This window comes from Streptomyces sp. KPB2 (assembly GCF_003950055.1).
Classification (GTDB): domain Bacteria; phylum Actinomycetota; class Actinomycetes; order Streptomycetales; family Streptomycetaceae; genus Streptomyces; species Streptomyces salinarius.
In genome coordinates this window covers 5,367,270-5,482,612 of sequence record NZ_CP034353.1, presented here as the reverse complement: position 1 = coordinate 5,482,612, position 115,343 = coordinate 5,367,270, and the positions used below count along the sequence as shown (strand labels likewise).

Below are 115,343 nucleotides of genomic sequence, written 5' to 3'. Positions count from 1 at the left end.
GTTCACCAGCTTCGGCGCCCGCACGATCACCTTCCGGATCCCGGCCCCGCCCAGTGCGGCCACGACCTTCTCGTCGGCCAGCGCGGCCTTCTCCAGGTCGTCGTCGGAGATGGAGGGGGCGACCTCCAGCCGTGCCTTGACCTTGCCCTTGATCTGGACGACGCAGGTCACGGTCTCGTCGACGACGTAGGCCGGGTCGGCGACCGGGAAGTCCTCGTGGACCACCGAGGTCTCGTGCCCCAGCTTGCGCCACAGCTCCTCGGCGACGTGCGGGGCCAGCGGCGCGACCAGCAGCACCAGGCGCTCGGCGACCGACCGCGGGACCGGGCCCCCGGCCTTGGTCAGGTGGTTGTTCAGCTCGGTGACCTTGGCGATGGCGGTGTTGAACCGCATGCCCTCCAGGTCCTGCCGCACGCCGTCGACGGCCTTGTGCAGGGCGCGCAGGGTGTCGGCGTCGATGTCGGCCTCCGCGACGTCGACCACGGACAGCTCGCCGGTGTTCTCGTCGACGACGTTGCGCCACAGCCGCTGCAGCAGCCGGAACTGGCCGACCACCGCGCGCGTGTCCCACGGCCGGGAGACGTCCAGGGGGCCCATCGCCATCTCGTACAGGCGCAGCGTGTCGGCGCCGTACTCGGCGCAGATCTCGTCGGGGGTGACCGCGTTCTTCAGGGACTTGCCCATCTTGCCCAGCAGCCGGGAGACCTTCTCGCCCTGGTAGTAGTAGGCGCCGTCGCGCTCCTCCACCTCGGCGGCCGGTACGGCGATGCCGCGGCTGTCCCGGTAGACGTAGGCCTGGATCATGCCCTGGTTGAACAGCTTGTGGAACGGCTCGGCCGAGGAGACGTGCCCCAGGTCGAACAGGACCTTGGACCAGAAGCGCGCGTACAGCAGGTGCAGCACGGCGTGCTCGGCGCCGCCGACGTACAGGTCGACGCCGCCGTGCGGCAGGCCCTCGCGCGGGCCCATCCAGTACTGCTCGATCTCGGGGTCGACCAGCCGCTCGCTGTTGTGCGGGTCCAGGTAGCGCAGCTCGTACCAGCAGGAGCCGGCCCAGTTGGGCATGGTGTTGGTCTCGCGGCGGTACTTCTTCGGCCCGTCGCCCAGGTCCAGGGTGACGTTGACCCAGTCCGCGTTGCGGGACAGCGGGGTCTCGGGCCGCGTGTCGGCGTCGTCGGGGTCGAAGGTGCGCGGGGAGTAGTCCTCGACCTCGGGCAGCTCCAGCGGCAGCATCGACGCGGGCAGGGGGTGGGCGATGCCGTCCTCGTCGTAGACGATCGGGAAGGGCTCGCCCCAGTAGCGCTGGCGGCTGAACAGCCAGTCGCGCAGGCGGAAGTTGACGGTGCCCTCACCGGCGCCGGTCCGCTCCAGCCACTCGGTGATGCGCTCCTTGGCCTCGACGACGGGCAGGCCGTCCAGGCTGACCGCGTCGTTGGCCGAGTTCATGATCTTGGCGTCGTAGGAGGCGAAGGCGTCTTCCCACGTCGACGTGTCCGTGCCGCGGCCGTCGGTCGGTTCGACGATGCAGCGGATGGGCAGCTCGAAGGCGCGGGCGAACTCGAAGTCGCGCTGGTCGCCCGCCGGGACGGCCATGATGGCGCCGGTGCCGTAGCCCATCAGGACGTAGTCGGCGATGAAGACCGGGACCCGCTCGCCGTTGACCGGGTTGGTGGCGTACGCGCCGATGAAGACGCCGGTCTTGTCCTTGGCCTCGGCCTGCCGCTCCACGTCGGACTTCGAGGCGGCCTGCGCGCGGTACGCGGCGACGGCCTCGGCCGGGGTGGCGTGGCCGCCGGTCCACGCGTCGCGGGTGCCCTCGGGCCAGGTGTCCGGGGTGAACTTCTCGACCAGCGGGTGCTCGGGCGCCAGCACCATGTAGGTCGCGCCGAACAGGGTGTCGGGGCGGGTGGTGAAGACGGTGATGCGCTCGCCGTCGATGGGGAAGTCGACGCGGGCGCCCTCGGAGCGGCCGATCCAGTTGCGCTGCTGCAGCTTGATCGCCTCGGGCCAGTCCATCTGGTCCAGGTCGTCCAGCAGCCGGTCCGCGTAGGCCGTGATGCGCATGTTCCACTGGCGCAGCTTGGACTTGAAGACGGGGAAGTTGCCGCGCTCGGAGCGGCCGTCGGCGGTGACCTCCTCGTTGGCCAGCACGGTGCCCAGCCCGGGGCACCAGTTGACCGGCGCGTCGGAGGCGTAGGCCAGGCGGTACTCGCCCAGGACGTCGGCGCGTTCGGCCTCGGTCAGCGCGCTCCAGGTGCGCCCGCCGGGCACCGCCCGCTCACCGGCCTCGAACTGCGCGACCAGCTCGGCGATCGGGCGGGCCTTCTTCGCCTCGTCGTCGTACCAGGAGTCGAAGATCTGCAGGAAGATCCACTGGGTCCACTTGTAGTACTCGGGGTCGATCGTGGCGAACGACCTGCGCTTGTCGTGGCCCAGGCCCAGCCGGCGCAGCTGGGACTTCATGTTCTCCATGTTGGCCTCGGTCGACACGCGCGGGTGCGTGCCGGTCTGCACGGCGTACTGCTCGGCGGGCAGGCCGAAGGCGTCGAAGCCCAGGGTGTGCAGGACGTTGTGGCCGGTCATCCGCTGGAAGCGGGCGAAGACGTCGGTCGCGATGTACCCCAGGGGGTGGCCGACGTGCAGGCCCGCACCGGACGGGTACGGGAACATGTCCATGATGAACTTCTTGGGCCTGGCGACCAGCTCGGGGTCGCCCGCCAGGTCGCCCTTGGGGTTCGGTGCGGCGTACGTGCCCTCGGCGTCCCAGAAGTCCTGCCAGCGTGCCTCGATCTCGGCGGCCATGGCGGCCGTGTAGCGGTGCGGCGCGGCGTCCGCCGACACAGGGGCGGTCGCCGCGGGGTTCGTCTCGCTCATGATCCTCAAAGCTCCATCGATCGTCTCTGCCAGCGGCTGCGACCTTCATGACCAGCGGCTGCGAAGGCCGGGAAATGAAAAATCCCCTCGCACAGGAGGGGACGCCGCGCCGATTCCGGCCACCGGACTTCGACCGGGGTCGGGACTGATCAGCGCGGCTCGCTAAGCAGAAGGCGTACGGCACGCATGGCGTCAGGGTACCGCAGTCGCGGCGCGGGCCGCGACGCGCTTCCGGCCCACGTGCCGCGACCGGAATCCGGTGCCCGGAATCCGGAAAACGGAGCCCGACCTGAACCAAGGTCAAAGGTTACTTCGCGTAACGACCGCTAAGGGACACCAGCACGAGCGCGCGGTCATTTGATAACAACGCAATAACTCAAACCACCTACCCACGGGTATGGCGCCACTTAGAGTGCGGCAGCGGGACCGCTTTCCCGAACCGCTCCGGAGTTGCCCCCATGAACCCTCCCCCGATCCGCCCGCGCGACACCAGTTCGCGGCCTCCCCTCACGTCCCTGACGTGGGGAGGCCGGCCGTGGTGACGAACGACAGCACGGTGGACGACACGTTCGCCCAGTTCCTCAACTTCGGCGCCGGCGTCCTCTCCCTCGTCTTCCTCAGCTGCTCGGTGATCTGGGGCCTGCTCGCCCAGGACCGGATCGTCCTCGACACCCGGCAGCGGATCCTGGCCCAGGCGGTGCACCGGACCACCGCCGTCGCCTCGGTCGTGTTCCTTCTGGTGCACATCGTGGTCAAACTCGTCCTCGACCACACCACCTGGGTCGCCGCGGTCCTCCCCTTCGGCCTCCTGGCCACGGACGACGAGGCGTTCGGCGGCCGGGCCGTCCTCATCGGCTTCGGCACCCTGGCCAGCATGCTCATGATCTTCGTGGGGGTCACCGGAGCCCTGCGCAACCGCTTCGCGTCCCCGGCCCCCGTGGCGGCCCGCTGGCGGGCGATGCACATGCTGGCCTACCCGGCCTGGTGCCTGGCCCTGCTGCACGGGCTCTACGCGGGTCGAGCGGCGAAACCGGTCTTCATGGTCCTGTACGCCCTGTCCGTGGTCGGCGTCATGGCGGCCCTGGCGCTGCGCGCGGCGCCCCGCCCGGTCAGGCGCAAGGTCGCCGACCGGATCGCCGGCCTCCTCGGGACCGGAGGGCGGCCCGCCCGCGAGGAGCGCGAGGAGGAGAGCCGGCCGAGGGACGCCGCCGCCCTGCCGGGCTACGGGCGCGCCGGGGCGTCCCGGTCACGCGGCGCGGCCCCGTCCGCCCCGCTGTACGAGTCCGCGGAGCGCCTCACTCCGCCGGAGCCCGCGGGCGGCTTCGCGGCGGCCTACCGCGCGGTGTCCGCGCCCTCGGGCGCGCGCCGGCCGCCGCTGACGGCCGACCCGGCCGCGTCCGCCGCCCCGCTGCCGTCCGACCTGCGGCCCACCGAGGCGATGCCCGTCGTGGACGGCGGCGGCAGCACCTCGGGCAGCTGGCCCATACCGTCGCCGCCCCCGGTCGGCGAGGCGCCCGCGTCGCACTACGACCCGCTCAACGACACGGGACACACCATCCCGGTCTACGGCGGTACGGACCCGGCGGCCCCCGGCGCGGACCACTCCGCGACGTACTCGCCGCCGTACGCCTCGGGCTACGGATCGAGTGACGTGTACGACACCCGTGAGACGAACGCGGTGTACGACACGTATTACCCGGACGACACGTACAACAGCGGTCCCACCCCTGAACCAACCCCCGGTGTGTCGCCGTCCCGCGACTTCGACGCACCGGGTTCCGGTGAACCTTGGAACACGCCTTCCGGAGGCTTGAAGTGAACGAGGCCCTGCCCGACGTCCCCGAGGTCCGCGTGGTCGGGCTTCCCCAGCTCACGTCGGGCTTCGACCTTGTCGAGCGGCTCGATCTGCCGATGCACCTCAAGGTGCACGGTCCGCTCGAACCGATGGGCGGGGAGCAGCTCGCGCAGCTCTCCGAACGCATCAACCTGAAGGGCCGCGGCGGCGCGGGCTTCCCCTTCCACAAGAAACTGCGCTCGGTCGCCGAGGCGGCGATCAAGCGCGGCGTACGCCCGGTCGTGGTCGTCAACGGCAGCGAGGACGAGCCGGCCTGCCGCAAGGACACGGTGCTGATCAACCGTGCCCCGCACCTGATCCTGGACGGCGCGCTGCTGTGCGCGGAGGCCATGGGCGCCCGCACGCTGGTCATCGGGGTCACCCGGGAGTCCACGCAGCGCTCCATGGAGGCCGCCCTGGCCGAGCGCGGGCTGAGCAACGGCCGCAGGTCCGCCCTCCGCGCGCGCGTGCAGCGCAATCCGGTGCGCATGGTCACCGGCGCCGCGGCCTCGCTGATCCGCTCCATCGACGGCGGCCCGGCGATCCCGCCCGGCCGCAAGGTGAGCGCCTCCCGCAGCGGCGTCGGCGGCGCGCCGACCCTGCTGTCCAACGCCGAGACCTTCGCCCAGCTGGCGATCGCCGCCCGCATCGGCCCGGACCGCTACGGCAACACCGGCCTGTACGACGAGCCGGGCACCGTGATGCTCACGGTCTCGGGCGCGGTGGCCCGCCCGATGGTGATCGAGGTCCCGACGGGTGTGCCGCTGCGCTACGTCCTGCAGCTGGCCGGCGCCCCGCCGGTGCCGCAGGGCGTGCTGACCGGCGGCTACCACGGCAAGTGGATCGACGCGGCGACCGTCGACGAGGCGATCGTCTCGCGCAACTCGCTGCAGCAGGTGGGCGGCTCGCTCGGGGCGGGCGCGATCCTGCCGATCAGTCAGGACACCTGTCCCCTGGGCGAGTCGCTGCGGGTGGCGCAGTGGCTGGCCGAGGAGAGCGCGGGCCAGTGCGGACCCTGCTACCTGGGGCTGCCGGCCGCCGCGCGGGGCCTGGAGGACATCCTGAACGGCGGCGGCCCGGCCGCCCTCGAGGCGGTCAAGCAGGTCGCGAAGAACGTGAAGCGGCGCGGCGCCTGCTCGCATCCGGACGGTTCGGCGATGTTCCTGGAGTCGACCGTCAAGGCGTTCACGGACGACCTGGCCGCCCATGTCCTCGGCAACGGCTGCGGACGGCCCGTGGAGGGTGTCCTGCCGCTCTTCGAGGGAGGCAGGGCCCCGACCGGCATCCCGGGCGGCGGCGGTGAGGAGAACGGCCCCAGCCGTCAGAAGATCTTCGTCGACTGGACGCTGTGCCGGGGCCACGGGCTGTGCGCGGACATCCTGCCGGAGGTCTTCCAGCTCGGCGCCGACGGCTTCCCGACCGTGGCGCAGGCCGAGGTGCCGCGTTTCGCGGAGGCCAAGGCGGTGCGCGCGGTGCGCCGCTGCCCGGCGCTGGCGCTGCGCATCGAGGAGGACACACGGGCGCAGCCGCCGTCCTCGCGCACCAACCTGCCGGTCCTGTCCCAGGGCCGCGGCCGCCGGGCGCTCGGCCGCTGAGGCGGGGAACGAGGAAACCCCCGGATCGAGGATCCGGGGGTTTCCTTGTGAAGTGTGGAGCTAAGGAGAATTGAACTCCTGACCTCCTGCATGCCATGCAGGCGCTCTACCAACTGAGCTATAGCCCCTTGTTTCGCTCCGCCCGGTTTCCCCGGCGGCGACGCCAACATTACACGGTCGACCGGGCACAACACCAAATCGTTTCCCGTTTGCCCGTTTTGCCCTCTTGCCGGCTCGGCGAGCCCGGCAGACGGCCGGCCGTCAGGCCGTCACGAACGAGTAGAAGCGCTTGAGAGTGCAGTGCTCCTCCAGGAGCCGGCCGTAGATCGGCTCGCCCTCGAGTTCGCGGTACGTCTCGATGGGGTCGCCCTTTATGATCAGCGCCCGCGCGCATTCCTCGCACCAGTACTGGTAGTCGGGGTTGAGCGGCTCCATGTCGCGCACGATGGGCGTGCCGCTGCCGCACCAGTCGCACTTCCGCCTGTGTGCACCCATCGTTCAGCTCCAGCTGTGGCCGCAGGCCGTGCACACGTAAGAGATTCCGCCGTTGTCGCCGAGGACTTGGGCCACGTGCCGGGAACCGCAGGAAGGGCAGCTGAGACGGGTGAGTGTGTTCCTCGCCACCGCTCCGCCGAGGAGGTGACCGACCTCCTCGAGGATGCTCCCAGGCATCGCCACTCCCTCCCGTCGGGCCGCGGTCCCCTTCCGGCCGTTTGATTCTGCCACGGCCGGGCCGACCCGGTCAGCGACGCCTCAGTACCGGTCCGGACACGGAGTCCCACCGACGTATACGCCTGTGGGACGCGTGTTGCTCAAGCGGGCGGAGACGAAAAATCCCGCCCCCCCGAAGGGGACGGGATTCGTCCGTGGGCTGTGGAGCTAAGGAGAATTGAACTCCTGACCTCCTGCATGCCATGCAGGCGCTCTACCAACTGAGCTATAGCCCCTGGTGCCACGCGACCGGGGCCGCATGGTCCTTCTCTTCGTCGCTCCGCTCGGCGGGGCGAACAAGAAGAACTTTAGCCTGCGACCTGCCGGAAAGTGAAATCCGGGTCCCTGGCCCACCGGCCAGGGCTCGGGCACCGGCTCAGACGTCGTCGCCGAGCACCGGTTCCGGCAGCGTGCCGGCGTTGTGCTCCAGCAGCCGCCAGCCGCGGGCGCCCTCGCCGAGGACGGACCAGCAGCAGTTGGTCAGGCCGCCCAGGCTCTCCCAGCTGTGCGGTTCGAGACCGAGCAGGCGGCCGATGGTGGTGCGGATCGTGCCGCCGTGGCTGACCACTACGAGGGTGCCGTCCTCGGGCAGCTTCTCGGCGTGCCGGAGCACCACGGGGGCGGCGCGGTCGGCGACCTCGGTCTCCAGCTCGCCGCCGCCGCGGCGCACGGGCTCGCCGCGCTTCCAGGCCGCGTACTCGTCGCCGTACCTGGCGATGATCTCCTCGTGGGTCAGCCCCTGCCAGACGCCCGCGTAGGTCTCCCGCAGGCCCTCCTCCAGGGTCACCTCGAGGCCGGTGAGCACCGACAGCTCGGCCGCCGTGGCGGCGGCGCGCGAGAGGTCGGAGGCGACGATCGCGTCGGGCCTCAGGTGCACGAGGAGCCCGGCCGCGCGGCGGGCCTGGGCGATGCCGGTCTCGGTCAGCTCGACGTCCGTGCTGCCCTGGAAGCGGCGCTCCACGTTCCACGCGGTCTGGCCGTGCCGCCACAGGATCACGCGCCGGCCGCGGCCCGGCTTCCCGGCCGTGACCTCGCCGGTGGCGCTCATCGCCAGTCCTCGTCGGAGTGCGTCGCCTCCTCGGCGGCCTGGAGCTTGGCGTGCTCCTCCGCCTTGCCGCGGGTCTCCTTGGCGTCGGCGGGCAGGTCCAGCTCGGGGCAGTCCTTCCACAGCCGCTCCAGGGCGTAGAAGACGCGCTCCTCGCTGTGCTGGACGTGGACGACGATGTCGACGTAGTCGAGCAGGACCCAGCGGGCCTCGCGGTCGCCCTCGCGGCGCACCGGCTTGGCGCCCAGCTCCTTGTTCAGCCGTTCCTCGATCTCGTCGACGATCGACTTGACCTGGCGGTCGTTGGGCGCGGAGGCCAGCAGGAAGGCGTCCGTGATCGACAGCACGTCGCTGACGTCGTAGGCGATGATGTCGTGCGCGAGCTTGTCGGCCGCCGCCTGCGCGGCGGCGTTGATGAGTTCGATGGAGCGGTCGGTCGCGGTCACTGCCTGGCTTTCGGGTCGGCGGTCGGTTGACCTCAAGGGTCTCACGACCGCCGACACGGGCCCACGCGAAAAAACCGTCCGCCCCGTCCGCCCCGCACGCCGCCCCTACGACGCCGGCTCGTAGTCCTGGCCGAGGACGACCGACACCCGCGCGTTCGCGGAGACCTTCCCCTTCGAGACGGAGTCGGTGGGCAGGCCCAGGGTCTTGGCGACCTGGACGGCGTTCTCCTTGTCGGCGGCGTCCGCGTAGACGACCTTCGAGGTGGCCTCGGTGCCGGAGGCGGTGCCGCCGGACACGAAGGTGAAGCCGCCGTTGAGGAGGACGACGCGCGCCTTGCCGGTGCGGTCCTCGTCGCCGGTGGCATTGCGGACCGAGACGCTGACCGCCGCGTCCTTGTCGGGGCTCTTGGCGGTGCCGCCGAGGACGTCCTTGACGATGCTGTCACTGGCCTCGGCGCTGAGCCGGCCGTCGTCCTGGACGGGCAGCAGCGCGGTCTTGAAGTCGCCGCCCTTGGCGCGGTCGGAGAGCCCGGCGAGGAAGGTGCCGAGGTCGCTCTCGGTCAGCGGCGGGTCGAGGATCAGCCCGAGGGTCTGGACGGTGGTCGTCGCGGCCTGCGGGTCGGAGGACATCTTGCGCAGGACGCCCTGCATGACCTGCCCGAAGCGCTGCAGCTGGGCGTTGGCCTCCTCGCCCTTGCCCCGGTAGGTGGCGTAGGCGACGGCCATCTTGCCGCTGAGGGTCTGGCCCTCGCCCTTGTGCACGAGGGTCGCGGCGCCCTTGTCCTTGGACTCGGGGTCGGGGACGTCGGCGTCGGTGTCGACCTCGATGTTGCCGACCAGGTCGACGAGGATCTGGAGGTAGGGCGTGTCCAGGCGCCAGGTGCCCTCGATGTCGGTGCCGAGGGCCGAGTCGAGGGAGGTCCTCGTCGCGTCGGGGCCCTCGTCGTCGACGGACTTGGCGAGCGTGGTGGTGCTGCCGTCGTCGCCGGTCAGGGCGAGCGCGTTGGGCACCAGCACGGCGGTGCCCTGCTTGGTGGTGGTGTTGTTCACGAGCAGCGCGGTGGAGGTGCCGCCGCCCTTGGTGTCGTGCAGGTGGACGGCGATCACGTCGCGCTTCTGGGCGCCCGCCGCCGTCGTGCCGCCGGTCTTGTCGTCGGAGGAGGACGTTCCGGGCAGCTTCCCGGCATACCAGAGGTAGCCGACGCCGCCGACCGCGACCAGTGCCAGGACGACGACCAGGGCGACGACACGCGTGCGTGCGCGCCGGCGGGCCTCCTCGCGGCGTTCGGTGCGGTTCTCCGTGAACTTCATCCAGTCGATGACGTCCTCGGAGTCGCCGGTCGGCTCCTCGACGAAGGCGAACTGCTCGGTGCGGTAGTCACCGCCGGCGGTGGAGGGCTCGTCGGGCTCCGTCCGCTCCCGCTGCTCGGGCGGGGCCGCCTGCTGCGGGATGTGGGCGGTCTGCTCGGCGACCCGCGGCTGCGGGCCGCTGCTCGCGGCCCGGCCGTAGGGGTCGTACGGCTGCTGCGGGGCCGGGCCGCCGCCGTGCGGGGCGCCGGGGTGGCCGCCGTAGGCGTCGTAGCCGGGCGCGGGCTGTTGCGGGGGCTGCCGGCCGGTGTCGTAGCCGCCCTGGGAGCCGTAGGGGTCGTAGGGCTGCTGGACGGGCGGCTGGGTGCCGGTGGCGTACGGGTCGTAGCCGTAGCCCTGCTGCTGCCCGTACTGCTGCTGTCCGTACGGGTCCTGCTGCCCGCCGTACTGGCCCTGCTGCCCGCCGCCGTACGGGTCGTACGGCTGCTGCCCGCCGGGCCGGCCCGGCGCCTGGCCCTGGGGGTGGCCCTGGGCCTGGCGGTACACGGGGCGGCCGTACTCGTCGTAGCCGACGAGTTCGTACTGGTCGTCGCCGTGTCCCGCGTCGTATCCGTCGTTCACCGGGGCCCCTCTCGGCTCACTCGCCGCGGTACAGGTGGCGTTTGTCGATATAGCGCACGACTCCGTCCGGCACCAGGTACCAGACGGGATCGCCCTGGGCGACTCGCGCGCGGCAGTCCGTGGAGGAGATGGCGAGGGCGGGCACCTCGACGAGCGAGACACCGCCCTTGGGCAGTCCGGCGTCCGTGAGGGTGTGTCCCGGCCGGGTGACGCCGATGAAGTGGGCTAGGGAGAACAGCTCCTCGCTGTCGCGCCAGGTGAGGATCTGGGCGAGGGCGTCGGCACCGGTGATGAAGAACAGGTCCGCGTCCGGGTTGAGGGCGCGCAGGTCGCGCAGGGTGTCGACGGTGTAGGTGGGGCCGCCGCGGTCGATGTCGATGCGGCTCACGGAGAACTGCGGGTTCTCGACGGTGGCGACGACCGTCATCAGATAGCGGTCCTCGGCCGCCGAGACCGCGCGGTGGCTCTTCTGCCACGGCTGTCCGGTCGGCACGAACACCACCTCGTCGAGCTGGAACTGCGCCGCGACCTCACTGGCGGCCACCAGGTGACCGTGGTGGATCGGGTCGAAGGTGCCGCCCATGACGCCCAGGCGTCGCTTGCCCGGCGGCGGTCCGTCGCCGGGACCGTTGACCGGGCCGGTGGCGCGGGCGGGCACCGCGTTCTGCGTGCCGCGCGCCGGCGCGTGCGCCGGGCCGGTAGGCGTGTCGTGCTCTCCCATGCGAGCAGACCCTACCGGCCCGTCCGGAACGACCCGGTCGCGCCCACTCGGCCGCGTGCTCAGCGGTCGCGGTTGAACCGGGTGGTGATCCACAGCAGGAGCAGCAGGATGATGAGCGCACCGAAGCCGGTGACGTAGGGGCTGAGGCTCTCGTGGTTGCCGCCGTGCTCCTCGCCGCCCTCTGCGGCGAGGGTGACGAACTGGGCGGCACTGAGGGGAAGGCTCATTGTCGACAGGACCTATCCGGTGTGGGCGGGACTAGACGTCCGCTCATCGTATGCGGGCGCCCCGCGGGCGATCACGCCGACTCCGCCGTTGGGGACGGGGCGACGACGGGCCGTGACGGGTCCGGGGAACCTTCGGATCTTCTCAGTCGTCCTTCTGCCTGTACCCCCGCAGCAGGAACCACGCGGTCAGCACACAGCCCACCACCATCACGATCAGGACGATCCGGAGCAGATTCCCCGGCCCCTGCTGCCCGGCGGCGGTCGCGGCCCCGGCGAGCCAGTCGGCGTGGGGGATGTGCTGCATGGTGTGGACTCCTTCGACGTACTGCCCGTCCACGGTATCTCCGCCTAGGCTGGGCCCGGCTCCGGGGGCGCAAAGGCCCGCACAAGGGTTCGTAAAGGCCAGACCTGCGTACAGGTCTCACACGTGCATGGGGGAAGAGATGTCCGACGGCCACGACAACGGGCACGAGAAGGTGCCGAGCAGGCAGCGCAGGCGCTTCCCCGGGATCTCCTCGCGCGCCTACGAGCATCCGGCCGACCGCAGCGCGCTGGTGGCGCTGCGCAAGCTGAGCGGCTTCGACACGGTCTTCAAGGCGCTCAGCGGCCTGCTGCCCGAGCGGAGTCTGAGGCTGCTGTTCCTGTCCGACTCGGTGCGCGTCTCGGACCGGCAGTTCGCCCATCTGAACGTCATGCTGCGCGACGCCTGCTACATCCTGGACCTGGAGAAGGTCCCCGCGATGTACGTCAAGCAGGACCCGGCTCCGAACGCGATGTGCATCGGCCTGGACGAGCCGATCATCGTCGTCACCACGGGCCTGGTGGAGCTGCTCGACGAGGAGGAGATGCGGGCGGTCGTCGGTCACGAGGTCGGCCACGCCCTGTCCGGGCACGCGGTCTACCGGACGATACTGCTCTTCCTGACCTCGCTGGCCGTCCGGGTCGCCTGGATCCCGCTGGGCAACGTGGCGATCATGGCGATCGTGACCGCGCTGCGCGAGTGGTTCCGCAAGTCGGAGCTGTCCGCCGACCGCGCGGGGCTGCTGGTCGGCCAGGACCTGCAGGCCTCCATGCGGGGCCTGATGAAGATCGCGGGCGGCAACCACCTGCACGAGATGAACGTGGACGCGTTCCTGGAGCAGGCCGACGAGTACGAGGCCAGCGGCGACCTGCGCGACTCCGTGCTGAAGATCCTCAACGTGCTGCCCCGCTCGCACCCGTTCACCACGGTCCGGGCCGCCGAGCTGAAGAAGTGGGCGGCGTCCCGGGAGTACCAGCGGACCATGGACGGCCACTACGCGCGGCGCGACGAGGACAAGGACGCCTCGGTGCGGGACTCCTTCCGCGAGTCGGCGTCCCACTACGCCACGCACGTGCGCAACTCCAAGGACCCGCTGATGAAGCTGGTCAACGACATCGCGGGCGGCGCCGGCGACCTCGGCGACCGGATGCGGCGCGGCTTCGGCGGCTTCGGGGGCTCCCAGCCGCGCCCGCCCAAGGACGGCGGTGGCCCGGCGGAGGGACCCGAGGGGACCGAGGGGCCAGAAGGGCCGGAGGGCGGTCCCGGGTCCGACGGCGAAGGGCCCCGGCCGCCGCGGGACGACGCCTGACGCCCCGCCCCGCTCACACCTTCGGCTGGGCGTCCTCGGCGAGGGTGCCGCACAGGGCGGTGGCGTTGTCCGAGGTGAACGGGTCGGTGCCGCGCGGGACGCCGTCCCCGGCCTGCTGGCCGGCGAGCAGCGGGCGGAGGTGGTTCGCCGAGTCCCCGGCGCAGGACAGCGGCCCGGCCTGGACGTAGGAGGCGACGAGCCGGGTCTGGTGGAGGCGCAGGTCGTCGCGGTCGAAGCGGAAGTGCAGCTCGCGCCGGACGGTGAACAGCGACTCCTCGGCCCGGGTGTCGCCGGCGGGCCGCAGCGCGTACACCATGGTGTGGTCGGCGGTGACGTCCAGGGTCGACGCGTCGCTCTCCACGACCCGCAGGCTGCCGTCCACCCGGATCTCGGGGTCGGCCAGCTCGGCCCGGGCGGGGTCGAAGCGGATCAGCCATCCGGTGGGCGCGTGCCGGCCGTCCGCGGCGGGACTCGTGAAGCTCTCGTCGAACTGCCGGAGCTGGTCCGGGTCCAGCAGCACCCGCACCGAGCGGACCTGGCCGCCGCCGAGCACGTCCGGGTCGAGCGCCGAGCGGACGATGTAGTTCTTGGCGGTGGTGAGCGCGTTCATCACCTGGTCCTCGGAGAAGTGCGCCGTGCGCCGGGCCCCCGGCAGCGGGACGCCCTCGGCGGCGGTCCTGAAGTGCGCGGCGGGGCTGTGCGCGAACAGCACCGCGGCGTCGTCGGCGCCGGGCACCCTCTCGCGCGGTGCGAGCGGGACGACGGTCATCCGCACCGGCTCGGCGGCCCGCTCCCCGGCGGGGCTCTGGTACGGGTGCCGTACGCCCATGTAGATGGCGGTGCCGAAGGCGACGGCGATCAGGACGACGAGGATCAGCGCCTGCCGGGACAGTCCGGCCCGGCGCAGCGGCGGGCGGCGGCGTACGGCGGGCGCGTGGTCGGTGATGCGCTCCTGGGCGGAGAACTCCTGGAGCCGGGCAGCGCGCACGAACGATTCGTCGAAGACGACGGATCGGTACTCGTCCTCTCCGCCTCCGGGGCCGCCCTCGGGCGTTCCTCCGGGCGGACCGCCAAGCCCTGCCATACCTTCAGAGTGAGTCTCGGGAAGGTCGCGTAAACGCGCCGGTGCAGGTCAAGTTGGGACAGCTTGGCGTCCGTCCGACGGGCAGGTCAGGGGCTACGCGGAAGCACGGAGACGGCTGGCCGGGAGTAGTCGGCGGAGGCCGAGGGCGTCACGGTGCCGCCCTGTTCGGGGCCGGTGGAGGCGGGCGGCGGCACCCGTTGCGGGCCGCCGCCCGAGGAGGCGCCCCGGTAGACGGCCACGAAGGCCAGCGCGACCATGCCGATGCCCATCGCGAGGGCGAGCAGCCAGGCGACGGGGCGGTGCCAGCGGACCTGCTTGCCGTAGGCCGCCGGAGCGCCGTAGGGGCGGTCGAGGGGGTCGCGGTCGTCGTCCGGGTCGTCGAGGTCGGGATCATGGCCGAAATCGCCGTACCCGTCGTCGTAGCGCTCGGCTCTGCTGCGGCCGCGGCGGGCCGCCTCGGCCTCGGTGGCCTCGGCTCTGGCCTCCGCGGCGGCCAGGAGGCGTTCGACGGCGGTCGGCTCGTGCACCGCGGCCGCCTGTACGAAGGCCTCGTCGAAGACCACGGAGGCGAACTCTTCGTCCGACACCCCGCGGTCGTGGTCGTCGTCGGGCTCCCTGCCGTCCGGGAACGGCGTGCCCCCCACGTCCTCCGGCACGGGTCCAGACTAGACCTGGGGGGTCGTTTTGGGCAGACGGCGGGGGAATTCTCCCGGTGGGTGAGACGCCCCGGCCGGTGCCCCCGCCGTCCGGCGGTCAGCGGCGGACGTGTCCGTCGCCGGTGACGATGTACTTGGTGCTGGTCAGCTCCGGCAGCCCCATCGGGCCCCTGGCGTGCAGCTTCTGTGTGGAGATGCCGATCTCGGCGCCGAAGCCGAACTGGCCGCCGTCGGTGAAGCGGGTGGAGGCGTTCACCGCGACGGTGGTGGAGTCGACCAGCTGGGTGAAGCGCCGGGCGGCCTGCTGCGAGGTGGTGACGATGGCCTCGGTGTGCCCGGAGGTCCACAGCCGGATGTGCTCGACGGCCCGGTCCAGGGAGTCGACGACGGCCGCGGCGATGTCGTACGACAGGTACTCGGTCTCCCAGTCCTCGGGGGTCGCCTCGACGACGGTCGCCCGGGAGTCCTTCGCGTACGCCATCACGCGCTCGTCGGCGTGCACGGTGACCCCGGCCTCGGCGAGGGCGTCCAGCGCGCGGGGCAGGAAGTCGGCGGCGATGTCCTGGTGGACCAGGAGGGTCTCGGCGGCGTTGCAGACGCTGACGCGCTGGGCCTTGGAGTTGATCAGGATGTCGACGGCCATGTCGAGGTCGGCCTGCGCGTCGACGTAGACGTGGCAGTTGCCGGTGCCGGTCTCGATGACGGGGACGGTGGATTCCTGGACGACGGTGCTGATCAGCGAGGCGCCGCCGCGCGGGATGAGCACGTCGACCAGGCCGCGGGCCCGCATCAGCTCGCGCACGCTGTCGCGGCTCTCGCCGGGCACCAGTTGCACGGCGTCGGCGGGCAGCCCGGCCCCGCCGACGGCGTCGCGGACCACCCGGACCAGGGCGGTGTTGGACTGGTAGGCGGAGGAGGAGCCGCGCAGCAGCACCGCGTTGCCGGACTTCAGGCAGAGGGCGGCGGCGTCGACGGTGACGTTGGGCCGGCCCTCGTAGATGATGCCGACCACGCCGAGCGGCACCCGGACCTGGCGCAGGTCGATGCCGTTGGGGAGGGTGTTGCCGCGCACGACCTGGCCGACCGGGTCGGGCAGCGCGACGACGTCGCGGACGTCGGAGGCGATGGCGCGGATCCGCTCGGGGGTGAGGGTGAGCCGGTCGATGATGGCCTCGCTGGTCCCGGCGGCGCGGGCCTTGGCCACGTCCTGGGCGTTGGCCTCGACGATCTCGCTCGTGCGGACCTCGAGCGCGTCCGCGACGGCGAGCAGCGCGTCGTCCTTGGCGGCCCGCGGCAGCGGCGCGAGGTCGGCCGCGGCGGACTTGGCCCGGTAGGCGGCCCGGGTGACGGGTGACATCGAGTCGTACGGCGAGAGCGTGGTCATGGAAGGAAGGGTAATGCGCGCCTTCAGGGCGGTCGCCTGCCGTCCCATCCCGCGAGATAGGCCGCCAGAGGCGGTCAAAACGGGTGCACGCCGATGGGGGTCGCGGGTGCGGGGCCGTACCCGGCGGCGATGCGCTGGTGGTAGGTGGCCCGGTCGATGACCTCCAGGCCGACGATCTCCCAGGGCGGCAGCCCCGCGGTCTGCCGGTGCTCGCCCCACAGGCGCAGGGCGACGGCGGCGGCGTCGTGCAGGTCGCGGGCCTCCTCCCAGTACCGGATCTCGGCGTGGTCGTCGGCGTAGCGGCTGGTCAGCAGGAAGGGGTGGTCGTGCGCGAGCTGTTCGAGCGCCCGGCGCACCTCGGTGAGCGGGGCGCGGGCGCCGGAGACGCTGAGGGTGACGTGCCACAGGCGCGGGGTGTGCTCGGGCTCCTCGCCGCGGAACCGGTCACCGGCGGCGACGCTGGTGAGCGCGCGCTTCTCGCCCGGCGGCCGCTTCTCCCCGGGGGCGCGCTTCTCGCCCGGCGCCCGTTCCTCGCCCGGCGCCCGGTTCGCGCTCCGGGTGCCGCCGGGGCGCGCGCCGGTGCCGCCGCGTGCGCCCGTGCCGCCCCGGGAGGCGGTACCACCGCGGGGTGTCGGTGGCCCAGGGCGTACTCCGCTCACGACGGCCTCCTTCACGCACACGGCTCGGCCCGGTGGTCGGCCGGGCTTGTCCCTGAGGAAAGTTGAGCAGGCCGCGCGAGATCGCGGGGCGGTTTTGCGGAACGTCCACCGCCGATTCGGGGACGTTTCGACCCATTACGGGTGCAGGATCACCAGATCGTCCCTGTGTACGACCTCGCGTTCGTACGCGGGTCCGAGTTCGCGCGCCAGTTCCCGGGTGGAGCGGCCGACCAGCCGGGGCATCTCCTTGGCGTCGAAGTTGACCAGCCCCCGGGCCACCGCCCGGCCGGCGCCGTCCCGCAGCTCGACGGGGTCGCCCGCGGCGAAGTCCCCCTCGACGCCCGCGATGCCGGCCGGCAGCAGCGACTTGCGACCCTCCACGACCGCCCGTACGGCGCCGTCGTCGAGGACGAGCGCCCCCTGCGGGGCGGAGGCGTGCTGGAGCCACAGCAGCCGGTCGGCGGAGCGGCGGCCGGTGGCGTGGAAGTAGGTGCCGGTGTCGCCGCCGGCCAGGGCGTCGGCGGCGTGGACCGCGCTGGTCAGCACCACGGGGATGCCGGCGCCGGCGGCGATGCGGGCCGCCTCGACCTTGGTGACCATGCCGCCGGTGCCGACGCCCGCCTTGCCCGCGCTGCCGATGTCGACGCCCGCGAGGTCGGCCGTGTCCCGCACCTCGGCCAGCCGCGAGGTGCCCGGCCGGCTCGGGTCGCCGTCGTACACGCCGTCCACGTCGGACAGCAGCACCAGCAGGTCGGCGTGGACCAGGTGGGCGACGAGGGCGGCGAGGCGGTCGTTGTCGCCGAAGCGGATCTCGTCGGTGGCGACGGTGTCGTTCTCGTTGACGATCGGGAAGGCGCCCATCGCCAGCAGCTTGTCCAGGGTGCGGGAGGCGTTGCGGTGGTGGGCGCGGCGGCTCATGTCGTCGCTGGTCAGCAGCACCTGGCCGACGCGGACGCCGTAGCGGGCGAAGGAGGCGGTGTAGCGGGCGACCAGCAGCCCCTGGCCGACGCTGGCGGCGGCCTGCTGACGGGCCAGGTCTCGCGGGCGGCGGCGCAGGCCCAGCGGGGCGAGGCCGGCGGCGATGGCGCCGGAGGAGACGAGGACGATCTCCTTGTCGGTCCCGCGCACCTTGGCCAGCACGTCGACGAGCGCGTCGACCCGGTCCGCGTCCAGGCCGCCCGCGGCGGTGGTCAGCGAGGAGGACCCGACCTTGACGACGATCCTGCGGGCCTCGCCCACGGCCTGCCTCGCACCCGGCCCTGTCCCCGGCCTTGCCCCTGCCACGGCCCCGTCCGCCTCTCCCGTCGACACGCGCCGATCCCTGCGCTCGCCAGGCAATCTACGCGAAGGCGAACACGCCCCGCACCAGAGTTCACGCTGCGGACAGGCGACGCCAAAGCCCCCTCCCCCGCCCACACCGACCCCACCCCTCCCGGCGGCGTCCCGGCCCGTCACGCCCCTGCCCGGGCCCGCACCGGCCCGCATCCCCGCCACACCCTCGCCCCGCGCCGCGTCCGAGCGCGTGCCGCGCCACGTTCACGACCGCGCTTCGCTCAGCGCCCACACGCCCCTCCCGCCCGCGCATGCGGACCCTGCCCGGTCCCGCCGCGCCCGCACCGCACCCCACCGCACCCCACCCGCGCAAGTGCCGCGCCACGACCCCGCTCCCGGCGGCGCCCACGCCCACACGCCCCCTCCCGCCACGCATGCGGGCCGACCCTGCACCGGTCCGCATCCCCGCCGCACCCTCGCCCCGGCCCCGCATCATCACGCCGCGCCCGCGCACGTGCCGTGCCACGTCCACGACCGCGCCAGCGCTCACACCCGCACCCCACCCGGCCCCGCCCCAGCCCCGCACCCCACCGCACCGCACCCGCGCAAGTGCCGCGCCACGTTCACGACCCCGCTCCCGCCCGCGCTCACACCCCTCTCGCCCCCGCACGCGGGCCCCGCCCCTCCCTGCGGCGTCCCCGCCCGTCAAGGCACCGCGTCAACACGCGCGTGTCGTCGGGCGGTCACCGGGCGTTAACCCGGTTGTCCGATGCGCGACGAGTCTGGAGCGACCGCAGTGCCCCTATCCCTGCCCCGCCTGCCCCGCCGCCCGCTCCGGTCCTCCGGGCGGCCCCGCGGTCACCGCCTCCGCCTGCTCGGGCGGCGGCGGGCCGCGGTGAAGCTGCTGGTCCTGGGTGTGCTGGCGGCCGCCTTCGCCGCGCAGGCCCTGGGCGCGCTGCTGCCGCACGTGCCGCTGCTGCTGGCCGCGAGCGCCGCCTCGCTGGCCGCCGAGGGGGCGTTGTACCGGTGGCAGCGGGGCATGGTGTCGCTGTTCGCCAAGTCGCACGCCGATGTCACCGTCCGCCACGTCCTGCGGGACCTGCTGCTCGTGGTGGGCCTGCTGCGCCTCGGCGAGCAGCACCGCGAGGGGGCGTACGCCCCGCTCGTCGCCGGGCTGCTCGTCTTCTACGCGCTGCACTGGGCGATCCAGGCGGTGTCCGTCCTGGTCCGGCGCACCCGCACGCTGCCCGTGGTGACCCGGAACATCGACGCCTCGGCGCTGCGGCTGACCCCGGCGCCCCCGGCCCTGCTGCGCCGCCCCGGGCACCGGCTGGCCGCCTTCGGGCTGCCCGCGACGGCCGGGCTGCTGGCCACGGCGGCGACCGACGCGCCGGTGTACGGGGCGGCCGGGCTCGCGCTGTCCCTGGCGCTGGCGCTGACCGGCCTGGGCGCGCTGCTGCTGCGGCTGCTGCCGGGCCGCCGGCCCGCCGGGGAGCAGGAGGTGCTCGACTGGTTCGACGCCTGGCTGGCGCGGTACCGGCCCACCGTCGGCCTCTATTTCTCGGGCGGTGCGTCCTCGGCGTACCAGGCGAACATGTGGCTGGAGCCGCTGGCCGGCCTGGACGGGCGGCCGGTGATCGTGCTGCGGGAGCGGCACATGGTGCAGCGGATCGCGGCGACCGACATCCCGGTGGTGTGCCTGCCGAAGGTGTCCACGCTGATGCGCCTGGAGCACTCGACGCTCCGGGTCCTGCTCCACCCGTCCAACTCCGGCAAGACCTCGCAGGTCCTGCGCATCCCGACCATCAAGCACGCCTTCGTGAACCACGGGGAGAGCGACAAGCTGTCCTCGTGCAACCCGTACGCGAAGGCGTACGACGAGGTGTGGGTGGCGGGCCCCGCGGCGCGCGAGCGGTACGCGCTGGCGGAGGTCGGCGTCGAGGACAAGGACGTGGTGGAGATCGGCCGCCCGCAGCTGGACGCCGTACGGCCCTACGCGGGGCCGCCCGCGCCCGGGGCGTTCACGACCGTGCTCTACGCGCCGACCTGGGAGGGCTGGGACGGCAACCCCGGCAACACATCGGTGATCGAGGCCGGGGAGAACCTGGTGCGGGCGCTGCTCGCGGACCCGGGCGTCCGGCTGCTGTACAAGCCGCACCCCCTGACGGGTTCCGTGGATCCGCGGGCCCGCGCCGCCGATCTGCGCATCCGGGAGCTGGTGCGGACGGCGAACCGGGAGCGGGGCGGGCCCCGTCCGGACGGCTCCGCGGCCGGTGTCCTGGCCCGGCGGGCGGCGGAGCTGGACCGGCTCACCGCGGCCGGTTTCCGGTCGGCGGCGGACCAGGCGGAGCGGATGCTGCGGCAGCCGGCGCCACGGCCCGGGCGGGCGGACGCGGTGCGGCGGGCGACGGCGGCCTGGGAGGAGGCGTACTGGGCGTCGCTGCCCGAGTGGGAGCACCAGGTCGTCACGGACGTCCGCCCGTCGCTGTACGCCTGCTTCAACCGGGCCGACCTGCTGATCAGCGACGTGTCGAGCGTGATCAGCGACTTCCTGGCGAGCGGCAAGCCGTACGCGGTCGCCAACACCAGCGGGCTGGCCGAGGACGTGTTCCGCAAGTCGTACCCGACGGTGGCCGCGGCGACCGTGCTGGCGTCGGACGCGTCCGGGGTGCCGGCGCTGCTGGCGTCGGTGCGGCAGCCGGAGCTCGACGAACTCGCCGGGGGGCGCGCCGCGTTGGCGCTGCGTCTGCTGGGTCCGGCCGAGCCGCCGTCCCGGGAGCGTTTCGCCGGCGCGGCGCGGGAGCTGTGCGACGCGGCGGTGCGGCACCGGGCCAGGAGGGCGGAGCGGCTCGCCGCGGACCTCCCCGTGCCCGGCCCGCGCCAGGAACCGGTCGGGCCGTCCGCCCCCTCCGCGACCCCGGAGCCGCACGGCCGCGTCTAGCGGTGCCTCTCCGACCCCCGTTTCCCGGCTTCGGCGGGCACCGCTCCTGTCACAGCATGGTCACGAAACACGCCCTCCGGCCGGGGCGGTCCGCCCGCCCCCGGCCGCCGACGGCACTCCCCCGCGCACGGCCGTGCCGCCGGTGGGCACGTCGAGGGCAAGGCGTGCCCGCCCCGCCCGGGCCTTCGCCGTAATCGGCCGGAGGGCGCGTCGCGTGCGCCCCGCCGCCCCGGCTCCGCCCGTGACCAGCCAGCTCGTTCCCCTGTCCGCCGCGCATCCGCACCGGGTGCGGACTCGCCCGCGGGCCACGGAAATCGAGTCGGGCACATGGGACGGAAAGCGACGCAAGTCAATAAAGAGGACAGGGGGACCGAATGTGAGGAAGTTCTCCGGCCGCTTCGGCGCGGCCCATTCGGGCGGCCGGTGCGGCCATTTCCCGCTGTGACGGGGCACAGGGTGTCCGACTACCGTGCCCGCGGAAACTCCGCGTGAATCCTTTACGCTGATGCGGCGGCGCGCCCCAGACCCGAGCAGTGCCCGGAGCGCGCTCCGGTCCCAGCCCGCGGTCCCGTGGTCAGTTCTCGGAACAGGTTGTAAGGATGCCCAAGCTCTCTCTCGTTGTCCCCGTGTACAAGGTGCAGGGCTATCTGCCCGAGTGCCTTGACTCCATACTCGGGCAGGACTGCACGGACTTCGAGATCATCGCGGTCGACGACTGCTCGCCCGACGGGTCAGGGGCCATTCTCGACGAGTACGCGAAACGCGACGACCGGATTCATGTGATTCACCTCACGGAAAACGTGGGGCTGGGTCGCGCACGCAACGCCGGACTGGAAAAGGCCACCGGCGATTACGTGTTGTTCCTGGACAGTGACGACACGTTGTCGGACGGTGCGTTGTCGGCCATTCGGGACCGGATCGAGGCCACGGGCGATCCCGAGATCCTGATCTTCGACTACGCGCGTACCTACTGGGACGGCCGCGTCCGCCCGAACCTGCGGGCCGACCTGCTCAAGGAAGAAGGCCCGGACACCTTCTCCCTCGCCGAGCGCCCCCAACTGCTCGACCTGCTCCAGATCGTGTGGAACAAGGCCTACCGGCGCGACTTCGTCACCCGCACCGGGCTCACCTTCCCGCCCGGCTACTACGAGGACGCCCCCTGGACGTTCTGCTCGCTGATCAGCACCGAGCGGATCGCCGTCCTGGACCGGGTCTGCGTGTACTACCGGCAGCGGCGCGAGGGCGGCAACATCCTCAAGACGGTCAGCCGCAAGCACTTCGACGTCTTCGACCAGTACCAGCGGGTCTTCGACTACCTCGACGCGCACGAGGAACTCGCCAAGTGGCGTGCCCCGTTGTTCCGCAAGATGGTCGACCACTACCTGACCGTCCTGGAGCGGCCGGGCCGCCTGCCGCAGGACGCGCGCGCCGAGTTCTTCCACCGGGCCTCGGCCGACTACCGCGCCCGGGTGCCGAAGGGCTTCACCCGCCCGGGCGGCGGCCGCGGCCACAAGTACGGGATGCTGGAGCGCGACGCCTACGCGACCATGATGAGCGCCCTGGCGGCGGTGAAGCTGCGCCAGCGGGTCAGGGCCAGCACCCGTACCGCGCTCAACCGCTCCAAGCGGGGCGCCATGGGCGCCTTCTACCAGTCGCAGCTCAGGCTGCCGCTGGACGACAACCTGGTGCTGTTCTCCGCCTACTGGAGCCGCAGCGTCTCCTGCAACCCCGCCGCGATCGACGCCGAACTGGCCCGTCTGGCCCCGCACATGCGCCGGGTCTGGGCGGTCCGCGCGGACAACGCGGGCCGGGTGCCCAAGGGTGTGAACGTCGTCCGCGTGGGCTCGCGCGACTACTGGACGGCCGTGGCCCGCGCCAAGTACCTCGTGAACAACGTGAACTTCGCGGACTCCGTGGTCAAGCGCGAGGGCCAGATCCACGTGCAGACCCATCACGGCACGCCGCTCAAGACGATGGGCCTGGACCAGCAGAAGTACCCGGCCTCCACCGACATGGACTTCGAGAAGCTCCTCGAACGGTGCGACCGCTGGGACTACAGCATCAGCGCCAACCAGTTCTCGACCGTGATCTGGGAGCGGGTCTACCCCTGCTCGTACACCACGCTGGAGACCGGCTACCCGCGCAACGACGTGCTGGTCAACGCCGGCGCCGAGGAGGTGCGCGCGGCCCGCGCCGCGCTCGGCCTGGCCGACGGCGCCAAGGCCTTCCTGTACATGCCGACGCACCGCGAGTACCAGCCGGGCTTCACCCCGCCCCTGGACCTGGGCCGGTTCGCCCGCGAACTCGGCCCCGACGCGACCCTGCTGGTGCGCGGCCACTACTTCTACGGCAACTCCCCGCACGTCGACGAGCTGCGCCGCACCGGCCGCGTCGTCGACGTCTCCGGCCACGCCCGGGTGGAGGAGCTGTACCTCGCCGCCGACGCGCTGATCACGGACTACTCCTCGGCGATGTTCGACTACGCCGTACTGGACCGCCCGATCATCAGCTACGTCCCCGACTGGGACGTCTACTCCGCGGTGCGCGGCACCTACTTCGACCTGCTCCAGGAACCGCCCGGCGCGGTGGCCACGACGCAGGCGGAGCTGCTGAAGCTGCTTTCCTCCGGCGCGTACGACAGCCCGGAGACCACGAAGCGCCGGGACACCTTCCGCCGGCGTTTCTGCGAATTCGACGACGGACACGCAGCCGAACGGGTCGTGCGACGCGTCTTCCTCGGTGAAGAGAGCCTGCCGCCCATCGTCCCGTTCGACGAACGCCACCACGCCCCGACCCCCGCCCAGGCGCTCGAACTGGTCGAGCGGGCCTGACCCCGAAAGGAGACCACCAAGCCATGGCCCCTCGGCTCAGTGTCATCGTCCCCATCTACGACGTGGAGCGTTACCTCCCCGCCTGTCTGGACTCGCTCGCGGCACAGACCTTCCGTGACTTCGAGGTCCTGATGGTGGACGACGGTTCGCCCGACGGCTCCGCCGCCATCGCCGAGGAGTACGCCTCCCGCGACCCGCGCTTCAAGCTCATACGCAAGGAGAACGGCGGCCTGGGCGCGGCCCGCAACACGGGCATGACGCACCTGGCGCCCGAGTCGGAGTTCCTGACCTTCGTCGACAGCGACGACCTGATCCCGCCGGACGCCTACCGGCTGATGGTCGGCAGCCTCGACGAGAGCGGCTCGGACTTCGCGACCGGCAACGTCTACCACCTCAAGGGCGAGAAGTCCTGGCAGGTGCCGCTGATGCGGATGCTGGCCGGCGAGGCCCGGCTGGGCACCCACATATCCCGCTACGCCAAGCTCGTCGCCGACCGCATCGCCTGCAACAAGGTCTTCCGGCGCACCTTCTGGGAGAAGCACGGCTTCGCCTTCCCCGAGGGCCGGCTGTACGAGGACACCCCGGTCACCATGCGGGCCCACTACCTGGCCGAGAGCGTCGACGTCATCTCGGAGCCCTGCTACTACTGGCGGCTGCGCGAGGGCGAGTCCGCCCCGTCGATCACGCAGCGCCGCACCGACCCGGCGGGCGTGCGCGACCGGGTCACCTCCGTGATGGAGATCAGCGCCTTCCTCGCCGACCAGCCCGGCGAGACCTACGCCCGCCTCAAGCGCGAGTACGACACCCGTGTCCTCCGCGACGACCTGCGGCTCTTCCTCAACGTGGTGCCGGACGGCGACGCGGAGTACCGGGCGGAGTTCCTGCGTTCGGCCAACCGCTTCCTCGACAGCATCGACCCCAAGGTCGTCATGGACCTCCCGGCCGAGCTGCGCGTGCAGTGGCTGCTGGTGCGCAAGCACCAGATGGAGGAGCTGATCGCCCTGCTGGCCGGCCAGCGCCGCAAGGAGACGCCCGAGGTCAGCGGCCTGGTCCGCAAGTACGCCTCGTTCCCCTCCCTTGAGGGCGCGGATCTGCACCTGCCCAAGGGCGCGCTCCGCATCGACCAGCACCTGAACATGCGCGCCCCGCTGCAGGAGGTGAGCTGGTCGGGCGGCAAGCTCGTGCTGTCCGGCAACGCCTGGATCGACAAGATCGACCTGCCGACGCGCAAGGCCTCGGTCAAGGTGCTCCAGCTGCGCAAGGACCGCTCCCGCCGCCGCATCCTGCTGCCGGCCCGCAACCTGCCCCGCCCCGAGGTCACCACCGACTCCGGCCAGGACCGCTACAACTACGAGTGGGCCGGCTGGGAGGTCACCATCGACCCCGCCAGGCTCCGCAAGGGCGGCCAGTGGCAGGAGGCCGTGTGGCACGTGGGCCTGGGCATCTTCGCCTCCGGTCTGGTGCGGCGTCACGCGGTCCACTCCAGCGGCGGCGCGGCCTGCAACTTCCCGCCGTACCACTGGCTGAGCCCGGACTTCCGGATGCTGCCGGCCGTGGAGCGCGGGGCGCTGAAGCTGCGGATCGAGAAGGTCCGCGCCCTGATCACCGGCCGCACCCTGGAGGGCGACCGGATCAAGGTCACCGGTGAGATCCGCGAGCCCCTCGCGGCGGACGAGCAGGTGGTCCTGCGGGTCAAGAACCAGAAGGGCGCCGAGACCCTCGACTACCCGGTCACCGTGGAGCGCTCGGGCGGCAAGCAGGCCTTCTCGGTCGAGGTGCCGGTCGCCGACGTGGCGCTGATCTTCCACGAGGGCGTCGACGAGAAGGCGCAGCCGGAGAAGCGGACCTGGTCCACGGTGCTGGTCGCGACCGACGCCCACGGCAAGGAGCGCCGCTTCGGGACCGTGATGCAGGAGGGGCTGTCCGACGCGGAGTTCCCGCTGCCCGAGTCCCTCGGCACCCAATCGCACCTGGTGGAGCTGGCCGTCGTGGCGGGCCACACCGGGTTCCTGAAGTTCTCCGGCCGCACCCGCCGCGCCGTGATCGACTCGGCCGCGGTGCGCGACGGAAAGATCGCTCTGACCGGCCACGCCGACCCGCGGCTGTCCGGCTCCCGCTTCCTGCTCAAGCCGCGCAACCGCTACGAGGAGCGCTTCGTCGAGACCCGGTGGCTGGACGGCGGCCGCTTCGAGGTGTCCTTCGACCCGAGCCGCCTCGGCGGCGCGGGCGACGTCCCGCTGCGGGCCGGCCGCTGGAACCTCTTCCTGCGGCCCGACGAGGAGGGCGTGCCCGACGTCGCCTTCGTCACCGACCGGCTGGCCTCGGACTCGTTCCCGGTCCAGGCCGAACTCAACGGCCGCCGCTACTGGCTGGAGAACCGCTGGGGCGACTTCCCGCAGCTCAACGCCCGTTCCGAGCTGACCGACCTGGAGCGCGGTCCGTACCGCCAGAAGGAGCTGCGCCGCACGGTGTACGAGCCGCTGTTCCAGCAGCCGCTCAAGGACCAGGTCTTCTACCTGAGCTACAACGGCAAGCAGTTCTCGGACAGCCCGCGCGCGATGTACGAGGAGCTGGTGCGGCGCGGTTCGGACCTGAAGCACCTGTGGGCGGTCCGTGACGGCCAGGTCAACCTGCCGGACGGGATCGAGAAGGTCCGCATGTGGGGCACGGAGTGGTACGAGGCGCTGGCCTCCAGCCGCTACATCGTCACCAACGGCCACCTTCCCGACTGGATCGTGCGCCGCCCGGGGCAGTCGATCGTGCAGACCTGGCACGGCACGATGCTGAAGAAGATCGGGCACGACATCGACACCCTGCACTTCGACCGGCGCTACCAGGAGAAGCTGGCGCTGGAGGCCAAGCAGTGGAGCCTGCTGGTGTCCTCCAACCGCTTCAGCACGCCGATCCTGAAGCGGGCGTTCTCCTACGACGGTGAGATCCAGGAGGCGGGCTACCCGCGCAACGACTACCTGTACACCGCCGACCGGGACGCGATCACGGCGCGGGTGAGGAAGGCGCTCGGCCTGCCCGAGGGCAAGAAGGTGGTCCTGTACGCGCCGACCTGGCGCGACGACCAGTCGCACAGCGCCGGGCAGTACCTGTTCGACCTGCGCATCGACCTCGAGGACGCCCAGCGGCGCCTCGGCGACGACCACGTGCTGCTGATCCGCCGCCACTCCAACGTGGTGGACGCGGTGCCGGGCGCGGGCAACGGCTTCGTGTGGGACGCCTCGGAGTACCCGGACATCGTCGACCTCTACATCGCCGCGGACATCATGATCACGGACTACTCGTCGGTGATGTTCGACTACGCGCACCTGAAGCGGCCGATGCTGTTCTTCACGTACGACCTGGAGCACTACCGGGACACGCTGCGCGGGTTCTACTTCGATTTCGAGCAGGACTCGCCCGGTCCGCTGATCGACAACTCCAAGGAGCTGGTCGACGCGATCCGGGACATCGACCAGGTGCGGGTGGAGTACCAGGAGCGGTTCGACCGCTTCCACCACCTGTTCTGCGACCTGGACGACGGCAACGCGTCCGCGCGGGTCGTCGACCGGATGATCGAGCAGGCCCGGGAGGGCTGACCCGCCGTCACGCGGGCGAAAGGGGCGGGGCCCGGAGGATGGTGATCCTCCGGGCCCCGCCCCTTTCGCCTGGCGGCCGGCTCAGAGCCGTACGGTCTTCACCGAGAGCTGGCACGCGGCCGTGAAGTAGGGCCGCAGCTCGGTGCGCCGGCGGGTGGGCGGCAGCGGAGCGGGCGTCTGGCCCAGTGCCCGGCGGGACTTGCGCACCGCACGGGTCAGCACGGTCGGCCCCGCCGCCACGGTCTCGCTGTGCACCGGGCGGGGGAAGGTGAACACGTTGATCGGCTGGAGCACGTCGGTCGCCAGCTTGGCCAGCGGCACCCGGGGCGCGTCGGGCGCGGTGCGCAGCGACAGGTCCCAGATGACTTCCTTCTCGTCCTCGTCGGTGTGCTCCCGCACCAGGGTGGCGCAGTCGACGTCCACGGCCACCCAGCCGTCGCCCTCGTCGCGCAGCGGGAAGGTCAGCACCCGCTCCTTGTCCCGCCGGTGCACGGCCTCGACGACGGCGCCCGCGGCCGGCCGCGCGCCCCACAGCTCGGCGCGTACGGCGACGGTCCGCTCGTCCACCTTGACCGGGCCGACCTCGGCGTGCACCTCGCGCAGCGCGCTGCGCAGCCGCAGCCCGCCGTCCTCGTGCCGGTGCGGCAGCATCAGCGCCAGGGACGGCCCCTGCGTGCGCGGCAGCCGTACGGCGAGCAGGTCCCGGGTGTCGCAGCCGTAGCCGTCGGTGGTGAGCGCCACCTCGCGTTCGCCCTCGCGGGTGGCCAGGGCCAGCTCCCAGGTGCCGTGGGCGAGCCCGGTGTCCCAGGGCACGACGGCGTCGCCCCCGGCGGAGAAGGGGAAGCGGTGCTCCGCGGCACCGGCGCCGCCCCTGCGCACGACGAGGTCGGCCTGCCCGGCGCTCGGCGGCAGCGTGCCCACGGAGACGTGGACCGAGCCCTCGCGGTCGACGCGGGCGGTGGCGTGGCGGGGCAGCTCCTTGCGGGCGAAGGCCTCCTCGAGGATGGCCTCGAAGCGCTCGCGGCTGGCCCGCTCGTGGAAGCGCTCGGCGTTGCGGATGCCGGCGGCGGCCATCTTCAGGCGCAGTTCGTCGTCCTTGACCAGGCGCCGGATCGCGTCGGCCATCGCCTCCACGTCACCGCGCGGGACGATCAGCCCGTCCTCGCCGTCGGTGAGGACGTTGCGCGGTCCGTGGTCGGCGTCCGTGGCGACAACGGGCAGCCCGGCGGCCATCGCCTCGACCAGGACGTTGCCGAAGGCCTCCCGCTTGGAGGGCAGGACGAAGATCGACGCCTTGCCGAACTCCGGGGTGACCGGCGAGGTCTGGCCCATGAGGAGGATGCTGTTGGACAGTCCCAGTTCCTCGATGCGGGCCCGCAGCTTCTTCTTCTCGGCGCCGTGGCCGTAGATGCGCAGGGTCCACTCCGGTGCCTCGGCGTGGACCCTGGCGAAGGCCTCGACGAGCAGGGCGTGGTTCTTGTTGTCGGTGAGGTGACCGGCGGAGACGATCACCTTGTTGGTGCCGCTGGAGCGGATCGTGGACGCCGGCACGCAGTTGGGCATCACCGCCAGGCGGTTGCGCACCGCGGGCACCTGCCGGGCGAGGGCCGCGACCTCCTCCGGGGTGAGCGCGGTGAGGGCGTCCAGGTGCCGGTAGGCCGGGAAGAGGCGCTGCTTGATGTCCGTGGCGTAGATGGCGGGCATCGAGTGCTCCTGGGTGACCTTCAGGTAGTCACCGGGGGCCTGCGCCAGCATGATCGTGTTGCGCGGGCTGGAGCTGACGACGACATCGGCGTCGGTGGTGTCGAGGTACTCCAGCAGCCGCAGCTCCGCGAGCCGGCTCACCACCGGCGTCTTGGCACCGGCGTTGAGCGGGTAGATCAGCGGGAACTTGTCCGACAGCGGGTTGTCCACGTCGGACACCGGGGAGTGCGGCCGCATGTCGGTGAGCGCCCGGACCTTCACCCGCGGGTCCAGCGGGAAGTACGACTCGTCGCGGACCTTGCGCAGGGCCACGATCTCGACCTCGTGCCGCTCGGCCAGGGCACCGGCGAGGTTCTGCGTGGCGCTGACCACGCCCCCCATGTGGCACAGATCCCGAACGAGAAATGCGATCTTCACTTTTCGGCTTCTCTCTGCTCCCGGGAGCGGCCGGCCACCGCTGTCCCCCGCCCCTGACCACACATGCGGTCACATCCTCCTCACAAAGTACACACGGCTGCCCGGCGGTGGGTCACGGCCCCGACACACCTGTGTAACCCTGTGAACAGCAAGATGCCGCCCGCGGGACAGAGGTTCCACGGGCGGCTGTGCGCGTCGTCACCCCTGCGGCCGGAGGGCGCCGCGCGGGGCTGTCACGGAGGGATCAGAACGGCTCGAAGCCGTCGAACTCCTGCTGGGCCTCGTCCCGTTCGGCCTCCCGGTCCCGGCGGCGCTGCGCGGCCGGGCGGGGTGCCTCGAAGCGGTGGTCCTCGCCGCGGCGGCCGAGCATCTCGGCGCCGGCCGACATCGAGGGCTCCCAGTCGAAGACGACCGCGTTGTCCTCGGGTCCGATGGCGACGCCGTCGCCGCTGCGGGCGCCCGCCTTCACCAACCGCTCCTCGACACCGAGGCGGTTGAGCCGGTCGGCGAGGTAGCCGACGGCCTCGTCGTTGTTGAAGTCGGTCTGGCGCACCCAGCGTTCGGGCTTCTCGCCGCGCACCCGGAACAGGCCGTCCTCCTCGCGGGTGACGGTGAAGCCGGCGTCGTCCACGGCCTTGGGCCGGATGACGATGCGCGTCGCCTCCTCCTTGGGCCGCGCGGCACGCGCCCTGGCGACCAGTTCGGCCAGCGCGAAGGACAGCTCCCTGAGGCCCATGTGGGCCACCGCGGACACCTCGAAGACCCGGTAGCCGCGCGCCTCCAGGTCCGGCCGGACCATCTCGGCCAGGTCCCTGCCGTCGGGCACGTCGATCTTGTTGAGGACGACGATCCGGGGCCGGTTGTCCAGGCCGCCGTACTCGCGCAGTTCGGCCTCGATGACGTCCAGGTCGGACAGCGGGTCGCGCTCGGACTCCAGCGTCGCCGTGTCCAGGACGTGCACCAGCACGCTGCACCGCTCCACGTGCCGCAGGAACTCCAGGCCCAGGCCCTTGCCCTGGCTGGCTCCCGGGATGAGACCGGGGACGTCGGCGATGGTGTAGACGGTCTCGCCGGCCGTCACCACGCCCAGGTTCGGCACGAGCGTCGTGAAGGGGTAGTCGGCGATCTTCGGCTTGGCGGCGCTCAGCACGGAGATCAGCGAGGACTTGCCGGCGCTCGGGTAGCCGACCAGCGCCACGTCGGCGACGGTCTTCAGCTCCAGCTGGACGTCCTGGAGGTCGCCGGGCTCGCCGAGCAGCGCGAAGCCGGGGGCCTTGCGGCGTGCGGAGGCCAGCGCCGCGTTGCCGAGGCCGCCCCGGCCGCCCTGCGCGGCGACGTAGGAGGTGCCGTGGCCGACGAGGTCGGCGAGCACGTTGCCCGCCCTGTCGAGGACGACGGTGCCGTCGGGCACGGGCAGCACCAGGTCCTGGCCGTCCTTGCCGGAGCGGTTGCCGCCCTCGCCGGGCTTGCCGTTGGTGGCCTTGCGGTGCGGGGAGTGGTGGTAGTCGAGGAGCGTGGTCACCGACTGGTCCACGGTGAGGATCACGTCGCCGCCCCGGCCGCCGTTGCCGCCGTCCGGGCCGCCGAGCGGCTTGAACTTCTCACGGTGGACGGAGGCACAGCCGTGGCCTCCGTTACCCGCGGCGACGTGCAGTTCGACGCGGTCCACGAAGGTGGTCATGGGATGTGCCTCCAGTTACTGCCTACTGCGGGAATGTCTCTTGGTTAACACGCGAAAGGCGGACCCGCTTCCCCTCGGGGAAGTGAGGCCCGCCTCGCGAAAGTGTCCGGTCAGGCGACCGGGACGATGTTCACGACCTTGCGGCCGCGGTGGGTGCCGAACTGCACCGCACCGGCCTGCAGGGCGAACAGCGTGTCGTCGCCGCCACGGCCGACACCGGCGCCCGGGTGGAAGTGGGTGCCACGCTGGCGGACCAGGATCTCACCCGCGTTGACGGCCTGACCGCCGAAGCGCTTCACGCCGAGCCGCTGGGCATTCGAGTCGCGACCGTTCCGGGTGGACGATGCGCCCTTCTTGTGTGCCATGTCTCCTCAGTCCCTTACTTCGCAGCCGCGGGGATCTCAGTGACCTTGATCGCCGTGTACTGCTGGCGGTGGCCCTGACGACGGCGGTAGCCGGTCTTGTTCTTGTAGCGCAGAATGTCGATCTTCTGGCCCTTGTGGTGGTCCACGACCTCGGCCTGGACCTTGATGCCGGCCAGCACCCACGGGTCGCTGGTCACAGCGTCGCCGTCGACGACGAGCAGGGTCGAGAGCTCGACCGTGTCGCCGACCTTGGCGGTGGAAATCTTGTCAACCTCAACGATGTCGCCGACAGCAACCTTGTGCTGGCGACCACCGCTGCGCACGATGGCGTACACGCGGATCTCACTCTCTCGCTCGGGAACGGCACCCCCGCAGTCCAGCCGCCCGGTGACACACGGACGGCCTCTCCCGGCCGCAGCCCGCGAGGGCACACCCGGAAGGAAAGAGGTTTACGGGGATGTGACGCGCCAGTCGACACGCCGACGGTCAAGATTACGGGGCCGCACGACAGGGGTCAAACCGGGCCCCCGGGGCCCGCGACCGGGGCCGCCGGGGATCAGCCGGAGACCGCCGCGACGTACTCGGCGTACGCCTCCCCCGCCCGCGCGGGCGACAGGTCGAGGTGCTCCAGGATCGTGTACCGGCCGGGCCGGGTCTGCGGCGCGAACCCCACGGCCCGCACGAACTCCTCGTCGCCGAACCCGATCTCCCGGGCCGTCACCGGCAGCCCGTGCCGGCGCAGCGTGTCCGCCATCAGCAGGGAGCCCTCCCGGTCGCCGCGCAGATACGTCGCGAAGGCGGCGCCGATGCCCACCTGCTCGCCGTGGCTGGCCGCGCGCCCGGGGTACAGCAGGTCGAGGGCGTGGCTGATCTCGTGGCAGGCCCCGGACGAGGGGCGGGTGTGCCCGGCGATGGTCATGGCGATGCCGGACAGCACCAGGCCCTCGGTGAGCACGGTCAGGAACCCGTCGTCGCCGCAGCCGCCGGGGTGGCGCAGCACGGCCTCACCGGCCTGCCGGGCGAGGGCGGCGGCGAGGCCGTCGACCTTCTCGCCGTTCACCCGGTGGGCCAGCTCCCAGTCGGCGACGGCGGAGACGTTGGAGACGGCGTCGCCGATGCCGGAGCGCACGAAGCGGATCGGCGCCTCCCGGATCACCGCGAGGTCCACGACGAGCGCGATGGGCGTCGGCACGCCGTACGAACCGCGGCCCGCGTCGTTGTCGAGGATGGAGACCGGCGAGCAGATGCCGTCGTGGGACAGGTTGGTGGCCACCGCGACCATGGGCAGACCCACGCGGGCCGCGGCGAACTTGGCGCAGTCGATGACCTTGCCGCCGCCGAGGCCGACGACCGCGTCGTAGCGCCCCGACTTCATGCCGTCGGCCAGCCGCACCGCGTCGTCGATCGTGCCGCCGCCGACCTCGAACCAGTCGGCGCCGGGCAGGGACGGCTCCAGCCTCCGGCGCAGCCGCGCCCCCGAGCCGTCGCTGATCGCCACGGCCAGCGTCCCGGACTGCGAGATCCGCTGGTCCGCGAGGACGCTCGCCAGGTCGGCCAGGGCGCCCGGCCGGACGTCCACGACGAGCGGCGAGGGGATGAGCCTCGTCAGTACCGGCACGGGATCTTCTCTCCTCGGGGGCGGGGGCCTGTCGTTGATGATGCGCCCGGGAACGTCCGGGGAAACGTGTGGCCCCGTCCGAACGGAATCCGAACGGACGGGGCCACACGTTTTGCGACAGGTGCCGGATCGGGCGGTGCCGGATCAGGCGCGCAGGGTCAGCCCTCGTCGGTGGCGGCCGTGACCGAGGACGGTGCCTGCTGGGCGGCCGCCGCGGTCTTCTTCGACGCCGTCTTCTTGGCCGTGGCCTTCTTGGCGGTCGTCGTCTTGGCCGCCTTCTTGGCGGTGGCCTTCTTGGCGGTCGTCGTCTTCTTGGCCGCCGTCTTCTTGGTGGCGGCCTTCTTCGCCGTCGCCTTCTTGGCCGTCTTGCGGGCCGCCGCCTTCTTGGCCGGAGCCGCCTCGTCGGCCTCGGGCTGTTCCTCGGGGGCTTCCTCCGCCGTGGCCGACGGGACGACCGTGACGGCCGCCTCCTCGGACGCGGTGGAGGTGGTGGGCTTGCGCACCGCGCGGCGCCGCGGACGGGCCGGGGCCGCGCTCTCGGCCGCCTCGCCGGCGGCCGGGGCCTGCGGCGCCGGCTCGGGCTCGGCGGGCTGCTCGGCCACCGCGCCGGAGGTCTCCGGCACCGTCAGGACGGCGGCCTCGGCGCCCTCGGGCGAACCGGCCGGTGCGGACACCTTCCGGGTGGCCCGGCGGCGGGTACGGCCCTTGGGCGCGGCCTCGTCCGACGCGGGCGCCGGGGACTCGGCCGGGGCGGGGGCGCCGGAGACGGCGTCCTCGACAGCGGCGGGCTCGGCCAGCACCTCGGCGGCGGGCTCGCGCCGCACGGGACGCTCGACCTCCTCGCGCACCGTGACGTCCTGCGCCGTCGGGACCTCGGCGGGCGCGGTCTCGGCCTTCGCGGCCTCCTCGGCCTTCGCCGTCCCGGTCTGCGTACCGGTCTTCGCGGCCTTGGGCGCGCCCGCCGGGGCGGACGCCCGACGGCTCGCGCGACGACGGCCGCGACCGCGCGTGGCGGCGGCCTCGGCCTCGGCGGCGCTGCTGTACAGCTCCTCGTCCGCGCTGAAGTCGGGCGCCGGGAGGGCGACCGGCTCGGCCACCTCGGCGGCGACCTCGGCCTCGGACTCGGTGTCCGCCTCCTGCTCCGCCGTCGGGCCGGTCTCGATGCCGGCGACGGCCTCGTGCTCGTGCGGCTGGTCGGCCCCGGCCCGCGCCCGCTTGCGGCGCTTGCCACCGCCGCCACCGGCCGCGGACGGCTGGTCGAGGTGGACGATGACACCGCGGCCGTTGCAGTGGACGCAGGTCTCCGAGAACGACTCCAGCAGGCCCTGGCCGACCCGCTTGCGGGTCATCTGGACCAGGCCCAGCGAGGTCACCTCGGCGACCTGGTGCTTGGTCCGGTCCCGGCCCAGGCACTCCAGCAGGCGCCGCAGCACCAGGTCCCGGTTGGACTCCAGCACCATGTCGATGAAGTCGATGACGATGATGCCGCCGAGGTCGCGCAGCCTGAGCTGGCGCACGATCTCCTCGGCCGCCTCCAGGTTGTTCCTGGTGACCGTCTCCTCGAGGTTGCCGCCCTGACCGGTGAACTTGCCGGTGTTGACGTCGATGACGACCATCGCCTCGGTCCGGTCGATCACCAGCGAACCGCCGCTGGGCAGCCAGACCTTGCGGTCCAGCGCCTTGGCGAGCTGCTCGTCGATCCGGTACGTGGCGAAGACGTCGACCTCGCTGGTCCACTTGGACAGCCGCTCGGCGAGGTCCGGCGCCACGTGGGACACGTAGCCGTGGATGGTCTGCCAGGCGTCGTCGCCGCTGACGACGACCTTGGAGAAGTCCTCGTTGAAGATGTCGCGCACGACCCGGACGGTCATGTCCGGCTCGCCGTACAGCAGCGTGGGCGCGCTGGAGCTGCCGCCCTTGGCCTTCTTCTGGATCTCCTCCCACTGCGCCTGGAGCCGCTCGACGTCGCGGCGCAGCTCCTCCTCGCTGGCGCCCTCGGCGGCGGTGCGCACGATGACGCCCGCGTCCTCGGGGACGATCTTCTTGAGGATGGTCTTGAGGCGGGAGCGCTCGGTGTCGGGCAGCTTGCGGCTGATGCCGGTCATCGAGCCCTCGGGCACGTAGACCAGGTAGCGGCCGGGCAGCGAGACCTGGCTGGTCAGGCGGGCGCCCTTGTGGCCGATCGGGTCCTTGGTGACCTGCACGAGGACCGACTGGCCGGACTTGAGGGCGGACTCGATGCGGCGCGGCCCGCCCGCCATGCCCAGCGCCTCGAAGTTGACCTCACCGGCGTACAGGACGGCGTTGCGGCCCTTGCCGATGTCGATGAAGGCGGCCTCCATCGACGGCAGCACGTTCTGCACCTTGCCGAGGTAGACGTTGCCGACGTACGAGGTGGCCTGCTCCTTGTTGACGTAGTGCTCGACGAGCACCCCGTCCTCCAGGACGCCGATCTGGGTGCGCTCGCCGTGCTGGCGGACGACCATGACGCGCTCGACGGCCTCGCGGCGGGCCAGGAACTCGGCCTCGGTGATGATCGGCACCCGGCGGCGGCCCTGCTCGCGGCCCTCGCGACGGCGCTGCTTCTTGGCCTCCAGACGGGTGGAGCCCTTGATGGACTGCACCTCGTCGGACGGCTCGGGCTTCGGGCGGGGCTCGCGGACCTTGACGACGGTGCGCTCGGGGTCGTCGGTGGAGGACTCGGCCTCGCCCGAGCCGTCCCCGGCGCGGCGGCGACGGCGACGGCGGCGCCGGCTGCTGCTGGAGCCACCGCTGTCGCCGGCGGCCTCCTCGCCGTTGTCCTCGGCGTCCTCCTCCGCCTGCTCGGCGGTGTCCTCGGCGTCCTGCGCGGCCTGCTCGGCGGCGGTCTGGTCGACCTCGCCGTCCGTGAGGTCGCCGTCCGCGGCGTCGCCCCGGCGACGGCGACGGCCGCCCCGGCGGCGACGGCGGCGCGAACCGGACTCCTCGTAGCCCTCGGCGTCGTCGTGGTCGTCGTCCGACGCGTCGGACTCGGTCTCGTCGTCGGCCTTCGTCTCGGTGTCGGCCTCGGGCTCGTCCCGGGTGACGGCGGCGGTGGCCCGCTCCTCGGCGGCCTCCTCGGCGGCGGCGCCCCGGCGCTTGCGGCGGCGACGCGAGCCGGCGGGCTGCTCCTCGGGGGCCTCCGCGCTCTCCTCGGCCGGCTTCGCCGACTCGGCACCGGCCGCTTCGGCGGCGGCCTCGGCCGCGGCCCGCTCGGGCGTCTGGAACTGGGGCTCGGCGAACACGGGCGCCTGGAACACGGCGACCGCGGGACGCGAGGGGCGCTTGGGCGCGTCCGCCTCGTCGGACGCCGCGGCGGCGGACTGCGCCGGGGCGGCGAACCCGGAGGCGGCCTTACGGGTGGAGCGGCGGCGGGCACGACGCGGCGCGGCGTCCTCGCCGGACTCGGCGCTCTCGGGCGCGGCGGAGGCTGTGGGGGCGGCGGGCTCCGTGGACTTCGCGGGCTCGGGGGCCGCGGCAGCCGGGGCGGCGGGCTCGGTCCCGCCCGCTTCGGCGGCGGCCTCGACCGGCGCCTCGGCCGGGGCAGAGACGCGGCGCGTGGCACGCCGACGGGTCCGGCCCTTGGGCGCGGCGCTGTCGGCCTCGCCCTGGGTCTCCTCAACGGCGGGCGCGGGCGCCTCAGCGGGCTCCGGGGCCACGGCGGCGGCCGGCTCGGCGGCGGCGGGCTCGGCGGCCGAGGTCACGCTGCGTGTGGCACGACGCCGGGTACGCCCCTTGGGCGCCGCGCTCTCGGCGGGGGCCTCGACGGTCTCGGTGGTCTCCGCGGCCTCTTCCGTCTCTTCGGCGGGCGTCGGCGTCTCGGCGGCGGGGGCCGCGGGCACGACGGTCTCGGCCGCCTCCGCCGACGCGGGAGCCCCGGCGGGCGCGGAGGCGCGGCGCACCGCACGGCGCCGCGGCCGGGCGGGGGCGGCCGGCTCAGGGGCCGGCTCGGAGGCCTCGGCGGGCTCCGCGGGGGCCGACTCGGCGGGCGCGACGGTCTCCGCCGGCGCCTCGGAGGCACCGGACGGCGGACCCGCCGGGCGGGACGCGGCCCTGCGCCGACGGCGCGGCGGCAGGGTGTCGCTGGGGGTGTTCGACTCGGTGTCCGTCGAGCTGGTCGCGGACCCGGTGGGTTCGGTCGGTTCGAGCATGCGGGGGTTTCTCCCGTCAGGCTCCCGGGCGCCGCGCCTGGTCCGGCATCGACATGTCGACCGCCGGTGACGTCCGCGGCTCGCGCGGTGCGCGGTCGCCGCCGTCCGGGGCGCGGGCGCCGCTCGGAAGCTCATCCGTGTCTTGTCTCGCCGGTTCCGTACCCCTTGTCGTGCACGGCCTGGCGAAAGTCTTGTGGTCGGTGCGCTGCCCGACCCAGGTGGCTCCCGAGTTCGAGGGCGGCGCTACGACGTCCGTCCCTACGCGGAACCTTCCTTACGCCGGCGCCTTCGCGGCGGCGGAAGCGGCGGCCGGTTGCGGCTCGGGCGCTTTCGCCTCGCGGTCGGGCGCGAGCGGGTCGGTCACCGCACCGGTCTCTTCATCGAACAGCCCCTGCGCCAGCCTGGTCACCGCTGCGGGGACCGGCGGCGCCAGGTCGGCCACGGCGCGAAGACCGGACAGGACGTCGTCGGGTCGTACGGCAGGCGTCACGTGCCGAACAACCAGCCGCAGTATCGCACAGGGCCGGTCGCTCGGCCTATCAGCCGGTGAACCGTGCGTGGTGACGCTCTCGAGGTGCGCGACGGCGGAGCGGGTGTCGAAGGTACGGACGCCGTTCTTCGTACGGCGCTGCACCTCCACCGCCGGGGCCGCGGTGAACGCCGCGACGGCGGCTTCGGCCTCGGCGGGCTCCACCCCGTCCAGCCGCAGCTCCCACACGGACGCCGTCAGCCGGTCGGCGAGCCCGGAGGTCCGGGCCTCGACCGCGTCGACGACGTCGAGCCCGGCGGGCAGCGACTCGTCGAGGAGCAGCCGCAGCCGCTCCGGGTCGCGCGCCTCGGTGAGCGCGATCTCCAGATACTCCGCCTCACTGCCCGTGCCGGTGGGTGCGGCATTGGCGTACGACACCTTCGGGTGCGGGGTGAACCCCGCCGAGTACGCCATCGGCACCTCGGCGCGGCGCAGCGCACGCTCGAAGGCGCGCTGGAAGTCACGGTGGCTGGTGAACCGGAGGCGGCCGCGCTTGGTGTAACGCAGTCGAATGCGCTGCACCGCGGGAACGGGCGGCGGGCCTACGGGCTGTCGCTTGCCCAGTGTCGTTCAGTCCTTCGTGAGAGCGGTCGTACTGCTACCAAGAGTACGTGCCTCGGCGCCGGATGGTTCCCGCCGGTCCACCGGCTGCCGCCCGGCGGGCTCACCGAAGAGCATCCGGCGCACGTCGGCACGCGCCTGCCGGGCGGAGCGCCGGGCCGAGGCCAACGCCTGCCGGGCCGCCCGCCCGGCACCGCGCCCGGCCTCGACGAGGGGACGCAGCACGGTGTCCCGCACGGCGTGCCCCACCGGGGCCAGCACGTTCCGGTACACCCACCGCACCGGCTCCACCACGGTCCACCGCAGGAGCGTGCCGAGGAACCGCCCGACGGCACGCGAGAGGTACCCGGCGATCCGCCAGGCGTGCCCGAGGGCGTCCCACACCTCCCGTCCGACGACGGCGAGGGCCCGGCCGACGGGAGCGAGCACCCACCGCCACACCGCGAGGGCCGGCAGCACCAGCAGCACCCGGACGACCCAGTACAGAACGAACCCGACACCGGTGACGACGAGCCCCACGCCCCGCGCGACCTGCCTGGCGCACCAGACAAGCCCCCTGCCGCACCGGGCGAGTACATGCCCCACCGGGGTCAGCACCCACCGGTACAACCACTCCCCCGGCACGACGACCAGGTACCGCCCGAGCCACGCGAGACCGGCGTACAGCCCGCGCCCGACCGCCGCGAGCACCGCGCCCATCCGCGTGAGGAACCAGGCCAGCGCGTGCCCCACCGGCGTCAGCACCCGTCGGTACAGCCACACCGCCGGCACCACGAGGAGCACCTTCCCCAGCCACCCCACGCCCCTGGCGAGCGGCACGACGACATACCGCCACAGCGCGACCAGCGGCCACACGAAGACCGCTCGCCCGAGCCACGCCAGCGCCCGCCCGACGGGACGCAGCACCGTGTCCCGCAGGAACCGCCCCACGACGACCAGCGCGTCCCACACCATGCGCACCGGCACGACCAGCACCAGCACGACGATCCGCACCGGAATCCGGACCGCCGCGGTCAGACACCCCTCGGCGTCCGGCCCGCGCACCGGTTCCCCCTGCGGCCGCGCCGCGGGCGCCTTCTCCAGATCCACCATGAACATGAGGACGCCGCGGAACCCCTTCCGGATCCCGCGGCGTCCCGCCGAGCGCCCCTACTTGACCACGGTCAGCGGCAGCAGCTTCTTGCCGGTCGGACCGACCTGGATCTCGGTGTCCATCGCCGGGCACACCCCGCAGTCGAAGCACGGGGTCCAGCGGCAGTCGTCGACCTCGGTCTCGTCGAGGGCGTCCTGCCAGTCCTCCCAGAGCCACTCCTTGTCGAGGCCGGAGTCCAGGTGGTCCCAGGGCAGGACCTCCTCGTAGCCGCGCTCGCGGGTGGTGTACCAGTCGACGTCGACGCCGGTCGGCTCCAGGGCCTTGGCGGCGCAGGCCATCCAGCGGTCGTAGGAGAAGTGCTCGCGCCAGCCGTCGAAGCGGCCGCCGTCGTCGTAGACGGCGCGGATGACGGCGCCCAGGCGGCGGTCGCCGCGGGAGAGGAGGCCCTCGACGATGCCGGGCTTGCCGTCGTGGTAGCGGAAGCCGATGGAGCGGCCGTACTTCTTGTCGCCGCGGATCTTGTCGCGGAGCTTCTGCAGGCGGGCATCCGTCTCCTCGGCGGAGAGCTGCGGGGCCCACTGGAAGGGGGTGTGGGGCTTGGGGACGAAGCCGCCGATGGAGACCGTGCAGCGGATGTCGCCGGAGCCGGAGACCTCGCGGCCCTTGGCGATGACGCGGGTGGCCATGTCGGCGATCTGGAGGACGTCGTCGTCGGTCTCGGTGGGCAGGCCGCACATGAAGTACAGCTTCACCTGGCGCCAGCCGTTGCCGTAGGCCGTGGCGACGGTCCGGATGAGGTCCTCCTCCGAGACCATCTTGTTGATGACCTTGCGGATGCGCTCGGAGCCGCCCTCGGGGGCGAAGGTGAGGCCGGAGCGGCGGCCGTTGCGGGTCAGCTCGTTGGCCAGGTCGATGTTGAAGGCGTCCACGCGGGTGGAGGGGAGGGACAGGCCGATCTTGTCCTCCTCGTACCGGTCGGCGAGGCCCTTGGCGACGTCGGCGATCTCCGTGTGGTCGGCGGAGGAGAGGGACAGGAGGCCGACCTCTTCGAAGCCGGTGGCCTTCAGGCCCTTGTCGACCATCTCGCCGATGCCGGTGATGGAGCGCTCGCGCACCGGGCGGGTGATCATGCCGGCCTGGCAGAAGCGGCAGCCCCGGGTGCAGCCGCGGAAGATCTCCACGGACATGCGCTCGTGGACGGTCTCGGCGAGCGGGACGAGGGGCTGCTTGGGGTAGGGCCACTCGTCGAGGTCCATGACGGTGTGCTTCGAGACCCGCCACGGGACGCCGGAGCGGTTGGGGACGACGCGGGCGATACGGCCGTCGGGGAGGTACTCGACGTCGTAGAAGGCGGGGACGTAGACGCCGCCGGTCTTCGACAGGCGGAGCAGGAGCTCCTCGCGGCCGCCGGGGCGGCCCTCGGCCTTCCAGGCGCGGATGATCGCGGTGACCTCCAGGACGGCCTGCTCGCCGTCGCCGATGACCGCGCAGTCGATGAAGTCCGCGATCGGCTCGGGGTTGAAGGCCGCGTGGCCGCCGGCCAGGACGATCGGGTCGTCGATGCCGCGGTCCTTCGCCTCCAGCGGAATGCCCGCCAGGTCCAGGGCGGTGAGCATGTTGGTGTAGCCCAGCTCCGTGGAGAAGGAGAGGCCGAAGACGTCGAAGGCGCCGACCGGGCGGTGGCTGTCGACGGTGAACTGCGGGACGGAGTGCTCCCGCATCAGCTCCTCGAGGTCCGGCCAGACGCTGTAGGTGCGCTCGGCGAGGACACCCTGCTGTTCGTTGAGCACCTCGTAGAGGATCATGACGCCCTGGTTGGGCAGGCCGACCTCGTAGGCGTCGGGGTACATCAGGGCCCAGCGGACGTCGCAGGATTCCCACTCCTTGACCGTGGAGTTCAGCTCTCCGCCGACGTACTGGATCGGCTTCTGCACATGCGGCAGCAGGGCTTCGAGCTGCGGAAACACGGACTCGGCGGCCTGGGTGGCTTCGGCAGGCATCTCACGGGACCTTTGTGTGCTGGCGTGAACTGACAAGAGGGGACCATCCAGCCTAACCCGGCCCGGACGGTCCCCCTACCGCTCACCCCCGCCCCACCGGGCTACGCCGACATCGGCCGTTGCACGGTGATCGACTGGAGCAGGCCGACCGCTATCCACACGGCGAACATGGAGGAGCCGCCGTAGGACACGAAGGGCAGGGGCAGGCCGGTGACCGGCATGATGCCGAGCGTCATGCCGATGTTCTCGAAGGTCTGGAAGGCGAACCAGGCGACGATCCCGGCGACGACGACGGTCCCGTACAGGTCCGGGGTGCTGCGGGCGATGCGGCAGGCGCGCCAGAGGACCACGCCGAGCAGGGCGATGATGAGGCCCGCGCCGAGGAAGCCCAGTTCCTCGCCGGCGACGGTGAAGACGAAGTCGGTCTGCTGCTCGGGGACGAACCGGCCGGTGGTCTGCGAGCCGTGGAAGAGGCCGGAGCCGGTGAGTCCGCCGGAGCCGATGGCGATGCGGGCCTGGTTGGTGTTGTAGCCGACGCCCGCGGGGTCGAGGGCGGGGTTGGCGAAGGCGGCGAAGCGGGCGATCTGGTAGTCGTCCAGGATGCCGAGCTGCCACACGGCGAGCGCCCCGGCGGTGCCGGCGCCGAGCAGTCCGAAGATCCAGCGGTTGCTGGCGCCGGAGGCGAGCAGGATGCCGAGCACGATGATGACCATGACCATGACCGACCCGAGGTCGGGCATGAGCATCACGATGAGCATCGGCACGGTGGCCAGGCCCAGGGCCTGGAGCACGGTGCGGTGGTCGGGGTGCGGCCGGTCCCCGGCGTCGACGCGGGCGGCCAGCAGCATCGCCATGCCCAGGATGATCGTGAGCTTCACGAACTCCGAGGGCTGCAGGGAGAAGCCGCCGGGGAGCTTGATCCAGGAGTGGGCGCCGTTGATGGTCGAGCCGAGCGGGGTGAGCACCAGCAGGATCAGGGCCACGGACGCGCCGTAGAGGACCGGTACGGCGGTGCGCAGGGCGCGGTGGCCGAGCCAGACGGTGGCGACCATCAGGGCGAGCCCGATGCCGGTGTTCAGCAGGTGCCGGGTGAGGAAGTAGTACTGGTCGCCCTGGTTGAGCTCGGTGCGGTTGCGGGTCGCGGAGTAGACGAGCAACGAGCCCATCAGGGACAGGGCGACCGCGGCCAGCAGTATCGGCCAGTCGAGCCGCCGCGCCATCGAGTCCCGGGCGAAGAGGCGGGCCCAGCCGCCCCGGTCGGGGCCGTATCCGGAGACGTGGAAACTGTTGCCGGTCATGCGCGTGCCCTCCGGCCTCTTGCGTTGCCGCCGCGCCGGGTGCCGCGCCGTGCGCCGCCCGCGCCGCCTCGCCGTCGGTGGCGGCGGGTGTCGCGGTTCTCCCCGTTCTGGTTGGGGGTGGTGGCCGGCTGGGTCCCTTCCTCGACGGGGGCGTACTCCTCGTCCGGGGAGGCCTTCTCGTCGGGCTGGAGTTCCTTGACGACGTCCTTGGGCATCTTCGGGGAGAGGATCGTCCCGTCCGTCTTGATCTTCGGCAGGCTCGCCTGCGGCTTGGGCAGCAGGGCCTTCTTCGGGTCGATGTCGCCGTCGTCGGAGACGCCGTACAGCGCGTCGTAGATGTTGCGGACGGCGGGTCCCGAGGCGCCGGAGCCGGTGCCGCCCTGGGAGATCGTCATGACGATCGAGTAGTCCTTGGTGTATGTCGCGAACCACGAGGTGGTCTGCTTGCCGTAGACCTCGGCGGTACCGGTCTTGGCGTGCATCGGGATCTTGTCCTGCGGCCAGCCGACCTGGGCGAACCGCCAGGCGGCGGTGCCGCGGCTGGCGACGCCGGCGAGGGCCTCGTCCATCTTGGCCAGCGTGGTCTTGCTTATGGGCAGCTTGCCGTGGGCCGTGGGCTCGATCTCGCGGACGCTCTTGCCGTCGGGGCTGACGATCGCCTTGCCGATGCTCGGGTCGTACATGGTGCCGCCGTTGGAGATGGCCGCGTAGATGGTGGCCATCTGGATGGGGGTGACGAGGGTGTCGCCCTGGCCGATGGAGTAGTTGATGGAGTCACCGGCGCGCATCTTGTTGCCGCTGTGGCAGTTCTCGTACGCGATCTTCTCGACGTAGGAGCCGTCCTTCTTGCCGGACTTGCACCAGGCGTCCTTGTTGGCCTCCCAGTAGTCCTGCTTCCACTGGCGGTCGGGGACGCGGCCGGAGACCTCGTTGGGGAGGTCGATGCCGGTCTTGGCGCCGAGGCCGAACTGGTGGGCGGCCTTGTAGAAGTAGTCGTTGGGGTCCTTGGGGTTCATCCCGCCGTCCTTCTTCCACTCCTGGTGGGCCAGGCGGTAGAAGACGGTGTCGCAGGAGAGCTCCAGGGCGCGGCCGAGGGTGATCGGGCCGTAGCTGGCCGACTCGAAGTTCTTGAAGACCTGGCCGCCGACGTCGTAGGCGCTGGAGCAGTCGTACTTGCCGTCGAACTCGTACCCGGCCTCGACCGCCGCGGCGGAGGAGACGACCTTGAAGATGGAGCCGGGGGCCGCCTGGCCCTGGGTGGCGCGGTTGAGCAGCGGGTAGTTGGACTCCTTGCCGGTGAGCTTCTTGTAGTCCTTGGCGGAGATGCCGCCGACCCAGGCGTTGGGGTCGTAGTCGGGGTTGGAGGCCATGGCGACGACGCGGCCGGTCTTGGCCTCCATCACCACGACCGCGCCCGCGTCGGCCTCGTAGAGCCGGTTGGTGTTGCGGTCCATCTCCTTGCGGGCGGCCTTCATCGCCTCGTTCAGCTCGTACTCGGCGACGCGCTGGACGCGGGCGTCGATGCTGGTGACGAGGTTGGCGCCGGGGGTGCCGGGGTCGGACTCGGCCTTGCCGATGACGCGGCCGAGGTTGTCGACCTCGTAGCGGGTGACGCCCGCCTTGCCGCGCAGCGCCTTGTCGTACTGGCGTTCCAGACCGGAGCGGCCGACCTGGTCGGAGCGCAGGTAGGGCGAGTCGGTGTCCTCGGCCTTCTTCAGCTCCTCGTCGGTGACCGGCGAGAGGTAGCCGAGGACCTGGGCGGTGTTGGAGCCGCCGGGCGCGGCGTAACGGCGTACGGCCATGGGCTCGGCGGTGATGCCGGGGAAGTCCTCGGCGCGCTCGCGGATCTGCAGGGCCTGCTTGACGGTGGCCTCGTCGGTGACGGGGATCGGCTGGTAGGGCGAGCCGTTCCAGCAGGGCTGGGGGGTCTCGGCGTCGCAGAGCCGGACCTTGTCGATGACCTCCTGCGGCTTCATGTCGAGGACGCCGGCGAGCTTGGTGAGGACGGCCTTGCCGTCGTCCTTCATCTTCAGCAGGTCGGTGCGGGAGGCGGAGACGACGAGCCGGGTCTCGTTGTCGGCGAGGGCGACGCCGCGGGCGTCCAGGATCGAGCCCCGGGTGGCGGGCTGGACGACCTGCTGGACGTGGTTGCCGGAGGCCTCGGCGGCGTACTCGTCGCCCTGGCGGATCTGGAGGTACCAGAGGCGGCCGCCGAGGGTGGCGAGGAGGGAGAGGACGAGGATCTGGATGACGACGAGGCGGGTCTGGACGCGGGTGCTGCGGCCGGTCTCGGGGATGTTGGTCATGGGGCGCAGCCCGTCCGGTCGAGGGTGGCGGTGGGCGACGAGTGGGCGGTCACTGGTTCTGGCTCCCCCTCACGATGGCTGTGCTGCTGGTGTGCTGCCGCGTCCTCACAGGCGCTTGACCCCCTTGATGCGGCCGGCCCGGGCGACACGGGCGCGGGCCGTCTTCACCCGCAGCGCGTTGCGCTGTCTGCCGATGCGCAGGCCGGTGCCGCCGGAGAGCCAGCCGGAGGAGATGTCGGGGCTCTGGGCGGCGGAGTTGGTGTCGGCCAGCGGGTCGTTGTCGGCGCGGCGGGCGAGCGCCATGACGCCGGGGACGACGAAGGGCGCGAGCAGCAGGTCGTACAGGGCGGCCGTGAACAGCAGGCTGGGCAGGCCGACATGGCGGGCGGCGGTGTCGCCGACGAGGGCGCCGACGCCCGCGTAGAGCAGGGTGGTGCCGACGGCGGCGGCGACCACGACGACCATGGGGCCGGTGGCCGAGCGGAGCCGTCCGTTGTCGGGCTTGGCGAGGCCGGCGAGGTAGCCGACGACGCAGAGCACGAGGGCGTAGCGACCGGCGGCGTGGTCGGCGGGCGGGGCGAGGTCGGCGAGGAGTCCGGCGCCGAAGCCGACGAGGGCGCCGCCGACGTGGCCGTAGACCAGGGCGAGGCCGAGGACGGTGAGCAGCATCAGGTCGGGGACGGCGCCGGGCAGGTGGAGGCGGGCGAGGACGCTCACCTGGATCACCAGGGCGACGACGACCAGGGCGACGGACAGCAGGATCCGGTTGACGCGCATGGGGTGAGGGCTCCTACGGTTCGGTCTGCTCGTTCTGCTGGTCGGTCTGGTCGTTCTGACCGGTGGCGTCGTTCTGGCCGGTGGCGTCGTTCTGGCCGGTCGTGTCGTCCTGGCCGGTGGCATCGTTCTGGCCGGTGGCGTCGGTCCCGCCGTCCTGGGCCCGGCCCTCGGGGTCGGCCCCCGGGGTCACGGTCACCGTGACGGTCGGCGTGGGCTCCGGCTTCGGCTTGTCCGGGAGCACCGCGTCGCGCGGGTCCTTCGCCGGGGCCTGGACGACGACGCCGACGATGTCGAGCTTGGTGAAGCTGACGAACGGCGTGACGTCGAGGATGCGGGTGAGGTCGCCGCCGTTGGGGTCGATGCGGGTGATGGTGCCGACGGGCACGCCGGGCACGAACGGCTTGTCGGCCTGGGAGCCGAAGGTGACGAGGCGGTCGCCCTTCTTGACGTCGGCCTTGCCGTTGAGGAGTTCGACGCGCAGGGGGCGGCTGCCCTGGCCGGAGGCGAAGCCGAGTTCGTCGCCGGACTCCATCCGGGTGCCGACGGTGAAGTCCGGGTCGTTGGCGAGCAGCACGGTGGAGGTGTTCGGGCCGACGGTGGTGACGCGTCCGACGAGGCCGTCGCCGTTGAGGACGGTCATGTCGCGCTGGATGCCGTCGTTCGCGCCGACGTCGATGGTGACGGTCCAGGAGAAGCCCTGGGCCGCTCCTATGGCGATGACCTGGGCGCCCTTGATGCCGTACTGCCCGGCTCCGGCGAGTCCGAGCATCTTGTCGAACTGCTTGAGCCGGCTGCGGCCGCGCTCGTCGCTGCCGAGCTTCGCCTTCAGGGCCGCGTTCTCCGTCTCCAGTCGCGCGAGCCGGTCGTGCCGGTCGCCGGAGTCGCGGATCGCGGAGACGGCGTTGCCGACCGGGTCGACCGCGGACGACACGCCGTTCTCGATCGGACCGAAGACGGTGGCCGCGGCCTGCCGGGCACCGTCGACCGGTGAGTCCTCCCCACCGCGGATGTCCACCGTGATCAGCGCGAACGCGATGGCGATCAGCAGTACCAGGAGCAGCCGGCTCTCTTTCGTGTCCCTCACGTGCGGCGGCCGTGCCTTCCTCGTCGAAATCCGGGAATCTCGGAATGTACGTGGCGGTGTTCAGGAATTGGGTGATTCGGCACTTCGGGCGTGTGCGGCGCATCGGGCCCTTCACGCACATCCACTGCCGCAACCCTCTATATCAACGATCCGCCGCACGAGAGGAGATCGTCTCGTACGGCGGAACCGAAGTGTTACGTCATCTGCGGGGCGAGGCGTCCAGCACCTGCTGGAGTGCCTCGAACTCCTCGACGCACTTGCCGCTGCCGAGCGCGACGCTGTCGAGCGGGTCCTCGGCGATGTGGATCGGCATTCCGGTCTCCCGGCGCAGCCGTTCGTCGAGCCCGCGCAGCAGCGCACCGCCGCCGGTCAGGACGATGCCCCGGTCCATGATGTCGCCGGACAGCTCCGGCGGACACTTGTCGAGGGTCGTCTTGACGGCGTCGACGATGGCGTTGACCGGCTCCTCGATCGCCTTGCGCACTTCGGCGGCGGAGATGACGACGGTCTTGGGCAGCCCGGAGACGAGGTCCCGGCCGCGGATTTCGGTGTGCTCGTCGGAGTCGAGGTCGTACGCCGAACCGATCGTGATCTTGATCTGTTCGGCCGTGCGCTCACCCAGCAGAAGGCTGTACTCCTTCTTCACGTGCTGGATGATCGCGTTGTCCAGCTCGTCACCCGCGACGCGGATGGACTGGGCGGTGACGATGCCGCCGAGCGAGATGACCGCGACCTCCGTGGTGCCGCCGCCGATGTCCACCACCATGTTGCCCGTGGCCTCGTGGACCGGCAGGCCGGAGCCGATGGCCGCGGCCATGGGCTCTTCGATGATGTGCACCTGTCGGGCGCCGGCCTGGGACGACGCCTCGATGACGGCGCGGCGCTCGACGCCGGTGATGCCCGAGGGCACACAGACGACGACCCGCGGCCGAGCCAGATACCGCCGCTTGTGGATCTTCAGGATGAAGTAGCGCAGCATCCGCTCGGTGATCTCGAAGTCGGCGATGACGCCGTCCTTCAGCGGACGCACGGCAACGATGTTGCCGGGCGTGCGCCCGATCATCTTCTTCGCTTCGGCGCCGACCGCGAGGATGCCACCGGTGTTGGTGTTGATCGCGACGACGGACGGCTCGTTGAGTACGATCCCGCGACCCCTGACGTACACCAGCGTGTTGGCGGTCCCGAGGTCGACAGCCATGTCACGGCCGATGAACGACATTGAGTTCCCCATCAGGATTCGACTGGCCTTCCCAGGAGCTTTTGAGGGCTTTTCAGGTAGGCGAAGTGGGTGCAGTGACGCGTGGAGGCTTCCATCGTAGACGCGCTTTCGCGAACACTGCGCGAGGGTCTTCGCCATTGTCAGCAGATGGCACGCCGCCTCGCTCGTGGAGACGGGCCAACGGTGGGATCCGTTCCCCCGAACAGGCGCGCATATGCCACAGGGCGGTCGCTTTTACGCGACCGCCCCGGCTTCGCCCGGTCCATTCGGCTGACGTGACGTCAGAAAAAAAGGCGCTCCCGGCGTGTCCCGAAGGAGGATCAGACCCGATCCGGGAAGAAGATCTTCAGCTCGCGCTCGGCGGACTCCTCGGAGTCGGAGGCGTGGATCAGGTTCTCGCGGACGATCACACCGTAGTCGCCCCGGATGGAGCCGGGCGCGGCGGCGATCGGGTCGGTCGGACCGGCCAGCGCGCGCACACCCTCGATGACCCGCTCGCCCTCGACGACCATCGCGACGACCGGGCCGGACGCCATGAACTCGACCAGCGGCTCGTAGAACGGCTTGCCCTTGTGCTCTCCGTAGTGGGCTTCCAACGTCTCGGCGTCCAGGGTGCGCAGTTCCAGCGCGGTGATCTGCCAGCCGGCCTTGCGCTCGATACGGCTGATGATCTCGCCGGTCAGGCCACGACGGACGGCGTCGGGCTTGAGGAGGACGAGGCTGCGCTGGGTCACGAGGGCTCCCTTGGAAAGGTTCGAGATGTGCGGTCGTGCGGGTGATGACTGAGGTTACCGGGCGTGTCGCGGCGCCTGTCACGCAGCGTCAGGAATACCGGGCCCGGCCGCCTCGCCGACCGCGTCCGTCGGCGCCCTCAGGCGGGGTCGGGCGCGGAGGCCTCGGCCTGGGCGGCGAACCTCGCCTTCGCCTCGTCGATCTTCCGCCCGTAGTGCACGGAGGCCCACCACAGGGCGGCGAAGATCGCGCCCAGGAAGTACATGGTCGGCACGACGAGACCGGAGGCGATCAGCGCGACCTGCAGCGCCCAGCCGAGGACGACGCCGCCGGGGCGGGTGATGACCCCGCACAGCGCGACGCACAGGAACATCGCGACACCGCTGACCGTCCACACCGTCCCCATCGACAGGTCCGGGTCCTTCATGGCGACCAGGCCGGCGAAGCCGATCACGAAGAACTCGCCGATCAGCGTCGAAGCACAGAGCGTACGCACGGTTTCTCAGCCCCTCCTCAGGAGCAGTCGGGCCTCGCCGACGGTGATGACGGAACCGGTGACGAGCACACCGCCGCCCGCGAACTCGCCCTCCTCCTCGGCCAGCGTGATCGCGGCCTCCAGGGCGTCCGGCAGCCGCGGCTCGACCTGCACGCGGTCCTCGCCGAACACCTCGACGGCGACCGCGGCCAGCTCGTCGGCGTCCATCGCGCGATGGCTGGAGTTCTGGGTGACGACGACCTCGGCGAAGACCGGCTCGAAGGCTTCGAGCAGCCCCCGCACGTTCTTGTCGCCGCTGGCGCCGACCACGCCGATGAGCCGGCTGAACTGGAAGGCCTCCCCCACCGCCTCGGCGGTGACCCGGGCCCCGGCCGGATTGTGCGCGGCGTCCAGCACCACGGTCGGCGAGCGCCGCACCACCTCCATCCGCCCCGGCGAGGCGACGGAGGCGAAGGCCTGGCGCACGGTGTCGATGTCCAGCGGCTCGGGACGCTGCGCGCCGACGCCGAAGAACGCCTCGACGGCGGCCAGCGCGACCGCCGCGTTGTGCGCCTGGTGGGCGCCGTGCAGCGGCAGGTAGACCTCGGTGTACTCACCGCCGAGCCCGCGCAGCGTCACCTGCTGCCCGCCGACGGCGACCTCGCGGGCGACGACGCCGAACTCCAGCCCCTCGCGGGCCACGGTGGCGTTGACGTCCACGGCCTTCTTCAGCATCACCTGCGCCGCGTCCACCGGCTGCTGGGCCAGGATCACGGTCGCGTCCTGCTTGATGATCCCGGACTTCTCGACCGCGATCTCGCCGGGCGTCCCGCCGAGCCGGTCGGTGTGGTCCAGGTCGATGGGGGTGACGACGGCGACGTCCCCGTCGATGACGTTGGTGGCGTCCCAGGAGCCGCCCATCCCGACCTCGACGACGGCCACGTCCACGGGCGCGTCGGCGAAGGCGGCGTACGCCATGCCGGTCAGCACCTCGAAGAACGACAGCCGGTACTCCTGCTGCGCGTCGACCATCTCGACGTACGGCTTGACGTCCTGGTACGTCTCGACGAACCGCTCGGCGGAGATCGGCGCCCCGTCCAGGCTGATCCGCTCGGTGATCGACTGCACGTGCGGCGAGGTGTACCGACCGGTGCGCAGCTCGAAGGCGCCGAGCAGCGCCTCGATCATGCGGGCGGTGGAGGTCTTGCCGTTGGTCCCGGTGATGTGGATGGAGGGGTACGAGCGCTGCGGCTCGCCCAGTACGTCCATCAGCGCGGCGATCCTGGCGACGGACGGCTCCAGCTTGGTCTCGCCCCAGCGGGTGGCCAGCTCCGTCTCGACCTCGCGCAGCGCCGCGTCCACCTCGGGGTCCTCCGGGCGCCCGGGGATGTCGGCCTGCGGGGGGCCGCCCTGGGTGCGCAGGGTGCGGCTGCCGGCCTCGATGACGGCGAGGTCGGGGTCGCGGGTGGTCTCCGCGTCGATGATCTCGTCGAAGGAGTCGAGGGGGTCGGAGGGGTCGGGCTGGTCGTTCTCGCCGGGGATGTCGCTCACGGGGACCAGTCTACGTACCCCGCCCCCCGTAACCGCGGGCAGTCGTGCCGCTGGGGCGGCACGGGTGGGCGCGGCGGCACCCCGTCAGCGCCGGGCTGCGCGATGCCCTGCGGGGCGCCAGCGGGGGGGCGGCTTGGGTCCCGGGCGAGTGCGGCGCCGTCGTGGCTTGTCGCGCAGTTCCCCGCGCCCCTAGGTAGCGAAGGTCCCCGGCGCAAGAATGCTCCGGGGACCTTCGTCGACGTACGGACGTTACGCCTCCGGCAGCTTCTCCAACTGCGCGGTGATGCGGGCGATGTCCTCGTCCGCCTTGGTCAGGCGGCCCCGGATCTTGTCCACGACGTGATCCGGCGCCTTCGCCAGGAACGCCTCGTTGCCGAGCTTGGCGTTCGCCTGGGCCTTCTCCTTCTCCGCCGCGGCGAGGTCCTTCGCCAGCCGCTTGCGCTCGGCGGCGAAGTCGATGACCCCGGAGAGATCGAGGGCGACCTCGACCCCCGCGACCGGCAGCGTCGCCGTCGCCGCGAAACCGTCACCCTCCGGCTGCAGCCGCAGCAGCTGCCGGACCGCCGCCTCGTGGGCCGCGAGCGCGCTGCCCGCCAGGGTCAGCCGGGCCGGAACCCGCTGGCCGGGCTGGAGCCCCTGGTCGGCACGGAAGCGCCGGACCTCGGTGATGACGGACTGGACGGTCTCGATCTCCCGCTCGGCGTCCGCGTCCCGGAAGCCCGAGTCCTGCGGCCACTCGGCGATGACGACCGACTCGCCACCCGTGAGCGTCGTCCACAGCGTCTCGGTGACGAAGGGGACGACCGGGTGGAGGAGACGCAGCGTCACGTCGAGGACCTCGCCCAGGACGCGCTTGGAGACCTCGGCCGCCTCGCCGCCCGCCTGGAAGGTGGTCTTGGACAGCTCGACGTACCAGTCGAAGACCTCGTCCCAGGCGAAGTGGAACAGCGCGTCGGAGAGCTTCGCGAACTGGTAGTCCTCGTAGTACGCGTCGACCTCGGCGACGACCGAGTTCAGCCGGGAGAGGATCCAGCGGTCGGTCGAGGACATCCTCGACGCGTCCGGCAGCGGGCCCTCGACCGTCGCGCCGTTCATCAGCGCGAAGCGGGTGGCGTTCCAGATCTTGTTGGCGAAGTTCCGGGAGCCCTGGACCCAGTCCTCGCCGATCGGCACGTCGACGCCCGGGTTGGCGCCGCGCGCGAGGGTGAAGCGGAGGGCGTCGGAGCCGTACTTGTCCATCCAGTCCAGCGGGTTGACCACGTTCCCGAAGGACTTGGACATCTTCTTGCCGTTCTGGTCACGGACCATGCCGTGCAGGGCGATGGTGTGGAACGGCGGGGTGCCGTCCATCGCGTAGAGGCCGAACATCATCATCCGGGCGACCCAGAAGAAGAGGATGTCGTAGCCGGTGACCAGGACGGAGTTCGGGTAGAACTTCGCGAGCGACTCGGTCTGCTCGGGCCAGCCGAGGGTGGAGAAGGGCCACAGGCCGGAGGAGAACCAGGTGTCCAGGACGTCGGGGTCCTGCCGCCAGCCCTCGCCGCTGGGCGGCTCCTCGTCGGGGCCGACGCAGACGACCTCGCCCTCGGGGCCGTACCAGACGGGGATGCGGTGGCCCCACCACAGCTGGCGCGAGATGCACCAGTCGTGGAGGTTGTCGACCCAGTCGAAGTACCGCTTCTCCATCTCCTGCGGGTGGATCTTGACCTTGCCGTCGCGGACCGCGTCACCGGCGGCCTTCGCCAGCGGGCCGACCTTGACCCACCACTGCATGGACAGGCGCGGTTCGATGGTGGTCTTGCAGCGCGAGCAGTGGCCGACGGAGTGGACGTAGGGCCGCTTCTCGGCGACGATCCGCCCCTCGGCGCGCAGCGCGGCGACGATGGCGGAGCGGGCCTCGAGCCGGTCCAGGCCCTGGAAGGGACCGTGGGCGGTGATGACGGCGTGCTCGTCCATCACGGCGATGGAGGGCAGGCCGTGCCGCTGGCCGATCTCGAAGTCGTTCGGGTCGTGGGCCGGCGTCACCTTGACGGCGCCGGTGCCGAACTCGGGGTCGACGTGCTCGTCGGCGACGACCGGGATGGAGCGGTCGGTCAGCGGCAGCTTGATCTGCTTGCCGACCAGGTGCTTGTACCGCTCGTCCTCGGGGTGGACGGCGACCGCCGTGTCACCGAGCATCGTCTCGGCACGGGTGGTGGCGACGACGATGGTCTCGTCCCCGTCCCCGTACTTCATGGAGACCAGCTCGCCGTCGTCGTCCTGGTACTCGACCTCGATGTCGGAGATCGCGGTCAGGCAGCGCGGGCACCAGTTGATGATGCGCTCGGCGCGGTAGATCAGCTCGTCGTCGTAGAGCCGCTTGAAGATGGTCTGGACGGCCTGGGACAGGCCCTCGTCCATCGTGAACCGCTCACGCGACCACGCGACACCGTCTCCCAGGCGGCGCATCTGGCCGCTGATCTGGCCGCCGGACTCGCCCTTCCACTGCCAGACGCGCTCGACGAAGGCCTCCCGGCCCAGGTCGTGGCGGGACTTGCCCTCCTTGCCCAGCTCGCGCTCGACGACGTTCTGCGTGGCGATGCCGGCGTGGTCCATGCCGGGCTGCCACAGCGTCTCGTAGCCCTGCATGCGCTTGCGGCGGGTCAGGGCGTCGATGAGCGTGTGCTCGAAGGCGTGCCCGAGGTGCAGGCTGCCCGTGACGTTCGGCGGCGGGATGACGACGGTGTACGGAGGCTTGTCGCTCTTCGCGTCGGCCTCGAAGTAACCCCGTTCTACCCAGCGCTCGTACAGCTGCCCCTCTACCTCGGCCGGCGTGTACTGGGTCGGCAGTTCGGTGGTGGGCGCGGGCTGCGGCTGCTGAGAGTTCTCGGTCACGGGGGTCAGTTTACGGGCGTCACGGCCATGTCCCGAAACGCGTTTCTTCTGTAACGGTGCGGCCCCCGGTGACCTGCGCACGCCAGGCTTGAGTCAGGATGTCGGAACCACGTAAAGCATCTGAGGGGGAACCCAGGAATGAGTCACAACCAGCCGGGCCCGTACGGCGGGCAGCCCCAGCAGCCCGGACCGTACGGCCAGCCGGGACCGTACGGCCAGCAGCCGCCGCAGGCCCCCCAGCCCGGCTACGGCTACCCCCAGCAGGCACCCCCGCAGCAGCCGGGCTACGGCTACCCGCAGCAGCCCCAGCAGGGCGGCGTACCGCCGCAGACTCCGCCGTACGGCCAGCAGCCCCCGTACGGGCAGCAGCCGCCCTACGGCCAGCAGCCCTACGGCATGCCGCAGCCCCCGGCGCCGGGCGGCGGCAAGAAGAAGACCGGCCTCATCATTGGCGCGGTCGCCGTCGTGGCGGCGATCGGCGTGGGCGCGTACTTCGTGTTCGGCGGAGGCGGCGGCGCGGGCGGCCTGGAGGACGACGGCCCGCACAAGCTGACGACGCCCGCGAAGGCGCTGGGTGAGTACACGAAGGTCAAGGGCCAGGAGGGCAGCGACTCCGACACCGCCAAGGACATGGAGAAGAGCGGCGTCAAGGACGGCACCGCCGTCATCGGGCAGTGGTCGACCGCTGACTTCAGCGGCTACGACCCCGAGGACCCCTCCACCATCCCCGACAAGTCGGAGCTGCTGACCGCCAAGGGCATGACGATGATCGGCGGTTACGGCAAGATCGCCGAGCCCCAGGCGGTCCTGGACAAGTTCTTCGCCAACATCCAGAAGGAAGTCGAGGAGAGCTCCACCAGCGACACCGGCGGCATGCAGAAGGCCGAGCTGATCGGCGAGCCCGAGGAGGTCGAGATCGACGGCGCCGTCGCCAAGTGCCAGTCGACCAAGTCCACCAACGGGCTCACCAAGAAGGAGTCGACCGACTGGTTCTGCGCCTGGGCCGACTACAGCACGATCGCCATGGTCTCGCCGGGCGACAACTCCGGTACCGGAGTGAACAAGGAGACCGCGATCGACCTCACGACGAAGCTGCGCGACGAGGTCCGCGTCAAGGTTTGACGCGTGCAGCGACCACACGGAAGGGGCCCGGTCGGTCGACCGGGCCCCTTCCGATGTTCCGCTGCTTACGCCGTCTTCTGCTCGCCCGAGCCGCGGCCCCGCGAATCCCGCGGGATCAGCGTCGGGTTGACGTTGGAGAGGACCACGTCCGCGGTGATGACGACGCGGGCGACGTCCTTGCGGGACGGGACCTCGTACATCACGCCCTGGAGGACTTCCTCCATGATGGCGCGCAGGCCGCGGGCTCCGGTCTGGCGGAGGATGGCCTGGTCGGCGATGGCCTCCAGGGCCCCGCGCTCGAAGTCCAGCTCGACGCCGTCGAGTTCGAAGAGGCGCTCGTACTGCTTGACCAGCGCGTTGCGCGGCTCGACCAGGATCTGGAGGAGCGCCTCGCGGTCGAGGTTGTGGACGGAGGTGATGACGGGCAGTCGGCCGATGAACTCGGGGATCATGCCGAACTTGACCAGGTCCTCCGGCATGACCTGCTCGAACTGGTCCTTGGACTCGATCTCCCGCTTGGAGCGGATCTGCGCGCCGAAGCCGATGCCCTTGGCGCCGGCCCGGCCCTCGATGATCTTCTCCAGGCCCGCGAAGGCGCCACCCACGATGAACAGGACGTTCGTCGTGTCGATCTGGATGAACTCCTGGTGCGGGTGCTTGCGGCCGCCCTGCGGCGGGACGGAGGCGGTGGTGCCCTCCAGGATCTTCAGCAGGGCCTGCTGGACGCCCTCGCCGGACACGTCGCGCGTGATGGAGGGGTTTTCACTCTTCCGCGCGACCTTGTCGATCTCGTCGATGTAGATGATCCCGGTCTCGGCCTTCTTGACGTCGTAGTCCGCGGCCTGGATCAGCTTCAGCAGGATGTTCTCGACGTCCTCGCCGACGTACCCCGCCTCGGTGAGCGCCGTGGCGTCGGCGATCGCGAACGGGACGTTCAGCATGCGGGCGAGGGTCTGGGCGAGGAGGGTCTTGCCGGAGCCCGTGGGGCCCAGCAGGAGGATGTTGGACTTCGCCAACTCGATGGCGTCCTCGCGGCCCTGGGCGCCGCCGTTCTCGCCGGCCTGGACCCGCTTGTAGTGGTTGTACACCGCGACGGAGAGGGCCTTCTTGGCCGCCTCCTGGCCGACCACGTAGCTCTCGAGGAACTCGTAGATCTCGCGGGGCTTCGGGAGCTCCTCCCAGCGCACCTCGCTGGTCTCCGCGAGCTCTTCCTCGATGATCTCGTTGCAGAGATCGATGCACTCGTCGCAGATGTACACACCGGGCCCTGCGATGAGCTTCTTGACCTGCTTCTGGCTCTTTCCGCAGAACGAGCACTTGAGCAGATCGCCGCCGTCACCGATGCGTGCCACGGTGTGCTTCCCCTTCGCCTGGGAGACTCCCGTACGTCGACGTCACGTCAACGGCCGGGCGGACTCCTGGTGCTGCCTTATGTCCGACGGTACCTTGCCGGGCCCCTCGTCCGGGCCCCCCTTGGCACGGTTCGCTTTGACGTGAATCGCGTCAAACCGTGCCAAGGAGCGGCAGACGATACAGCCTCCCGCCTAGCGGAGAGAGGAGTTGTCCATCTTCCGGGTGGTGATGATCTGGTCGATCAGGCCGTAGCTCAGCGCGTCCTCGGCCGTGAGGATCTTGTCGCGCTCGATGTCCTCGCGGATCTTCTCGACCGGCGTGGTGGAGTGCTTGGCCAGCATCTCCTCCAGCTGCGAGCGCATCCGCAGGATCTCGTTGGCGGCGATCTCCAGGTCGGAGACCTGGCCGCGGCCGGTCTCGCTGTACGGCTGGTGGATCAGGACGCGGGCGTTCGGCAGGCCCATGCGCTTGCCCGGCGTACCGGCGGCCAGCAGGACGGCGGCGGCCGAGGCGGCCTGGCCCATGCAGACCGTCTGGATGTCCGGCTTCACGTACTGCATCGTGTCGTAGATGGCCGTGAGCGCGGTGAAGGAGCCGCCGGGGCTGTTGATGTAGATCGAGATGTCCCGGTCGGGGTCCATCGACTCCAGGCACAGCAGCTGCGCCATGACGTCGTTGGCGGAGGCGTCGTCGATCTGGACGCCGAGGAAGATCACGCGCTCCTCGAAGAGCTTCGCGTACGGGTCGTACTCGCGCACGCCCTGCGAGGTGCGCTCGACGAAGCGCGGGATGACGTAGCGGGACTCGGCCTGGGGGCCGGTGTAGCGGCCCTGGGAGGCGGCGGCGCGCATGTCCTGCGTGGCCTGCATGCGGTCGTACAGGCCGCTGCCGGGGAAGTCGTTCACAGTGTCTCCTGTAAAGGGGCTGAGGCGGTCGGCTCGGGGCGGGGGATGGCTCAGGCGCCCGTGCCACCGCCGCCCGGCATGCCGGCGGCCGTGGGGATGACGTCGTCGATGAGGCCGTACTCCTTGGCCTCGAAGGCGTCGAACCAGCGGTCGCGGTCCGAGTCGCGGGTGATCTGCTCGACCGTCTGGCCGGTGTGCTGAGAGGTCAGCTCGGCCATGCGCTTCTTGGTGTGCAGCAGCCGCTCGGCGTGGATCTTGATGTCCGAGGCCGAACCGGCGAGGCCGGCGGAGGGCTGGTGGATGAGGATCTCGGCGTTCGGCAGCGCGAAGCGCTTGCCGGGGGTGCCCGCGCTGAGCAGGAACTGTCCCATGGAGGCCGCGAGACCCATCGCGATCGTCACCACGTCGTTCTTGATGAACTGCATGGTGTCGTAGATCGCCATACCGGCCGTGATCGAACCGCCCGGGCTGTTGATGTACAGGAAGATGTCCTTGTCCGGGTCGGCGGCAAGGAGCAGCAGCTGCGCGGTGATCTTGTTGGCGATGTCGTCGTCGACCGGCTGGCCGAGGAAGATGATCCGCTCGCCGAGCAGTCGGTTGTAGACCTGGTCGCCGAGGCCGCCACCGATGGAGGGCTCGCCGGCGGCTGAGGGCATCAGATTCGTCACGTATCCACCTGCTCGTCTTACGACGGCGCCGGGCCGTCTCACGTTTCCCTGCGGGGCTGGAGCCGCTTTCGGGGACTCCCCTGCCCTCGTATTCATGGACCCTAACGCGGTGACCCTCCGGTGCCATCCCGGTTCTGCGGGTGTTCGCCTCGGGCGTAGCGCCGTGACGGTGCCTGGTCATTGCCGGGTGCGGGTCCGCGGGTGGCTGGTCGCGCAGTTCCCCGCGCCCCTTGCGGCACTGTCCAGCCGTAAGCGAAAGGGCCCCGGCGTCGGAACGTCCGGGGCCCGTTTCACTTCCGTCGGGGACGGCGCGAGGGATCAGCCCTCGGTCTTCTCCTCGGCCTTGTCGGCCTCGGCGTCGGTGGACTCGGCGGCGGCCTCGGTGGCCTCCGTCTCCTCGTCCTCCTCGTCGTCCAGGTCGACGATCTCGCCGTTGGTGTCCTTGACCGTGGCCTTCTCGACCACGGAGGCCAGGGCCTTGCCGCGGGCGACCTCACCGACGAGGAGCGGGACCTGGCCCTGCTCGACGACGGCCTGGGCGAACTGGTCGGGGGACATGCCGGAGGAGGCGGCGCGGCGCATGAGGTGCTCGGTCAGCTCTTCCTGGCTGACGTTGAGCTTCTCCTGCTTGACCAGCTCGTCGAGGACGAACTGGGTCTTGATGCCCTTGACCGCGGCCTCACGGGTCTCGGTCTCGAACTCCTCGGCGGTCTTGCCCTGGAGCTCCAGGTACTTCTCCAGGTCGAGACCCATCTGGCCGAGCTGGTGGTGCTCGAGGTTGTGCTTACGGGTGTTGATCTCGTCCTCGAGGAGCTTCTCGGGGACCGGGACCTCGACCAGCTCGAGCAGCTTGTCCAGCACGCGCTCCTGGGCCTGGGTGGCCTGGTCGTACTGCTTCATGTTCTCGAGGCGCTTGCGGCTGTCGGCCTTGAGCTCGTCCAGCGTGTCGAACTCCGACGCGAGCTGCGCGAAGTCGTCGTCCAGCTCGGGCAGCTCGCGCGCGGCGACCTGGGTGACCTTGACGGTGACCTCGGCCTCCTTGCCGGCCGCCGAGCCGCCCTTGAGCTCGGAGGTGAAGGTGGCCTCGCCACCGGCCTCCAGGCCCTTCACGGCGTCGTCGATGCCGTCCAGCAGCTCGCCGGAGCCGATGGTGTAGGAGACGCCGTCGGCGACGCCGTCCTCCAGGACCTCGCCGTCGACCTTGGCCTGCAGGTCGATGGTGAGCACGTCGCCCTCGGCGGCGGCGCGCTCGACCGGGGAGGTGGAGGCGAAGCGCTCGCGCAGCTGCTCCACCGACTTCTCGACGTCCTCGTCGGTGACCTCGACGGCGTCGACCTCGACCTCGATGCCGGAGTAGTCCGGGATCTCGATGGAGGGGCGGATGTCGACCTCGGCGGTGAAGTTCAGCGTCTCGCCGTCCTTCAGCTCCGTGATGTCGACCTCGGGCTGGCCGAGCGGGTTCAGCTCGGCCTCGTTGACCGCGTCGGTGTAGAACTTGGGAAGCGCGTCGTTGACCGCCTCCTCCAGCACCGCACCGCGGCCGAACCGCTGGTCGATGACCCGGGCCGGGATCTTGCCCTTGCGGAAGCCCTTCACCGTGACCTGCTGGTTGATCTTCTTGTACGCCGCGTCGAGGCTGTCCTTGAGCTCCTCGAAGGGCACCTCGACAGTGAGCCGAACCCGGGTCGGGTTCAGGGTCTCCACGGCGCTCTTCACGGTTCGGTCTCCTTGGTGGCTGACTTCTTGGGTTCTGCCGGAACCAGAGTGTCCGGCAAATTTCGCCGCCCGGAGACTTCAGACGCTGAGACACACGGGCGTGCAGCTTGCATAGTAACGGCAGCGACTACACGGCCCAAAAGGCGATCACCCGGTGATCGGGCGGTGGTCGGGGTGGCGGGATTTGAACCCACGGCCTTCCGCTCCCAAAGCGGACGCGCTACCAAGCTGCGCCACACCCCGTCTGGTGCGACACAGAGGGTACATGCCGCCGGGCACCGGGGCCGCAGAGTTTCCCGGGCGTTCGTGAAGGTCCGGCGCGGACCGGAAGGGGTGTGCGGCGAACCGCGTCGACCCGCTACGATGCGTGCAGTGCCGCGGTCACCGACCTGCGGCGCGCGCTGTGCGGGCGTAGCTCAATGGTAGAGCCCCAGTCTTCCAAACTGGCTACGCGGGTTCGATTCCCGTCGCCCGCTCCGAGAGGCCTCCGGCCCGGTCCCCCAGGGATCGGGCCGGAGGCCTTCGTGCGCTTCGGAGGCGGGCCGGCGGTCTAGAACTGGATCGAGTTGACCATGTCGGCTATCGAGTCCAGGAAGCGCTGGATGTCGTCGGCCATGCCGGTCGAGGCCAGGAAGAAGCCGAAGAGGACCGCGACGATCGCCGGCCCCGCCTTGATGGACCCTCCCCGCAGCAGCACCACCAGGATGATCGCCAACAGCAGCACCACTGACAGCGAAATGGCCACAACTGATCACACCCTCGGTCGGTCCGCTCTCCCGGCCCGGAGGTGCGGAACCGCACACCCCCGCCAGAACCATCGTGCCACCAACCGGGCCTCGTCATGCGGCGGCTGACACATCGTCCGGCCGGTTCCGCCGACGGCACACTCCCCCGCGCACGCGGGCGCACTCGACTCCACCCTTCCGTACATGATTTCGAGAAGACGCCCGTACGAGGAATTCCGACCGCTTCGTTTCAATGCCCACACAACGCGTTCGCAGGTAATTCGAATTGTCGCGGGGGACACATCGGCAGGGGTATCGACAGGGTCGTCACAGGGAGAACACAGGGTCACCCACTGCCCCCGTAAGCGCATTGAAGCGGACATTCCAGCGGAGTCGCCCGCCGGTCTTATACGGTGCTTAGTCAGGACTTGTCATCACAAGTGGGGTGCACCAGACGGCGCTTCGGCCTGCCACGGTGGCGGGCGATGTGGGGGCCGTCACGCACCCGGAGAGGCCGTGTTCCCGAAATACGGGGGTACTCGCACGGTACTCACACCGTACTCAAGACCCGAAATGCAGGAATGACGTCGAGGGTTTTACGGAATCACACGGAGAACGCTAGGGTGCCTCAGATGTTCTACGCTGCCTCGTCCCCCTCCAGAGCAGCGAGGTCCTGTGACTACTCGCCGGTTTTCGGCGGGGGGTGGCATGACTAGCTCGCTGCGATCCGACGGCGACCGGAAGTCGCCGTCCCAACGCGCCCAGCCGAGCCGGCAGCGCGACGCGTTCTTCGACAACGCCAAGTACCTGGCGATCGTGCTGGTCGGTGTGGGCCACGCCTGGGGACAGATCCTGGACGGGAACCGGACCGTGGAGGCCCTCTACCGGGTCCTGTACACGTTCCACATGCCGGCGTTCATCATCATCTCCGGCTACTTCTCGCGCAGTTTCGACCTGAGCCCCAAGCGCGTCAAACGGCTGATCACCGGTGTCGCCGTCCCGTACCTCGTCTTCGAGGTCGCCTACACGCTGCACCGCCGTGTCAGCGAGGACCCGCAGAGCGACTTCAGCCTGCTGGACCCGACGTACCTCCTGTGGTTCCTGTGCGCGCTGTTCGTCTGGCGGCTGACCACCCCCATCTGGCAGACGGTCCGTTGGCCGCTCCCGATCGCCCTGGGCATCGCCGCGCTGGCCTCCGTGACGCCCACCGTCGACAACGACCTGAACATGCAGCGCGTGCTGCAGTTCCTGCCCTGCTTCGTGCTGGGTCTGCTGCTGCGCCCCGAGCACTTCCAGCTGGTGCGGCGCCGCGCGGTGCGGATCTGGTCCGTGCCGGTGGTCGCGGCGGCGCTGGTGGTCGGCTGGTGGTCGGTGCCGCGCATGGAGACCGGCTGGTTCTACCGCAACGCCGCCGTGCAGGACACGGGCGGCCCCTGGTGGTCCGGGCCGGTGCTGACGCTCGCGATCTTCGGCTGCTCCGTGGTGCTGTCCGCGTGCTTCTTCGCCTGGGTCCCCGGCCGGCGCATGTGGTTCACCGCGCTCGGCGCCGGCACGATCTACGGCTACCTGCTGCACGGCTTCCTGGTGAAGGAGGGCAGCTACACCGGCTGGTTCCAGAACTCCTTCCTGGACACGCCGCTCGGCGAGATCGGGCTCACCGTCCTCGGTGCCACCGTCATCACCCTGTTGTGCACCAAGCCCGTCCAGCGGGTCATGCGGTACGTGGTCGAACCGCGGATGGACTGGGCCTTCAAGCGGGACCCCGGCGACGCCGCCCGGGGCCGGGAGAAACGGGACGAGGACGGCAGCGGCGCGCGCGGGGCGTCCGCGGAGGCCACCGCGCCGCACGGCAGCGGCGAGAAAGTCTCCGTCTAGCCCTCCGGCCGGCTCCGCCCGCCGACGCGGCGCCCGTAGCTCATCCCCCGCCCACCCGACCGAGAAGTGCGCGCATCCGCGTGTACTTCTCGGTCAGTCGTGTGCGGGTGGCCTCGTCGAGGACGGCGAGCCGCGCGGGATCGGCGTTGTGCGCCAGGTCCGCCTCCTTGACCAGCCGCGCGCCGGGCGTGGCGAGGATCCGCGCGGCGTACGCCTCGGGCGGCTCCCCCGGCCGCTTGGTGAGGGCCAGGACGATGTCCTTGGTACGGCGGCTCAGCGGCGCCTCGTCCAGCCATCGCTCGGTCAGCGCGTCGTCCTCGACGGCGTCGTGGAGCCAGGCGGCGGCGATCTGCTCGTCGTCGCCGCCGCGTTGCCGTACGCCCTCGGCGACGGCTCGCAGGTGTTCGGCGTACGGCCGGCCCGCCTTGTCGGTCTGTCCGGCGTGGGCCGTGCGGGCGGTGGCCTCGACCTCGGCGAGGGACAGCGGCGCGGGGTCGGGGGAACGGGAGTCGTGGGACATGCGCCCAGTATGTCGGCGTGCCGGTGCGCGCTTTCGGTCCGTCTCCGTCGCGGGCCTTCGGTCCGTCGGCGTCGCGGGCCTTCGGTCCGCCGCCGTCGCGGGTTTTCAGTCCGCCGCCGTCGCGGGCCTTCGGTCCGTCGCCGTCGCCGTCGCGGACTGGGCCGTGGGGCCCTCCCGGCAGATCAACAGCAGGGCCCGGTCGTCGTTGACGTCCTTGGCCACCGCCTCGATCAGGTGCCAGGCCGCGCCGTGGAAGCCGCCCGCGACATAGCGGTCGGCCTCGCCGGTGAGGCGGTCGATGCCCTCGGCGATGTCCCGGTCGGAGGTCTCCACCAGGCCGTCCGTGAACAGCATCAGCACGTCGCCCGGCCGCAGGGTGCCCTTCACCTGGTCGAACTGCGCACCGTCGTACACGCCGAGCAGCGGTCCCTCGGCCGACTTCTCCTCCCAGCGGCCGGTGCCCGCGCTGAGCTGGAGGCCCGGCGGATGTCCGGCGGAGTACAGCTCGTAGTCGCCGGAGTCGAGGTCCAGGACGAGGTGGATGGAGGTGGCGAAGCCCTCGTCCCAGTCCTGGCGCAGCAGATAGCCGTTGGCGGCCGGCAGGAAGGCGTGCGGCGGCAGGCTGCCCAGCAGTCCGCCGAAGGCGCCCGACAGCAGCAGCGCGCGCGAGGCGGCGTCCATGCCCTTGCCGGAGACGTCGGTGAGGACGACCTCCAGGGTCCGGCCGCCGTTCGTGCGGGCCGCGACGACGAAGTCGCCGGAGAAGGACTGGCCGCCGGCCGGGCGCAGCGCCATCTCGCGGTGCCAGCCCTTGGGCAGCTTGGGCAGCTTGCTCTGGACGCGGATGCGTTCGCGCAGGTCGAAGAGCATGGTGCCGCCGCGCCGCCAGGGCACGCCGACCCGGCTGCGGAACTGGGCGACGAGGAGTCCGAAGAAGCCGCAGGCCGCCACGACGAGGACCACGCCGGGGGTGACCCGCGACGGTCCCTCGGTGTACGGGCCGAGCTGCACCGACTCCACGATCAGCGCGGTGGCCGCCGCGGCGTACAGGCCGAGCAGGCTCGCCGGGCGCAGCAGCAGGCCGCCGGCGACGATCGGGATGACCAGCGCGGAGGGCGAGCACCACACGGAGTTGGCCATCGTGGTGGCCGCGATGACGGGGATCGTCAGCAGCAGTCCGGCGAGCGCGATCCAGTCCGAGCCGTCGCCGCGGAAGTAGTCGACGGCGGCTCGGCGCACGCCGACGCGGGCCCGGTGCCACTGCTTCTTCCACCGGGCCGTGAACGTCTCGGCCTCCGCGCGCCGCTGTCGTCCTGCTGCCATTAGTTCGGGACCCTATCCATCGGACCGGCCGCTTGGCACGGGAGGTCCCACTTGTCCCCCGTCCGGGGCCGGACTTCACAGTGAACTTCACGAACGGCTTCCGCGCCGCAACCCCGCGGAAATTGCCTCGCCCGTCTCGTGCGGTCCTGATACGCATGCTGCATGGGACGGTCGACGGGTGATGACGGCGGTGACGGTGTGACGACGACGGTGGCCGCGGAGCCACGGGCGCTGCGGCGCGAGGAGTGGGACACGTGGTACGGGACGCTGATCCGTGCCTTCGGCGGGATCGCGGGGCCGGCCGAGGAGCTGGAGCTGTTCCGGGAGCTGACGCAGGTCGACCGGTCGATCGGCGTGTGGGAGGGCGACGGGCCGGGCGAGGAGTGCGTCGGGACGGCGGGGGCGTTCGCCTTCCGGATGACCGTGCCGGGCGGCGCGCGGGTGCCCACCGCGGGCGTGACGATGGTGAGCGTCGCCGCCACGCACCGGCGCCGGGGTGTGCTGACGTCGATGATGCGGCGGCAGCTGGACGACGTACGGTCCTGGGGCGAGCCGCTGGCCGTGCTGACGGCCTCCGAGCCGGCGATCTACGGCCGGTTCGGCTACGGCGCCGCGACCTTCGAGCTCGGCGCTGAGATCGACACGAGCCGGGTCCGGCTGTCGGTGCCGCCCGGCACGGACGACGTACGGCTGCGGTACGCGGCGCCCGCCGACGTGCTCGACGCGTGCGAGGCGGTGTACGCACGGCTGGTGCCGGCGCGGCCCGGGATGCTGGCCCGGCGGCCCGGCTGGGAGCGGCTGGGAGTGCTGGACCCGGAGAGCGGGCGGGACGGTGCTTCTCCGCTGCAGTGCGTGCTCGCGCGGCGGGACGGCGAGGTCACCGGGTTCGCGCGGTTCCGGGTGCGGCCGGGCTGGGGGCCGGAGGGGCCCAGGGGCACCGTGGTCCTGGACGCCCTGGCCGGCTTGGACCCGGCGACCGAGGCGGCGTTGTGGCGCTTCCTGTACGACATCGACCTGACCTCCACGCTGACGGTGCGGGGGCGGCCGGTCGACGAGGCGTGGCAGCACCAGGTGTCGGACGTCCGGCGGTGCCGGCCGGCGCTGCGGGACGCGTTGTACGTACGGCTGGTGGACGTGGGGGCGGCGCTCGCGGCGCGGACCTACCAGGCGCCGGTGGACGTGGTGTTCGAGGTCGAGGACGCCTTCTGCCCCTGGAACGCGGGGCGTTGGCGGCTGAGCGGCGACGCGAAGGGCGCGTCCTGCGAGCGTACGGCCGACGCGGCGGATCTCGTGCTGTCCGTACGGGAGTTGGGGGCCGCGTACCTCGGCGGGGTGAGCCTCGGTTCGCTCGGCGCGGCCGGGCGGGTGCGCGAGGTGCGGTCCGGGGCGCTGGCGGCGACGTCGGTGGGGTTCGGTTCGGACGTGGCGCCGTGGCTGCCGCACGGGTTCTGAGTCCGGACTCTCACCGTTTCTGACAGGTGGGGCACCAGAAGAGGTTGCGGGCGGCGAGGTCGGCGGTGCTGATCGGGCCGCCGCACAGGTGGCAGGGCTGGTTGGCCCGGCGGTAGACGTAGACCTCGCCCCCGTGGTCGTCGACGCGGGGCGGGCGGCCCATGGCCTCGGGGGTGTGCTCGGGGCGGACGGTGTCGATGCGGTTGTTCCGCACGCCCTCGCGCATGAGGCCGGTGAGGTCGTGCCAGATCGCGTCCCACTCGGCGGGGGTGAGGTCCCGGCCGGCGCGGTACGGGTCGATGCCGTGGCGGAAGAGGACCTCGGCGCGGTAGACGTTGCCGACGCCGGCGACGATCTTCTGGTCCATGAGCAGCGCGGCGACGGTGGTGCGGCTGCGGGAGATCCGGCGGTACGCCGCCGCGGGGTCGGCGTCCGGGCGCAGGGGGTCGGGGCCGAGGCGGTCGTGTATCGCCTGCTTCTCGGGGTCCGTGATCAGGGCGCAGGTGGTGGGGCCGCGCAGGTCGACGTGGGCGGTGCCGTTCGCCAGACGGAGGCGGGCGGTGTCCGTGGGCGGGGGCGCGGGGGTGGGTCCGAAGGTGACCTTGCCGAAGAGGCCGAGGTGGATGTGGACCCAGTGGTGGTCCTCGAAGCCGAGGAAGAGGTGTTTGCCGTGGGCGTCGGCGGTGGTCAGGACGGTGCCGTCGAGGAGGGCGGCGGAGTCGGCGAACTTGCCCTGGGGGCTGGTGACGCGGACCGCTGTGCGGGCGAAGGCGGCGGCGTAGTCCTGTGCCAGCCGGTGGATCGTGTGCCCCTCTGGCACGTGCGGTGTCCTTTCCAGTGCCCCGTTCCCGCCGGACCGTGCGCCCCCGGCGGTCGTGCGGCGGGGGCGGCAGGGCGACGGGGGTCTGCTACTGCTGCGGGTGGTGGGCGGGGATCGGCGGGAGGTCGCCCGTCGTCTCGTAGGCCGTGAGCATGTCGATGCGGCGGATGTGGCGCTCGTCGCCGGAGAACGGGGTGGCGAGGAAGGTCTCCACGAACTTCGTCGCCTCGTCCTGCGTGTGCATGCGGGCGCCGACCGCGACGACGTTGGCGTTGTTGTGCTGGCGGCCCAGCGACGCCGTCTCCTCGCTCCAGGCCAGCGCCGCGCGCACGCCCTTCACCTTGTTCGCCGCGATCTGCTCGCCGTTGCCGGAGCCGCCGATCACGATGCCGAGGGCGTCCTGGTCCGCGGCCGTGCGCTCGGCGGCGCGCAGGCAGAAGGGCGGGTAGTCGTCCTGGGCGTCGTAGATGTGCGGGCCGCAGTCGACGGGCTCGTGCCCCGCCGCCTTGAGCCATTCGACGAGGTGGTTCTTGAGTTCGAAGCCCGCATGGTCCGAGCCGAGATACACGCGCATGCGTCGAGTGTGACACGCGGGCCGGGACGCGGACGCTTCGGGTGCCGACTGGGAAAAAGAGATGTAAAACTTTAAAAGCTCAGGGAAAGCTCAAGTAACGATCCGGATTCAAAGGTTCCTGAATTCGTTCGCCTCCGTTTCACTGGTCCGGCTCGTACGCCGCTCGTACGGGACAGTGCTCGACCGGCGCAAAGGAAAACCCTCCCCATGACTTCGCAGCCGACCTTGACGACCGAACCCGAGGACGGGTCCGCAGACCCGTCCCGGCCCCGATCCGGACTTCACGCCGGGCTCAAGAACCGCCATCTCACGATGATCGCCATCGGCGGCGTCATCGGAGCCGGCCTGTTCGTGGGCTCCAGTTCCGGGATCGCCACCGCGGGACCCGGCATCCTTCTCTCGTACGCCCTCGTCGGCACGCTCGTGGTGCTGGTGATGCGGATGCTCGGGGAGATGTCGGCCGCCAATCCGACCTCCGGGTCGTTCTCCGCCCACGCCGACCGGGCCCTCGGACCCTGGGCCGGATTCTCCATCGGCTGGCTCTACTGGTTCTTCTGGGTCGTGGTGCTGGCCGTGGAGGCGACGGCCGGGGCCAAGATCCTGGAAGGGTGGATACCCGCCGTACCGCAGTGGGGGTGGGCACTGATCGTGATGATCGTGCTGACCGCCACCAACCTCGCCTCGGTCGGCTCCTACGGCGAGTTCGAGTTCTGGTTCGCCGGGATCAAGGTCGTGGCCATCGCCGCGTTCATCGTCGTCGGCGGGCTGGCCGTCTTCGGACTGCTCCCGGGTGTGGACAGCGACCGGGCGGGGCTCGGCAATCTGACCGAGCACGGCGGATTCCTGCCGAACGGGCCGGGGGCCGTCCTGACCGGCGTCCTGCTCGTCGTCTTCTCCTTCATGGGCAGCGAGATCCCCACCCTCGCCGCCGGAGAGTCCGAGGACCCGCAGCGGGCCGTCACCAAGGCGACCAACAGCATCATCTGGCGCATCGCCGTCTTCTACCTCGGGTCCATCTTCGTCGTGGTCACGCTGCTGCCCTGGGACGCGCAGTCGATCGTCGACCAGGGTTCGTACGTCGCCGCGCTGGACTCGCTCGGCATCCCGAACGCCGGCGAGATCATGAACTTCATCGTGCTGACGTCCGTGCTGTCCTGCCTGAACTCCGGGCTCTACACGGCCTCGCGCATGGCGTTCTCGCTCGGTGAGCGCGGGGACGCGCCGAAGGCCTTCGCCCGGACCACCCGGCGCGGGGTGCCGCAGACGGCGATCCTGTCGTCCGTCGTCTTCGGCTTCGTCGCGGTCTTCTTCAACTACAAGTTCCCCGACACGGTCTTCCTCTTCCTGCTCAACTCCTCCGGCGCGGTGGCCCTCCTCGTCTGGCTGGTCATCTGCTTCTCGCAGCTGCGCCTGCGGAGGATCATCCAGGCCGAGACCCCGGAGAAGCTGGTCGTGCGGATGTGGCTCTACCCGTACCTGACCTGGGCGGCCGTCGCGGTCATCGTCTTCGTGCTCGGCTACATGCTGACCGACACCGAGCACGACGGGCGCAGCACCGTCCTGCTGACGCTCCTCGTCGCCGCGGTCGTCCTCGCCGTCGCCTTCGTCAAGCAGCGGATCACCGCGCGGAGGGCCGTCGCCGGGACCGGGAAGGGCTGACCGGACTTCGCGGACGCATGAAAGAGGCTCGCCGGGGCGCTGTCCGCGCTCCGGCGAGCCTCTTTCGCGGGCCCGGAAGCCGCTAGCGCTTGTCGGCCAGCTTCCACGCGGTGGGCAGGACGCCCATCGCCAGCGCGGCCTTGAGCGCGTCGCCGATCAGGAACGGGGTGAGGCCGGCCGCGATCGCGGCGCCGAGGGACATGTCGGCGGCCAGGGCCAGGTACGGCACGCCGACGGCGTAGATGATCGCCTCGCCGAGCAGCATCGTGCCGGCCGTGCGCAGCATCGAGCGGTCGGCGCCGCGGCGGGCCAGGGCACCGACGACCGTGGCGGCGAGCAGCATGCCGAAGACGTAGCCGAGGGACGGGGCGGCGGTGCCGGAGCCGCCCTCCGCGAACCACGGCACGCCCGCCATGCCGACCAGGGCGTACAGCGCGAGCGAGAGCAGGCCGCGGCGGGCGCCGAGCGAGGTGCCGACGAGCAGGGCCGCGAAGGTCTGGCCGGTCACCGGCACCGGGGAGCCGGGCACGGGCACGGCGATCTGGGCCGCGACGCCGGTGAGCGCGGCGCCGCCCGCCACGAGCGCGACGTCCCGGACTCGGGAGGCGGGGATGAGGTCGGCGAGGACCTGCCCGGATCGGCGGGCGGAAACGGCAGCGGTGCTCATGGGGACTCCGCGGTGGTGTGGACATGTCGGGACACCGCGACGCTATCCCAGCCGCCCGGAGCCGATCACCAGCAGCGCTCGACAAAGGCCCGCTCATCGGCTTGGTGGGCTCCCGACAAAGGGGGGCGGGATACACGCGCGTGCGGGTGACACCGGTCACCGAGGGGGTGAGGCGGCCGTCACGGCGGACGGGTGCCGTGTCCGGATGATCACGTTGCGTGGCCCGGCCGTCCGTATCGTGGGCAGCCGGTGTCGCGGGACGGCGCGAGACCGGAGACTGTGGGCGTTTTTGCCCTGCCCCCACCCCCCCCACTCCCCCCAGCACCCCCACCCGCTCCCCCACGCATTGGACGAGCCGCTCCATGTCCAACAGCACCACCACGAAGGCGCCGCAGCAGTCGGCGGACGCCTCCCTCTCCCACGGCCTCAAGCAGCGCCACCTGTCGATGATCGCGCTCGGCGGGGTGATCGGCGCCGGGCTGTTCGTCGGCTCCGGGGCCGGCATCGCCGCCGCCGGGCCCTCGATCGTCGTCGCCTACACGATCTCCGGCCTCCTCGTGATGCTGGTGATGCGGATGCTCGGCGAGATGTCCGCCGCGTATCCGTCGTCCGGTTCCTTCTCCGCCCATGCCGAGCGGGCGATCGGCCCCTGGGCCGGGTTCACCGCCGGCTGGGCGTTCTGGGTGCTGCTGTGCACGGCCGTCGGCCTGGAGGGCATCGGCGCGGCGCAGATCGTGCACGGCTGGCTGCCGGGCACGCCCGAGTGGGCGTGGGTGGCGCTGTTCATGCTGGTGTTCTGCGGGACGAACCTGGCCGCCGTGAAGAACTTCGGCGAGTTCGAGTTCTGGTTCGCCGCCCTCAAGGTGGGCGCGATCTCGCTGTTCCTGGTGCTGGGCGTGCTGGCGATCTGCGGCGTCCTGCCGGGCACCGACTCGCCCGGCACCTCCCACCTGGGCGACTTCCTGCCGAACGGCGGCAACGGTCTGATCATCGGTCTGCTCGCCTCGGTGTTCGCCTACGGCGGCCTGGAGACGGTGACCATCGCGGCGGCCGAGTCGGAGAACCCGGTCAAGGGCGTGGCGAGCGCCGTGCGGACGGCGATGTGGCGGATCGCGCTGTTCTACATCGGCTCGATGGCGGTCATCGTGACCCTGGTCCCGTGGGACTCGCCCGAGGTGGTCGAGAAGGGCCCCTACGTCGCCGCCCTCGACGAGCTGGGCATCCCGGGCGCGGGTCAGCTCATGAACGTCGTGGTCCTGGTCGCGCTGCTCAGCGCCATGAACGCCAACATCTACGGCGCCTCCCGCATCGGCTACTCGCTGGTCGAGCGGGGCCAGGGGCCGAAGGTGCTGGGCCGGGTGTCGGGCGGGGTGCCGCGGATCGCGGTGCTGGTCTCCTCCCTGTTCGGCTTCGGCTGCGTGCTGCTCAGCTACTGGCGGCCGGACGACGTCTTCTCCTGGCTGCTGAACATGATCGGCGCGGTCATCCTGGTCGTCTGGATCTTCATCGCCGCCTCGCAGCTGCGGCTGCGCCGCCGCCTGGCGCGGGAGGCGCCCGAGAAGCTGGTCGTGCGCATGTGGGGCTTCCCGTGGCTGACCTGGGTGGCGCTGGCCGGCATGGCCGCGGTGTTCGTCCTGATGGCCCGCGAGCCGGACACGCGGGTGCAGCTGTACTCGACGGGCGGGATGACGCTGTTCCTGGCGGCCGTCGGCTACGCCCGGCAGCGGCGGCGGGCGCGCCTCGGCTGACACGAGACGCCCGATTCCTCCGAGGGCCTCCGCACGCTCGCGTGCGGGGGCCCTTTCGTGTGCCCGCGGCACGCCCCCGCGCCTTCCCGACCTCTTGCTGCTAGCGTGCACTTGCAAGCCTTTTGCAATAAGAGGTCGGAGGGGATCCGCCATGTCCGTCTACACGCTTCCTGAACTGCCGTACGACTACTCCGCGCTGGCTCCCGTGATCAGTCCCGAGATCATCGAGCTGCACCACGACAAGCACCACGCGGCGTACGTCAAGGGCGCCAACGACACGCTGGAGCAGCTCGCGGAGGCGCGGGACAAGGAGACGTGGGGCTCGATCAACGGCCTGGAGAAGAACCTGGCCTTCCACCTCTCCGGCCACATCCTGCACTCGATCTACTGGCACAACATGACCGGTGACGGCGGCGGCGAGCCGCTGGCGGCGGACGGCGTGGGCGACCTCGCCGACGCGATCGCCGAGTCCTTCGGCTCCTTCGCCGGCTTCAAGGCCCAGCTCACCAAGGCCGCGGCGACGACCCAGGGCTCCGGCTGGGGCGTCCTGGCGTACGAGCCGCTGAGCGGCCGGCTGATCGTCGAGCAGATCTACGACCACCAGGGCAACGTCGGGCAGGGCTCCACCCCGATCCTGGTCTTCGACGCCTGGGAGCACGCCTTCTACCTGCAGTACAAGAACCAGAAGGTCGACTTCATCGACGCCATGTGGGCCGTCGTCAACTGGCAGGACGTGGCCAGGCGCTACGAGGCCGCCAAGTCCCGCACCGACGCGCTGCTGCTGGCTCCCTGAGAGCCGGCCGCGCCCGATCGTCCTGCCTCGTGATCGTCTTCTCAGCCTTCACCGGGCAGGCGGAATGAGGGAAGCCCCCGCGAGGACGTGACTCGCGGGGGCTTCCTGTGCGCGGGGGACCTACAGGTTGCTGAAGTCCGGGCCCTTGGTGCGGGTCCGCTTGATCTCGTAGAAGCCCGGCACGGAGGCCACGGCGAGGGTGCCGTCCCAGAGCTTGGCGGCGTCCTCGCCCTTGGGGGCGGGGGTGACGACCGGGCCGAAGAAGGCGAGCTGCTCGCCGTCGGCGCCGGGTACGGCGATCACCGGGGTGCCGACCTCCTGGCCGACCTTGTCGATGCCCTCCTTGTGGGAGGCGCGCAGCTGGGGCTCGTACGGGGTGCCGTCCCAGTGGTCCATGAGGGACTCGGGCAGGCCGACGTCCTTCAGTGCGGCGGCGACCGTCTCCTTGCCCGGGCCCTGCTCCTGGTTGTGGATGCGGGTGCCGAGCGCCGTGTAGAGGTCGCCGAGCACCTGCGCACCGTGCTCCTCCTGGGCCGCGATGACCACGCGGACCGGGCCCCACGCCTTGACCTCGAGCATCTCGCGGTACTCCGCGGGCAGCTCGTCGAGCTTGTCCTCGTTGAGGACGGCGAGGCTCATGAGGTGCCAGCGGACCTCGATGTCCCTGACCTTCTCCACTTCCAGGACCCAGCGGGAGGTCATCCAGGCCCAGGGGCACAGCGGGTCGAACCAGAAGTCGACGGGCGTCTTCTCCGACATGTCTCTCCTCATGAGGCGCGCGAGTATGCCTTTCCCGGGGCAACCGGCCGGTCGGCCCGCCCATTCCCGGCTGCCGTGCGTCAGGGGCACATGGCAGGATCAGTGCTGTCCGCATACTGAACACCACGGAACACCAGTCGTATACCGAAGCCGTATACCGAACACCATCCGAGGAGTGCCGCCCGTGCCCGGTGAGAATCTGTCCCGCGACGAGGCCCGGGAGCGGGCCGCACTGCTGTCCGTCGACGGGTACGAGGTGTCCCTCGACGTGCGCTCGGCCGTCGGTGACGCGCAGGGCGAGGGCCCGCGCACGTTCCGGTCCGTCACCACGATCCGCTTCCGCTGCAACGAGCCCGGCGCGAGCAGCTTCGCCGACCTGGTCGCACCGAGCGTCACCGCCGTCTCCCTGAACGGCCGCGACCTCGACCCGAGCGAGGTCTTCGACGGCTCCCGGATCGCCCTGGAGGACCTGGCCGCCGACAACGAGCTGGTGGTCGACGCCCAGTGCGCCTACTCCCGCACCGGTGAGGGCCTGCACCGCTTCGTCGACCCGGAGGACGGCGAGGTGTACCTGTACACCCAGTACGAGCCGGCCGACTCCCGCCGGGTCTTCGCCAACTTCGAGCAGCCGGACCTCAAGGCGCCCTTCCGCTTCGAGGTGCGCGCGCCCGAGGAGTGGACGGTGTGGTCCAACGGCGCGGGCGAGCGGGCCGACGGCGTGTGGCGGTTCGCGGAGACGAAGCCGATCTCGACGTACATCACGTGTGTCGTGGCCGGTCCCTACCACTACGTGACGGATTCCTACGAGCGCGTCCTCGAGGACGGCACCCGGCTGGAGATCCCGCTCGGCGCCCTGTGCCGCAAGGGGCTCGCCCCGCACTTCGACGCAGACGACGTCTTCCTGATCACCAAGCAGGGCCTCGACTTCTTCCACGACCACTTCGACTACCCGTACCCCTTCGGGAAGTACGACCAGGCGTTCGTGCCGGAGTACAACCTCGGCGCGATGGAGAACCCGGGGATGGTGACCTTCCGGGAGGAGTACATCTTCCGCGGGAAGGTGACGCGGGCGTCGTACGAGGGCCGCGCCAACACGATCCTGCACGAGATGGCGCACATGTGGTTCGGCGACCTGGTCACCATGGAGTGGTGGGACGACCTGTGGCTGAAGGAGTCCTTCGCCGACTTCATGGGCGCCTTCGCCAACGTCGGCGCGACCCGCTTCAAGGACGCCTGGATCACCTTCGCCAACCGCCGCAAGGCGTGGGCGTACCGCGCCGACCAGCTCCCCTCCACGCATCCGATCACGGCCGACATCCGTGACCTGGAGGACGCCAAGCTGAACTTCGACGGCATCACCTACGCCAAGGGCGCCTCCGCGCTCAAGCAGCTGGTGGCGTACGTCGGGCAGGACGCGTTCCTGGAGGGCGCGCGGCGCTACTTCAAGCGGCACGCGTACGGCAACACGCGCCTGGGCGACCTGCTGTCGGTCCTGGAGGAGACCAGCGGGCGGGACATGGCGGCCTGGTCGCGCTCCTGGCTCCAGACGGCCGGCGTCAACTCGCTCACGCCGCAGGTGCTGCTGAGCGCGACGGGCACGGTCGACGAGCTGGCGGTGGTGCAGGAGGCCGCCGAGTCGCACCCCGAACTGCGCCCGCACCGCGTCGCCGTGGGCCTGTACCGGCGTACGGCCGAGGGCACGCTGGAGCGGTACGCGCGCGCCGAGGTGGACGTCGAGGGGCCGCGCACGGTGGTCGCCGAGCTGGCCGGTGCCGAGGCGCCGGAGCTGGTCCTGGTCAACGACGACGACCTCACGTACTGCAAGACGCGCTTCGACGACACGTCGCTGGCGACGCTGCGCGAGCACCTGGGCGCCGTGACCGACCCGCTGGCCCGCGCCCTGTGCTGGTCGGCACTGTGGAACATGACGCGGGACGCGCTGCTGCCGGCGCGGGACTTCGCGGCACTGGTGCTGCGGTTCGCGGGGCGCGAGTCCGACATCGGCGTCCTGCAGATGCTGCACGCCTGGACCGGCTCGGCGCTGGTGCACTACGCCGCCCCCGAGTGGCGGGAGACGGGCGGCCGGCTGCTCGCCGAGGGCGCGCTGCGCGAGCTGCGGGACGCGGCACCGGGCAGCGAGCACCAGCTGGCGTGGGCGCGGTTCTTCGCGTCGGTGGCGGCCGAGGAGGCGGACCTGGCGCTGCTGCGGGGTCTGCTGGAGGGCACGGAGAAGATCGACGGGCTGGACGTGGACCAGGAGCTGCGCTGGACGTTCCTCGCCCCGCTCGCGGCCCACGGCGCCGCCGACGAGGGCGTCCTGGCCGCCGAACTGGCCCGCGACGACACGGCCTCCGGCAAGCGGCACCAGGTGCGCTGCCTGGCCTCGCGGCCCTCGGAGGCGGTGAAGGCGCAGGCCTGGGCGCAGGTGGTGGAGTCCGACGCGCTCTCCAACGCCCTGGTGGAGGCGACCATCGCCGGCTTCGCGCAGTCCTCCCAGCGGGAGCTGCTGGCGCCGTACACCGAGAAGTACTTCGCGGCGATCGAGCGGGTGTGGGCCGAGCGGTCCATCCAGATCGGGATGGACGTGGTCCGGGGCCTGTTCCCGTCGCTGCGGGACTCCCGGGACACGCTGGACGCGACCGACGCGTGGCTGTCCGCGCACGAGGGGGCGGCGCCGGCGTTGCGGCGGCTGGTGCTGGAGGCGCGGGACGATCTGGCGCGGGCTCTGCGGGCGCAGGCTTGCGATGGGGGTGCGTAGGGGTTCGGTTGGTCGTCGGGTGCGGGTGCGTCGTGGCTTGTCGCGCTCACGCGGCGGAGCCGCACATCGACGCAGCCCCGCGCCCCTTCCGGGGCGCCTGCACTGCCCGGCGCGGCAAGAGCACCGGAGCTTTGGCCAACGATTGAGCGTTCCGTCGTCGTTACGGAATTCGGGCAATAGCAGCCGTAACCCCTGGGCCGCACTGTGGCGGACCAGGGGTTTTCGGCATCCGAACAGGCGTCCTTTAGTCCGGCCTTGTCCCGGTTCGGCGATGGGCGTGTAACAGCGGTTAAGGGGCCGATCGGGCGCGGGAAATTGCCGGTCATGACGCACAACACCCCGCTCTCCCCCCGCCCCCGCCCGCTCCACGACCTGGCCGACGGCCGGCGTCCGCTGATGACGGTCGCCCAGTTGCGGGCGCACGGTGTCTCCGCCGCCGAGACCAACGAGCAGTGCCGGCCGGGCGGGCCCTGGCAACAGCTCCTGCCGAACGTCGTCCTGCTGCACCCCGGCCCGCCGACCAGCGAGGAGCGCCTGCACGCGGTGCTCCTGTACGCGGCGCGGGACCGCGGCCCGGGCGCGGCTTCCGCGGCGGCCCCCGGGGTGTCCGTCTCGGTGCCGGTCCAGCCGGGCGGGGAGCAGCCGCGGGTGCCGGCCTACGCGGAGGCGATGATCACGGGCCTGGCCGCGCTGACGCTGCACGGCTTCTCGTCCACTCCCCCGCTGCCGTCCCTGGACCTCATCGACGTCCTGGTCCCGCGGCTGCGCCGGCTGCGTACGACGGGCTGCGCGCGGGTCGTACGCACCGCGGCGCTGCCGACCGCCGTGGAGCTGACCGGGGTTCCGGTGGCGCCGGTGGCGCGGGCGCTGGCGGACGCGGTGGCGGAGCTGACCGATCCGGGCATCGTGCGCCGGCTGCTGACGGAGGCGGTGCGCGGCGGGCACTGCGAACCGGCGGCGGTGGTGCGGGAGCTGAACCGGGCCCGGCTGCTCAGCCGCCCGCACGTGGTGGACGCCGTGGACTCGCTGGTCGCCGAGGGGCGGGCGCTGGCCGAGCAGCGCCTGTACCGGATGGTGCGCGAGCACGGTCTGCCGGAGCCGGTCTGGAACGTCGACCTGCGCCTGCCCGGCGGCCCCCACCTGGGCGGTGTGGACGCCTTCTGGCCCGAGCATGCGGTGGCGCTGGAGCTGGACATCCGGGCGCACCGGACGCGGGAGGACGACGCCGCCTGGGCGGAGCACGCCCGCAAGCGCGAGCACCTGGAACGGCTCGGCATCACGGTCGTGCACCTCACCCCGCGCAAGCTGCGGGACTGCCCGGAGCACCAGGCGGCCGTCGTGCGCACCGCCCTGATGGCGGCCGGGGACCGGGAGCCCGCCGCGTACGTCGTGGTGCTGCCCCGGTAGTCCCGTGGGCGCGGGACCACCGGGGCGGCGGCTCGGCCGTCAGTCGCCGCAGAACTCCGCCTCGATCACCGCGTCGCTGTCGCCCGACCAGTCGCCGTTGAAGTTGAAGGCGAGCGCGTGCCGGCCGTCCCGCGTCGTCACCGCCTCCGACGAGGAGCCGTGGATGCCGCCGCCGTGCCCCCAGACGGTCACTCCGCAGTCGAGTTCCCGCTTGATCAGACCGAGGCCGTAGGAGGCGCCCGGCATCGCGGGGACCGTGGTGGTCATCTCGGCCAGCTGCTTCGCGGGCAGCAGCCGGCCGCGGAGCAGGGCGGTGTAGAAGCGGTTCAGGTCGGCCGAGTCGGAGATCATCTCCCCCGCCGAGCCGGCCATGGACGGGTTGAGCCGGGTGACGTCGTACGTCGGGCCCGTCGCCGACTCGGCCAGCTTGGAGTAGGCGCGGCTGCTGGGCCGCGGCAGGCTGACCCGGGTGCCCGGGACCGACGTGGCGCGCAGCTTCAGCGGGTCGATGATCCGGCGGCGCACCTCTTCGGCGTACGGGCGTCCGGTGGCCTCCTCGATCACCATGCCGGCCAGGATGTAGTTGGTGTTGGAGTACCTCCAGTCGGTGCCGGGCGCGAAGTCCGGTTCGTGGGCCGTGGCGATCGCCACCAGCTGCCGCGGCGTCACCGTGTCGTAGCGGTGCTCGAGGAAGCCGTCCCTGGCGAAGTGGGTGCGGGCGAACTCCTCGTCGGCGGTGTAGTTGTAAATGCCGCTGGTGTGGTTGAGGAGCTGGCGCAGGGTGATGCGGTCCCCGTGGTTGCCGTTGCCCTCGACCACGCCCGGCAGCCACTCGTCCACGGTGTCGTCCAGTGAGAGCCGGCCCTCGGCCTCCAGTTGGAGCACGACGGTGGCGACGAACGTCTTGGTGATGCTGCCGACGCGGTAGCGGTCCCGCTCGGAGCGCGGCTCGCCCGTCCCGAGGTCACCCACTCCCTCGGTCCGGGACCAGGTGCGGTGGCCGTCGCGGGCGGTCGCGGTCACGCCGGGCACGCCGTCCGCGACCGCGGCCTTCAGGGCGCGGCGGGTCGCGTCGTGTCCGTCGGTGGCCGGCGCCGCCACGGCCGGGGCGGCGAGGGCCGCCGACAGTGCCACGGCGCAGGCCGTCACCAGGGTGGTTCGAACGCGTACGGTCATGTCTTCCCCGTCCTCTGTGTCCTCTGTTGCGTTCCGACAGGTCCCGGGGAGAGACCGGGTGGATGGTGGGAAGGTTGCCGGGGTCGGGGACGGTTGAGCACATTTCGGCCCTCCTGCGTCAGGGTTGTCACCGGCCGCCCCTTGTGTCCGTGGTGGCGTATGGCGGAAGTACGCCATCACTCCATCCCGTCCCGGACAACTCTCCCCAAACGGCGTTCCGTTGCGTAAGGCTGAGCGGTCGTCCGGGATCGGATTCCGGACCGTTTCGGCCGGGACCGATCGGTACCGGTCGATCCGCACGTTCCTTCCTCTTCAAGGGATGCCGATGACCCACACCCCCCAGCGGGAACCGATACCGGGCGCCAGACGCGCGGCGCGGATCGTCCTGGCCACGGGCCTGGTCGCCGCGCTCGCGGCGGTCGGGCCCGTGCCCGTGGCCCTCGCCGCCGACGGACCGGCGACGACCGCGCCGCCCGTCGACACCGCCGTCAAGTCCGCCCACGACAAGCTCGGTTCCCACGACGCGGACCTGCTCGCCGAGGCGAAGGCCGACGGCGAGAAGAACGTCACGATGATGGTCGCCACCGCGCCGGGCCGGACCGAGCAGGTGGCGAAGGAGCTGGACGCGGTCGCCGGCGGCACCGTCGGCCGCACCTACGACGAGCTGGGCTACGTCCGCGCCACCGTCCCGACCGCCAAGGCGGACTCGGCCATCGCGGCCGCCGCGAAGCTCTCCTCGGTGCACGGCATCGACCTGCGCGACGAGATCCCGCTGGACGACCCGACGCCGAGCGCGGACATGGCGAAGGGCGGCGCGTCGCACAAGAGCCGCGACCACTACCGCGGCCCGAACCGCTGGACCCCGGCGAAGAACCCGTACAACCCGTCCTTCGAGACGGGCGCCGTCGACTTCGTGAAGCAGCACCCGAAGGCGGACGGCCGCGGGGTCACCATCGGCATCCTCGACTCCGGCGTCGACCTCGGCCACCCGGCGCTGCAGAAGACCACCACCGGCGAGCGCAAGATCGTCGACTGGGTCACCGCCACCGACCCGGTCGTCGACGGCGACCGCACCTGGCGCCCGATGACCACCTCCGTCTCCGGCCCCACCTTCACCTACGGCGGGCAGACCTGGACGGCGCCCGCGGGCTCGTACCGGGTCAGCACCTTCCTGGAGTCGTACACCACCGGCGGCGACGCGGCGGGCGACGCCAACCGGGACGGCGACACCACCGACTCCTGGGGCGTGCTGTACGACGCCGAGGCCGGCACGGTCCGCGTCGACCTGAACAACAACCACGACTTCTCCGACGACACCCCGATGAAGCCGTACAAGGACGGTTTCCAGGTCGGGTACTTCGGCACCGACGACCCGAAGACGGACGTGGCCGAGCGCCAGCCCTTCGTGGTCGAGATCCGCAAGGACGTCGTCTACAACTCCGCCGGCGCCAAGGCCGACTTCGTCAACATCGGCGTCATCGAGTCCGAGCACGGCACCCATGTCGCCGGACTCGCCGCCGCCAACGGGCTGTTCGGCGGACGCATGGACGGTGCCGCGCCCGGCGCGAAGATGGTGTCGTCCCGCGCGTGCACGTGGAGCGGCGGCTGCACCAACGTCGCGCTGACCGAGGGCATGATCGACCTCGTCGTCGACCGGGGCGTCGACATCGTCAACATGTCGATCGGCGGCCTGCCCGCCCTCAACGACGGCAACAACGCCCGCGCCGAGCTGTACACGCGGCTCATCGACACCTACGGCGTGCAGCTCGTCATCTCCGCGGGCAACTCCGGCCCCGGCGCCAACACCATCGGCGACCCCGGGCTCGCCGACAAGGTGATCTCGGTCGGCGCGTCCATCTCGCGCGAGACCTGGGCCGCCAACTACGGCTCCCAGGTGAAGACCAAGTACCAGATGATGCCGTTCTCCTCGCGCGGCCCGCGTGAGGACGGCGGCTTCACGCCGACGCTGACCGCGCCCGGCGCCGCGGTCAACTCCATCCAGACCTGGATGCCCGGCGCCCCGGTCCCCGAGTCGGGCTACGACCTGCCCGCCGGTTACGGCATGCTCCAGGGCACGTCAATGGCCTCCCCGCAGGCCGCCGGCGCTTCGGCGCTGCTCCTGTCGGCGGCCAAGCAGGCCCGCATCGATCTGACCCCGGCCAAGCTGCGCACGGCGCTGACCTCCACCGCCGACCACATCAAGGGCGTGCAGGCGTACGAGGAGGGCGCGGGTCTCATCGACATCCCCGGCGCCTGGAAGGCGATCCGGCACGGCGCCACCGCCCACGAGTACACGGTCGAGGCGCCGGTCGACACCGCGATCGACCAGTTCCTCGAGACCCCGGGCCACGGCACCGGCCTGTACGACCGCGAGGGCGGCCTGAAGGCCGGGCAGAAGAAGACCTACGAGATCACGCTCACCCGCACCACCGGCCCGGACCGGGCGCTCCGGCACGAGCTGGACTTCGAGAACAACGCGGGGCACACCTTCCGGATCGTCGGACGGGACGACGTGTACCTGCCGCTGAACGAGCCGGTCACCGTCAAGGTCGAGGCGCGGCCCGGCTCCGCCGGTCTCAAGAGCGCGATCCTGGAGGTCGACGACCCGCGCACCGAGGGCGTCGACCAGCAGATCCTGACCACGGTCGTCGTCTCCGCCCCGCTGAAGTACGACTTCTCCGCGAAGGGCTCGGTGCAGCGCAACAGCACCGAGTCGTACTTCGTGACCGTCCCCGAGGGCGCGAAGTCGCTGGAGGTGGCGATCGGCGGCCTCAAGGGCGAGAGCCAGACCCGGTTCATCTCCATCCACCCCTACGGCGTCCCGTCCGACAACACCTCCACGCCGTACTGCTACAACAACTACCTCGACGGCAACGGCTGCCGCCCCGACGTGCGCGCGTACGCCGACCCGCAGCCCGGCGTCTGGGAGGTCGAGGTCGAGGCCCGGCGCACCTCGCCGCTGCTCGACAACCCGTACAAGCTGGACGTCACCGTGCTCGGCGCGGCCTTCGACCCGGAGGTCGTCACCGTGCCCGAGGCGAAGGCCGGCACCCCGGCCGACGCCTCCTGGACGGTGACCAACCAGTACGCCCCGCTCGACGGCAAGCTGGTCGGCGGCCCGCTCGGCTCGGCCGAGACCTCCCGCCCGACGATCGAGCAGGGCGAGACGGCCACCTCCACGGTCGAGGTGCCCGAGGGCGCCGAGTCGCTGGACGTCGCCATCGGGGGCGTCTCCGACGCGGCCGCCGACCTGGACCTGACGGTCTACAGGGACGGCGCCGTCGTCGCCCAGTCCGCCGACGGCGACTCGGAGGAGTCGGTGTCGATCGCGAAGCCGGCCGCCGGTACGTACACCGTCGAGGTCGCGGGCTACTCGGTGCCGTCGGGCAGCACGGAGTACGACTACCGGGACGTGTACTTCTCCGCCGGTCTCGGCTCGGTCACCGTGGACGACGCGGCGACGGTGCGGCTCGGCACGGGCGACTCGGCGACGGTGACGGGCAGCGTCACGGCCCTGGCCACCGCCCCGGAGGGCCGTGAGTTCTTCGGCCGGGTCCAGCTGGTCAACGCCCACGGCACGGTCGCGGGCCTCGGCAGCGTGCGGATCGGGAAGGTCGTGCCGTAGTCCGGTGCGGTACGGGCGGGGCCTGCCGCCACATTCCCGTCGTCCGCCCGCCGGGCAGGCGGGAATGTGGTGGCAGGCCCCAGGGGGCGGGCGCGCCGTGTCGGGCGCCCGCCCCTTTCGCTCGCCCCCGGCCGGGTCAGTCGCAGGTGAGGGTGCGGGACTCGGGGAGGGAGGCGGTGATCCGGGCGCGGGCGGTGGCGATGTTCCGGTCGCCGGTGATCACCGTGTCGGCGGTGGGGCGGTCCCTCAGGACGCCGACGAGGACCCGGTCGCCGGGGGCGAGGCGGGCGAGGGCGTCGTCCAGGACGAACGTCGTCGCCGTCCCGGTGCTCTCCTCGGGTGCGTAGGTGTGCGTCACTCGGAGCGTGATCCGGTGCCGTGCGGCGCCCGGCACCGGATCGGCGGCGGTCACCGTGCCCTCGGCGACGAGACGGGCGCAGGCCAGGTAGCGGGGGGTGCCGAAGACCGCGGCGGCCTCCTGGCCCGCGGACGGGCTCGACGGCCGCACCGCGGACTTGTCGGCCGCGCTGCCGCTCGCCGCGTCCTGCGAGGCACCGCTGCCGCTCTGCACCACCAGCCAGCCCAGGCCCGTGACCACGACCCCCGCGCAGGCCGCCGCGAGGACGCCCAGGGCGAGACGGAAGGGGCGGCGCCGGGGCGGCGGTGACGCCGCCGGTGTCGGGCGCTCTCGCACGACGGGCTCGCCCAGGGCGTCGCCGAGCAGGTGCAGCTGCTCGCGCAGCAGCGCCACGTCGGCCGTCGCCGACCGGTGCTCGCCGCGGGCGTCCGCGCCCGCGTCCGGCGGCAGCGGCTCGCCCGTGATCGCGGCCATCAGCGCGTCGTACCCACCGGGGTGCTGTTCGGCGGCCATCTCACACCACCTCGTCCTCGTGCAGGCGGGCGCGCAGGGCCCGTACCGCCGTGTGCAGCCTGCTCTTGACCGTGCCCTCGGGGATGCCCAGCTCCTCGGCGATGCCGCGCACCGGCAGATCGGCGTAGAAGCGCAGGACGAGGACCTGGCGCTGGGCGTCCGGCAGCTCGTCCAGGCCCTGGGCGACGGCGAGGGACAGGACGCTGGTGTCCTCGTCCCGGGGGTGCTCCGTCTGGCGCAGCGCGGCCAGGCGTTCCCCGAGCCGGTCCTGGCGGCGCCTGGCCCGGTGCCAGTCCATGGCCAGGTTGGAGGCGACGACCGCCGCCCAGGCGGACACGTCGCGCGGCGCCTCGCGGCCACTGGCCGTCCGCTCCAGCAGCCGCAGGCGGACCTGCTGCACCCCGTCCGGCAGGTCCGCCTGCGGCACCCCGCCCAGCGCGAGCACCGCCCGCACCCGGCGTTCCTGAGCCGCGTCCAGGGGGTCGTCGCGTACGTCGTCCCCCTGGCCGCGGCGGGCCCTTCTGCGCAGCAAAGCCACTCCTCCCCCGGCCACGTTTCCCCTACGACGCGCGCGGAGCCCGAAACGTTCGCCCCGGCGGCCGTCTTTCGGCGAGAGGTGTACGTCACATCGCCGTGTGAGGCGGGAGGGGGTGGGCAGGGGCGGAACAGCACAGCTTGCGGCGCGGGGGCGGGGCGACGGAATTTCTGCAGCTCAGCCGGGGTTCGTGCGCAAGGACCACACCCCATGTCCGAGCGGCCGCGTCCCAGTGTGCGGGCACACCGCGCAATGGATTGGACAGGCGGGCCGGGCTTCGCCCCATGATGGAAAAGTCTCGGCCGAGCAAAGCGCGCGTGAAGACACGCGCACAAACGGAGAAGGAGTCACCGTGAGGGTCGGAATCGTCGGAGCCACCGGTCAGGTGGGCACGGTCATGCGCAGGATCCTCACGGAGCGCGACTTCCCGGTCACCGAGCTGCGCCTGTTCGCCTCGGCGCGCAGCGCCGGCAAGGAGCTGGACGGCGTGACGGTGGAGGACGCGGCCACCGCCGACTACTCCGGCCTGGACATCGTGCTGTTCTCGGCGGGCGGCGCCACCTCCAAGGCACTGGCCGAAAAGGTCGCCTCGCAGGGCCCGGTCGTGATCGACAACTCCTCCGCGTGGCGCCGCGACCCCGAGGTTCCGCTCGTGGTGTCCGAGGTGAACCCGCACGCGATCGCCGACCGCCCCAAGGGCATCATCGCCAACCCGAACTGCACCACGATGGCCGCGATGCCGGTGCTGCGTCCGCTGCACGCGGAGGCGGGCCTCGAAGCCCTCGTCGTCGCCACCTACCAGGCGGTGTCCGGCTCCGGCCTGGCCGGCGTGGACGAGCTGTTCGAGCAGGTCCAGAAGGTCGGCGCGGACGCCCCGAAGCTGACCCACGACGGTTCGGCCGCCGAGTTCCCGAAGCCGGAGAAGTACGTGGCGCCGATCGCGTACAACGTGCTGCCGCTGGCCGGCTCCATCGTGGAGGACGGTCTGCACGAGACGGACGAGGAGCAGAAGCTCCGCAACGAATCCCGCAAGATCCTGGAGATCCCGGAGCTGAAGGTGTCCGGCACCTGCGTGCGCGTGCCCGTCTTCAGCGGCCACTCCCTGCAGATCAACGCCCGTTTCGCCCGCCCGCTCAGCGTGGAGCGCGCCAAGGAGCTGCTGGCCGGCGCCCCCGGCGTGGCGCTCACCGAGGTGCCGACCCCGCTCCAGGCGGCCGGTCAGGACCCGTCGTACGTGGGCCGGATCCGCCGGGACGAGACCGTGGACAACGGCCTGGCCCTGTTCGTCTCCAACGACAACCTGCGCAAGGGCGCGGCCCTGAACGCGGTGCAGATCGCGGAGCTGGTGGCGGCGGAGCTGAAGGGCTGACGCCGCCCCCTAGCCCCTGGTGACCTCGTAGAGGAAGCAGCCGTACTCGACGGCCCGGACGTGGACGAACGCCACGGCCGGGTCGTCGAACGCTTCCCGGAGGGCGTACCCGAAGGCGCCGGGGTCCCCGATCAGCCGCCCGCCCAGGATGTGCCCATGGGCGGAGTAGCGGCGCAGGACCCGGTGCGAGTTGGTGAAGGGGAGGCCGTCCGTCTCCGGCCCCGCGCACTCCTCGGCGTGGACGAAGACCGGCCCCTGCTCGTCGTACGGGCCCGGGTCGGCACCCGTGGCCGCCGCCCGGCGGCGCAGCGGGGCGTAGGAGACGAGCGCGATGCGCTCACCGGCGCGGCTGTGGCGCAGGCAGCAGCGCAGCGGGGCGCCGCCCTCGTCGTCGGTCACGGGGGCGGGGACGCGGCCCGCGTCGTCGGTGGCGCGGAGCTCTTCGAGGACGCCCGGCGGGATGGGGTGTGCGGTGTGGCCGTTCATGGGATCCAGGCTCGCGCGCGGGCGCGCCGGGCACCGGCGGGAAATGGACATCGCGTTCCGTCCCGGCCACGTGGAAGGATGGCGCAACCCACACATAACGAGGAGATGACCGCGTGCCTGGCACAAACCTGACTCGCGAAGAGGCGCGGCAGCGGGCGACGCTGCTGACCGTTGACTCGTACGAGATCGATCTCGACCTCACCGGCGCGCAGGAGGGCGGCACCTACCGGTCCGTGACCACGGTGCGCTTCGACGTCGCCGAGGGCGGCGGCGAGTCCTTCATCGACCTGGTCGCGCCGACGGTCCACGAGGTGACGCTGAACGGCGACGCCCTCGATGCCGCCGAGGTGTTCCAGGACTCCCGCATCGCCCTGCCGGGCCTGCTGCCGGGGCGCAACGTCCTGCGCGTGGTCGCCGACTGCGCGTACACCAACACCGGCGAGGGCCTGCACCGGTTCGTCGACCCGGTGGACGACCAGGCGTACCTGTACACCCAGTTCGAGGTGCCGGACGCGCGCCGCGTCTTCGCCAGCTTCGAGCAGCCGGACCTGAAGGCGACGTTCCGGTTCACCGTGAAGGCCCCCGAGGGCTGGACGGTCGTCTCCAACTCGCCGACGCCCGAACCGAAGGACAACGTCTGGGAGTTCGAGCCGACCCCGCGCATCTCGTCGTACATCACGGCGCTGATCGTCGGCCCGTACCACTCGGTGCACAGCGTGTACGAGAAGGACGGCCAGTCCGTCCCGCTCGGCATCTACTGCCGTCCCTCGCTGGCCGAGCACCTCGACGCGGACGCCATCTTCGAGGTCACCCGGCAGGGCTTCGACTGGTTCCAGGAGAAGTTCGACTACCGGTACCCGTTCAAGAAGTACGACCAGCTCTTCGTGCCGGAGTTCAACGCGGGCGCGATGGAGAACGCGGGCGCGGTGACCATCCGCGACCAGTACGTGTTCCGCTCCAAGGTGACGGACGCCGCGTACGAGGTGCGGGCGGCGACGATCCTGCACGAGCTGGCGCACATGTGGTTCGGCGACCTGGTCACCATGGAGTGGTGGAACGACCTGTGGCTGAACGAGTCGTTCGCCACCTACGCCGAGGCCGCCTGCCAGGCCGACGCGCCGGGCTCGAAGTGGCCGCACTCGTGGACGACGTTCGCCAACCAGATGAAAACCTGGGCGTACCGGCAGGACCAGCTGCCGTCCACGCACCCGATCATGGCGGACATCAGCGACCTGGACGACGTGCTCGTCAACTTCGACGGCATCACGTACGCCAAGGGCGCCAGCGTCCTCAAGCAGCTCGTGGCGTACGTCGGTGAAGAGGCGTTCTTCAAGGGCGTGCAGGCGTACTTCAAGCGGCACGCGTTCGGCAACACCCGCCTGTCCGACCTGCTGGGCGCGCTGGAGGAGACCTCAGGGCGCGACCTGAAGACCTGGTCGAAGGCGTGGCTGGAGACGGCCGGCATCAACGTGCTGCGCCCGGAGATCGAGACCGACGCCAACGGCGTCATCACCTCCTTCGCCATCCGCCAGGAGGCCCCCGCGCTGCCCGCCGGGGCCAAGGGCGAGCCGACCCTGCGCCCGCACCGCATCGCGATCGGCGCCTACGACCTCGACGGCGACGGCAAGCTGGTGCGCGGTGACCGGGTCGAGCTGGACGTGGAGGGCGAGCTGACGGCCGTGCCGCAGCTGGTCGGCAAGGCCCGCCCGGCGGTGCTGCTCCTGAACGACGACGACCTGTCGTACGCGAAGGTCCGCCTGGACGAGCAGTCCCTGGCCGCGGTCACCGAGCACCTGGGCGACTTCACCGAGTCCCTCCCCCGCGCCCTGTGCTGGGCGTCGGCGTGGGACATGACCCGGGACGCGGAGCTGGCGACCCGGGACTACCTGTCGCTGGTGCTGTCCGGCATCGGCAAGGAGTCCGACATCGGTGTCGTGCAGTCGCTGCACCGCCAGGTGAAGCTGGCCATCGACCAGTACGCCGCCCCCACCGCCCGCGAGGCGCTGCTCACCCGCTGGACCGAGGCCACGCTGGCCCACCTGCGGGCCGCCGAGGCGGGCAGCGACCACCAGCTGGCGTGGGCGCGGGCCTTCGCGGCGACGGCGCGCACGCCGGAGCAGCTGGACCTGCTGGACGCGCTGCTGGACGGCACGCAGACGATCGAGGGCCTGGCGGTCGACACGGAGCTGCGCTGGGCGTTCGTGCAGCGCCTCGCGGCCGTGGGACGGTTCGGCGGGTCGGAGATCGCGGCCGAGTACGAGCGGGACAAGACCGCCGCCGGTGAGCGCCACGCGGCCACCGCGCGGGCGGCCCGCCCGACCGAGGCGGCCAAGGCGGAGGCCTGGGAGTCGGTCGTGGAGTCCGACAAGCTGCCGAACGCCGTTCAGGAGGCGGTCATCGCCGGCTTCGTCCAGACCGACCAGCGCGAGCTGCTGGCGTCGTACACGGAGCGGTACTTCGATGCGCTGAAGGACGTCTGGGAGTCCCGTTCGCACGAGATGGCCCAGCAGATCGCGGTCGGCCTGTACCCGGCGGTGCAGGTGTCGCAGGACACCCTGGACCGCACGGACGCGTGGCTGGCCTCCGCCGAGCCGAACGCGGCCCTGCGCCGGCTGGTCTCGGAGTCCCGCTCCGGCGTGGAGCGCGCCCTGAAGGCCCAGGCGGCGGACGCGGCGGCGGCCGAGTAGGCGGTCGGTACGGAGAAGGGGGCGTCCGGTCTCGCACGGGGCGCCCCCTTTGCGCGCGCTCGCGGGCGGCGCCTTGTCGGAAGGCGCGCGGGCACGCACCGAGAAGCGCGGGACTGCACCGACGGCGGCTCCGCCGCGTGGCCGCACGATGCCGCCCCCCCCCCCCGGCGGGCTCCGGTACCGGACCCCGGTGCGACGTCAGGCGGCGCGATCCTCCGCCGCCGCCCGCAGGGCCGTCAGGACGGTGGCGATCGCGGGGGCCTCCTCCGCGCCCCTGCGCACGGCCGCGACCACGTGCCGGACGGGGCGGTCCTCGCGCAGCTCGCGCATCACCACCCCGTCGCGGGGGACGGCCGCCATGCGCGGGACCAGGGCGACACCCATGCCCGCCTCGACCATGGCGAGGATCGCGGGCCAGCCGGCCGCCGCGTGGCCCTGGTGCGGCCGGAACCCGGCGGCCTCGCAGGCGCCGCGGGTGATGTCGGACCAGGGTCCGCTGCCGCCGAAGATCCACGGTTCGGCGGCGAGGTCGGCCAGCCGCAGCCGCTCCGCGCCGGCCAGCGGGTGGTCGCCGGGCAGCGCGACGTCGAGCGGGTCGGCGAGCAGCGGGACGCGGGTGAAGCGCGGGTCGACGGCGCTCGGCGCCTGCGCGGCCAGCGACAGCGCGAGGTCCACCTCCCCGGCGGCCAGCAGCTCGTACGCCTCCTGCGCCTCGGCCTCCCGCACCCGCACCGCGATGCCGGGGCGCGAGGCGCGCAGCGCGGTGACGGCCGGTACGACGAGGGCGGGCACGGCGGTGGAGAAGGCACCGACCCGCACCTCGCCGGCCTCGCCCCGGATGTACGCCGCCAGTTCGGCGTCGGCGCGCTCCAACTGCTCGAACACCGCCTCGGCGTGGCGCAGCACCAGCCGGGCCGCGTCCGTCAGCCGCACCCTTCTGCCGTGCGCCCGGAGCAGCTCCACGCCGAGCTGTCTGGAGAGGTTGGTCAGCTGCTGGGACACGGCGGACGGCGTCATGTGCAGCGCCTCGGCCGTCGCGGTCACCGTGCCCCGCTCGCGCAGCGTGCGCAGGATCTGCAGCTTGCGGATGTCCCAGTCGGCCATGACGGCAACCTACCGGCGGGCCCCGCAACCTACCGGCGGGCCCCCGCACCGAGGACGACGCCGCCGAGGATCAGCGCCATGCAGCCCGCCTGTGCCCAGCCCGTCGGTTCGGCGAGCAGGGCCCAGGACAGCAGGGCGACGCACACCGGCTGGAGGTAGTAGACGACCCCGGCGCGGGTCGGTCCGATCAGGGAGATCGCCTTGTTCCAGGCGAAGAAGGCGACGGCGGAGGAGGCGACGCCGACGTAGAGGAGCGGCCAGACGGTGTCCGGGGTCGGGGCGAAGCCGCCCTGCACGGCGAGGCTGACGCCCTGCGCGGGCAGCAGCAGGACGGTGCCGACGAGAAACGTGGTGAACAGGAAGCCCGCCCCGTCCAGCCCCTCGGGCCTGCGGCGCAGCAGCGCGCTGTACGACCCGAAGCAGCAGGCGGCGGCGATCATCCACAGGTCACCGGCCGAGAAGGACGCCCCGTCACCGCCGACGAGCAGCAGGACGCCCGCGCAGGCGATGACCAGCCCGGCGACCCGGCGGGCGCCGAGCCGGACGCCGCCCGCGCGTTCGTAGAGGGCCATGAGTACGGGGGACGCCGCCATGATCATGCCCATGTTGGCGGCGGGGGTGGTGACGCCGGCCTGGTTGACGAGCGTGTTGTAGACGGTCACACCGAGCAGGGAGGCGAGGACCACGAAGCCGAGGTGGCGCCGGATCAGCGCGCGCTGCCGCCAGGCCCGCCGCGCGCCGAAGGGGGCGACGACGGCGAGGGCCACCACCCAGCGCCAGAACGCGTGCTGGACCGGCGGCACGCTGTCGCCGAGGGCCCGCGAGGTGACGAAGCTGCCGGACCAGACGAGGGTGGCGAGGACGGCGAGCGCGAGCCCGAGAGCGACGGGCGCCGTCGGCCGCGTCGCGGTGGCCTCTCGGGAGGTGACGCTCTGGGTCGGGTTCCGGTGGGCGGCTGTGGCCACGAAGGTCCTTTCCTGGTCGGAGGCCTGGCGGGCCTACCGTCGCAGGGCCGGACCCATCAGGTCCATCGAATCTTTCCGACCGTTCTTTGAAGCAAGGCTGAACGGTACGTGCGTCGCGCCCCTCCGCCCGCGCGGCGCCCGCTGCCCCGCCAGCGTCGCTCCGAACGCCAGCGCCATGCCCACGAGCTGCACCGGGCCGAGCGCCTCGCCGAGCACCGCCCAGCCGATGACGGCGGCGGTCAGCGGCGAGAGCGGGCCGAGGAAGGTGACCTGGGTGGCGGAGAGCCGGCCGATGCCGCGGAACCAGAGCCAGTACGCCAGCGCGGTGTTGGCCAGCGCCAGGTAGAGATAGCCGCCGACCGCCGGGCCGTCCAGGGCGGGCGGGGCGCCCTCGACCAGGAGGGCGAGCGGGGCGAGCAGCAGGCCGCCCGCGGTCAGCTGCCAGGAGGTGAGGGCGAGCGGGCCGACACCGTCGGGGCGGCCCCAGCGCTGGGTGAGCACGGTGCCGGCGGACATGGACGCGGTGGCGGCCACCGCCGCGAGCACGCCGAGCGCGTCCAGTGTTCCGGCCGCCTCCAGCACCACCAGGCTGACACCGAACGCGGCGACGGCGCCGGTGAGCACGGAGCGGGCGGTGGGCCTCTGGCCGAGCAGCAGCGTCGAGAGCCCGACGACGAGGAGCGGGCCGAGCGAGCCGACGACGGCGGCCATGCCGCCCGGCATCCGGTAGGCGGAGAGGAACAGCAACGGGAAGAAGGCTCCGATGTTCAGCGCCCCCAGCACTGCCGCCTTCACCCACCAGGCGCCGCGCGGCAGCACGCGGGAGAGGGCGAGCAGCAGCAGACCGGCGGGCAGGGCACGCGCCAGCGCGGTGAACAGGGGCCGGTCGGGCGGCAGGAACTCGGTGGTCACGGCGTAGGTGCTGCCCCAGGAGACGGGGGCGAGGGCGGTGAGCGCGATGACGGTGGGACGGGTGGCGGCCATGAGGGCACCCTTCGGCGGACGGGAGAAGCGACTCGGCCGGCAGAACCCGACACGAAAAGCTCGGTTGAAAGTAGCTTACTTCTAAGCAAGTTTCCGTCAAGCTACTTTCTTGCGGCCGACCGGCATCACCTCGATACTCGTCCCATGACTGAGCACCCCAAGGACCCCGTCGACGTGATCATCGACCAGTGGGCGGTGGTGCGGCCCGACCTGGACACGGCGGGCATGGAGGTGTTCGGCCGGGTCTTCCGGCTGGCGCGGGCCATGGGCGACCGGATGGAACAGGCGTACGCCCGCTTCGGCATCTCGCGCGGGGAGTTCGACGCCCTGGCCACCCTGCGCCGCTCCGGCGAGCCGTACACACTCTCCCCCCGGCAGCTGTCGGCCACGCTCATGCTCACCACCGGCGGCATGACCGGCCGGCTGGACAAGCTGGAACGGGCGGGACTGCTGCGCCGCTCCCCCGACCCGCACGACCGCCGGGGACTGCAGGTCACCCTCACCGAGCGGGGACTGGAGCTGATCGACGAGGCGGTCGGCGCGGGCCTCGCCGCCCAGACCGAGGCACTGTCCTCCCTCGCCCCGGAACGAGCCGGTCAACTGGCCGACCTGCTGCGGGAGCTCCTTGCCGGTACCGAGAGGTAGGCGGCGGGAAGGCGAGGGGTTACTTGCTGGTGCTGGGCGGCGGAATGGGGGACGCCGCGATGGACTGCGGCGACACGGTGCTCGCGTAGGCCGACGGCGCCGCGACGCCCGCCGTGGGGTCGGCGGCGGCCGGGGCGCCCTCCAGCGGGACGGTGGCGCCGCCGACGATGGCGATGCCGGCCGCGTCGAAGGCCCGCTTGATCCGCCAGCGCAGCTCGCGCTCGACGGTGAGGGCCTTGCCGGGCATGGTCTTCGCGGAGACCCGCACCACCATGGAGTCGAGCAGCACGGAGTCCAGGCCGAGGGTCTCGATCGGGCCCCAGAGCATCTCGTTCCAGGGCTCTTCCTTGCTCATCCGCTCGCCGACCGCGGTGAGGGTCTCCTTCACCTTGTCCAGGTCCTCGTCGGAGCGGACGGTCACGTCGACGCCGGCGGTGGACCAGCCCTGGGAGAGGTTGCCGATGCGCTTGACCTCGCCGTTGCGGACGTACCAGATCTCGCCGTCGGCGCCGCGCAGCTTGGTCACCCGCAGCCCGACCTCGATGACCTCGCCGGAGGCCACGCCCGCGTCGATGCTGTCGCCGACGCCGTACTGGTCCTCCAGGATCATGAAGACGCCGGACAGGAAGTCGGTGACCAGGTTGCGGGCGCCGAAGCCGATCGCGACGCCCGCGACACCGGCGGAGGCCAGCAGCGGGGCCAGGTTGATCTGGAAGGTGCCGAGCACCATCAGGGCCGCCGTGCCCAGGATGAGGAAGCTCGCCACCGAGCGCAGGACGGACCCGATCGCCTCGGAGCGCTGCCTGCGCCGCTCGGCGTTGACCAGCAGCCCGCTCAGCGCGGTGCCGCCGGACGCCCCGCCCCTGCGGTTCATCCGCTCTATCAGCTTGGTGATCGCCCGCCGCACCACCGCGCGCAGCACGACCGCGATCACCAGGATCAGCAGCACCCGCAGCCCGATCGCGAGCCACGTCGACCAGTTCTCCTCGACCCAGCCCGCGGCGTTCGTCGCGCTCTCGTGGGCCTCCCGCAGCGAGGGCACGGTCGGCGCCGACGGGGTCGGAGACGGCGAAGGCGACGACGCAGACGACGCGGACGACGAACCGGCGGCCAGCAGGGGCAGGACGGCGGCGGACAGGGACACGGCGGAAACCTCCAGGTGCGGCGGCCCGTCCTGCGCGGTCCGGTCCGAGGTCCGGTCCAAGGTCACGGAAAGGTCACCGGACGGGCAGATGCACCACACTAACGGGGCACCGGACACGGTTCGGCCCGAAACGGGCGGGCGAGACCCTGCTCACCCGCGCTCGGACTGGTCACGCTCGCGCCCCGGCGGCCCATGTGGTCGAAAACACTTCCAGCCCGTTACCGGGACATGGTGGCGCTACGACCAGCCATGAGGGGAGACTGAACCAGATCGTCCCGGCGCGAGCCACGCGCCGCCGACGCCCAAGGAGGCACCCGTGCCGCATGTCCTGGTCCTCAACGCGTCGTACGAGCCACTCGGCGTCGTACCGCTCCGCCGCGCGCTCGTCCTCGTCCTGGAGAACAAGGCCGTGTGCCTCGAGGAGTCCGGCGCCTATCTGCACAGCGCGACCGTCACCGTGCCCGCACCCAGCGTGGTCCGGCTCAAGCGCTTCGTACGCGTGCCCTACCGGGGCCCCGTCCCGCTCACCCGCCGCGCCCTGTTCGCCCGCGACGGAGGCCGCTGCATGTACTGCGGCGCCGTCGCCACCAGCGTCGACCACGTCATCCCGCGCAGCCGCGGGGGCCTGCACGCGTGGGACAACGTGGTGGCGTCCTGCCGCCGCTGCAACCACGTCAAGGCCGACCGCCACCTGGTCGAACTGGGCTGGCGCCTGCGCCACAAACCGGCCCCGCCGACGGGACTGGCCTGGCGCATCATCGGCACGGGGCACCGGGACCCGCGCTGGTTGCCGTACTTGCAGCCGTACGGCGCGGAGGACGCCATGGCCCGGATCGACGGCATTTCCGCCTGACGGTCCGGGCCTCCGCTTGCGCGCTGCCCTGCTCCGGATCAGCGCACCCAGTTCTTCAGCGGCTCGGTGTCCAGGCTGATCCCGACCGGCTCGGGCAGGACGACCTCCTTGCCGAAGGGCAGCGTCTGCACGGTCTCGTACCGTCCCCCGTCCGGGCGGCTGTGCACCTTGACCTCGCAGGTGTCCCGGTCGACGAGCAGATACACCGGGATGCCGGTCTCAGCGTAGGCCCGTGGCTTGTCGACGCGGTCGCGCCGGTCGGTGTCCGAGTCGTACGAGGTGACCTCGACGACCATGAGGACGGGGGCGGGGTCGGCCCATTCGCCCGCCCCGGCGAAGGCGTGACTGGGGACGAGCGAACCGTCGGGACGGGCGCGGCCCTCGCGGTGCCGCCCGACGCCCAGTCCCTGCCGGGAGTCGAGCCACAGCTCGGGGCGCTGCGACAGGCAGCTCCGCGTGAGCCACTGGATGACGCATCCCCGGGATCCGTCGGGCCAGACTTTCCGGCCGAGGCGTCCACCGATGAACTCCAGCCGGGCCTCCTCCCTCACGTGACCACCACCACTGCGGGAGTCGGCAGGTCCCACTCGGCGTACACGGTCTTGCCGATGCTCCGCGGCTCCCAGCCCCACCGCGTGGCCAGCGCCCCCACCAGTAAGAGTCCGCGCCCGAACTGCTCATCGGCATCCGAGACGGGACGCGGGCGCGGCAGCCGTTCACCGCGCGGGTCACTCACCTCGATACGGAGGGTCCGGTGACCGAGGGTGACGTGTACGCGGATGAGCCGTCCCCGGAGGCTGCCGTGCAGCAGGGCGTTGGTCATCAGCTCCGACACGACGAGAGCGGCGTCGCCCGCAAGTCCCGGCTGCCCCCACTCCGCGAGGAGCCGTGCGGCTCTGCGCCGGGCGAGGGGGACGCTGCGCTGGATGGGGGTGTAGTCGAGCAGGTCTTCGTGGAGGGGCGGTGTGGGCGGTGACAAGGGCACGGGTTCTGTCATGGGGCGGTGCCTCCAGGTGGGGGGAGCGAAGGGCGGGCCGCAGAGTAGGCGACCGAGTACTCAAAGTAGTGCGCTGCGGCTTCTGGGGGCAATCGCTTCAGGGAATTAATTCCCCAGAGTTCGACGTGATGGGGGAACGGCGCCACACTGTGGCGGGTGACGCGATCAACTCAGGCCGCAGGAAACCGGATCTCGACGGTTCTGGGCCGCAAGCTGGGTGCCGAACTGCTGCGTCTGCGCGACGGGTCGGGCCGTACGCAACAGCAGGCGGCTGGTGCCATCTCCGCGACCGCGACGAAGGTCGTGAAGATGGAGCGTGGCTGGGTGCCTATGCGGGACCCGGACATCCGCGCGCTCTGTGAGTTCTACGGGGTACGTGAAGGCCGGACCGTCAACCGGCTGCTCGGCCTTGCCCGGCTGGACCGGGAACGCCGTAAGGCGAAGGGCTGGTGGAAGCAGTCGCCGCAGGCCGAGGCGGTGGCGGAGTACATCTCCATGGAAGACGTGGCCGGTGGGGTCCGCACTTGGCAGCAGGCGTTCGTGCCTGGGCTGCTCCAAACGCCTGAGTACACACGGGCCTTGGTGGTCAGCGAAGGGGTCTGGACGGACCCGGACGAGATCGAGGGCGTCGTCGACGTCCGGATGAAGCGGCAGGAACGTCTTGAGGGCAGCCATCCCCTTCAGTTCTACGCGGTCGTCTGGGAGGCCGCCCTACGGCAGCAGGTCGGCGGCCCCGACGTGATGCGCGCGCAGCTTCACCGCATCCTGGAACTCGCTCAACTCCCCAACGTGCGGCTCCAGGTGCTGCCGTTTCGGGCAGGCGGACACGCTTGTATGGCCGGTGCCTTCAGCATCGTCTCGTTCGTCGAGCCGGAGGCGGTCGACGTGGTCCACGTCGACACCATCGCGGCTACCGTGTGGGTCGAGGACGAGGCCGAAAGCGCTACGTACAGTTCGTTCTTCGACCGCACCGCACGACTGAGCCTGGCGCCCAAGGACTCGCTCAGACTGATCGAAAACATCAGCGAGGACATGCATTGATGAACGGCTTCGACTTCGTGAAGTCCAGCTACAGCAGCGGAAGCGGCGAATGCGTCGAGGTTGCCCTCAACGTGCCCGGGGCCGTGGCCGTCCGTGACTCCAAGGACGCTGCCGACGGACCGATACTCCGCCTCGCGCCGCAGGCGTGGGCGAGGTTCGCGGGGGAGTTGGGCCGGCAGGCCGCTCAGGGGCGGCGCCAGGTGAGGGTGTAGCGCCAGAAGAGGCGCCGGCGCAGTCGGGCGCCGGGCAGGAGGGATTGGGCCTGCGCGGCGATGTCGGGGAAGGTCAGGTCGGCTGGGCGGGTCCGGGCGGTCATCGAGGGGGGCGGGGCGGCGGCCCGGCCCCTGTTCTTGAGCCATCCGATGGCGGCATTGGGGAGGACGGCGGCAGCGCCGAGCGAGTGGTCCGTGGCGGTCCTCGGTCGGAAGAGGCCGACGACGACCAGGGTGCCGCCGGGGGCCAGGTGCCTGCGGAAGGTGTCGAGGGCGTCGGCGAACGGCAGGTGGTGGAGGGTGGCGACGCAGGTGATGACGTCGTGGGGTCCGGCGGGGAGTCCGGTCGGGGCGTCCGCGACGGTGAAGGACGCCGCCGTCGCCTCCGGGGTCAGCCTGCGGGCCCGCGAGACGATCACGGGGTCGGAGTCGACGCCGTGGACCTCGTCGGCGCGGGTGGCGAGCAGACGGGCCAGGTCGCCGGTGCCGCAACCGACGTCCAGCGCGCTGCCGAACCGGCGGGGGAGCTGCCGCAGGATCCAGCGGTGGTAGTGGGCGTTGTGGTCCCAGGGGTGAGCGGCGTTGAACCGGTCGAGCGCCTGGAGGATCCGGTGCGGCAGTGACGTCATGCGCTTCCTTGTGAGGTCCGTCCTGTGTCCTGGCCCCGGCGCCCTCGTCCTGAAGAACGTGAGCACCCGATGGCGGTCGCCCGCCGAACGCTCACGCCGGGAACCTCATACGTACCGCAGCTCCCCCGGCCGCACCGAGCGGTTCAGCAGCGGTAGGGCCGTTGCCGAGGCGAGCAGGCAGGACGTGTACACCGCCGGGGCCACCAGGAGGGCCGTCCACGGGAGGGAGCCGTCGCTGGTGAGGGTCGCGTACCAGGTGCCGATCGCCATGCCTCCGGCGCCGGCCAGCAGCAGGGCGGGGGCCAGGGGGAGGGCGGTTTCCAGGAGGAGGGCGCGGCCCAGGACCGGGTGGGGGACGCCGGCGGCGACCTGGGCGGCCAGGGCGCGGCGGCGGGTGGTCAGGGACTCGGCGGTGCCCACGGCGAGGCCGGACAGGGTGATCGCCAGGGCGACGAGTACGGCCGCGCCGGTCAGGTTCAGGCCCGTCGTGTAGTACGCCAGGTCGGCGGGGCGGTGGTCCGGATCCGTGGCGTGCAGGTCGGCGAGCAGGGCGTGCCGGACGCACAGGAACGCCGTGCCGGCGACCGTCACCAGCAGGACCGCGGCATGGGTGCGGGCGGGGGCCCACGGGTCGTCGCGCAGTCGCTCCGCCGCGATCAGGGTCGCCGCCGTACGGGCCCGCTCGGCGAGCAGGCGGCCGGTGAGCCGGGCCGTGGCCCCGGACAGCCACACCACACCCGCGCCCAGCGCGACGACGAGGCAGAAGACGGTCAACGGGGTGCGCCAGTCGAAGCGGTTGCCCGCGACATGGCCCCTGTTCATCGCGAGCGGCGCCACTGCGACCAGTGCCGCCAGTCCGCTCAGGAACAACAGGCCCGGTCCGCGCCCGGTCCGCAGCACGGCCCGGCGGACCCGACCCAGCGGGGAGGCCACCACCCGGCGCAGCGCCACCGCGCCGGCCACCGCGCCCAGCGCCGGTACGCCGACGGCGACCAGAGCGAAGCCCACCCAGGTCGCGGCCGTGGGTCCGCTCCACAGGCGCAGGACGGACAGGACGGAGAAGACCGTGGCCACCGCCGAGCCCAGCAGGCAGGCGAGCCCGGTCTCCAGCGCGGCGATCCGGCGCACCTGCCACGGCGTCGCCCCGGCCAGCCGCAGCCCGGCCAGCCGTCGGTCGCGGTGCACCGCGCCGATCCGGGTGCACTGGCCCAGGAAGGCCAGCACCGGGACCAGCAGCAGGAGCAGACCGCTGATGACCCCGCCACGGGTGCCGGAGCCGGACAGCAGGCCGTGGAAGTGGGAGACGGTGTAGCCGGAGGGGACCGACGCGAGCGTGACCGCCGCCAGCGCGAAGCCCGTCGCCGCCGCCGCGCCGGCCGCCGTCAGCGCGATCCGCCACCACTCCCGGCGGTCCGAGCCGTGCACGAGCTGCCGGGCCAGCCGGACGTCCGTGGTCAGCGTGGTCACGCCGTCACCTCCAGCGGCGACACGGCACCGTCCCGCAGCCGGACCTCGCGGTCCGCGTACGCGGCCACCTGGGCGTCGTGCGTGACCAGCAGCACCGCCGTGCCCGAATCCCGGGCCGTGTGCGCCAGCGCCGTCATCACCTGCTCGGTCGCCAGCGAGTCCAGCGCGCCGGTCGGCTCGTCCGCGAACACCGCCTTCGGCCCGGTGACCAGCGCGCGGGCCAGCGCCGCCCGCTGGGCCTGCCCGCCGCTCATCTCACCCGGCCGCAACTCCTCCTGCCCGCGCACCCCGAACCGCTCCAGCCACTCCCCGGCCCGCGCCCGGGCCTCGGCGCGGGGGGTGCCGGCCAGCAGCAGCGGCAGGGCCACGTTGTCCACCGCCGTCAGCTCCGGGATCAGCTGCCCGAACTGGAAGACCACGCCGAAGTCGGTGCGGCGCAGCTCGCTCAGCCGCTTCTCCGGCAGTTCCTCCAGCCGCAGGCCGCCGTACGTCACCGAACCGGCGTCCGGGCGCACGATCCCGGCCAGACAGTGCAGCAGCGTCGACTTCCCGCTGCCGCTGGCCCCGGTGACGGCCAGGATCTCCCCGGCCCGCAGGTCGAGACAGGCGCCGCGCAGGGCCTCGGTCCTGCCGTGCGCCTTCACCAGGTCGCGGGCCGTGAGCAGCGGCGGCGCCGCGGTGCCGTGCGTGGCCGTGTCCCCGTGTGTCATGCGGTACGGACCTCCGTGGTCAGGGTGGTGAGCCGGGCCGCCGTGGTCGTCATCCAACGGAGGTCGGCGTCGAGGTGGTTGAGGGCGTAGTCGGCCGAGAGCACGGTGGTGAGATCCGCGCCCGGGGCCGTCTTGACCGCCGTGAGCTCCCGCATCCGGCCCATGTGCGCGGCACGCTGGGCCAGCAGATAGGCGCCCGCGTCGCCGCCGGTGAGGATCGAGACGACGACCTTGGCGAAGATCTCGTTCGTCACGAAGGGTGCGGGCGCCGCGATCTCGCCCGCCCAGCGCTCCAGTTCGCGCGCCCCCTCGTCCGTGGCGCGGTACGCGGTCCGCTCCGGGCCGCCGTCCGAGGCGGTGCCGTCGACCTCGGCGAGTCCGTCCCGTACCAGGCGCTGCAGCGTCGTGTAGACCTGCCCGTACGCCAGCGGGCGGGCCTGGGGGAAGCGTTCGTCGTGCCGCCGCTTGAGGTCGTAGCCGTGGCTCGGCCCCGAAGCGAGCAGCCCCAGGAGGATGTGACGGGTGCTCATGAGGTTCAGTATTCACTGAGTACATGTACTGAGTGAATAGCTGAAGAGGATCTAGCGGGGAGCGGCGTGCGTACGTGACCGGTTTGGGCGATCCGCGCTCGGGTTAGGTGATTTTTTGGCGGGTTCTGCGTTGATTCGGGAGGGGGTGGATGTGACCAGGGCCACGTTGGCGGTATTGGGGCGTCTGTCCTCGCGCGGACTGGGTAGGGGCTGCCGTAACTCGCCACAAGCGTGCTCGACACAACGCCCGACCCGGGGCCCGATGACGGGCCCGTTCCACCGTCCGACCCAGAGCCTGATCCAAAGGAGACCCCCGTGGCTGCACTGGCGCCCCTTCTGCTGCCGGCCCCCTCCAAACCCGTGGCGGAGCCGTCCACCCCCTGGGCGGAGCCCTCCGCCGCCTCCGAGACCCCGCACTACTGCGTCTTCGGCGCCACCGGCAGCTGCGCCGAGACCCCGCTGACCAGCGAACCGCCGCTGCCCGACGCGGAACCCCTCACCAGCGAGTCGCCGTTCGCCGACGCCGTACCGCTGACCAGCGAGTCCTCGCCCGAACTCACGGCCGACGTGCCGGAGCAGGGCGGCCCCTCCTTCGCCGTCCCCGTCCCGGAACCCACGAGGTCGTAGAGGAAGCAGATGCCCGCAGCGCAGCCGGCCGAGCCCTCCGCCGAGGATCTTCCCGAGGAACTGACCAGGCTCGCCGCCCTGCACGGCGTCGCCACCTCCTACCGTCCCTCCCCGGACCGCACCGTCCAGGCCTCGGCCACCGCCGTCACCCTCGCGCTGGCCGCCCTCGGCGTGGACGCGGACACCCCCGGGGCCGTACGGGCCGCGCTCACCGCCCGAGAGACCGAGCTGCGCGAACGGCTGCTGCCGCCCACCGTCGTCCGCTGGGAGGGCGGCGGCACCCCGGACGCGCTGACCGCCCTGCCCGCCGGCACCCGGCTGCGCGTCGACACCGAGCAGGGGGAGCAGCACGACGGCGTCGAGCGGCTGCCGTCCGGCGTCCACCGGCTGACCGCCACCGCGCCCGACGGGCGCACCGCCGAGGCGCACCTGATCGTCGCGCCCGCCCGGCTGCCCACCCCCGCCGTGCGCTCCTACGGCCTCCTCGTCCAGCTCTACTCCCTCCTGTCCCGGCGCTCCTGGGGCATGGGCGACCTCGGCGACCTCGGCGAACTCGCCGCCTGGGCCGGACGCGCCCTCGGCGCCGGATTCGTGCAGGTCAACCCGCTGCACGCGGCCGTACCCGGCGCCCCCACCGACCCCTCCCCGTACCGGCCCTCCTCGCGCCGCTTCCCCGACCCCGTGCACCTGCGGATCGAGGACGTGCCCGAGTTCGCGTACGTCCCCGACCCCGAGCGGGCCCGGGCCCTGCGGGAACGGGCCGGGCGGCTGCGCGAGGGCGTGCTGGAGAAGGACGCACTCATCGACCGGGACGCCGTGTGGGAGCTGAAGCGCGAGGCTCTCGAACTGCTCCACGAGGTCCCCCTCGGTCCCGGCCGTCGCGCCGCCTACTGCGACTACCTCGCCGCCCGGGGCACCGCCCTCGAGGACCACGCCACCTGGTGCGCCCTCGCCGAGGTCCACGGCTCCGACTGGCACCGGTGGCCCGAGGGCCTGCGCGACCCCCGCTCCGCCGCGACCGACCGCGCCCGCCGCGAGCTGATGGACCGCGTCGACTTCCACTCCCGCCTCACCTGGCTCACCGACACCCAGCTCACCGCCGCCCAGCGCACCGCCCGCGAGGCCGGCATGCCGGTCGGGATCGTCCACGACCTCGCCGTCGGCGTGCACCCGCGCGGCGCCGACTCCTGGGCCCAGCAGCGGTACTTCGCCGCCGGCATGTCGGTCGGAGCGCCGCCGGACGCCTTCAACTCCCGCGGCCAGGACTGGGGGCTGCCGCCCTGGCGCCCCGACCGCCTCGCCGAGTGCGGATACGCGCCCTTCCGGGAGCTGCTGCGCGGCCTGTTCCGGTACGCCGGGGCGCTGCGCGTCGACCACGTCATGGGCCTGTTCCGGCTCTGGTGGGTCCCCGAGGGCCGCCCGCCCACCGAGGGCACCTACGTCCACTACGACGCCGAGGCCATGCTCGCCGTCCTGGTCCTGGAGGCCGACCGGGCCGGTGCCGTCGTCATCGGCGAGGATCTGGGCACCGTGGAGCCCGGGGTGCGCGAGGCGCTGCGCGAGCGCGGGGTGCTGGGCACCTCGGTGCTCTGGTTCGAACGGGACTGGACCGGCGACGGCCGCCCCCTGCCGCCCGAGCGGTGGCGCGCCGACTGCCTGGCCACCGCCACCACCCACGACCTGCCGTCCACCGCCGCCCGTCTCACCGGCGCACACGTCGAACTCCGCGACCGCCTCGGCCTGCTCACCCGCCCGCTGGAGGAGGAACGCGCCGAGGCCGCCGCGGACACCGCCGAGTGGCTGGAGGTCCTGGCCGGGCTCGGGCTGCTGCGCGGCACCGGCGGCGACACCGGGACGCCCTCCGAGGAGGCGGAGATCCAGGCCGTGCACCGGTTCCTGCTGCGCACCCCCGCCCGCATGGCCGGCATCTGGCTCCCGGACGCCGTCGGCGACCGCCGCCCGCAGAACCTCCCGGGCACCTGGGACCAGTACCCGAACTGGCGGCTGCCCGTCGCCGACGCCGAGGGCCGCCCGGTGGCCCTGGAGGACCTGGCCGCCTCGCCCCGGCTGCACGCCCTGATCGACGTCGTACGCGCTGCCGCGGACGATGCCCCGGGCGATGCCCTACGAGGGCGCGGCGACGTCCGGGACGACTGAGCGGGGACGCCCGGGGCCTCGTACGGGCACCCCGGGCGCGCGGGCGCCGCGAGCGTTCGCTAACTTTGCACCGTGGACAAGAAGAACGCCCTGCGCGCCGGCGCCCTGGCAGCCGGTACGACGCTGATGATGCTGCTCATGTCGTCCCCCGCGCTCGCGCTGACGCGCGACGACGGCGACGACCCCGGCACCGGCCTGAGCGTCGTCGAGACGCTGGGCCTCTACGTCCTGGCCCCGCTCGCGCTGTTCGCGGTCATCGCGGGCCTGGTCATGGTCCTGGACCGGTCCCACCCGGACCACCTGGTGAAGACGCCCGGCACGAAGACCAAGGCCAAGGTCAAGGCCGGCGCCAAGGCCTGACCTCCCCACCACCCCGCTCGACCGAGGGCGCCGCCCCGCCGCACGTACGCGCGTCAGCCGTACGCCGGCCGGGGCGGCGCCCTTCGGCGTTCGCGCGGCCGTGAGGCGTTCGAGCAGCGGTCAGGGGTTCACGCGGCGGTCAGGGGCTCGCGCGGCGGTCAGGGATCACGCGACGGTCAGGGGCTCGCGCGACGGTCAGGGATCACGCGGCCGTCAGGGGCTCGCGTGACCGCCAGAGATCCACGTGGCCCGCAGAGGCTCGCGTGACCGTCAGGGATGGACGCGGCGTCAGGCGTTCGCGCGCGGCCGTCAAGGGCTCGGTGCCGTCAGGTAGCGCTGGAGGGTGGGCGCCAGCCAGGCCACGACCTCCTCGCGGTGGAGCGCCACGGCCGGCGGGATGCGCAGCACGTATCGGGTGAGGGCCATGCCGAGCACCTGCGTCGCGACGAGCGCGGCCCGCGCGGGGGCCTGCTCGGGGTCCGGGCACACACGCCGGGCGACCGGCAGGAACTGGTCGCGGAAGATGCCCTGCATGCGCTCGGCGCCGGCCTGGTTGGTGACCCCGACCCGCAGCAGCGCGGTGAGCACCTCGTCCTCCTCCCACCTGGCGAGGAAGTGGGTCACCAGGGCCCGCCCGACCTCCTCGCGCGGCAGCCCGGCCAGATCGGGCAGCGCGAGGTCGACCGTCATGGCCGCCGCGAACAGGCCCTCCTTGTTGCCGTAGTAGCGCATCACCATCGACGGGTCGATGCTCGCGTCCCGGGCGATCGCGCGGATGGTGGCCCGCTCGTAGCCGTCGGCGGCGAAGCGCTCGCGCGCCGCGTCGAGGATCGCGGCGCGGGTGCTCTCGGAGCGTCGTGAAGACATGCCCACAAGCGTAGGCCAACGCGCGTAGGCCAACAAGTGTTGACTTCACGGGGCGGGCCGCCCTACGGTGACAACAAGCGTTGGCAAACACTTGTAGGCGAACGGTTGTTGGCCAACAGACGTTGGCGAACGAGCGTTGAGCGTTGGCATCGCAAGGAGGCCAAAATGAATGGCACCCAGCACGCGAACCCCCGCCCCGGCTCCGGCTCCGGCTCCGATTCCGGCCCCGGCTCAGTGATCGTCGTCGGCTCGGGCCCCACCGGCCTGCTCCTGGCCGGGGACCTCGCCACCGCCGGCATCCCCGTCACCCTCGTGGAGAAGCGCCCGCGCCGGATCAGCAACCTCTCCCGCGCCTTCGTCCTGCACGCCCGCACCCTCGAACAGTTCGACGCCCGCGCCCTCGCCGACGACGTGGAGGCCGTCGGCCGGCCCCTGGACCGTCTGCGCCTCTTCGGCCGCCTCTCCGTCGACCTCGCCGACCTGCCCTCCCGCTTCCGCCACCTCCTGGTCCTCCCGCAGTACGAGGTCGAGAAGGTGCTGGAACGGCGTGCGGTGGCGGCCGGCGTGGAGTTCCGCCACGAGACCGAGACGACCGGCGTGCGCCAGGACCCGGCGCAGGACACCGTGACCGTCGAGGTCCGCGGCCCCGGCGGGAAGACGGAGACGCTGCGGGCGGCCTATGTCGTGGGCGCCGACGGCATGCACAGCACCGTGCGCGAGGCGGTCGGCCTGCCGTTCCCGGGGCGGTCGGCCATCCGTTCCGTCGTCCTCGCCGACGTACGCCTCGCCGAACAACCGGAGACGCTGCTGAGCGTCAACGCCGTCGGGGACGCCTTCGCGTTCCTCGCGCCGTTCGGCGACGGATACCACCGCGTGATCGGCTGGCACCGCGGACGGAACGTCCCCGACAGCGAGCCGCTCCACCTCGACGAGGTCAAGGAGATCACCCGCCGCGCCCTGGGCCGGGACTTCGGGATGCACGACCCCCGCTGGCTGTCCCGCTTCCACAGCGACGAACGGCAGGTCCCCGCCTACCGCGTGGGCCGTGTCTTCCTCGCCGGTGACGCCGCGCACGTGCACACCCCGGCCGGCGGTCAGGGCATGAACACCGGCCTCCAGGACGCGGCCAACCTGAGCTGGAAGCTCGCGGCCGTCCTGCACGGGCACGCCGGGTCCGGGCTGCTCGACACCTACCAGTCCGAACGCCACCCCGTGGGCAGGTCGGTCCTGCGCAGCAGCGGCGGCATCGTCCGCCTCGCCATGGCCAAGCGCCCCTGGACGCTGGCGCTGCGGGCGGCCCTCACCACCGTCCTCGACCACGTGGGCCCGCTCCGCCGCAGGGCGACCGGCCACATCACCGGCGTCGGGTTCCGCTACCCCGCCCCCCGCGGCTCCCACCGACTGACCGGCACCCGCGTACCCGACGTGGCCCTCGCGGGCGGCGGACGACTGTACGAGGCGCTGCGCGGCGGGCGCTTCGTGCTGATCACCCCACACGCCCCGACGCCGGACGCGGCTCCGACCCCGACCCCGACCCCGGACGCGGGCGCGGCCCCGGCCCCGGGCACGGAGACGTACGGTGCCGCGGCCGGTCGCGAGGACCGGCTGGCGGTGGCGCACTGGGCGAGCGGGCGTCGAACGACCCTCCTGGTGCGGCCCGACGGGTACGTCGCCTGGGCGGCGGAGGACGCCGAGGCCGCCCGGACCGCGGCGGCGCTCGCCGCGCACGTGGGCTGAGAAGGACGGGCCGGCCGCCGCAGGCCCCACGGCGGGCGTCGCGGCGCCGTCGGCCTACGCGAGCACCGTGTCGCCGCAGTCCATCGCGGCGTCCCCCATTCCGCCGCCCAGCACGGCCAAGTAGCGGGCCGGCCTGCCCGCGGCGGTCAGCCCGTGCCGACCCGCGGACGGAACCCCTCCATGGACATCACCCGGTCCGGGCCCGCCACGACGACGTCCTTCTCCTGGCCGAAGTCGGTGTCCTTGTAGTACATGTCGCCGCCGGTGGCGCCCAATTACCTGATGTGCAGGCCCTGGGCGGGGTTCCAGACGATGTACTGGAGTCCGCCGTGCCCGAAGGCGGTCGTCGTCCCGACCGCGCTGAACGGTGTCTTTCGCATCGCCCGGTTGACCTTCTCGATCCGCGCCGCTGCCGATGCTCAGTCGGCCGCTGCGACCGCGAGCACGATCCCAAGAGCGAGCGTGTGCCGTTCACAGCACATTCTTTACTGCTCACAGCCCATTTTCTTCTTGCCGACCGGCAGATACGCCGTCGCGAAGCGTTCCAGCTCGTCCCGCAGGTCACCCGCCTCCCCCACCGGCATGTTCATGTCGATATCGAGCAGATGATTCTTCTTTCCGTTCCCGCACGGGGTCACGGCAAGGAACTTCCCGTCGGCGACGACCGCGTTGGCCACACCCTTGATCTTCTGCGGATTCCGGTCGAAGAACGACTTCCGCGCATGCTCAAGCACGTCGAACGAGTTCTGACCGCTGAACTCCTGGACGTAGAGAGCGTTCTTCCCATCCACCGTCACCATGCAGCGCAGCGCTCCTTCGCTTCCCGGGAACTCGTCGTCCCCCACATACCGGGGCTCGGCCTTCAGCTCCTCGCCGGCCGGCAGCAAGGGCTTCAGGAGTGCGGGCTCGACCGAGACCCCGCAGAGCCGGTCGGGAACCGCGTAGCTCTTGGCGTCGCCGCAGGCGGACACACCCATGGCCAGAGCCAACATCGACACCACGGACGGGACGATCCTGCGCACTGTCGGTCGGCTCATCAGTGTTGGCCTGCGATCCTGTTGGCGGTGGTGTTTCCGTTGAAGGCGGAGTTTCCGATGGAGTCCTGACGCAGATACTCATTACCCTTCTCGGAGAGGCGGTGGTCGGGGTGCATCGCACTCCACTCCTCGCCGAGGGAACGCAGGTATGTCTGCCGTGACTGGAAATTCTGGGTGGTGTCGATGGCGGCCTTGTCGTCGATCCGCTGCTGCTCCTCCAGCTGCCAGGCGTAGGCCGCCGAGTCCACGCCCCGCTGGATCGCGTCGCCCACCACCGGAACGAAGTTCGCCACGCCGCCATACGCGTGGTAACCCCACTTCGCAGGCCAGGACGGGTCGTCCTTGTCGGTGTCGATCGCGTGGTAGCGGGCCGACTCCATGAAACCGACCGTCTGTCCCGCCCGCTTGAGTTCCTCCTCGGGATCGCCCTCGTGCTCTGCGTGGAGGTCGGCGACGATCGCGTGGTTCACGCCCTCCATCAGGATGCCGTAGGCGTCCTGGTCCCGGGAGACCTGCGTCGAGACCTCCAGCAGTTCCTCGTAGTCCAGCGGGCTGTCCGCGGTGTCCAGGGAACTCGCCGACCGGTGGACCTCGTCGCCCCAGTTGCCCAGCAGCAGCGCCATGTCGTCCCGCAGCTCGGGCGGGAAGTCGTCCCCCTTGGCGGACAGCCGCCCCAGTGTGTTCTCCAGCACCTGCCGCTGCGCGTCGGTGTGCTCGTAGGAATTGACGGCGTGCGGCTGGTCCGGGTCCAGGCCGGTGCCGGCCGCCAGCAGTGCCTTGCCCAGCGCGTCGCGGGACTGCGTCGTACCGTCGCCCTTGCCGAACGGGTCGTCCTCGTCGTAGAACTCGCGGTCCTCGACGAGGTAGTCGGCCCACCCGTCGTCGTTGAAGAGCTTCGTGGCGAAGTCGGGGTTGTGGGACACCGCCTTGAGGTAACCGCCCATGGGATCCGTGCCCGGCTCGCCGAAGTCGCCGTCGGCGCCCTTCCCCGTGTAGTCGAGCTGGGACGCGATGCCCGGGTTGCCCCAGACCGCCGCCGGTTCGAAGGGCTTCTTCTTCTCCTCGAAGGTCCGTAGCGCGTCACCGTAGTCGTTGAGGAAGCCGCTGTCGAACTTCCCCTTCACCATGAGGTTGCTCATGATCTGGAAGCCGTAGGGCTTGACCATGATGCCCTCGTGGCCGAACTGCTTGCCGCCTGCGGCGATGACGTCCCGCTTCCACGCCTCCATCTCGGGGGAGTGACTGTGTGATGCGTTCGCCAGGGACATGCTGAGGTTCTGCTGCACTTGCCCCAGCAGTTCGGCCCGCTCGCCCTCAGGCGTGTTGCCCTGGCCCGGGTCGGCCAGATCACGCCAGAACTGAAGCGTCCCGTCCGCACCGAGGCCGGTGGCGAAGGTCTCGGTGAAACCGGGATTGTCCCGCTGCTTCTCCAACATCTCGTTGAAGCGGTCCAGCTTCTCCTGGTCCCAGTCCTCCACGTGCCCCTTGGCGATCTCCTTCTTCCAGTACTCGGCATCCGCCCTGCCCTGCGCGAGATCCGCCTCCTCGACCGAGTCGGCGCCCTTCTCCGTGAAGTCGTACTTGTTCTTCACCATGGCGCGCAGGGCTCTGGCGACGATCCGGTCGGTCTCACTCGCCTCTGCCAGGATCTTGTTGATCCGGCGCTGGGCGACTTCGAGCTCCCCGTCGGTCGGCTTGTGGATGTCGTCGCTGTTTCCGGCGGCCGCCCCGGAGGGGACCGACGCGATGACGCTGCCGTTCCCGTTGACGTAGATGTTCCGTTTCGCCAGATCATCGATCGCGGTGCGCAGAGCCGCCTTGTGCTTGACGAAATCGGAGTGAGCGCCGTGCAGCAGGCCGTGTACGCTCTTCGCCTCCGCGGCGGCGTCCGAGAACTGCTTCGCCGTCTTGGTGACGAAGCCCCTCGAGACCGTGGCGTTGACGCCCTGCCACGTCGCCGCGTTCGCCGCGCTCCTCAGGCCCTCGCCACTCACCTGACCGTCACCCCCGGTCGCGAGTTTCTCCAGACGGCCGGTCATGGTCTTCCAGTCGTCCACCGCGGTCTTCAGAGAGTTCAGCCTCAGGTCAGTGAGTTCCTGGACGGTGAGTGTGTCCGCCACGTGTTGTCAGCCCCCGTTGTCGTCGTGCGTGGTGCTGCCTCGCCAGATGATCAGTGGAAGTAGTCGTTGATGCGCGACGGTGTCATCAGGTCACCTGCCGCGTTGTGCATGCCTGTCTCCACGTAGGCCTCGTCCTCCGCATGCCGTGCGCGGGTGAAGTCCAGGTGGTTGGAGATGTGCGCACACGCCTCCTTCAGCGTGCCGAGCTGGGTGTTCCACCCGTCGTGGACCTCCAGCAGCGCGGCCCCCATGTCGAGCCCATCGTTGAAGAGGGCGTTCGACGCGGTGAACGTGCTCGGTCGCGCCATGTCTCCGTCCGTCGACACCTGCGAGAGCAGGTCGTAGGCCATGTTGCCCAGTTTCCCCAACTCGTCGTCGTGCACCACCAGATCGCCCGGCGAGGTGTCGCCGCCCACGTTGCCCGGAAGCTGGTTCAACTGCATGTGCGTCGGCTGCTGCTGGGCCGTCGCCGCCTTGATCTGTTCCCACTCTTCCCACGCCACCCGGCAACGCCTCCCCGTACGCGTCGACGATCGGTCATACACGTCGTTGACCGGCCCGATCATCTCGAACATTCCTACCATGCGCGGCCGACGTCACCCGGGGCCGCCGATCGGTCTCTTGACGGCTCGTGGCGGGCGGGCCTACGTTCTCTAGCCAACAGGAAACTTTCCTAACAACCAGTTTCGGCAGGTCCTGGCGGGTGTCTGCCGTGGTCCGTACGGTGGACTTGTCCCACCGCCCCTGAAAAGCTGAGCGGTCGAGAGGCAGGTGTGGACACGCATGGCAGGAACCGCCGGTACGCCGGGCACCCCGCGCGTCCTGCGCGCCATGAACGACCGGGCCGCACTCGACCTCCTGCTGGAGCACGGGCCGCTGTCCCGGACCCGGATCGGCAAGCTGACCGGGCTGTCGAAGCCGACGGCCTCGCAGTTGCTGGCCCGGCTGGAGGCGGCGGGGCTGGTCCTGGCCGGGGGCACGACCGAGGGACGCCCGGGCCCCGGCGCCCAGCTCTACGAGGTGAACCCCGCCGCCGCCTACGCCGCCGGACTCGACGTCACCCCGGGCCGCATCCTGGCCGCCGTCTCCGACGTCACCGGGCGCACGGTCGGGCGGTTCGAGCTGCCCACCCCGGGCCGGCGCCCCGCCGTCCCCGTCGTCCAGCAGGTCACCGACGCCCTCGACGGCGCGGTGAAGGCGGCGGGGCTGGACCGGAGCGACGTGCACCGGCTCGTCATCGGCACCCCGGGCGCCTTCGACCCGGGCACCGGGCGGCTGCGCTACGCCTCCCACCTGCCCGGCTGGCACTCCCCCACCCTCCTGGACGAACTCGCCGCCGCGCTGCCGATGCCGGTGGAGTACGAGAACGACGTGAACCTCGCCGCCGTGGCCGAGCAGCGCCTCGGTGCGGCCCGGGGGCACGAGGACTTCGTCCTGCTGTGGAACCAGGAGGGCCTGGGCGCCGCCCTGGTCCTCGGCGGCCGGCTGCACCGCGGCTGGACCGGCGGCGCCGGCGAGGTCGGGTTCCTGCCGGTGCCGGGCGCCCCGCTGGTCCGCAAGGTCAGCCGTACCGGCAGCGGCGGCTTCCAGGAGCTGGCCGGTTCCCAGGCACTGGCGGGACTGGCCCGGGAGTCGGGCGTGACGGACGTGCCCTCGGGGCCGTACACCGAGGTCGCCGCCGCCCTGGTCGCCCGCGCCGCGCAGGCCGGCCCCGACGACGGCCCGCACCGCCGGTTGCTCCAGACCTACGCCACCCGCCTGGCCACCGGCCTCGCCTCCCTCGTCTCGGTCCTCGACCCCGAGCTGGTCGTCCTCAGCGGCATCTCCCTCACCGCGGGCGGCGAGGCGCTGCGCGACCTGGTCCGGGACGAGCTGGAGGAACTGGCCGCCTCCCGGCCCCGGCTCGCCGTCGGTGACGTGACCGACGACCCCGTCCTGCGCGGCGCACTGGAGAGCGCGCTCGCGACCACCCGCGACGAGGTCTTCGACACCTCGCGCTGACCCCGCGCCATCCCACTGACTCCATCCCGCCTCACCCCACTGGCTCCACCCAGCGCCACCCCACTGGCCCCGCCCCGCCCCACCCACCTGTCCCCACCCTGCCCCTGGGAGCTTCGCTATGCCCGGAATATCCCGAAAAGCGGCCCTCGCGGTCGCCGCCTCCGCCTCCCTCGCCCTGCTCGCCACCGCCTGCACCGGCCAGTCCGAGTCCGGTGCCTCCGACGACCCGAACGCCGAGACCACCATCACCTTCTGGCACGGCTGGAGCGCCCCCGCCGAGGTGAAGGCCGTCCAGGCGAACGTGGACCGCTTCGAGAAGGCGCACCCCAACATCAAGGTCAAGGTCGTCGGCAACATCAACGACGACAAGCTCAACCAGGCCCTGCGCGCGGGCGGTTCGAACGGCCCCGACGTGGTGTCCTCCTTCACCACCTCGAACATCGGAAAGTTCTGCTCCTCGGGCGCCTTCCTCGACCTGAAGCCGTTCGTCGAGAAGTCGAAGCTCGACCTGGACGCGCTCATCCCGAAGCCGATGCTGGACTACACGCAGTTCGACGGGACGCGCTGCGCCCTTCCCCTGCTCGGCGACGCCTACGGCCTCTACTACAACAAGGACGCCTTCGAGGCGGCCGGGATCAAGGCCCCGCCCAAGACCTGGTCGGAGTTCGCCCAGGTGGCGAAGAAGCTGACGAAGACCAAGGGCGACGGGTACGAGCAGCTCGGCTTCATGCCGAACTACCACGGCTACGAGACCGTCGTCGACCACTACATGTCCCAGTGGGACCACGCCTACTTCGACCAGGACGGCAGGTCCAGCGTCGCCGAGGACCCGGCGTTCGCGGAGATGTTCACGTACCAGAAGAAGCTCGTCGACGACCTCGGCGGCTTCGAGAAGCTGGAGAAGTACCGCAACACCTTCGGCGACGAGTGGGGCGCCAAACACCCCTTCCACACCGGCCAGGTGGCCATGCAGCTGGACGGCGAGTGGCGGCTCGGCATGGCGAAGGACGCGGGCGTCGACTTCGAGATCGGCACCGCGCCGATGCCCGTCGCCGACGACGAGGTGGACGAGTACGGCAAGGGCTTCCTCTCCGGCACCGTCATGGGCATCGCCCCGCAGAGCAAGAAGCAGAACGCGGCGTGGGAGCTGGTGAAGTACATGACGACCGACACCGAGGCCGTCGTCGCCTTCGCCAACGCCATCCGCAACGTGCCCTCCACCTTCCCGGCCCTCAAGTCGCCCGACCTGAAGACCGACCCGGCGTTCAAGACCTTCCTGGACATCGCCCAGCACCCCGAGTCGAACTCCCCGCCGGCCTCCGTCAACGGCGCCACCTACCAGCTCACCCTCCAGGACTTCGGCTACCAGTACGAGTCGGGCAAGGTGAAGGACCTCGAGGCCGGTCTGGAGAAGACCGCCGCGCAGATCGACCGCGACATCGAGCAGACGAAGTAGCGGTCCATGGCCACCAACACGCTCCGCGCGAAGCGCCGTTCCTCGGCGCTTCGGACGGCGGCCTTCATGTCGCCGTGGCTCGTCGGGTTCGGCGTCTTCTTCGCCTACCCGCTGGTGTCCACCGTGTACTTCTCGCTGATGAAGTACGACGGCTTCGGCGTCCCGGAGTTCCGGGGCCTGGAGAACTGGGCGTACGTCTTCCGGGACTACCCGCTGTTCTGGCCCGCCCTGCGCAACACCCTCTGGCTGGTCCTGGTGATGGTGACCTGCCGGGTGGTGTTCGGGCTCGGGGTCGGGCTGCTGATCACGAAGATCAGGACGGGCGCCGGGGTCTTCCGGACCCTCTTCTACCTGCCCTACCTCGCCCCGCCCGTCGCCGCGACGCTCGCCTTCGTCTTCCTCCTCAACCCCGGTACGGGACCGGTCAACTCGGTCCTGGAGGGCCTCGGCGTACCGGCGCCCGGCTGGTTCACGGACTCCGCCTGGTCCAAGCCCGCGCTGACCGCACTCGCGGTGTGGGGCGTGGGCGACCTGATGGTGATCTTCATGGCGGCGCTGCTCGACGTACCGAAGGAGCAGTACGAGGCGGCCGAGCTGGACGGGGCCTCGGCCTGGCAGCGGTTCCGGTTCGTGACGCTGCCGAACATCTCGCCGATCGTGCTGTTCGCCGTGGTCACGGGTGTGATCCAGACGATGCAGTACTACACGCAGCCGCTGGTCGCCGGGAAGGTCGCCTCCGGGATCATCGGCGGCTCCGGCCAGTCCTTCGAGCCCGGTTATCCCGACAAGTCGACCCTCACCCTCCCCCAGCTCGTCTACAACCTCGGCTTCCAGCGCTTCGACTACGGCTCCGCCTGCGTGGTCGCGCTCGTGCTGTTCGCGCTGGCGATGGCGTTCACGGCGCTGCTGATGCGCCGCCGGGGCGGTCTGATCCAGGCAGGTGACCGATGACCACCCAGGTACCGACGGCCCAGGTGCCGGCCCGGCCCGCCGCGGCCGCCGGCCCGCCGCCCACCGAGGAGCGCACCGCCCGCCGGCGCGTGCTGCTGCACTGGATCGCCGTCCACTCGCTCGGCGTGGCCGCCGCGCTCTTCTTCACGCTGCCGTTCGTCTTCGTGGTGCTCACCTCGCTGATGAGCGACCAGCAGGCCCTCACCCGCGACCTGTGGCCGCACACCTGGGAGTGGGGCAACTACCGCGCGGTCCTGGACACGCCCGGCTTCCTCACCTGGTGGAAGAACACGCTGCTGTACGCGGGCCTGGGCACCGTGCTGACCGTGGTGTCGTCGATCCCGGTGGCGTACGCGCTGGCCAAGTTCCGCTTCCGGGGGCGGCACCTGTCCCTGATGCTGGTGATCTCGATGATGATGCTGCCCCCGCAGGTGATCGTCATCCCGATGTACCTGTTCTGGGCCAAGCAGCTGGACCTGTCCGGCACGCTGTGGCCGCTGATCATCCCGATGGCCTTCGGTGACGCCTTCTCCATCTTCCTGCTGCGGCAGTTCCTGCTGACCATCCCGGACGAGTACCTGGACGCGGCGAAGGTCGACGGCTGCGGGGAGCTGCGCGCCCTGCTGAAGGTCGTCCTGCCGATGGCGAAGCCGGGCATCGCCGCGGTGGCCCTCTTCCAGTTCTTCTACGCCTGGAACGACTACTTCGGCCCCCAGATCTACGCCTCCGAGAACCCCGGCGCCTGGACCCTCTCCTACGGCCTGGAGTCCTTCAAGGGCGCCCACCACACCGACTGGAACCTCACCATGGCCGCGACCGTGCTGGTCATGGCCCCCGTGATCCTCGTGTTCTTCTTCGCGCAGAAGGCGTTCGTCGAGGGCGTCACACTGACCGGAGTAAAGGGTTGATGACTTCATGAAACTCACCGTGGTCGGCGGCGGTTCGACCTACACGCCCGAACTGATCGACGGCTTCGCCCGGTTGCGGGACACGCTGCCCGTCGAGGAGCTGGTACTCGTCGACCCGGCGGCGGACCGGCTGGAGCTGGTGGGCGGACTCGCCCGCCGCATCTTCGCCAAGCAGGGCCACGCAGGACGCGTGGTCACCACCTCCGACCTGGACGCGGCCGTGGACGGCGCCGACGCCGTACTGCTCCAGCTGCGGGTCGGCGGTCAGGCCGCCAGGCAGCAGGACGAGACCTGGCCGCTGGAGTGCGGCTGCGTCGGGCAGGAGACGACCGGCGCGGGCGGGCTCGCCAAGGCGCTGCGCACGGTGCCGGTGGTGCTGGACATCGCGGAGCGGGTGCGCCGGGCCAACCCGGACGCCTGGATCATCGACTTCACCAACCCGGTCGGCATCGTCACCCGGGCCCTGCTCCAGGCCGGGCACCGGGCGGTCGGGCTGTGCAACGTGGCGATCGGGCTGCAGCGCAAGTTCGCCGGCCTGCTCGGGGTGACGCCCGCCGACGTCCACCTGGACCACGTCGGTCTCAACCACCTCACCTGGGAGACCGCCGTACGGCTAGGCGGCCCCGAGGGCGAGGACGTGCTGCCCCGGCTGCTGGCCGAGCACGGGGACACGGTCGCCGCCGACCTGCGCCTGCCCCGGCCGCTCCTGGACCGCCTGGGTGTCGTGCCGTCGTACTACCTGCGCTACTACTACGCCCACGACGAGGTCGTCGACGAGCTGCGCACCAAGCCGTCCCGGGCCGCCGAGGTCGCGGAGATGGAGCGGCAGTTGCTGGAGATGTACGGCGACCCGGCCCTGGACGAGAAGCCCGAGCTGCTCGCCAAGCGCGGCGGCGCCTACTACTCCGAGGCCGCCGTCGACCTCGCCGCCGCCCTGCTCGGCGGCGCGGGCTCCCCGTACCAGGTGGTGAACACCTACAACCGCGGCACGCTGCCCTTCCTGCCCGACGACGCGGTGATCGAGGTGCCGGCGGCGGTGGGCGGCAAGGGTGCCTCCCCGCTGCCGGTGACGGACGTGGACCCGCTGTACGCGGGGCTGATGGCGAATGTGACCGCGTACGAGGACCTGGCCCTGGACGCGGCCCTGCGCGGCGGGCGGGACCGGGTCTTCCGGGCGCTGCTCGCGCACCCGCTCGTCGGCCAGTACGCGTACGCCGAGCAGCTCACCGACCGGCTGATCGCGCACAACCGGGAGCACCTGGCGTGGGCCTGACCGCGAGCGTTCTCGCCGTCGACGCGGGCAACAGCAAGACCGACGTGGCCGTGGTGGCGGGCGACGGGAAGGTCCTCGCCACGGCACGCGGCGGGGCCTTCCGTCCGCCCGCCGTGGGGGTTGAACGGGCCGTGGACGCCCTGGCGGAGGCGGTGACGCGGGCCTTCGACGCGGCCGGGGTGACCTCCGTCGAACACGTGTCGGCGTGCCTGGCCAACGCCGACCTGCCGGTGGAGGAGGAGCAACTGGCCGCCGCGCTGCACGCGCGCGCGTGGGGTGCGGGTGTAGAGGTCCGCAACGACACGTTCGCGATCCTGCGGGCGGGTGTCGCCGAGCCGCTGGGCGTCGCCGTGGTGTGCGGGGCGGGCGTCAACTGCGTCGGCATGCGCCCCGACGGCCGCACCGCCCGCTTCCCCGCGATCGGCCGCATCTCCGGCGACTGGGGCGGTGGCTGGGGCCTGGCGGAGGAGGCGCTGTGGCATGCCGCGCGCGCGGAGGACGGCCGGGGGGAGCCGACCGAGCTGGCCCGGACCCTGCCCGCGCACTTCGGCCTCGACTCCATGTACGCCCTCATCGAGGCCCTGCACCTGCGGCGGATCGAGCCGGTACGGCGGCACGAGCTGACCCCCGTGCTGTTCGCCACCGCGGCCGACGGCGACCCGCTCGCCCGGTCGGTCGTGGACCGGCAGGCCGACGAGGTGGTGGCCATGGCCACGGTCGCGCTGACCCGGCTCGACCTGCTGGCCGAACCGGCGCCGGTGCTGCTGGGCGGCAGTGTGCTGGCGGCCCGGCACCCCCGGCTGGACGGCCGGATACGGGAGCTGCTGGCGGCCCGCGCCCCCAAGGCGGTGCCGCGCGTGGTGACGGCGCCGCCGGTGCTGGGGGCGGTGCTGCTGGGCCTCGACCACGTGGGCGCGACGCCCGGGGCCGGTGAGCGGGTCCGGGAGCACTTCGGCGCCTGAGCCGCCCGCTTCACCCGCCGTGTCGGCGGACGGGAACCGGTACGGGAACCAGTACGGGAACCGAACCGGTTCCCGTGGCGTATTCATGGGCAGGGGTGGTGCGTTGCACGTTGCGCCGGGATCGCATCAAGATCGGGTGAAGGCCGGTGCGAAT

General features: G+C 71.8%; 92 protein-coding genes and 4 tRNA genes (1 of these 96 only partly in view). 32 read left to right on the top strand and 64 right to left on the bottom strand.

The features are described 5' to 3' along the window. Window positions 1-2,874: the 5' portion of a leucine--tRNA ligase gene (gene leuS, locus D1J63_RS24650; protein WP_125631712.1), read on the bottom strand. It extends 15 nt beyond the left edge of the window; the window shows 2,874 of its 2,889 coding nt (coding positions 1-2,874); its start codon is at window positions 2,872-2,874; the stop codon falls past the left edge of the window. Between the two features lie 535 nt (window positions 2,875-3,409). On the opposite strand from leuS, the gene D1J63_RS24645 reads away from it, so the two are divergent. Both D1J63_RS24645 and D1J63_RS24640 read left to right on the top strand, forming a co-directional pair. Then, window positions 3,410-4,693, top strand: a complete 1,284-nt coding sequence (locus D1J63_RS24645; RefSeq protein ID WP_125631710.1) for a ferric reductase-like transmembrane domain-containing protein — start codon at window positions 3,410-3,412, stop codon at window positions 4,691-4,693. After that, window positions 4,690-6,303, top strand: a complete 1,614-nt coding sequence (locus D1J63_RS24640; protein WP_164712956.1) for an NADH-quinone oxidoreductase subunit NuoF family protein — start codon at window positions 4,690-4,692, stop codon at window positions 6,301-6,303. The genes D1J63_RS24645 and D1J63_RS24640 overlap by 4 nt, the downstream gene beginning before the upstream one ends. Window positions 6,304-6,358: 55 nt before the next feature. Here D1J63_RS24640 and D1J63_RS24635 read toward each other — a convergent pair. The 9 genes from D1J63_RS24635 to D1J63_RS24590 form a co-directional block, all read right to left on the bottom strand. Beyond that, window positions 6,359-6,431: transfer RNA gene (locus tag D1J63_RS24635), tRNA-Ala, on the bottom strand. A 133-nt stretch (window positions 6,432-6,564) separates the two neighbouring features. Further along, a complete protein-coding gene (locus D1J63_RS24630; RefSeq protein ID WP_019523121.1) occupies window positions 6,565-6,798 on the bottom strand; it encodes a hypothetical protein in 234 nt (77 codons plus the stop codon). A 379-nt stretch (window positions 6,799-7,177) separates the two neighbouring features. Beyond that, window positions 7,178-7,250: transfer RNA gene (locus tag D1J63_RS24620), tRNA-Ala, on the bottom strand. 140 nt (window positions 7,251-7,390) lie between these two features. Beyond that, entirely contained in the window at window positions 7,391-8,062 is a 672-nt protein-coding gene (locus D1J63_RS24615) for a histidine phosphatase family protein (protein WP_125631708.1), read from the bottom strand. Then, window positions 8,059-8,505: a ribosome silencing factor gene (rsfS, locus tag D1J63_RS24610; RefSeq protein ID WP_061444800.1), complete on the bottom strand. Its 447-nt coding sequence runs from the start codon at window positions 8,503-8,505 to the stop codon at window positions 8,059-8,061. The genes D1J63_RS24615 and rsfS overlap by 4 nt, the downstream gene beginning before the upstream one ends. 105 nt (window positions 8,506-8,610) lie before the next feature. Then, complete coding sequence (locus D1J63_RS24605; RefSeq protein ID WP_125631706.1) at window positions 8,611-10,434, bottom strand: LCP family protein; 1,824 nt, start codon at window positions 10,432-10,434, stop codon at window positions 8,611-8,613. Window positions 10,435-10,450: 16 nt separating this feature from the next. Further along, entirely contained in the window at window positions 10,451-11,155 is a 705-nt protein-coding gene (gene nadD / locus D1J63_RS24600; RefSeq protein WP_125631704.1) for a nicotinate-nucleotide adenylyltransferase, read from the bottom strand. 59 nt (window positions 11,156-11,214) lie between these two features. After that, the gene (locus D1J63_RS24595) at window positions 11,215-11,382 is read right to left on the bottom strand and encodes a hypothetical protein (protein WP_102928644.1); all 168 of its coding nucleotides are present in this window, start codon (window positions 11,380-11,382) and stop codon (window positions 11,215-11,217) included. A 142-nt stretch (window positions 11,383-11,524) separates the two neighbouring features. Further along, window positions 11,525-11,686, bottom strand: coding sequence for a hypothetical protein (locus D1J63_RS24590; RefSeq protein WP_164712955.1), 162 nt, complete (start codon window positions 11,684-11,686; stop codon window positions 11,525-11,527). Window positions 11,687-11,825: 139 nt separating this feature from the next. Here D1J63_RS24590 and D1J63_RS24585 point away from each other — a divergent pair, with 139 nt between their 5' ends. Next, entirely contained in the window at window positions 11,826-12,992 is a 1,167-nt protein-coding gene (locus D1J63_RS24585; protein ID WP_125635777.1) for a M48 family metallopeptidase, read from the top strand. A gap of 13 nt (window positions 12,993-13,005) precedes the next feature. Here D1J63_RS24585 and D1J63_RS24580 read toward each other — a convergent pair whose 3' ends face one another. From D1J63_RS24580 to proB, 5 genes are all read right to left on the bottom strand, one after another. Continuing rightward, window positions 13,006-14,076: a hypothetical protein gene (locus D1J63_RS24580; RefSeq protein ID WP_125631700.1), complete on the bottom strand. Its 1,071-nt coding sequence runs from the start codon at window positions 14,074-14,076 to the stop codon at window positions 13,006-13,008. Between the two features lie 86 nt (window positions 14,077-14,162). Then, a complete protein-coding gene (locus D1J63_RS24575) occupies window positions 14,163-14,732 on the bottom strand; it encodes a hypothetical protein (protein ID WP_102928640.1) in 570 nt (189 codons plus the stop codon). 97 nt (window positions 14,733-14,829) lie between these two features. Beyond that, window positions 14,830-16,116, bottom strand: a complete 1,287-nt coding sequence (locus D1J63_RS24570) for a glutamate-5-semialdehyde dehydrogenase (RefSeq protein WP_102928639.1) — start codon at window positions 16,114-16,116, stop codon at window positions 14,830-14,832. Between the two features lie 74 nt (window positions 16,117-16,190). Continuing rightward, the gene (locus D1J63_RS24565) at window positions 16,191-16,775 is read right to left on the bottom strand and encodes a hypothetical protein (protein ID WP_125631698.1); all 585 of its coding nucleotides are present in this window, start codon (window positions 16,773-16,775) and stop codon (window positions 16,191-16,193) included. Window positions 16,776-16,910: 135 nt separating this feature from the next. Beyond that, complete coding sequence (gene proB, locus D1J63_RS24560; RefSeq protein WP_102927856.1) at window positions 16,911-18,014, bottom strand: glutamate 5-kinase; 1,104 nt, start codon at window positions 18,012-18,014, stop codon at window positions 16,911-16,913. An 802-nt stretch (window positions 18,015-18,816) separates the two neighbouring features. Between proB and D1J63_RS24555 the strand changes: the two genes are divergently transcribed. The 3 genes from D1J63_RS24555 to D1J63_RS24545 all read left to right on the top strand — a co-directional run bounded on the left by D1J63_RS24555 (window position 18,817) and on the right by D1J63_RS24545 (window position 27,406). Next, window positions 18,817-20,988, top strand: a complete 2,172-nt coding sequence (locus D1J63_RS24555; RefSeq protein ID WP_125631696.1) for a hypothetical protein — start codon at window positions 18,817-18,819, stop codon at window positions 20,986-20,988. Window positions 20,989-21,587: 599 nt separating this feature from the next. Further along, window positions 21,588-23,819 (top strand): bifunctional glycosyltransferase family 2 protein/CDP-glycerol:glycerophosphate glycerophosphotransferase, encoded by a 2,232-nt coding sequence (locus tag D1J63_RS24550; protein ID WP_125631694.1) that lies wholly within the window; start codon window positions 21,588-21,590, stop codon window positions 23,817-23,819. Between the two features lie 23 nt (window positions 23,820-23,842). Beyond that, window positions 23,843-27,406, top strand: a complete 3,564-nt coding sequence (locus tag D1J63_RS24545; protein WP_125631692.1) for a bifunctional glycosyltransferase/CDP-glycerol:glycerophosphate glycerophosphotransferase — start codon at window positions 23,843-23,845, stop codon at window positions 27,404-27,406. 81 nt (window positions 27,407-27,487) lie between these two features. Here the strand turns inward: D1J63_RS24545 and D1J63_RS24540 are convergent, their stop codons facing one another. The 18 genes from D1J63_RS24540 to D1J63_RS24455 form a co-directional block, all read right to left on the bottom strand. Continuing rightward, window positions 27,488-29,491 (bottom strand): glycosyltransferase, encoded by a 2,004-nt coding sequence (locus D1J63_RS24540; protein WP_125635775.1) that lies wholly within the window; start codon window positions 29,489-29,491, stop codon window positions 27,488-27,490. A 280-nt stretch (window positions 29,492-29,771) separates the two neighbouring features. Then, complete coding sequence (gene obgE / locus D1J63_RS24535; protein WP_125631690.1) at window positions 29,772-31,208, bottom strand: GTPase ObgE; 1,437 nt, start codon at window positions 31,206-31,208, stop codon at window positions 29,772-29,774. Window positions 31,209-31,318: 110 nt separating this feature from the next. Further along, window positions 31,319-31,573, bottom strand: coding sequence for a 50S ribosomal protein L27 (gene rpmA / locus D1J63_RS24530; protein ID WP_003976205.1), 255 nt, complete (start codon window positions 31,571-31,573; stop codon window positions 31,319-31,321). Window positions 31,574-31,587: 14 nt separating this feature from the next. Next, window positions 31,588-31,908 carry a 50S ribosomal protein L21 gene (rplU, locus tag D1J63_RS24525; RefSeq protein WP_004931419.1) on the bottom strand — a complete coding sequence of 107 codons (321 nt, stop codon included), beginning with the start codon at window positions 31,906-31,908 and terminating at the stop codon, window positions 31,588-31,590. Window positions 31,909-32,129: 221 nt separating this feature from the next. After that, window positions 32,130-33,191, bottom strand: a complete 1,062-nt coding sequence (locus D1J63_RS24520; RefSeq protein WP_164712953.1) for an iron-containing alcohol dehydrogenase family protein — start codon at window positions 33,189-33,191, stop codon at window positions 32,130-32,132. A 158-nt stretch (window positions 33,192-33,349) separates the two neighbouring features. After that, entirely contained in the window at window positions 33,350-37,360 is a 4,011-nt protein-coding gene (locus D1J63_RS24515) for an Rne/Rng family ribonuclease (RefSeq protein ID WP_125631688.1), read from the bottom strand. 274 nt (window positions 37,361-37,634) lie between these two features. Beyond that, window positions 37,635-38,411 (bottom strand): TIGR03936 family radical SAM-associated protein, encoded by a 777-nt coding sequence (locus D1J63_RS24510; protein ID WP_102932739.1) that lies wholly within the window; start codon window positions 38,409-38,411, stop codon window positions 37,635-37,637. Window positions 38,412-38,459: 48 nt separating this feature from the next. Next, window positions 38,460-39,548: a hypothetical protein gene (locus D1J63_RS24505; protein WP_125631686.1), complete on the bottom strand. Its 1,089-nt coding sequence runs from the start codon at window positions 39,546-39,548 to the stop codon at window positions 38,460-38,462. Between the two features lie 51 nt (window positions 39,549-39,599). Further along, window positions 39,600-41,543 carry a TIGR03960 family B12-binding radical SAM protein gene (locus tag D1J63_RS24500; protein ID WP_125631684.1) on the bottom strand — a complete coding sequence of 648 codons (1,944 nt, stop codon included), beginning with the start codon at window positions 41,541-41,543 and terminating at the stop codon, window positions 39,600-39,602. A 101-nt stretch (window positions 41,544-41,644) separates the two neighbouring features. Continuing rightward, window positions 41,645-42,841, bottom strand: a complete 1,197-nt coding sequence (gene rodA, locus D1J63_RS24495; protein WP_102927986.1) for a rod shape-determining protein RodA — start codon at window positions 42,839-42,841, stop codon at window positions 41,645-41,647. Further along, complete coding sequence (gene mrdA / locus D1J63_RS24490) at window positions 42,838-45,147, bottom strand: penicillin-binding protein 2 (RefSeq protein ID WP_125631682.1); 2,310 nt, start codon at window positions 45,145-45,147, stop codon at window positions 42,838-42,840. Before mrdA ends, rodA begins: the two co-directional genes overlap by 4 nt. Window positions 45,148-45,252: 105 nt before the next feature. After that, complete coding sequence (mreD, locus tag D1J63_RS24485) at window positions 45,253-45,924, bottom strand: rod shape-determining protein MreD (protein WP_061444775.1); 672 nt, start codon at window positions 45,922-45,924, stop codon at window positions 45,253-45,255. Window positions 45,925-45,937: 13 nt separating this feature from the next. Beyond that, the gene (mreC, locus tag D1J63_RS24480; RefSeq protein ID WP_125631680.1) at window positions 45,938-47,008 is read right to left on the bottom strand and encodes a rod shape-determining protein MreC; all 1,071 of its coding nucleotides are present in this window, start codon (window positions 47,006-47,008) and stop codon (window positions 45,938-45,940) included. A gap of 199 nt (window positions 47,009-47,207) precedes the next feature. Then, window positions 47,208-48,227, bottom strand: coding sequence for a rod shape-determining protein (locus D1J63_RS24475; RefSeq protein ID WP_007449816.1), 1,020 nt, complete (start codon window positions 48,225-48,227; stop codon window positions 47,208-47,210). A 320-nt stretch (window positions 48,228-48,547) separates the two neighbouring features. Further along, on the bottom strand, window positions 48,548-48,961 hold the full coding sequence (gene ndk / locus D1J63_RS24470; RefSeq protein WP_125631678.1) for a nucleoside-diphosphate kinase: 414 nt from the start codon (window positions 48,959-48,961) through the stop codon (window positions 48,548-48,550). A 137-nt stretch (window positions 48,962-49,098) separates the two neighbouring features. Continuing rightward, complete coding sequence (locus D1J63_RS24465; protein ID WP_125631676.1) at window positions 49,099-49,455, bottom strand: DUF4233 domain-containing protein; 357 nt, start codon at window positions 49,453-49,455, stop codon at window positions 49,099-49,101. A 6-nt stretch (window positions 49,456-49,461) separates the two neighbouring features. Then, complete coding sequence (locus D1J63_RS24460; RefSeq protein WP_125631674.1) at window positions 49,462-50,985, bottom strand: folylpolyglutamate synthase/dihydrofolate synthase family protein; 1,524 nt, start codon at window positions 50,983-50,985, stop codon at window positions 49,462-49,464. Window positions 50,986-51,234: 249 nt separating this feature from the next. After that, on the bottom strand, window positions 51,235-53,859 hold the full coding sequence (locus D1J63_RS24455) for a valine--tRNA ligase (protein WP_125631672.1): 2,625 nt from the start codon (window positions 53,857-53,859) through the stop codon (window positions 51,235-51,237). A 138-nt stretch (window positions 53,860-53,997) separates the two neighbouring features. Here D1J63_RS24455 and D1J63_RS24450 point away from each other — a divergent pair, with 138 nt between their 5' ends. Beyond that, window positions 53,998-54,981: a hypothetical protein gene (locus D1J63_RS24450; protein WP_125631670.1), complete on the top strand. Its 984-nt coding sequence runs from the start codon at window positions 53,998-54,000 to the stop codon at window positions 54,979-54,981. 65 nt (window positions 54,982-55,046) lie between these two features. Here the strand turns inward: D1J63_RS24450 and clpX are convergent, their stop codons facing one another. The 5 genes from clpX to D1J63_RS24425 all read right to left on the bottom strand — a co-directional run bounded on the left by clpX (window position 55,047) and on the right by D1J63_RS24425 (window position 59,866). Beyond that, window positions 55,047-56,333: an ATP-dependent Clp protease ATP-binding subunit ClpX gene (gene clpX, locus D1J63_RS24445; RefSeq protein WP_061444769.1), complete on the bottom strand. Its 1,287-nt coding sequence runs from the start codon at window positions 56,331-56,333 to the stop codon at window positions 55,047-55,049. Window positions 56,334-56,525: 192 nt separating this feature from the next. Beyond that, window positions 56,526-57,239, bottom strand: a complete 714-nt coding sequence (locus tag D1J63_RS24440) for an ATP-dependent Clp protease proteolytic subunit (RefSeq protein ID WP_102927978.1) — start codon at window positions 57,237-57,239, stop codon at window positions 56,526-56,528. A gap of 50 nt (window positions 57,240-57,289) precedes the next feature. Then, window positions 57,290-57,895 (bottom strand): ATP-dependent Clp protease proteolytic subunit, encoded by a 606-nt coding sequence (locus D1J63_RS24435; protein ID WP_051005918.1) that lies wholly within the window; start codon window positions 57,893-57,895, stop codon window positions 57,290-57,292. 330 nt (window positions 57,896-58,225) lie between these two features. Next, window positions 58,226-59,623 (bottom strand): trigger factor, encoded by a 1,398-nt coding sequence (tig, locus tag D1J63_RS24430; RefSeq protein WP_125631668.1) that lies wholly within the window; start codon window positions 59,621-59,623, stop codon window positions 58,226-58,228. Between the two features lie 166 nt (window positions 59,624-59,789). Then, a tRNA-Pro gene (locus D1J63_RS24425) sits at window positions 59,790-59,866 on the bottom strand. Between the two features lie 162 nt (window positions 59,867-60,028). Between D1J63_RS24425 and D1J63_RS24420 the strand changes: the two genes are divergently transcribed. Then, a tRNA-Gly gene (locus tag D1J63_RS24420) sits at window positions 60,029-60,099 on the top strand. A 74-nt stretch (window positions 60,100-60,173) separates the two neighbouring features. Here the strand turns inward: D1J63_RS24420 and D1J63_RS24415 are convergent. Next, a complete protein-coding gene (locus D1J63_RS24415; protein ID WP_007449834.1) occupies window positions 60,174-60,368 on the bottom strand; it encodes a hypothetical protein in 195 nt (64 codons plus the stop codon). A gap of 688 nt (window positions 60,369-61,056) precedes the next feature. On the opposite strand from D1J63_RS24415, the gene D1J63_RS24410 reads away from it, so the two are divergent. Next, window positions 61,057-62,223 (top strand): acyltransferase family protein, encoded by a 1,167-nt coding sequence (locus D1J63_RS24410; RefSeq protein ID WP_125631666.1) that lies wholly within the window; start codon window positions 61,057-61,059, stop codon window positions 62,221-62,223. 40 nt (window positions 62,224-62,263) lie between these two features. Here D1J63_RS24410 and D1J63_RS24405 read toward each other — a convergent pair whose 3' ends face one another. Continuing rightward, the gene (locus D1J63_RS24405; RefSeq protein WP_102928705.1) at window positions 62,264-62,743 is read right to left on the bottom strand and encodes an HD domain-containing protein; all 480 of its coding nucleotides are present in this window, start codon (window positions 62,741-62,743) and stop codon (window positions 62,264-62,266) included. Window positions 62,744-62,848: 105 nt separating this feature from the next. Continuing rightward, on the bottom strand, window positions 62,849-64,066 hold the full coding sequence (locus tag D1J63_RS24400; RefSeq protein WP_125631664.1) for a PP2C family protein-serine/threonine phosphatase: 1,218 nt from the start codon (window positions 64,064-64,066) through the stop codon (window positions 62,849-62,851). A 162-nt stretch (window positions 64,067-64,228) separates the two neighbouring features. Here D1J63_RS24400 and D1J63_RS24395 point away from each other — a divergent pair, with 162 nt between their 5' ends. After that, the gene (locus D1J63_RS24395) at window positions 64,229-65,518 is read left to right on the top strand and encodes a GNAT family N-acetyltransferase (RefSeq protein WP_206436785.1); all 1,290 of its coding nucleotides are present in this window, start codon (window positions 64,229-64,231) and stop codon (window positions 65,516-65,518) included. A 10-nt stretch (window positions 65,519-65,528) separates the two neighbouring features. On the opposite strand, the gene D1J63_RS24390 is transcribed toward D1J63_RS24395, so the two are convergent. Both D1J63_RS24390 and D1J63_RS24385 read right to left on the bottom strand, forming a co-directional pair. Beyond that, the gene (locus D1J63_RS24390) at window positions 65,529-66,338 is read right to left on the bottom strand and encodes a DNA-formamidopyrimidine glycosylase family protein (protein WP_125631662.1); all 810 of its coding nucleotides are present in this window, start codon (window positions 66,336-66,338) and stop codon (window positions 65,529-65,531) included. An 88-nt stretch (window positions 66,339-66,426) separates the two neighbouring features. Next, window positions 66,427-66,912: a ribose-5-phosphate isomerase gene (locus D1J63_RS24385; RefSeq protein ID WP_102928702.1), complete on the bottom strand. Its 486-nt coding sequence runs from the start codon at window positions 66,910-66,912 to the stop codon at window positions 66,427-66,429. Window positions 66,913-67,119: 207 nt separating this feature from the next. On the opposite strand from D1J63_RS24385, the gene D1J63_RS24380 reads away from it, so the two are divergent. Continuing rightward, a complete protein-coding gene (locus tag D1J63_RS24380; RefSeq protein ID WP_125631660.1) occupies window positions 67,120-68,571 on the top strand; it encodes an amino acid permease in 1,452 nt (483 codons plus the stop codon). A gap of 82 nt (window positions 68,572-68,653) precedes the next feature. Here D1J63_RS24380 and D1J63_RS24375 read toward each other — a convergent pair whose 3' ends face one another. Next, window positions 68,654-69,238 carry a biotin transporter BioY gene (locus D1J63_RS24375; protein ID WP_125631658.1) on the bottom strand — a complete coding sequence of 195 codons (585 nt, stop codon included), beginning with the start codon at window positions 69,236-69,238 and terminating at the stop codon, window positions 68,654-68,656. 362 nt (window positions 69,239-69,600) lie between these two features. On the opposite strand from D1J63_RS24375, the gene D1J63_RS24370 reads away from it, so the two are divergent. Together D1J63_RS24370 and D1J63_RS24365 are read left to right on the top strand one after the other, a co-directional pair. After that, complete coding sequence (locus tag D1J63_RS24370; protein ID WP_125631656.1) at window positions 69,601-70,986, top strand: amino acid permease; 1,386 nt, start codon at window positions 69,601-69,603, stop codon at window positions 70,984-70,986. A 151-nt stretch (window positions 70,987-71,137) separates the two neighbouring features. After that, a complete protein-coding gene (locus D1J63_RS24365; RefSeq protein WP_125631654.1) occupies window positions 71,138-71,779 on the top strand; it encodes a superoxide dismutase in 642 nt (213 codons plus the stop codon). A 120-nt stretch (window positions 71,780-71,899) separates the two neighbouring features. Here the strand turns inward: D1J63_RS24365 and D1J63_RS24360 are convergent, their stop codons facing one another. Beyond that, the gene (locus tag D1J63_RS24360; RefSeq protein ID WP_164712952.1) at window positions 71,900-72,538 is read right to left on the bottom strand and encodes a DsbA family protein; all 639 of its coding nucleotides are present in this window, start codon (window positions 72,536-72,538) and stop codon (window positions 71,900-71,902) included. A 184-nt stretch (window positions 72,539-72,722) separates the two neighbouring features. Here D1J63_RS24360 and pepN (D1J63_RS24355) point away from each other — a divergent pair, with 184 nt between their 5' ends. Next, window positions 72,723-75,296, top strand: a complete 2,574-nt coding sequence (gene pepN, locus D1J63_RS24355; protein WP_164712951.1) for an aminopeptidase N — start codon at window positions 72,723-72,725, stop codon at window positions 75,294-75,296. A 324-nt stretch (window positions 75,297-75,620) separates the two neighbouring features. After that, window positions 75,621-76,703, top strand: coding sequence for a hypothetical protein (locus D1J63_RS24350; RefSeq protein WP_164712950.1), 1,083 nt, complete (start codon window positions 75,621-75,623; stop codon window positions 76,701-76,703). A 39-nt stretch (window positions 76,704-76,742) separates the two neighbouring features. Here the strand turns inward: D1J63_RS24350 and D1J63_RS24345 are convergent, their stop codons facing one another. Continuing rightward, window positions 76,743-77,879 (bottom strand): serine hydrolase domain-containing protein, encoded by a 1,137-nt coding sequence (locus D1J63_RS24345; protein ID WP_206436784.1) that lies wholly within the window; start codon window positions 77,877-77,879, stop codon window positions 76,743-76,745. A gap of 325 nt (window positions 77,880-78,204) precedes the next feature. Between D1J63_RS24345 and D1J63_RS24340 the strand changes: the two genes are divergently transcribed. Beyond that, window positions 78,205-81,504 carry a S8 family serine peptidase gene (locus tag D1J63_RS24340; protein ID WP_125631650.1) on the top strand — a complete coding sequence of 1,100 codons (3,300 nt, stop codon included), beginning with the start codon at window positions 78,205-78,207 and terminating at the stop codon, window positions 81,502-81,504. Window positions 81,505-81,640: 136 nt separating this feature from the next. Here the strand turns inward: D1J63_RS24340 and D1J63_RS24335 are convergent, their stop codons facing one another. Together D1J63_RS24335 and D1J63_RS24330 are read right to left on the bottom strand one after the other, a co-directional pair. Beyond that, entirely contained in the window at window positions 81,641-82,375 is a 735-nt protein-coding gene (locus tag D1J63_RS24335; RefSeq protein WP_125631648.1) for a hypothetical protein, read from the bottom strand. Between the two features lies 1 nt (window position 82,376). Next, on the bottom strand, window positions 82,377-82,913 hold the full coding sequence (locus D1J63_RS24330) for a sigma-70 family RNA polymerase sigma factor (protein ID WP_007449855.1): 537 nt from the start codon (window positions 82,911-82,913) through the stop codon (window positions 82,377-82,379). Window positions 82,914-83,262: 349 nt separating this feature from the next. On the opposite strand from D1J63_RS24330, the gene D1J63_RS24325 reads away from it, so the two are divergent. Continuing rightward, complete coding sequence (locus D1J63_RS24325; protein WP_125631646.1) at window positions 83,263-84,279, top strand: aspartate-semialdehyde dehydrogenase; 1,017 nt, start codon at window positions 83,263-83,265, stop codon at window positions 84,277-84,279. A 9-nt stretch (window positions 84,280-84,288) separates the two neighbouring features. On the opposite strand, the gene D1J63_RS24320 is transcribed toward D1J63_RS24325, so the two are convergent. Beyond that, window positions 84,289-84,765 carry a DUF1203 domain-containing protein gene (locus D1J63_RS24320; protein ID WP_125631644.1) on the bottom strand — a complete coding sequence of 159 codons (477 nt, stop codon included), beginning with the start codon at window positions 84,763-84,765 and terminating at the stop codon, window positions 84,289-84,291. 113 nt (window positions 84,766-84,878) lie between these two features. Between D1J63_RS24320 and pepN (D1J63_RS24315) the strand changes: the two genes are divergently transcribed. Further along, window positions 84,879-87,452 (top strand): aminopeptidase N, encoded by a 2,574-nt coding sequence (gene pepN, locus D1J63_RS24315; RefSeq protein WP_125631642.1) that lies wholly within the window; start codon window positions 84,879-84,881, stop codon window positions 87,450-87,452. A gap of 198 nt (window positions 87,453-87,650) precedes the next feature. On the opposite strand, the gene D1J63_RS24310 is transcribed toward pepN (D1J63_RS24315), so the two are convergent. From D1J63_RS24310 to D1J63_RS24300, 3 genes are read right to left on the bottom strand one after another with little or no spacing between them, the layout of a single operon-like run. Further along, window positions 87,651-88,556 carry a LysR family transcriptional regulator gene (locus D1J63_RS24310; protein ID WP_125631640.1) on the bottom strand — a complete coding sequence of 302 codons (906 nt, stop codon included), beginning with the start codon at window positions 88,554-88,556 and terminating at the stop codon, window positions 87,651-87,653. Window positions 88,557-88,585: 29 nt separating this feature from the next. Continuing rightward, complete coding sequence (locus D1J63_RS24305) at window positions 88,586-89,521, bottom strand: DMT family transporter (RefSeq protein ID WP_125631638.1); 936 nt, start codon at window positions 89,519-89,521, stop codon at window positions 88,586-88,588. Between the two features lie 33 nt (window positions 89,522-89,554). Continuing rightward, window positions 89,555-90,505, bottom strand: a complete 951-nt coding sequence (locus D1J63_RS24300; RefSeq protein WP_125631636.1) for an EamA family transporter — start codon at window positions 90,503-90,505, stop codon at window positions 89,555-89,557. A gap of 144 nt (window positions 90,506-90,649) precedes the next feature. Here D1J63_RS24300 and D1J63_RS24295 point away from each other — a divergent pair, with 144 nt between their 5' ends. Next, window positions 90,650-91,150 (top strand): MarR family transcriptional regulator, encoded by a 501-nt coding sequence (locus D1J63_RS24295; protein ID WP_061444734.1) that lies wholly within the window; start codon window positions 90,650-90,652, stop codon window positions 91,148-91,150. 19 nt (window positions 91,151-91,169) lie between these two features. Here D1J63_RS24295 and D1J63_RS24290 read toward each other — a convergent pair whose 3' ends face one another. Beyond that, window positions 91,170-92,354 (bottom strand): mechanosensitive ion channel family protein, encoded by a 1,185-nt coding sequence (locus D1J63_RS24290; protein WP_232250395.1) that lies wholly within the window; start codon window positions 92,352-92,354, stop codon window positions 91,170-91,172. A gap of 256 nt (window positions 92,355-92,610) precedes the next feature. Between D1J63_RS24290 and D1J63_RS24285 the strand changes: the two genes are divergently transcribed. Beyond that, window positions 92,611-93,147 carry an HNH endonuclease gene (locus D1J63_RS24285; RefSeq protein WP_061444733.1) on the top strand — a complete coding sequence of 179 codons (537 nt, stop codon included), beginning with the start codon at window positions 92,611-92,613 and terminating at the stop codon, window positions 93,145-93,147. 38 nt (window positions 93,148-93,185) lie between these two features. Here D1J63_RS24285 and D1J63_RS24280 read toward each other — a convergent pair whose 3' ends face one another. Together D1J63_RS24280 and D1J63_RS24275 are read right to left on the bottom strand one after the other, a co-directional pair. Further along, complete coding sequence (locus D1J63_RS24280; RefSeq protein WP_241235602.1) at window positions 93,186-93,698, bottom strand: Uma2 family endonuclease; 513 nt, start codon at window positions 93,696-93,698, stop codon at window positions 93,186-93,188. Further along, window positions 93,695-94,144, bottom strand: a complete 450-nt coding sequence (locus D1J63_RS24275) for an ATP-binding protein (protein ID WP_125631632.1) — start codon at window positions 94,142-94,144, stop codon at window positions 93,695-93,697. The genes D1J63_RS24280 and D1J63_RS24275 overlap by 4 nt, the downstream gene beginning before the upstream one ends. Window positions 94,145-94,300: 156 nt before the next feature. On the opposite strand from D1J63_RS24275, the gene D1J63_RS24270 reads away from it, so the two are divergent. Continuing rightward, window positions 94,301-95,185 (top strand): helix-turn-helix transcriptional regulator, encoded by an 885-nt coding sequence (locus tag D1J63_RS24270; protein WP_241235601.1) that lies wholly within the window; start codon window positions 94,301-94,303, stop codon window positions 95,183-95,185. Then, window positions 95,185-95,397: a DUF397 domain-containing protein gene (locus D1J63_RS24265; RefSeq protein ID WP_102931275.1), complete on the top strand. Its 213-nt coding sequence runs from the start codon at window positions 95,185-95,187 to the stop codon at window positions 95,395-95,397. Before D1J63_RS24270 ends, D1J63_RS24265 begins: the two co-directional genes overlap by 1 nt. Here D1J63_RS24265 and D1J63_RS24260 read toward each other — a convergent pair. The 4 genes from D1J63_RS24260 to D1J63_RS24245 all read right to left on the bottom strand — a co-directional run bounded on the left by D1J63_RS24260 (window position 95,370) and on the right by D1J63_RS24245 (window position 98,733). Further along, window positions 95,370-96,026 (bottom strand): class I SAM-dependent methyltransferase, encoded by a 657-nt coding sequence (locus D1J63_RS24260; RefSeq protein ID WP_125631630.1) that lies wholly within the window; start codon window positions 96,024-96,026, stop codon window positions 95,370-95,372. The genes D1J63_RS24265 and D1J63_RS24260 overlap by 28 nt on opposite strands. A 105-nt stretch (window positions 96,027-96,131) precedes the next feature. Continuing rightward, the gene (locus tag D1J63_RS24255) at window positions 96,132-97,493 is read right to left on the bottom strand and encodes an FtsX-like permease family protein (protein ID WP_125631628.1); all 1,362 of its coding nucleotides are present in this window, start codon (window positions 97,491-97,493) and stop codon (window positions 96,132-96,134) included. Further along, complete coding sequence (locus D1J63_RS24250) at window positions 97,490-98,203, bottom strand: ABC transporter ATP-binding protein (protein WP_125631626.1); 714 nt, start codon at window positions 98,201-98,203, stop codon at window positions 97,490-97,492. Before D1J63_RS24250 ends, D1J63_RS24255 begins: the two co-directional genes overlap by 4 nt. Next, window positions 98,200-98,733: a PadR family transcriptional regulator gene (locus D1J63_RS24245; RefSeq protein WP_125631624.1), complete on the bottom strand. Its 534-nt coding sequence runs from the start codon at window positions 98,731-98,733 to the stop codon at window positions 98,200-98,202. Before D1J63_RS24245 ends, D1J63_RS24250 begins: the two co-directional genes overlap by 4 nt. Before the next feature lie 315 nt (window positions 98,734-99,048). On the opposite strand from D1J63_RS24245, the gene D1J63_RS24240 reads away from it, so the two are divergent. From D1J63_RS24240 to D1J63_RS24230, 3 genes are all read left to right on the top strand, one after another. Then, window positions 99,049-99,360 (top strand): hypothetical protein, encoded by a 312-nt coding sequence (locus tag D1J63_RS24240; protein ID WP_061444727.1) that lies wholly within the window; start codon window positions 99,049-99,051, stop codon window positions 99,358-99,360. A 9-nt stretch (window positions 99,361-99,369) separates the two neighbouring features. Then, the gene (malQ, locus tag D1J63_RS24235) at window positions 99,370-101,517 is read left to right on the top strand and encodes a 4-alpha-glucanotransferase (protein ID WP_125631622.1); all 2,148 of its coding nucleotides are present in this window, start codon (window positions 99,370-99,372) and stop codon (window positions 101,515-101,517) included. A gap of 72 nt (window positions 101,518-101,589) precedes the next feature. After that, window positions 101,590-101,877: a hypothetical protein gene (locus D1J63_RS24230; protein WP_125631620.1), complete on the top strand. Its 288-nt coding sequence runs from the start codon at window positions 101,590-101,592 to the stop codon at window positions 101,875-101,877. A gap of 309 nt (window positions 101,878-102,186) precedes the next feature. On the opposite strand, the gene D1J63_RS24225 is transcribed toward D1J63_RS24230, so the two are convergent. Then, a complete protein-coding gene (locus D1J63_RS24225; protein ID WP_125631618.1) occupies window positions 102,187-102,744 on the bottom strand; it encodes a TetR family transcriptional regulator in 558 nt (185 codons plus the stop codon). Window positions 102,745-102,909: 165 nt separating this feature from the next. On the opposite strand from D1J63_RS24225, the gene D1J63_RS24220 reads away from it, so the two are divergent. Further along, window positions 102,910-104,481, top strand: a complete 1,572-nt coding sequence (locus tag D1J63_RS24220; RefSeq protein WP_125631616.1) for an FAD-dependent monooxygenase — start codon at window positions 102,910-102,912, stop codon at window positions 104,479-104,481. Window positions 104,482-104,627: 146 nt separating this feature from the next. On the opposite strand, the gene D1J63_RS37585 is transcribed toward D1J63_RS24220, so the two are convergent. The 4 genes from D1J63_RS37585 to D1J63_RS24200 form a co-directional block, all read right to left on the bottom strand. Continuing rightward, window positions 104,628-104,756, bottom strand: coding sequence for a hypothetical protein (locus tag D1J63_RS37585; RefSeq protein WP_277601471.1), 129 nt, complete (start codon window positions 104,754-104,756; stop codon window positions 104,628-104,630). 210 nt (window positions 104,757-104,966) lie between these two features. Then, window positions 104,967-105,503 (bottom strand): hypothetical protein, encoded by a 537-nt coding sequence (locus tag D1J63_RS24210; RefSeq protein ID WP_176155276.1) that lies wholly within the window; start codon window positions 105,501-105,503, stop codon window positions 104,967-104,969. Window positions 105,504-105,517: 14 nt separating this feature from the next. Continuing rightward, window positions 105,518-107,638: a hypothetical protein gene (locus D1J63_RS24205; protein WP_125631612.1), complete on the bottom strand. Its 2,121-nt coding sequence runs from the start codon at window positions 107,636-107,638 to the stop codon at window positions 105,518-105,520. A gap of 50 nt (window positions 107,639-107,688) precedes the next feature. Beyond that, the gene (locus tag D1J63_RS24200) at window positions 107,689-108,141 is read right to left on the bottom strand and encodes a hypothetical protein (protein ID WP_125631610.1); all 453 of its coding nucleotides are present in this window, start codon (window positions 108,139-108,141) and stop codon (window positions 107,689-107,691) included. 280 nt (window positions 108,142-108,421) lie between these two features. Between D1J63_RS24200 and D1J63_RS24195 the strand changes: the two genes are divergently transcribed. The 6 genes from D1J63_RS24195 to D1J63_RS24170 all read left to right on the top strand — a co-directional run bounded on the left by D1J63_RS24195 (window position 108,422) and on the right by D1J63_RS24170 (window position 115,189). Then, window positions 108,422-109,639 (top strand): ROK family transcriptional regulator, encoded by a 1,218-nt coding sequence (locus tag D1J63_RS24195; protein WP_125631608.1) that lies wholly within the window; start codon window positions 108,422-108,424, stop codon window positions 109,637-109,639. A gap of 118 nt (window positions 109,640-109,757) precedes the next feature. Then, window positions 109,758-111,095 carry an ABC transporter substrate-binding protein gene (locus D1J63_RS24190; protein WP_125631606.1) on the top strand — a complete coding sequence of 446 codons (1,338 nt, stop codon included), beginning with the start codon at window positions 109,758-109,760 and terminating at the stop codon, window positions 111,093-111,095. A 6-nt stretch (window positions 111,096-111,101) separates the two neighbouring features. Continuing rightward, window positions 111,102-112,046, top strand: a complete 945-nt coding sequence (locus D1J63_RS24185) for a sugar ABC transporter permease (protein WP_125631604.1) — start codon at window positions 111,102-111,104, stop codon at window positions 112,044-112,046. After that, window positions 112,043-112,954: a carbohydrate ABC transporter permease gene (locus tag D1J63_RS24180; RefSeq protein WP_240798624.1), complete on the top strand. Its 912-nt coding sequence runs from the start codon at window positions 112,043-112,045 to the stop codon at window positions 112,952-112,954. Before D1J63_RS24185 ends, D1J63_RS24180 begins: the two co-directional genes overlap by 4 nt. 7 nt (window positions 112,955-112,961) lie before the next feature. Then, a complete protein-coding gene (locus tag D1J63_RS24175) occupies window positions 112,962-114,227 on the top strand; it encodes a 6-phospho-beta-glucosidase (protein WP_125631602.1) in 1,266 nt (421 codons plus the stop codon). Then, the gene (locus D1J63_RS24170) at window positions 114,218-115,189 is read left to right on the top strand and encodes a BadF/BadG/BcrA/BcrD ATPase family protein (RefSeq protein WP_164712949.1); all 972 of its coding nucleotides are present in this window, start codon (window positions 114,218-114,220) and stop codon (window positions 115,187-115,189) included. Before D1J63_RS24175 ends, D1J63_RS24170 begins: the two co-directional genes overlap by 10 nt. Window positions 115,190-115,343 lie beyond the last annotated feature (154 nt).

Bases quoted from the DNA above. Each gene is read 5' to 3' on its own strand.
- D1J63_RS24630 (WP_019523121.1), bottom strand. From the start codon at position 6,798: ATGGGTGCACACAGGCGGAAGTGCGACTGGTGCGGCAGCGGCACGCCC.
- D1J63_RS24615 (WP_125631708.1), bottom strand. From the start codon at position 8,062: ATGAGCGCCACCGGCGAGGTCACGGCCGGGAAGCCGGGCCGCGGCCGG.
- nadD (WP_125631704.1), bottom strand. From the start codon at position 11,155: ATGGGAGAGCACGACACGCCTACCGGCCCGGCGCACGCGCCGGCGCGC.
- D1J63_RS24595 (WP_102928644.1), bottom strand. From the start codon at position 11,382: ATGAGCCTTCCCCTCAGTGCCGCCCAGTTCGTCACCCTCGCCGCAGAG.
- D1J63_RS24590 (WP_164712955.1), bottom strand. From the start codon at position 11,686: ATGCAGCACATCCCCCACGCCGACTGGCTCGCCGGGGCCGCGACCGCC.
- D1J63_RS24585 (WP_125635777.1), top strand. From the start codon at position 11,826: ATGTCCGACGGCCACGACAACGGGCACGAGAAGGTGCCGAGCAGGCAG.
- D1J63_RS24580 (WP_125631700.1), bottom strand. From the start codon at position 14,076: ATGGCAGGGCTTGGCGGTCCGCCCGGAGGAACGCCCGAGGGCGGCCCC.
- D1J63_RS24570 (WP_102928639.1), bottom strand. From the start codon at position 16,116: ATGACCACGCTCTCGCCGTACGACTCGATGTCACCCGTCACCCGGGCC.
- D1J63_RS24555 (WP_125631696.1), top strand. From the start codon at position 18,817: ATGCGCGACGAGTCTGGAGCGACCGCAGTGCCCCTATCCCTGCCCCGC.
- D1J63_RS24550 (WP_125631694.1), top strand. From the start codon at position 21,588: ATGCCCAAGCTCTCTCTCGTTGTCCCCGTGTACAAGGTGCAGGGCTAT.
- D1J63_RS24545 (WP_125631692.1), top strand. From the start codon at position 23,843: ATGGCCCCTCGGCTCAGTGTCATCGTCCCCATCTACGACGTGGAGCGT.
- D1J63_RS24540 (WP_125635775.1), bottom strand. From the start codon at position 29,491: ATGGGGGGCGTGGTCAGCGCCACGCAGAACCTCGCCGGTGCCCTGGCC.
- obgE (WP_125631690.1), bottom strand. From the start codon at position 31,208: ATGACCACCTTCGTGGACCGCGTCGAACTGCACGTCGCCGCGGGTAAC.
- rpmA (WP_003976205.1), bottom strand. From the start codon at position 31,573: ATGGCACACAAGAAGGGCGCATCGTCCACCCGGAACGGTCGCGACTCG.
- D1J63_RS24515 (WP_125631688.1), bottom strand. From the start codon at position 37,360: ATGCTCGAACCGACCGAACCCACCGGGTCCGCGACCAGCTCGACGGAC.
- D1J63_RS24505 (WP_125631686.1), bottom strand. From the start codon at position 39,548: ATGTTCATGGTGGATCTGGAGAAGGCGCCCGCGGCGCGGCCGCAGGGG.
- D1J63_RS24500 (WP_125631684.1), bottom strand. From the start codon at position 41,543: ATGCCTGCCGAAGCCACCCAGGCCGCCGAGTCCGTGTTTCCGCAGCTC.
- rodA (WP_102927986.1), bottom strand. From the start codon at position 42,841: ATGACCGGCAACAGTTTCCACGTCTCCGGATACGGCCCCGACCGGGGC.
- mrdA (WP_125631682.1), bottom strand. From the start codon at position 45,147: ATGACCAACATCCCCGAGACCGGCCGCAGCACCCGCGTCCAGACCCGC.
- mreD (WP_061444775.1), bottom strand. From the start codon at position 45,924: ATGCGCGTCAACCGGATCCTGCTGTCCGTCGCCCTGGTCGTCGTCGCC.
- D1J63_RS24475 (WP_007449816.1), bottom strand. From the start codon at position 48,227: ATGTCGTTCATCGGCCGTGACATGGCTGTCGACCTCGGGACCGCCAAC.
- D1J63_RS24450 (WP_125631670.1), top strand. From the start codon at position 53,998: ATGAGTCACAACCAGCCGGGCCCGTACGGCGGGCAGCCCCAGCAGCCC.
- D1J63_RS24435 (WP_051005918.1), bottom strand. From the start codon at position 57,895: ATGCCCTCAGCCGCCGGCGAGCCCTCCATCGGTGGCGGCCTCGGCGAC.
- D1J63_RS24410 (WP_125631666.1), top strand. From the start codon at position 61,057: ATGACTAGCTCGCTGCGATCCGACGGCGACCGGAAGTCGCCGTCCCAA.
- D1J63_RS24405 (WP_102928705.1), bottom strand. From the start codon at position 62,743: ATGTCCCACGACTCCCGTTCCCCCGACCCCGCGCCGCTGTCCCTCGCC.
- D1J63_RS24400 (WP_125631664.1), bottom strand. From the start codon at position 64,066: ATGGCAGCAGGACGACAGCGGCGCGCGGAGGCCGAGACGTTCACGGCC.
- D1J63_RS24395 (WP_206436785.1), top strand. From the start codon at position 64,229: ATGGGACGGTCGACGGGTGATGACGGCGGTGACGGTGTGACGACGACG.
- D1J63_RS24385 (WP_102928702.1), bottom strand. From the start codon at position 66,912: ATGCGCGTGTATCTCGGCTCGGACCATGCGGGCTTCGAACTCAAGAAC.
- D1J63_RS24380 (WP_125631660.1), top strand. From the start codon at position 67,120: ATGACTTCGCAGCCGACCTTGACGACCGAACCCGAGGACGGGTCCGCA.
- D1J63_RS24375 (WP_125631658.1), bottom strand. From the start codon at position 69,238: ATGAGCACCGCTGCCGTTTCCGCCCGCCGATCCGGGCAGGTCCTCGCC.
- D1J63_RS24370 (WP_125631656.1), top strand. From the start codon at position 69,601: ATGTCCAACAGCACCACCACGAAGGCGCCGCAGCAGTCGGCGGACGCC.
- D1J63_RS24365 (WP_125631654.1), top strand. From the start codon at position 71,138: ATGTCCGTCTACACGCTTCCTGAACTGCCGTACGACTACTCCGCGCTG.
- D1J63_RS24360 (WP_164712952.1), bottom strand. From the start codon at position 72,538: ATGTCGGAGAAGACGCCCGTCGACTTCTGGTTCGACCCGCTGTGCCCC.
- D1J63_RS24350 (WP_164712950.1), top strand. From the start codon at position 75,621: ATGACGCACAACACCCCGCTCTCCCCCCGCCCCCGCCCGCTCCACGAC.
- D1J63_RS24345 (WP_206436784.1), bottom strand. From the start codon at position 77,879: ATGACCGTACGCGTTCGAACCACCCTGGTGACGGCCTGCGCCGTGGCA.
- D1J63_RS24340 (WP_125631650.1), top strand. From the start codon at position 78,205: ATGACCCACACCCCCCAGCGGGAACCGATACCGGGCGCCAGACGCGCG.
- D1J63_RS24335 (WP_125631648.1), bottom strand. From the start codon at position 82,375: ATGGCCGCCGAACAGCACCCCGGTGGGTACGACGCGCTGATGGCCGCG.
- D1J63_RS24320 (WP_125631644.1), bottom strand. From the start codon at position 84,765: ATGAACGGCCACACCGCACACCCCATCCCGCCGGGCGTCCTCGAAGAG.
- D1J63_RS24310 (WP_125631640.1), bottom strand. From the start codon at position 88,556: ATGGCCGACTGGGACATCCGCAAGCTGCAGATCCTGCGCACGCTGCGC.
- D1J63_RS24300 (WP_125631636.1), bottom strand. From the start codon at position 90,505: ATGGCCGCCACCCGTCCCACCGTCATCGCGCTCACCGCCCTCGCCCCC.
- D1J63_RS24295 (WP_061444734.1), top strand. From the start codon at position 90,650: ATGACTGAGCACCCCAAGGACCCCGTCGACGTGATCATCGACCAGTGG.
- D1J63_RS24275 (WP_125631632.1), bottom strand. From the start codon at position 94,144: ATGACAGAACCCGTGCCCTTGTCACCGCCCACACCGCCCCTCCACGAA.
- D1J63_RS24265 (WP_102931275.1), top strand. From the start codon at position 95,185: ATGAACGGCTTCGACTTCGTGAAGTCCAGCTACAGCAGCGGAAGCGGC.
- D1J63_RS24260 (WP_125631630.1), bottom strand. From the start codon at position 96,026: ATGACGTCACTGCCGCACCGGATCCTCCAGGCGCTCGACCGGTTCAAC.
- D1J63_RS24250 (WP_125631626.1), bottom strand. From the start codon at position 98,203: ATGACACACGGGGACACGGCCACGCACGGCACCGCGGCGCCGCCGCTG.
- D1J63_RS24245 (WP_125631624.1), bottom strand. From the start codon at position 98,733: ATGAGCACCCGTCACATCCTCCTGGGGCTGCTCGCTTCGGGGCCGAGC.
- malQ (WP_125631622.1), top strand. From the start codon at position 99,370: ATGCCCGCAGCGCAGCCGGCCGAGCCCTCCGCCGAGGATCTTCCCGAG.
- D1J63_RS24225 (WP_125631618.1), bottom strand. From the start codon at position 102,744: ATGTCTTCACGACGCTCCGAGAGCACCCGCGCCGCGATCCTCGACGCG.
- D1J63_RS24220 (WP_125631616.1), top strand. From the start codon at position 102,910: ATGAATGGCACCCAGCACGCGAACCCCCGCCCCGGCTCCGGCTCCGGC.
- D1J63_RS24195 (WP_125631608.1), top strand. From the start codon at position 108,422: ATGGCAGGAACCGCCGGTACGCCGGGCACCCCGCGCGTCCTGCGCGCC.
- D1J63_RS24190 (WP_125631606.1), top strand. From the start codon at position 109,758: ATGCCCGGAATATCCCGAAAAGCGGCCCTCGCGGTCGCCGCCTCCGCC.
- D1J63_RS24185 (WP_125631604.1), top strand. From the start codon at position 111,102: ATGGCCACCAACACGCTCCGCGCGAAGCGCCGTTCCTCGGCGCTTCGG.
- D1J63_RS24180 (WP_240798624.1), top strand. From the start codon at position 112,043: ATGACCACCCAGGTACCGACGGCCCAGGTGCCGGCCCGGCCCGCCGCG.
- D1J63_RS24175 (WP_125631602.1), top strand. From the start codon at position 112,962: ATGAAACTCACCGTGGTCGGCGGCGGTTCGACCTACACGCCCGAACTG.